General features: G+C 28.6%; 79 protein-coding genes, 4 tRNA genes, 1 rRNA gene, 1 other RNA gene, 2 pseudogenes and 1 riboswitch (2 of these 88 only partly in view). Of the genes and pseudogenes, 30 read left to right on the top strand and 57 right to left on the bottom strand.

Going from position 1 to position 115,343, the window contains the following annotated elements; translation table 4 throughout:
* The 3 genes from BLA55_RS01280 to pyrH form a co-directional block, all read right to left on the bottom strand.
* Nucleotides 1-361, bottom strand: the 5' portion of a protein-coding gene (locus BLA55_RS01280) for an LSm family protein (RefSeq protein WP_073372310.1). 92 nt of this gene lie to the left of the window's left edge; only the first 361 of its 453 coding nucleotides appear in the window; it begins with the start codon at nt 359-361; the stop codon falls past the left edge of the window.
* 267 nt (nt 362-628) lie between these two features.
* Nucleotides 629-1,180: a ribosome recycling factor gene (gene frr / locus BLA55_RS01275; RefSeq protein ID WP_073372309.1), complete on the bottom strand. Its 552-nt coding sequence runs from the start codon at nt 1,178-1,180 to the stop codon at nt 629-631.
* A gap of 1 nt (nt 1,181) precedes the next feature.
* Complete coding sequence (gene pyrH, locus BLA55_RS01270; protein ID WP_073372308.1) at nt 1,182-1,898, bottom strand: UMP kinase; 717 nt, start codon at nt 1,896-1,898, stop codon at nt 1,182-1,184.
* A 158-nt stretch (nt 1,899-2,056) separates the two neighbouring features.
* A riboswitch (TPP riboswitch) is annotated at nt 2,057-2,153 on the top strand.
* A 39-nt stretch (nt 2,154-2,192) separates the two neighbouring features.
* On the opposite strand from pyrH, the gene cypl reads away from it, so the two are divergent.
* The 3 genes from cypl to BLA55_RS01255 all read left to right on the top strand — a co-directional run bounded on the left by cypl (nt 2,193) and on the right by BLA55_RS01255 (nt 5,668).
* Entirely contained in the window at nt 2,193-3,377 is a 1,185-nt protein-coding gene (cypl, locus tag BLA55_RS01265; RefSeq protein WP_073372307.1) for an ABC transporter thiamine pyrophosphate-binding lipoprotein p37/Cypl, read from the top strand.
* Complete coding sequence (locus tag BLA55_RS01260; RefSeq protein WP_073372306.1) at nt 3,358-4,092, top strand: ATP-binding cassette domain-containing protein; 735 nt, start codon at nt 3,358-3,360, stop codon at nt 4,090-4,092. The genes cypl and BLA55_RS01260 overlap by 20 nt, the downstream gene beginning before the upstream one ends.
* Nucleotides 4,093-4,288: 196 nt before the next feature.
* A complete protein-coding gene (locus tag BLA55_RS01255) occupies nt 4,289-5,668 on the top strand; it encodes an ABC transporter permease subunit (RefSeq protein ID WP_157089904.1) in 1,380 nt (459 codons plus the stop codon).
* 59 nt (nt 5,669-5,727) lie between these two features.
* Here the strand turns inward: BLA55_RS01255 and BLA55_RS01250 are convergent, their stop codons facing one another.
* From BLA55_RS01250 to BLA55_RS01210, 9 genes are all read right to left on the bottom strand, one after another.
* Complete coding sequence (locus BLA55_RS01250) at nt 5,728-6,903, bottom strand: trigger factor-related chaperone (RefSeq protein WP_073372304.1); 1,176 nt, start codon at nt 6,901-6,903, stop codon at nt 5,728-5,730.
* A gap of 6 nt (nt 6,904-6,909) precedes the next feature.
* Entirely contained in the window at nt 6,910-7,746 is an 837-nt protein-coding gene (locus BLA55_RS01245) for an HAD family hydrolase (RefSeq protein WP_073372303.1), read from the bottom strand.
* On the bottom strand, nt 7,746-9,212 hold the full coding sequence (lysS, locus tag BLA55_RS01240; protein WP_073372302.1) for a lysine--tRNA ligase: 1,467 nt from the start codon (nt 9,210-9,212) through the stop codon (nt 7,746-7,748). The genes BLA55_RS01245 and lysS overlap by 1 nt, the downstream gene beginning before the upstream one ends.
* A 225-nt stretch (nt 9,213-9,437) precedes the next feature.
* The gene (locus BLA55_RS01235; protein ID WP_073372301.1) at nt 9,438-10,331 is read right to left on the bottom strand and encodes an ABC transporter ATP-binding protein; all 894 of its coding nucleotides are present in this window, start codon (nt 10,329-10,331) and stop codon (nt 9,438-9,440) included.
* A complete protein-coding gene (locus BLA55_RS01230) occupies nt 10,331-18,181 on the bottom strand; it encodes an ABC transporter permease (RefSeq protein ID WP_073372300.1) in 7,851 nt (2,616 codons plus the stop codon). The genes BLA55_RS01235 and BLA55_RS01230 overlap by 1 nt, the downstream gene beginning before the upstream one ends.
* A 110-nt stretch (nt 18,182-18,291) precedes the next feature.
* The gene (locus tag BLA55_RS01225; protein WP_073372299.1) at nt 18,292-19,689 is read right to left on the bottom strand and encodes a lysylphosphatidylglycerol synthase transmembrane domain-containing protein; all 1,398 of its coding nucleotides are present in this window, start codon (nt 19,687-19,689) and stop codon (nt 18,292-18,294) included.
* A gap of 35 nt (nt 19,690-19,724) precedes the next feature.
* Nucleotides 19,725-21,182, bottom strand: a complete 1,458-nt coding sequence (locus tag BLA55_RS01220) for a hypothetical protein (protein ID WP_073372298.1) — start codon at nt 21,180-21,182, stop codon at nt 19,725-19,727.
* A 43-nt stretch (nt 21,183-21,225) separates the two neighbouring features.
* Nucleotides 21,226-22,026 carry an alpha/beta fold hydrolase gene (locus BLA55_RS01215; RefSeq protein WP_073372297.1) on the bottom strand — a complete coding sequence of 267 codons (801 nt, stop codon included), beginning with the start codon at nt 22,024-22,026 and terminating at the stop codon, nt 21,226-21,228.
* Nucleotides 22,026-23,021, bottom strand: a complete 996-nt coding sequence (locus BLA55_RS01210) for a lipoate--protein ligase (protein WP_073372296.1) — start codon at nt 23,019-23,021, stop codon at nt 22,026-22,028. Before BLA55_RS01210 ends, BLA55_RS01215 begins: the two co-directional genes overlap by 1 nt.
* 278 nt (nt 23,022-23,299) lie before the next feature.
* Between BLA55_RS01210 and BLA55_RS04265 the strand changes: the two genes are divergently transcribed.
* The 3 genes from BLA55_RS04265 to BLA55_RS01200 all read left to right on the top strand — a co-directional run bounded on the left by BLA55_RS04265 (nt 23,300) and on the right by BLA55_RS01200 (nt 25,373).
* Nucleotides 23,300-23,461 carry a hypothetical protein gene (locus BLA55_RS04265; RefSeq protein ID WP_167542424.1) on the top strand — a complete coding sequence of 54 codons (162 nt, stop codon included), beginning with the start codon at nt 23,300-23,302 and terminating at the stop codon, nt 23,459-23,461.
* Between the two features lie 50 nt (nt 23,462-23,511).
* Nucleotides 23,512-23,617, top strand: a 5S ribosomal RNA gene (rrf, locus tag BLA55_RS01205).
* A gap of 139 nt (nt 23,618-23,756) precedes the next feature.
* Nucleotides 23,757-25,373, top strand: coding sequence for an ABC-F family ATP-binding cassette domain-containing protein (locus BLA55_RS01200; RefSeq protein ID WP_073372295.1), 1,617 nt, complete (start codon nt 23,757-23,759; stop codon nt 25,371-25,373).
* 38 nt (nt 25,374-25,411) lie between these two features.
* On the opposite strand, the gene BLA55_RS01195 is transcribed toward BLA55_RS01200, so the two are convergent.
* Complete coding sequence (locus BLA55_RS01195; RefSeq protein WP_073372294.1) at nt 25,412-27,175, bottom strand: hypothetical protein; 1,764 nt, start codon at nt 27,173-27,175, stop codon at nt 25,412-25,414.
* Nucleotides 27,176-27,243: 68 nt separating this feature from the next.
* Between BLA55_RS01195 and BLA55_RS01190 the strand changes: the two genes are divergently transcribed.
* Complete coding sequence (locus BLA55_RS01190; protein WP_157089902.1) at nt 27,244-27,909, top strand: hypothetical protein; 666 nt, start codon at nt 27,244-27,246, stop codon at nt 27,907-27,909.
* A gap of 122 nt (nt 27,910-28,031) precedes the next feature.
* On the opposite strand, the gene BLA55_RS04565 is transcribed toward BLA55_RS01190, so the two are convergent.
* The 6 genes and pseudogenes from BLA55_RS04565 to BLA55_RS01155 all read right to left on the bottom strand — a co-directional run bounded on the left by BLA55_RS04565 (nt 28,032) and on the right by BLA55_RS01155 (nt 50,434).
* A complete protein-coding gene (locus BLA55_RS04565) occupies nt 28,032-28,106 on the bottom strand; it encodes an HIT domain-containing protein (protein WP_256373980.1) in 75 nt (24 codons plus the stop codon).
* A 123-nt stretch (nt 28,107-28,229) separates the two neighbouring features.
* Entirely contained in the window at nt 28,230-29,858 is a 1,629-nt protein-coding gene (locus BLA55_RS04130; protein WP_084107625.1) for an IS1634 family transposase, read from the bottom strand.
* Nucleotides 29,859-30,096: 238 nt separating this feature from the next.
* The gene (locus tag BLA55_RS01175; protein WP_073372292.1) at nt 30,097-30,672 is read right to left on the bottom strand and encodes a hypothetical protein; all 576 of its coding nucleotides are present in this window, start codon (nt 30,670-30,672) and stop codon (nt 30,097-30,099) included.
* 79 nt (nt 30,673-30,751) lie between these two features.
* Nucleotides 30,752-32,391: pseudogene (locus BLA55_RS04125) on the bottom strand (IS1634 family transposase).
* A gap of 209 nt (nt 32,392-32,600) precedes the next feature.
* Entirely contained in the window at nt 32,601-41,240 is an 8,640-nt protein-coding gene (locus BLA55_RS01160; protein ID WP_073372290.1) for a hypothetical protein, read from the bottom strand.
* A gap of 14 nt (nt 41,241-41,254) precedes the next feature.
* Nucleotides 41,255-50,434 carry a coiled-coil domain-containing protein gene (locus BLA55_RS01155; RefSeq protein ID WP_073372289.1) on the bottom strand — a complete coding sequence of 3,060 codons (9,180 nt, stop codon included), beginning with the start codon at nt 50,432-50,434 and terminating at the stop codon, nt 41,255-41,257.
* Nucleotides 50,435-50,833: 399 nt separating this feature from the next.
* Here BLA55_RS01155 and BLA55_RS01150 point away from each other — a divergent pair, with 399 nt between their 5' ends.
* From BLA55_RS01150 to parE, 4 genes are all read left to right on the top strand, one after another.
* Nucleotides 50,834-51,829: an ECF transporter S component gene (locus BLA55_RS01150; protein WP_073372288.1), complete on the top strand. Its 996-nt coding sequence runs from the start codon at nt 50,834-50,836 to the stop codon at nt 51,827-51,829.
* A gap of 17 nt (nt 51,830-51,846) precedes the next feature.
* Nucleotides 51,847-54,303, top strand: a complete 2,457-nt coding sequence (locus BLA55_RS01145; RefSeq protein WP_073372287.1) for an MAG1360 family OppF-related protein — start codon at nt 51,847-51,849, stop codon at nt 54,301-54,303.
* 24 nt (nt 54,304-54,327) lie between these two features.
* Nucleotides 54,328-54,403: transfer RNA gene (locus tag BLA55_RS01140), tRNA-Thr, on the top strand.
* A gap of 85 nt (nt 54,404-54,488) precedes the next feature.
* Complete coding sequence (parE, locus tag BLA55_RS01135) at nt 54,489-56,405, top strand: DNA topoisomerase IV subunit B (protein WP_073372286.1); 1,917 nt, start codon at nt 54,489-54,491, stop codon at nt 56,403-56,405.
* A 139-nt stretch (nt 56,406-56,544) separates the two neighbouring features.
* On the opposite strand, the gene BLA55_RS01130 is transcribed toward parE, so the two are convergent.
* Nucleotides 56,545-57,405, bottom strand: coding sequence for a DegV family protein (locus BLA55_RS01130; protein ID WP_073372285.1), 861 nt, complete (start codon nt 57,403-57,405; stop codon nt 56,545-56,547).
* 71 nt (nt 57,406-57,476) lie between these two features.
* On the opposite strand from BLA55_RS01130, the gene tapR reads away from it, so the two are divergent.
* From tapR to BLA55_RS01115, 3 genes are all read left to right on the top strand, one after another.
* Nucleotides 57,477-58,055, top strand: a complete 579-nt coding sequence (gene tapR / locus BLA55_RS01125) for a TyrS-associated PheT N-terminal domain-related protein TapR (protein WP_073372284.1) — start codon at nt 57,477-57,479, stop codon at nt 58,053-58,055.
* An 18-nt stretch (nt 58,056-58,073) separates the two neighbouring features.
* Nucleotides 58,074-59,312: a tyrosine--tRNA ligase gene (tyrS, locus tag BLA55_RS01120; protein WP_073372283.1), complete on the top strand. Its 1,239-nt coding sequence runs from the start codon at nt 58,074-58,076 to the stop codon at nt 59,310-59,312.
* Nucleotides 59,313-59,428: 116 nt separating this feature from the next.
* Nucleotides 59,429-60,100 (top strand): potassium channel family protein, encoded by a 672-nt coding sequence (locus BLA55_RS01115; RefSeq protein WP_073372762.1) that lies wholly within the window; start codon nt 59,429-59,431, stop codon nt 60,098-60,100.
* A 785-nt stretch (nt 60,101-60,885) separates the two neighbouring features.
* Here the strand turns inward: BLA55_RS01115 and BLA55_RS01110 are convergent.
* The 4 genes from BLA55_RS01110 to hrcA form a co-directional block, all read right to left on the bottom strand.
* A tRNA-Leu gene (locus BLA55_RS01110) sits at nt 60,886-60,970 on the bottom strand.
* A 62-nt stretch (nt 60,971-61,032) separates the two neighbouring features.
* On the bottom strand, nt 61,033-62,820 hold the full coding sequence (gene dnaK / locus BLA55_RS01105; RefSeq protein ID WP_073372282.1) for a molecular chaperone DnaK: 1,788 nt from the start codon (nt 62,818-62,820) through the stop codon (nt 61,033-61,035).
* A gap of 89 nt (nt 62,821-62,909) precedes the next feature.
* Nucleotides 62,910-63,797 (bottom strand): nucleotide exchange factor GrpE, encoded by an 888-nt coding sequence (gene grpE / locus BLA55_RS01100; RefSeq protein ID WP_073372281.1) that lies wholly within the window; start codon nt 63,795-63,797, stop codon nt 62,910-62,912.
* Entirely contained in the window at nt 63,787-64,803 is a 1,017-nt protein-coding gene (hrcA, locus tag BLA55_RS01095) for a heat-inducible transcriptional repressor HrcA (RefSeq protein ID WP_073372280.1), read from the bottom strand. The genes grpE and hrcA overlap by 11 nt, the downstream gene beginning before the upstream one ends.
* A 50-nt stretch (nt 64,804-64,853) precedes the next feature.
* Here hrcA and BLA55_RS01090 point away from each other — a divergent pair, with 50 nt between their 5' ends.
* On the top strand, nt 64,854-65,270 hold the full coding sequence (locus BLA55_RS01090) for a hypothetical protein (RefSeq protein WP_073372279.1): 417 nt from the start codon (nt 64,854-64,856) through the stop codon (nt 65,268-65,270).
* Between the two features lie 143 nt (nt 65,271-65,413).
* The gene (locus BLA55_RS01085; protein ID WP_073372278.1) at nt 65,414-67,771 is read left to right on the top strand and encodes a PTS sugar transporter subunit IIABC; all 2,358 of its coding nucleotides are present in this window, start codon (nt 65,414-65,416) and stop codon (nt 67,769-67,771) included.
* A gap of 24 nt (nt 67,772-67,795) precedes the next feature.
* Here BLA55_RS01085 and BLA55_RS01080 read toward each other — a convergent pair whose 3' ends face one another.
* Nucleotides 67,796-68,227: an ABC transporter permease family protein gene (locus tag BLA55_RS01080; RefSeq protein WP_157089901.1), complete on the bottom strand. Its 432-nt coding sequence runs from the start codon at nt 68,225-68,227 to the stop codon at nt 67,796-67,798.
* A gap of 28 nt (nt 68,228-68,255) precedes the next feature.
* Between BLA55_RS01080 and BLA55_RS01075 the strand changes: the two genes are divergently transcribed.
* Complete coding sequence (locus BLA55_RS01075; RefSeq protein ID WP_073372276.1) at nt 68,256-69,857, top strand: MAG3240 family lipoprotein; 1,602 nt, start codon at nt 68,256-68,258, stop codon at nt 69,855-69,857.
* Nucleotides 69,858-69,911: 54 nt separating this feature from the next.
* Here the strand turns inward: BLA55_RS01075 and BLA55_RS01070 are convergent, their stop codons facing one another.
* Complete coding sequence (locus BLA55_RS01070) at nt 69,912-71,468, bottom strand: potassium transporter TrkG (RefSeq protein WP_073372275.1); 1,557 nt, start codon at nt 71,466-71,468, stop codon at nt 69,912-69,914.
* 55 nt (nt 71,469-71,523) lie between these two features.
* The gene (locus BLA55_RS01065) at nt 71,524-72,393 is read right to left on the bottom strand and encodes a PTS sugar transporter subunit IIAB (RefSeq protein ID WP_235631839.1); all 870 of its coding nucleotides are present in this window, start codon (nt 72,391-72,393) and stop codon (nt 71,524-71,526) included.
* A 174-nt stretch (nt 72,394-72,567) separates the two neighbouring features.
* On the opposite strand from BLA55_RS01065, the gene BLA55_RS01060 reads away from it, so the two are divergent.
* On the top strand, nt 72,568-73,428 hold the full coding sequence (locus BLA55_RS01060; protein WP_073372274.1) for a YgjP-like metallopeptidase domain-containing protein: 861 nt from the start codon (nt 72,568-72,570) through the stop codon (nt 73,426-73,428).
* 46 nt (nt 73,429-73,474) lie between these two features.
* On the opposite strand, the gene BLA55_RS01055 is transcribed toward BLA55_RS01060, so the two are convergent.
* A complete protein-coding gene (locus BLA55_RS01055) occupies nt 73,475-75,595 on the bottom strand; it encodes an ATP-dependent Clp protease ATP-binding subunit (RefSeq protein ID WP_073372273.1) in 2,121 nt (706 codons plus the stop codon).
* A 238-nt stretch (nt 75,596-75,833) separates the two neighbouring features.
* On the opposite strand from BLA55_RS01055, the gene BLA55_RS01050 reads away from it, so the two are divergent.
* The 5 genes from BLA55_RS01050 to deoC all read left to right on the top strand — a co-directional run bounded on the left by BLA55_RS01050 (nt 75,834) and on the right by deoC (nt 78,906).
* Nucleotides 75,834-75,922 (top strand) — tRNA-Leu (locus BLA55_RS01050).
* Nucleotides 75,923-75,937: 15 nt separating this feature from the next.
* A tRNA-Lys gene (locus tag BLA55_RS01045) sits at nt 75,938-76,013 on the top strand.
* Nucleotides 76,014-76,210: 197 nt separating this feature from the next.
* A complete protein-coding gene (deoD, locus tag BLA55_RS01040; RefSeq protein ID WP_073372272.1) occupies nt 76,211-76,915 on the top strand; it encodes a purine-nucleoside phosphorylase in 705 nt (234 codons plus the stop codon).
* Between the two features lie 14 nt (nt 76,916-76,929).
* The gene (locus BLA55_RS01035; protein WP_073372271.1) at nt 76,930-78,225 is read left to right on the top strand and encodes a pyrimidine-nucleoside phosphorylase; all 1,296 of its coding nucleotides are present in this window, start codon (nt 76,930-76,932) and stop codon (nt 78,223-78,225) included.
* An 18-nt stretch (nt 78,226-78,243) separates the two neighbouring features.
* Entirely contained in the window at nt 78,244-78,906 is a 663-nt protein-coding gene (gene deoC, locus BLA55_RS01030) for a deoxyribose-phosphate aldolase (RefSeq protein ID WP_073372270.1), read from the top strand.
* Nucleotides 78,907-78,944: 38 nt separating this feature from the next.
* On the opposite strand, the gene BLA55_RS01025 is transcribed toward deoC, so the two are convergent.
* From BLA55_RS01025 to BLA55_RS01005, 5 genes are all read right to left on the bottom strand, one after another.
* Complete coding sequence (locus BLA55_RS01025) at nt 78,945-79,655, bottom strand: pseudouridine synthase (protein ID WP_073372269.1); 711 nt, start codon at nt 79,653-79,655, stop codon at nt 78,945-78,947.
* 5 nt (nt 79,656-79,660) lie between these two features.
* On the bottom strand, nt 79,661-81,046 hold the full coding sequence (locus BLA55_RS01020) for a hypothetical protein (RefSeq protein ID WP_157089900.1): 1,386 nt from the start codon (nt 81,044-81,046) through the stop codon (nt 79,661-79,663).
* Nucleotides 80,994-81,929, bottom strand: coding sequence for a DNA polymerase III subunit delta (gene holA, locus BLA55_RS01015; protein ID WP_073372267.1), 936 nt, complete (start codon nt 81,927-81,929; stop codon nt 80,994-80,996). The genes BLA55_RS01020 and holA overlap by 53 nt, the downstream gene beginning before the upstream one ends.
* A 16-nt stretch (nt 81,930-81,945) precedes the next feature.
* Nucleotides 81,946-83,145, bottom strand: a complete 1,200-nt coding sequence (locus BLA55_RS01010) for a ComEC/Rec2 family competence protein (protein WP_073372266.1) — start codon at nt 83,143-83,145, stop codon at nt 81,946-81,948.
* A 65-nt stretch (nt 83,146-83,210) separates the two neighbouring features.
* Nucleotides 83,211-83,723 (bottom strand): MAG0490 family ComEA-like DNA-binding protein, encoded by a 513-nt coding sequence (locus BLA55_RS01005; protein WP_157089899.1) that lies wholly within the window; start codon nt 83,721-83,723, stop codon nt 83,211-83,213.
* 125 nt (nt 83,724-83,848) lie between these two features.
* Here BLA55_RS01005 and rnpB point away from each other — a divergent pair.
* Nucleotides 83,849-84,122: RNase P RNA component class B (gene rnpB, locus BLA55_RS01000), an RNA gene on the top strand.
* Between the two features lie 47 nt (nt 84,123-84,169).
* Here rnpB and BLA55_RS00995 read toward each other — a convergent pair.
* From BLA55_RS00995 to BLA55_RS00970, 6 genes are all read right to left on the bottom strand, one after another.
* Nucleotides 84,170-84,769: a hypothetical protein gene (locus BLA55_RS00995; protein WP_073372264.1), complete on the bottom strand. Its 600-nt coding sequence runs from the start codon at nt 84,767-84,769 to the stop codon at nt 84,170-84,172.
* Between the two features lie 3 nt (nt 84,770-84,772).
* Nucleotides 84,773-85,765, bottom strand: a complete 993-nt coding sequence (locus tag BLA55_RS00990; RefSeq protein ID WP_073372263.1) for a nicotinate phosphoribosyltransferase — start codon at nt 85,763-85,765, stop codon at nt 84,773-84,775.
* Nucleotides 85,766-85,836: 71 nt separating this feature from the next.
* On the bottom strand, nt 85,837-88,113 hold the full coding sequence (locus BLA55_RS00985) for a UU173 family protein (RefSeq protein ID WP_073372262.1): 2,277 nt from the start codon (nt 88,111-88,113) through the stop codon (nt 85,837-85,839).
* A complete protein-coding gene (locus BLA55_RS00980; RefSeq protein ID WP_073372261.1) occupies nt 88,103-88,969 on the bottom strand; it encodes an MAGa7180 family putative nuclease in 867 nt (288 codons plus the stop codon). Before BLA55_RS00980 ends, BLA55_RS00985 begins: the two co-directional genes overlap by 11 nt.
* 6 nt (nt 88,970-88,975) lie before the next feature.
* Entirely contained in the window at nt 88,976-89,608 is a 633-nt protein-coding gene (locus BLA55_RS00975; protein ID WP_073372260.1) for a hypothetical protein, read from the bottom strand.
* An 80-nt stretch (nt 89,609-89,688) separates the two neighbouring features.
* A complete protein-coding gene (locus tag BLA55_RS00970; protein ID WP_073372259.1) occupies nt 89,689-90,087 on the bottom strand; it encodes a hypothetical protein in 399 nt (132 codons plus the stop codon).
* 185 nt (nt 90,088-90,272) lie between these two features.
* Here BLA55_RS00970 and efp point away from each other — a divergent pair, with 185 nt between their 5' ends.
* The 4 genes from efp to BLA55_RS00950 all read left to right on the top strand — a co-directional run bounded on the left by efp (nt 90,273) and on the right by BLA55_RS00950 (nt 94,489).
* Complete coding sequence (gene efp / locus BLA55_RS00965; protein ID WP_073372258.1) at nt 90,273-90,836, top strand: elongation factor P; 564 nt, start codon at nt 90,273-90,275, stop codon at nt 90,834-90,836.
* Nucleotides 90,836-91,138, top strand: coding sequence for an MMB_0454 family protein (locus tag BLA55_RS00960; protein ID WP_073372257.1), 303 nt, complete (start codon nt 90,836-90,838; stop codon nt 91,136-91,138). Before efp ends, BLA55_RS00960 begins: the two co-directional genes overlap by 1 nt.
* Before the next feature lie 144 nt (nt 91,139-91,282).
* On the top strand, nt 91,283-92,077 hold the full coding sequence (locus tag BLA55_RS00955; RefSeq protein WP_073372256.1) for a hypothetical protein: 795 nt from the start codon (nt 91,283-91,285) through the stop codon (nt 92,075-92,077).
* Nucleotides 92,078-92,161: 84 nt separating this feature from the next.
* A complete protein-coding gene (locus BLA55_RS00950; RefSeq protein WP_073372255.1) occupies nt 92,162-94,489 on the top strand; it encodes a coiled-coil domain-containing protein in 2,328 nt (775 codons plus the stop codon).
* Between the two features lie 58 nt (nt 94,490-94,547).
* Here BLA55_RS00950 and tsf read toward each other — a convergent pair whose 3' ends face one another.
* The 10 genes from tsf to BLA55_RS00900 form a co-directional block, all read right to left on the bottom strand.
* Nucleotides 94,548-95,420, bottom strand: a complete 873-nt coding sequence (gene tsf / locus BLA55_RS00945; protein ID WP_073372254.1) for a translation elongation factor Ts — start codon at nt 95,418-95,420, stop codon at nt 94,548-94,550.
* 2 nt (nt 95,421-95,422) lie between these two features.
* A complete protein-coding gene (gene rpsB, locus BLA55_RS00940) occupies nt 95,423-96,289 on the bottom strand; it encodes a 30S ribosomal protein S2 (RefSeq protein ID WP_073372253.1) in 867 nt (288 codons plus the stop codon).
* Nucleotides 96,290-96,531: 242 nt separating this feature from the next.
* The gene (atpC, locus tag BLA55_RS00935) at nt 96,532-96,954 is read right to left on the bottom strand and encodes an ATP synthase F1 subunit epsilon (protein ID WP_073372252.1); all 423 of its coding nucleotides are present in this window, start codon (nt 96,952-96,954) and stop codon (nt 96,532-96,534) included.
* Between the two features lie 2 nt (nt 96,955-96,956).
* Nucleotides 96,957-98,345, bottom strand: a complete 1,389-nt coding sequence (gene atpD / locus BLA55_RS00930) for a F0F1 ATP synthase subunit beta (protein WP_073372251.1) — start codon at nt 98,343-98,345, stop codon at nt 96,957-96,959.
* Between the two features lie 11 nt (nt 98,346-98,356).
* The gene (gene atpG / locus BLA55_RS00925; protein ID WP_073372250.1) at nt 98,357-99,208 is read right to left on the bottom strand and encodes an ATP synthase F1 subunit gamma; all 852 of its coding nucleotides are present in this window, start codon (nt 99,206-99,208) and stop codon (nt 98,357-98,359) included.
* Nucleotides 99,208-100,782, bottom strand: coding sequence for a F0F1 ATP synthase subunit alpha (gene atpA, locus BLA55_RS00920; RefSeq protein WP_073372249.1), 1,575 nt, complete (start codon nt 100,780-100,782; stop codon nt 99,208-99,210). Before atpA ends, atpG begins: the two co-directional genes overlap by 1 nt.
* Nucleotides 100,775-101,329, bottom strand: a complete 555-nt coding sequence (atpH, locus tag BLA55_RS00915) for an ATP synthase F1 subunit delta (RefSeq protein ID WP_073372248.1) — start codon at nt 101,327-101,329, stop codon at nt 100,775-100,777. Before atpH ends, atpA begins: the two co-directional genes overlap by 8 nt.
* Nucleotides 101,313-101,879, bottom strand: coding sequence for a F0F1 ATP synthase subunit B (gene atpF, locus BLA55_RS00910; RefSeq protein WP_073372247.1), 567 nt, complete (start codon nt 101,877-101,879; stop codon nt 101,313-101,315). Before atpF ends, atpH begins: the two co-directional genes overlap by 17 nt.
* Nucleotides 101,880-101,882: 3 nt before the next feature.
* On the bottom strand, nt 101,883-102,116 hold the full coding sequence (gene atpE, locus BLA55_RS04405; protein WP_256373978.1) for an ATP synthase F0 subunit C: 234 nt from the start codon (nt 102,114-102,116) through the stop codon (nt 101,883-101,885).
* A gap of 87 nt (nt 102,117-102,203) precedes the next feature.
* The gene (locus BLA55_RS00900) at nt 102,204-102,956 is read right to left on the bottom strand and encodes a F0F1 ATP synthase subunit A (RefSeq protein ID WP_073372246.1); all 753 of its coding nucleotides are present in this window, start codon (nt 102,954-102,956) and stop codon (nt 102,204-102,206) included.
* A gap of 630 nt (nt 102,957-103,586) precedes the next feature.
* Between BLA55_RS00900 and BLA55_RS00890 the strand changes: the two genes are divergently transcribed.
* Entirely contained in the window at nt 103,587-106,808 is a 3,222-nt protein-coding gene (locus BLA55_RS00890; RefSeq protein ID WP_167542423.1) for an AAA domain-containing protein, read from the top strand.
* Between the two features lie 251 nt (nt 106,809-107,059).
* Here the strand turns inward: BLA55_RS00890 and fusA are convergent, their stop codons facing one another.
* The 4 genes from fusA to plsY form a co-directional block, all read right to left on the bottom strand.
* A complete protein-coding gene (fusA, locus tag BLA55_RS00885; protein WP_073372243.1) occupies nt 107,060-109,150 on the bottom strand; it encodes an elongation factor G in 2,091 nt (696 codons plus the stop codon).
* Nucleotides 109,151-109,179: 29 nt separating this feature from the next.
* On the bottom strand, nt 109,180-109,650 hold the full coding sequence (gene rpsG / locus BLA55_RS00880; protein WP_073372242.1) for a 30S ribosomal protein S7: 471 nt from the start codon (nt 109,648-109,650) through the stop codon (nt 109,180-109,182).
* A 58-nt stretch (nt 109,651-109,708) separates the two neighbouring features.
* On the bottom strand, nt 109,709-110,122 hold the full coding sequence (rpsL, locus tag BLA55_RS00875; protein ID WP_073372241.1) for a 30S ribosomal protein S12: 414 nt from the start codon (nt 110,120-110,122) through the stop codon (nt 109,709-109,711).
* Nucleotides 110,123-110,304: 182 nt separating this feature from the next.
* Entirely contained in the window at nt 110,305-110,982 is a 678-nt protein-coding gene (gene plsY / locus BLA55_RS00870) for a glycerol-3-phosphate 1-O-acyltransferase PlsY (protein ID WP_073372240.1), read from the bottom strand.
* A gap of 54 nt (nt 110,983-111,036) precedes the next feature.
* Here plsY and BLA55_RS00865 point away from each other — a divergent pair, with 54 nt between their 5' ends.
* On the top strand, nt 111,037-111,363 hold the full coding sequence (locus tag BLA55_RS00865) for a hypothetical protein (RefSeq protein WP_073372759.1): 327 nt from the start codon (nt 111,037-111,039) through the stop codon (nt 111,361-111,363).
* 95 nt (nt 111,364-111,458) lie between these two features.
* On the opposite strand, the gene BLA55_RS00860 is transcribed toward BLA55_RS00865, so the two are convergent.
* The 4 genes and pseudogenes from BLA55_RS00860 to nagB form a co-directional block, all read right to left on the bottom strand.
* Nucleotides 111,459-111,851, bottom strand: coding sequence for an MAG3450 family membrane protein (locus BLA55_RS00860; protein WP_073372239.1), 393 nt, complete (start codon nt 111,849-111,851; stop codon nt 111,459-111,461).
* A pseudogene (gene thrS, locus BLA55_RS04560) lies at nt 111,844-113,587 on the bottom strand (threonine--tRNA ligase). The gene BLA55_RS00860 and the pseudogene thrS overlap by 8 nt, the downstream one beginning before the upstream one ends.
* A gap of 20 nt (nt 113,588-113,607) precedes the next feature.
* Nucleotides 113,608-114,603 (bottom strand): tryptophan--tRNA ligase, encoded by a 996-nt coding sequence (trpS, locus tag BLA55_RS00850; protein ID WP_073372238.1) that lies wholly within the window; start codon nt 114,601-114,603, stop codon nt 113,608-113,610.
* A gap of 95 nt (nt 114,604-114,698) precedes the next feature.
* A protein-coding gene (gene nagB, locus BLA55_RS00845) for a glucosamine-6-phosphate deaminase (RefSeq protein ID WP_073372237.1) crosses the window boundary here: on the bottom strand, nt 114,699-115,343 show its 3' portion. It continues 78 nt past the right edge of the window; the window shows 645 of its 723 coding nt (coding positions 79-723); the start codon falls outside the window, past its right edge; it ends in the stop codon at nt 114,699-114,701.

Here is a 115,343-nt window from a genome sequence, read left to right as displayed (position 1 = left end):
TTTCATTTTCTAAAACTTCTAAAACTTCACCAACAAAAATATTGTGAGTCAAATACGCTTTATCTAAGAAAAATTTTAATTTTTGGTTAATATAATTTTCTACATCATCTAGACTAATATTAGTCTCAACACCTTTAGAAAGTACACTTAAGTTTCATTCGTCTTTAAATCAAGTTTGATTATCCAAATATTCAATAAAAAGTTTTGAATATTTTTCAACTTCATTCAAATCTTGAGTATTTAAGACTATTTCTAAGGTATTATTTAATGCACTTTTGACTAATTCAATCGGATCAGCGACCATTTTTGCTGAGATGATAATGTCACCAAATTCGTCTTTTAAAATTTTTTTATAGTCCATAATTTCCTTTTTTATAACAGTTTATGTAAATTATCAAAATAATAAAAAGTTGCAAAAGCAACTTCTTATCTGGAATTTTGCTTTCCAATTATAACAAATATTTACCTTAGTTCATTAGAATGGACTAAAAATTACCATTTTTTGAATATTTTGAGAACTAAAGCTCCTAATGTTCCGAGAAATGCAATTGTCATCGCAACTGTTACAAAAATATTAAAAAATTGATAAAAAACAAGTATTCTTGCGACTTATTTGCAAAAATACTTGTTATTTGTTCATTAATTCATCTTCTTTTTCTTTGGCGATATTGATAATGTGGTTAATTAATTTATCGACTTCTTTTTGAATTATATCTAAGTATTGTTTTTGTGTGTCTTCTGACAATTCTTCGTCAGCTTTAATACTTTTATTTACATCTTGTCTAGCTGTACGAACACCAACTTTAGCAATTTCGGTAAATTTAGCTAAATTTTTGACCATTTCTCTTCTGCGTTCAGTTGTTAGTGCTGGGAATGTCATTCTAACTTGGTTACCTTCGTCAACAGGCATAATTCCTAAATTGGCATTAGTCAAAGCTTTTACAACGTCTCTAACTGACGATTGATCATAAGGTTTGATTAATAATTGTTGTGGTTCGGGAACAGAAATATTAGCTAGTTCATCCAATGGTGTAGGTGTACCATAATAATCTACTCTAATTCCTTTTATGATTTGTGGATTTGCACGACCTGTTGAAATTTTTGAGATTTCAAAACGAAAATGGTTAATTGCTTTTTCACTTTTTTCATGTAATTCTAATACGTATAAATCTATTTCCATATTATTTAATTACTTCTGTATGAGTAATTTCTCCTTTAATAGCTCTTAAAATTGAGTTTTCTTCAGCAATATTAAATACAATTAATGAAATATTATTGTCACGTGCCATACTTGTGGCGGTTAAATCCATGACTTGTAGTTTTCTTTCTAAAATTTCATCATAAGTAATTTTTTCAAAACGTTTAGCGTTAGGGTTTGTTTTAGGATCTGAATCGTAAATTCCTTCAACTTTATTTTTCCCCATCAGGATGGCCTCAGCACCAATTTCTGATGCATAAAGAGTAGCAGCTGTATCAGTGGTGAAGAAAGGTCTACCAGTACCACCGACAAAAATAACAACTTCTCCATCATTTAAGTATTTGATTGTTTTTTCGTTAACGTAATTTTCAGCAACTTTAGCATCAATATTAATAGAGCTTTGAACACGAACGGCTAATCCCTCTTGTTCAAATCCACTTTGTAATGCTAAACCGTTCATAATTGTCGCTAACATACCGATATAATCTGCTCTATTACGCGGTATTCCGTTTTTTGCCGCTGAAGCACCACGTCAAAAGTTACCACCTCCGATTACGATCGAAACTTGAATTCCCATTTCAACGATTTGCTTTAATTGTTTTGCAATGTTTGAAACTAATCCGTAATCAATAGCTAAATGTTTTTCTTTATTAACTAAACCTTCCCCAGAAAGCTTAATAAGAATACGTTTATATTTCATTTTGCTCCTTGTATTTCGTTTTTTAAATTATAAAATATAAAACCAGAAACGGTCGAAAATAATAAATTTTATTATTTATCAACGAAATAAATCATCTTTTAGTCGAACCCACCTTTATTTTCGCGGCAAAAATCATAAATAATTTATAATTATAGTTAAGCGATGGACGGGGGTATCCTACAATTGTAGGATTGAGAAAGACTCTTATTAGCTGATCTAGTTTATACTAGCGTAGCGAGTTCCTTTTTTAAATATCCCCTCTCCTTGCTAATTATCGCGAAGAGAGGTTTTTTTATGAAAAAATACAAATTAGCTTTATCTGTAGCTGCTACATCATTGCTTACAGTTGTTCCTGCAATTTCCGGAGCATGTGTTGGCAAAACAGAAAAAACTCCTAAAACACCTGGGACAGGTACTGGGGACACTCAAAAAGATAACGGTAAAGTAGAAACACCAAAAAAAGATTTTAAAATTATTTTAAATAGTGATGCACAATATGCTGGTGAAGAAGCAAAAGTTGCTTTAATTAAAAAATTAGAATCTAAATTACCATCTTATAAATTTACAATTGAATTTACAGATGATTACACAACCGCATTAGACGAAGTAATCAAAGGAGCTGCACATCTTGCTTTCCCTTCAGTTGGCGCTTTAATGAGTAACGAAAAACACAATGAAGTTAATCCTTATTTACAAACTTTAGCTCGTTCATTTAATAACGATTCAACAGCCGCTGTATATGTTGATGGTACTCTTGAAAATGATCCGCTTAGAAAATTAGGTGCATCAGAGACAGAAGAATTTAATGCAACTCCATATGCAAACTGAGATCCAAATAACTGAGATAAGATAAATTATATTTACAAAAACTTCTATGATTCAGCTAAAAAAGTAAATTATCAAAGAGGTGCAATTTGAATTTCAGGGACAGATGAAGTAAGAGCAAACATTATCAAAGCTTGAAATGATAAAGATTGAGCAACATTCAAATCATTTGGAGTTATACATGGTAGTTCAGATTCAGGAAGCAAATTCATCCTTCCACAAAATCTTTTAAAATTACACTTTAACAAAGAAGATAATAAATTTACAACACTTTCAGAGGAAATTTTAAATAATGCAAATCTTTTTGTTGAAGGTAAAATTGCTCATTTACATAAAGATGCATCAAAGCACATAGTTTTTGATAACCAAGGTTCATATTCATGAACAAAATCAAAAGAAGAAAACTTAAGTAAATATACACCAAGAGATGGTGAAAAATTAGAAATCTTGACATTAACAAATCCTATTCCATATAATCTTGGTGTGTTTAATAAAGACTTGCCAAAAGAAGTTATTGAAACTATTTCAGATACATTTATTGAGCTAGCTAATGCAGATCAAGATCCTACAGGTAAATCACAAGGATTTGTTGGATATGAAAAAATTAATGATTTAAGCTCAGTAATTAGTATGTATGAAAACGGTACAAAATAATTTAATTACGCTTAAAAATGTTGTAATAAAAGATAAAAATCAGACATTAGTTCGTGATGCATCTTTTACTATACCTAAAAATCAAATTGTTGGAATAATTGGTAAAAGTGGTTCCGGAAAGACCACCACAATTAATGCAATAGTACAACCTAAAAGTGTATTCAAAGGTGAAATTGAATATGCTTTTAGCAATCCGCACAATCATAAAAAATGACTTAAAGCAATTTCATACATCACTCAAGAACCAAATTTAATCGATGATGAAGATGTTTATTTTAATATGAAACGTCTTTATCGTAATCATGGTAATTGACTAAAAAGGTTTTTTAACTTTCTAGATAAAAATGACAAAGAGAATTTAAAAAAATCTTTAGAACTAGTCGGTTTGTCCGACAAAATCTATTTTCCAGTCTATAAATTATCTGGTGGTGAAAAACAACGTTTAGAAATTGCTAAAGCTCTTTTTAATAATTCAGAAATTATTTTTGCGGATGAACCAACATCAAATCTTGACCTTAAAAATTCCGATTCAATAATGCAAGTCTTTAAACAATTAAAGGACATGAATAAAACCATAATTATTGTAATTCATGATATTAATTTAGCACTCGAGTATTGCGGCAAATTAATATTGTTTAAAGACGGAAAAGTTGAAAAAACAGTCGAAAAAGAACAATTTCAAAGGAGTGAAATTGAAAACTTTTTTGATCAATAGTTTTAATAAAATTAAATTTAAACAGCTTTTGTGAATTCTATTAATCTCTTTTTTTGTGATTAGTATTTTTCATCTTAACATTTTTTCACAAGGTAACACACGACCTGAATTATTTTGAAAAAACTTAGCAAAATTATTTCAATTTAAAACTACATCCCAAGATTACAGTCAAAATCTTTTTTGAGTCTGTTTAAAAATGATGTTTTTAAGCATTAAAGCGGTGGTTTTTGGTAATTTATTTGGATTCTTGTTCGCTTTTTTTACTTCTATTTTAATCACACAAAATTTATATATAAAAAAATATACTGCTACAATTGCTAAAATCATTGTAATTTGCTTAAAAGCTTTACCATCATTAATACCGCTTTTCCTTTTGACCGAGGGATTTGGAGGACTTTTAGGGGCCAGTTTAATTATTTTTTGATTTACTTGATTATGATTAACTAGATATTTAAATAACATTTACGAAAATGCTAATCTAAAAAAATATTGAGAATTACGTAGAATCGGATATAGCTTATTAAAGGCATTTTATAAAACTGTTTTACTCGAACATAAAAATAAAGTATTTTTATATTTTCTTTTCTCACTTGAGAGTAATTTAAGATGAACCAGCGTTTTAGGTCAAGTTGGAGTTTACGGAATTGGTTTTTATATTAATCAATTTAAAAATAAATATGAATATTTAGGCATCTTTTTAATCGTGTTTTGCTTATTTATAGGTATTTTAGAATTAATTTTATATCTATCCAATCTCCTTATTAAATACCATTTTCAAATAAATTTAAACGCAAATAACATTCAAATTTGATTTCAACGAAATCTGAAAAAAATTGTTTTTTGAATTTTCATTTTAATCTATTCAATTGTTTTTATTCTTACGCTTACTGATTTTTCTTATCTAAATGTTCAATGAAAACAAATCACAATTGTTTTGATTAAATTATTTAGTTTTGATTTTAATTTATATAATGAAAATGAATTTTGGACAATTCTTCTTGATACGTTCAAAATAATTGAAGTAAGCTTTATTTCAACAATTTTAGGTGTTTCGATCGCTGTTGTTTACGCTTATTTTTCAGCAGAAAAAATAAATAATAAATGACTCGCAATCAGCTTAAAATTGAATATCATGTTTTGACGAATAATTCCAATTATGATAATTTATTACTTATTTATTTGAATTTTTAGCATTCAAAATTTAATAATTTTCTGTTTAACTGTTTCTGTTTTTCGTAGTTCCGCAAAACAAATTAGTGAATTTTATAATGCTTTAAATGTCGAAAAAATTAAATTATTAAGATTGCAAGGATTTAACAAATACCAAATTTTTGTAAAACATTGTTGACCGTCAATTCGAAAAGAAGTTAAGTCACAATTTTTAATTCAGTTTGACAACCGTTTACGAAACGCACTTATTTTTAGTGCTTTTGGTGGATTTTCAATTGGATTAAAATATAGTCATTTTATTAAACATAATGAAATTCAATATATTTTTCCATTACTTTTGCCTCTTTATGTTACATTCTTGGTTTTGGAATTTTCAAATTTTCGTCTATCCAAAAGGAAAATTTAATCACACTAAATGTGTGATTTTTTTATACAAAAAGTCACCATAGTGGCGACTTAAATAGCTTATTTACTGTATTTTTCATAAATTTCAGGTTCGTTCATTTTTAAGAAATATAGTCCAATTTTACGGTTTAATAAAACTTGTACTACATTCGGAACTGAAATATTAGCTTTTTGACGTTCATTAACAGGAATCATTGAGTAAATTAATTTATACTCTTCATCAACTTCTTTTTGAGTAATATCTAATTTTAAAGTTCTTGGAATATATGAATTCAAGAAAGTTAGTTTGAAATTATGATTTGAATATTTTAAGAATTTTTCTTGATTTTGTTTAATAACTTCTTCAACGTTACCATTAAACTGAGGATCATTTGCTGCTTGTTCTTTAATTTTAGCTGCAATGTTTTCTAATTCTTTGTTAACAATTTCAGCCGGTGGTTCTGGTAATTCGATTTGATTAATTAATTCTTCGTAAACTTTTTCCTTATATTGAGCTAATTCACGGTAGAATAATTGTTCCACAACTGTTTTCATGATGAAGTTTTTCGCTTCTTCGACAGTATGAATTTCATCAATACCTAAAAGATGAATTGTTTTATCGTTGATTGGTTGTTTTTTAACTTCTTTAATTTGAATAAGTTTTAAGATGTAATCTTTATTTTTAAAAGACACAGAATATTCTTTATTTAATTCTTTATTAAGTAATAATTGTGCAATTTCTTGGTCTTTTGTTGAATCAATTTGTAAAGTATTGATTTCAGAGTGTGAATTTTCAATATTTTGTAATTCAAATGTGACAATATCACCTTCTTGCGATGGTCTTTGCACTGGAATTTTAAAATCATAAGATTTGACATACTCATCAATAAAAGGTTTAACTGATGGATCATTTTCTAAATCATTTCTAAAGTGAACATTGACTTTTTTATTAATGTCTATTGCATTTAAATCATCAAAATAATAAAATTTAAATGTTGCTTTAGCTTGATTCATATCAACTTTAACATCACTAACAATTGGATTGAAGTAGATTTTTGAAAAATCACTACTAAATTCTTGAAATATTCTTGAAATTTCTGAATTTAAAAAATAACGTTTTGCGAATTCGATAATGACACTTTGATCGATTTTGGGATTATTTTGTTTTTGTAAATAATCCAATGCATTTTTTTGCATTTCTAATCATTGGTTTTTATCTGCTTGAACTTCTTTAATAATAAATTTTGTTGTTTGCATCTTTTCCTAACTGTTTAAAATTTCTAACATTTTTTGACCAATTGCATCGGTATCATTAGCACCGATTACTTCATCAGCTGCATTTTTTGCAACTTGAGTAGCATTTGCCATTGCGTATCCCTTAAAAGCACCTTTGATCATTTCTACGTCATTACCACTATCTCCGAATGTGTACAGTTGAGACTCGTTTGTGTTAGTCAACTTCAAAACATATTCTAATCCGGCGAATTTCGAGATTCCTTTACTATTAACATCAACATAAATTGCGTTTGTTAAAAACACCGATTGACGACCATTGATTTTTGCGTTAATCTCATTATAAATTGATTCCGCTTTTTCAATTGGACATCTTAAAGCTAATTGAATTAATTTTGTATCACTAGCGTAGGCAACTTCATCTAATTGTTCTAATGTACGACGATTTAAGTAAGCTAGGTCCATTCTTTCTTCTGGTTTAACTCAGTCAGGATAATCTTTGTCCCCAGATACGAAAGAACCATTGAATGAATCAGTGTCCACAGTAAAAATTAAATCGTGTTTAATTACTGCTTCACGCATGATTTTATATGATTCTAAATCAACAGCACCTAATACAATTTTTGATTTTTTGTTTAAATCGTAAACTAATGCACCATTTGAACAAACTAAGTAATCAAAACCATCAAGTGTACCGTTTTCAATTAATGGTAACACTTTTAAAATTCCCCGTCCGGTAGCAACAATGTTTAAATTATTTGATTCGTGTGCTTGTTTAATAACTTTAGCTGTGAATTCATTAACAGTATTGTCTTTTTTTAATAAAGTTCCATCTAAATCAAAAGCAAAAACTTTGTTGTATGACATTATTTTTTCTTTCTTTTGAGAGTTGGAAATAGTAAAACATCTCTAATAGATTCTTTTTCAGCTAATAACATTGTTAAACGATCAATTCCAATTCCACATCCACCAGCAGGAGGCATTCCATATTCTAAAGCATCAACGAAATCATAGTCAATGTCGCTTGCTTCGTCGTTTCCGCTTTCTTTTTCTTCTAATTGTTTTTCAAAACGCTCTAATTGGTCAATTGGATCAATTAACTCAGTATACATATTAGCGTATTCTTTTGTATTAATGAACAACTCAGCTCTATGTGTAAATCTCTCATCATCCATTTTTGCAGTTAATGGCGAAATTTCAATTGGATGTCCGTAAACAAAAGTTGGTTGAATTAAAGTTTTTTCAATTAATTCTTCAAATAATTCATTAATAATGTGTCCGATTGTAAAGTATTTTTCAATCTTAATGTGGTGTTTTTTTGCTACTTCTAAGATTTGTGCTTCGCTAGCATTTTTAAAGTCTAATCCTGTTGCTTCTGACACTGCCTGCACCATGTCTACACGTGCAAATGGTTTGGTTAAGTCAATTTCAACACCGTTATTCATAACTTTTTCTTTACCTAACTTCTTAGCTAAACGTTTAAATAATTCTTCGGTTCTTTGCATCATACCTTCAAGGTTTGAATATGCTTCATAGAACTCAATCGAGGTAAATTCAGGGTTGTGAGTTGTGTCGATTCCTTCGTTTCTGAAAATACGTCCAATTTCATAAACGCGGTCAATTCCACCAACTAATAATTTTTTAAGAGGAATTTCAGTTGCAATTCTCAAGACAAATTCTTGATCAAGTGCGTTGTGATGTGTTTTGAAAGGACGAGCAGCAGCACCAGATAAATAATCGTGTAAAAATGGTGTTTCAACTTCCATGTATTCTAATTCATCAAAATATCTACGAATTTCAGAAATAATTTTAGTTCTAGTTCAGAATGTTTTTCTGCTTTCTTCGTTCATGATTAAATCAACATATCTGTGACGGTATCTTTCTTCGACATCAACTAATCCATGGAATTTGTCAGGTAAAGGTTTTAATGCTTTAGTTAATAATTCAATGTTGTATGAACGAACCGAAACTTGGTCAGTGTGTGTTTTCATAACAACACCTTCAACATAAATAATATCCCCTAAGTCGAACGTTTCGACAATTTTAGCTAATTCAGCATTTTCTTTTTTATTAAAGTAAACTTGCATTCTTCCGTGATAATCTTGAATAACGATAAATGGACCTCTCATTGTCATAATACGTCCACTTAAGTTCACAGGAAACGCTTTTTCTTCTAACTCTTCACGTGTATATTCTTGATATTTTTTAGTAATATCATCGCTGTAACTTAATTCTTTTAAATCATCAGCATTTTTAAAAGCTTTTACATTATTTTCTTTATAAAAATCTAATTTTTTACGTCTTACTAATTCTTGTTCAGTATATTTAGACATTTTTTCTCCTTGCGTTTTTTGCTTAAAAAATGTATTTTTTAATAATAATTAAATTTTAAAGAATTAATCAAATTTTTAAAGCAAAACAAGTCCGAAAATGCCTATATTGCGCTAATATGTCCACATCACACAGTTTGATTGTCCCATCTTAGCCGGGGACAATTTAAAAAAGAAAAAAGTCCCCCGATCAAGCAGGGACTTTCAAACGATAAATTTGTGGTTACATTAATAAACTTCAGAAGGATGTTTTGGATTTGAATTCACTTCAGTTCCAGTAATTTTCCCTTCTTTAACATACACTATTCTGTGTGCAATTTTTTTAATATCAGGATCGTGTGAAACCATGATAATTGTGGTTCCGTTTTGCTTATTAATATTAAATAGAGAAGTTAAAACAATTCTACTTGTCGCTTCATCAAGTGCCCCAGTGGGCTCATCAGCAAAAATAATATCAGCATTCTTTGATAAAGCTCTTAAAATAGAAACACGCTGTTGTTGTCCTCCTGACATCTGTGAGGGATATTTATCCATGATGTCTTCTATTTCGTATTCTTTGAACATTTGTTCAATGTCTTGTTTTTTGGTCTTATCTTTTTGTAAATAAGCTCCAGTTTCCACGTTATCGTAACCAGTTAAATTTTGTAGCAAGTTGTAATTTTGGAAAATAAATGAAACATTTTTTCTTCTAAACTGAGTCAACTGATTATCGCTTAAATATGGTAAATTAGTGTCATTTACGATAACTTGTCCATTACTTGGACGATCGAGTCCACTAATTAAGTTTAATAAAGTCGATTTACCAGAACCACTCTTACCAAAAATAACAATAAATTCACCTCTTTTGATTTCAAGATTTGCACTCTCTAAAACTTTAGTAATTGTGTTACCTGTTAAATAATATTTGCTGACATTGACTACGTCCACAATATTACCGGGTTCATTTTTTAATTTGAAATTCTCATCTTTTTTACGTTTTTTGTTTGAAGCTTTTTTTAGTTTTCTAACAATTCATTGACTAACATCTTTTTGTTGTTTTTCTTTTTTTGATTCTAAATATTCGAATACATTATTTACGTTTACTTTAGACTCTTCGGGATTTTTATTCTTTTTAAAAAACATTATTTTCCTTTCAATAAATCAATTGCTTTAATTTTGTTTATATATCTTCAAACTAATAACGAAGTTGCTAAGAAAATCACCATTACCACACTAAGAGTGATAAACACGTTTCAGACCGTGATTGAAATAGGTATTGCTAGACCAGATATTGCGATTAAGATTCAACTGAAGAAGCTGATAATACCGTACGCAATCGGGATAGCGAATAAGATTGAGATGAGAATAAAAGGTATAAAGATTGAGAAGAACATAATCAATTTTTCTTTTTGAGAGTATCCTAGAATTGTTCAAATTGCTATATTTTTCTCGTTTTCACCAATAATAATTGTTGATAAGATAATCAAAATTACTATTGTAATAATGAAGCTTAAGATAATAATTGAAGTTACAATTGTTTGAACCGTTGAGCTAATTGTTTTAGCAAATCCAACTTGAATGTCTTTTGAATCAATTGTGTTTGCAATGAGACTTAATACTTGATTATCGTATACTTTTGAGAACTTATCAATTGAAATATATGGTTCTGCTCTCGAAATTTCAAGTTGTTTTTCATAGGTTAATGATGAATTAGGATTTAAGAATTTGACAATTTTACCATCAGATCAACCTTGTAATTTCAATAGTCCCTGTGGACCAAATAAGTTGTCAAAAATTTGTTGTTGTTCATTTAGATTCATTGTTGATGTATCTAAATTAGAAAGAGCTGGTCAGTAGCCACTTGGAGAATATAACGACACCGAACTTAAAAGTTGTTGAGGGAATTTTGATGATGACAAGATACCGTTAAATGGAATACCATCTTTAAAGTTTAAGGTATCTAAACCTGTTAATTTATCCGCTCATCTTTTTGCAATTAAGAATTCAGTATTAATATAGGTTGGATTAATACCAACAACTTTAAATTCAGTTGCTGAATTATTTGCATTTGGAATATTTAATAATTCATTCATTTTATTGGTATATCTGTCCACAGTGTTTAAAACGTTACCTGTTAAAATGTCCCCTTTGGTCAAGTTGTATTTCTTAGCCGCAATGACGTTTACCACTAATGGAACATATTTACCATCAATTAAGTCAGTATTTAATTTCTCTAAAAGATTTTCAGAATTACGAGCAATTAATTTAACTTTTTCGGAATTTGAAGCGTATCCATACATGTTAATCGTTTCAAATTGATCTTTAGAGTTTTTGAATTCAACTGTTGCGTAGCTAAATTTCTCATCTTCACTACTGTCAAAGTAGATACCACCAAATCCAATTAAGAAGTCTTTTAAATCAGATGTTGCTCTTAATTTGTTGTATGCACTAATTAAGAACTCTCTAAATTCATCACGTTTGAATGTTGTTGTAATTTGTGAAATTGCATACTCTTTTGTGAAGCTATCATATTCGTAGTACACAAACTTAGATAAACTAGGATTATTTCGATTAATTAAGAAATGGAAAAATCCTTTTGTCTTTGTTGTATTTTCAAAGTCTAAGGTACCATCTTCTTTAATATAAACTCCATCTTGTGTCCCCTCAAGTGCAATTCCTAATTTATTACGTAATTCGTTAATTCTTGATTTTTGCGAATCAGGCATTTGGTTATACGTAATTGCTCATGGATCTATACTAATTGATGAATCCACAGTTACATTTACTGCAAACTGAGTAATAATGTGTGCAGTAAAATCATCAGGATTACCATTTTTGTCAGGGAATGCATTTAATATGCTTGAGTGTCCCGGTTTGAAGTAATCGTAGGCCGCGGTACGGATTTCAATCGAGTCCCCAACTGGGACATATAATGAATTTTCAAGGTTGTCATAATTATACGTATTTAACGGACCACCTTGACGTGTAGGTGTAAATAAATCGTAACGGAAATTGTAATTTCTATTTTGGTAGGTATAATCAACACTCTTATCAAACACCTTAAAGGTGGAAATACCAAAAATAATCGTAATACTTGTTAAGATAATACTAAATCCAAACGAAATTAATTTTCAAAAACTTCCGAATAATAATAATGCAGAGAAACGTGTAGTTACACGTGATTTTTTAAATAATGAGTGTCATTTGTTACGTAAATTACCAATTCTAATTTCGTTAATTCCACTCATTAAGTCGATTGCTTTATATCTTAATGACTTAAGTGCAATTAAAATAATTAACACAGACATTCCAATTAAAGGAAGAATAATTGTAACCAAGAAACTGGTAATACTAAACACGTTAGGAACAGTTGGAAGCGTTCAGTAACTATCTAATACCCGCATTGCAGCTGTTTGACTAAAATGTCCAACTAAGTATCCTAAGATTCCCCCTCCAACGGTCACGAATGTAGCAAAAGCTGTAAGTGATAAAGCAATCTCAAATGATGAATAACCTTGAGCAAGTAAGATTCCAAGTACTTTATTTTTGTTCGAAATGTAACGTCTAATAATGAAAATAATCGATACAGCAACAATTGCAACAAGTAAAGCAAGAATCAATCTACTTGAGTTGTAAATTGAATTAATAATTCCTGAAACAACTGAAACTCTTAATGATCTTTCTGGATTCAACACGTCTAATTCATCAGTTAAATAAACTCTTCGAATCTTAGTTGAGTTCATTAATAAATCTTGAACTTTTTCTTCAAATTCATCACGTAATTCGGCACTTGATTTTGAAGTGCTGTTTTTTACTAATAAATAGTTTTTAACGTTATTACTTTGGTGAGCAAAACGAATTCTATCGAATCCCTCTTGGTTTACATAAACAATACCTTGGTTTTTAGTATTAACTTGAAGGTTATTTTCGTCAATAACTGGATATAAGTAGTCCACAGTAATGTCTTCACCAATAATGATGTATTTTATTCCATTAACATTTAGAAGATATTTTTCATCCATTCTCTCAATTAATTCGTTAAGTTTAATTGGATCTTTTGGTAATTCACCACTGTAAATCGATTTATTATTTTTTAATAAATAAGCATAGTTTACTTTTGCAACATAAGCTGAATCAGAGTTGTAACGCAAGAATTTCGAATCATAACTAATTGGAGAAATTGTATCGATTGCACTATAAAGCAATTTACCTAAATCAACACCAAAGAAGTTATATTTGTGTTCTTTTGCATTATCTGAATTAACTAAACGAGCAAAATATTCATCGTCTAAAATAATATTTAATGTGTCCTCATTTTCGAAAAGAGGGAAGATTGGATTTAAACCAGTTTTATTGAAATATGAATATCATTCATACATTTCTTCTTTACTTTGATTTGCTAACTCTTCAAAATTGATTGTCTTATTCATTATTAAATAAGCTAAATTCGCAATATTTCTCGGTTGAGTTGTATAAGAATTAATATCTGCTAAAAATCAAATTAAAGTTTGTGGAATAAATGAAATAAATAATGGATTAGTCATCATTTCAGGTACACCAATAAATGATAGTCCACTAATTCCGTCAATGCTTTCAGTCACTTTAAGCAATAAGCTAGGATTGTTTTTGAATGACTCTCATGATCCTAAAGTGTTAATTAAATTAAAAGCAAGAATTGAATATAGACCTTTGTATTGATATTGTGAACCTAAAATTGCTAATTCTTTTTCTGTGTAATAGTAATAGTGATCTGAATCTGCAACTAATGACAATGTCGCACTAATGTCTAATTGATTTTTCTCAATAAAGTCTTTAAATAAAGGATTTAGTGCGATAAATGCTCTTAAGTCAGCATTTAGATAATCGCCTTTTGAATCTCTCGCAAAGAATAAATTGCTCATTTTTTGCGGATCAATCATTGAACGCGAAACAGCAAAATCTGTTTCTTCATATTTTAAAATGTTATGTGAATCATGACGAAGTAATTCAGGAGAATTAAAGTAATCAATAATTGATTTTTTATTTGCAAAACTTAATAAATTAAGTGCAAATGTTTGTTTGATACTTCAATCAATTTCTGGATTTCAAGCGAATAATCTAACTCAAATTTTAAAGAAAGGATAAATTTCTTCACCATAAGAGAAGTTATTTTTTGGTTGGAAAGGAATAATTGTTTGAAGTAGTGAATGTAATGCATTTCAGTATGAATTACCTTCGCTATTTACGAAAACATTGAAGATTTGCCCAATGTCCCCTAGGGACAATTTATCTTGAATCTTAAATGTTTTGGAATTATTTTGGAAAAATGCAAAGAATTCACTAATTGCTTGAATTTTGCTTTGCACTTCAGTGATTTCTTTATTTTCAAGGTAAATTTTATTTGGATCAATATCGAATCATGAATTTAAGAAATTACGTTCTTTTTCGCTTAATTGACTTAATTTATAGGCATCTGTAGCTTTTTTCAATTTAGCTTGAATGTTTAATAATGTTAAGTAATTGTCTTCAAATTCATTATTGACCACAACTGCGTTTGCATCCCTCTCAGTTGTTTTTTCAGTTATTAATGAAAAATTACTTATTAAGTCAAAAATGTCTAATTTATTTTCATCAGGGCTGGGGAATATTATTTTATTTTGATCATCAATATTAATTACCGAACCTTTGTCCGATAAGTTAAACATATCAATTAAGTTTTGTTTAAAAATCTTGTTAGCCCCAGGGGTACTGAATAATGATTTTAAGAATGCTTGTAGAATGTCCACACTATTAAATGTGTAAGCTGCACGTTGAACTTGGTTATAAAATGCTTTATCTTGACTCTCATTGTACTCCAAAATTGTATTAGTGAAAGTTTGCAATTTTAGAGAGTTTTTGAGTGATTCAGTGAAAATCTTTAAGTCAATTAATTTAATAATATTTTTAACTCCATTAACCACATTTAAAAACGGTTGATCCGCTGGATTAGGTTTGTTGATTTCTTCAAAAAGATTAATAACCACTTTACGCATGTTTTGTGGTAACATTCATAAAATTTTATTAATAATAGTTGCTTTATTGGTATTTTCTAAATCAAATGATAAATCAATATTTTCAATTATTTTAATTAAAACTGATTTAAAGTTGTTTGGATAAATCGACTCTAAGAATCAAGTAAATAATTGTATTGAACTTAACTTAATAATTCAAGTTTTATCATCTTTAGTGATTGATTTATTGTATTCCTTACTAATAAAATCATTAATTTTTTCAGCGAATGATTTTCAATCAACTGAAGCAACTAATTCACTTAATTGATCTAAAAGAGCAATTGGATCTTTAAAGAAGTTAGCAAACAATTCTTTAGGTAAAACAAGTGATAAATCACTACCACTTAAGTCCTTGATGAAAGTTAATAAATTACTAAACTGTTCTTCAAGATATATCTTTTGTTCTTCTACTGTTCCTTTGGTTAATAAAATGTTTTTTAAATTATTTAATACATCACTAACTAAAGTTGAAAAGTAGTCACCGCTAGATGTATGCGTTAAATAATAAAGAGCATCAAAACCAATTAAAGGAAAGATATTAGCTTTAATTTTTCCGTTTGCAAAAAGTGTAGTTAATTTATTTTTATTTGAACCATATTTTCCAGCTTCGACTATGTTATAAACGTTTTCTTTACTTAATAATCCGCTTTTTACTAAATCAGAGTTTAATAAGAATTTTTGAACCACATCAAACATTCCATTAATTGTTCCGAACTTAATTGCTTCATTAATAATGTCTAATGATGGTGTTCTTCAACCTAAAATAATTGAATTTAAGTTTTGGAAAGTTGGATCTACATCTGCTCATCCGTTAGGGTTTAAATATGAATATCTAACTGTAATATTTTTTGCTTTAAAGATTTCAAATACTTCTTCTAATGTAAATGATGTTTTATTTGTGTTACTAAAGACCGCTAATTCTCAACCATTGTTTGGACCAATTTGCGGTGTTACAAAAATATATTTATCTTTGTAAGTAGTAATCCCTAAATTATTAAATTTATTTACTTCTAAACCAGCTTGTCCTTTGGTAAAATCAGCTAATTTAAGAATTTTCTTTTGTGTGTATCCTTCTTTTTCACCATTTTCAGGATTAATGGTAGTTAATTTATCATAAATTATGTCTAATTTAATGTATTGGTTATTTGTCGATAAGTTTTTAAAAATATATTCAACAATTTTGTAAGCAATATATGGTGATAATTCATTTGATTTAAAGAATGAATTAGTTGAGTCAGCAATGTCGTTGATCCCAGTAGGGTACTTTTCTTCGTTGTAAAGTGTCCCAACATTTAGCTCAACACCTTGAACTTTTTTGTTTTTGTCCCCAACATTGACAAAGTTAAAGACATTTTTCTCGTTAGTTTCTGCATTAACTGAATCAACGGTGATATTTTCTCTTAAACCGATGTTTTTGAGTCCCACCTCAGCCTTAACAAAATCTAAAATTTTGGTCTTAGTAATAGTTAAAGCACCTTTTTTAATTGCTTGAATCCGTTCTTCTTTTACGTGGCTATCAGTTAGTGGTGCAAACGCATCATCAATTTTGTTATTACTAATTTCTTCAATTTCTAAAATGCTACGTGGTGCACTCAAGGTGTATTTCTCTGCAATACTTGGTTTGATTTGATTTTCAAAATTGTAATAAGAAAGTGGATGTAACAATTCTTCTTTTGCAAGAGAAACAGTTAATTCTGTTTTGTTTTTATTACCTAATTCATTACCTTCTTCATCAAAATATGTATTATAAGTAATGATTGTTTTAAATCAATATGAAAAATCTGAAACATCTTTTGGCAACTTCTTATCTGGTGAGTTTTGAATCAGTGATTCCATATATTCTTTATATGAACCGGTTCATTTATTTGAATTTACCTTGTCAAAAGTTGTGGTGTAGTGTAAACGATTAAATAAATTATATGTTTCTGATTTTGCAACTCAAGAAGTAGGTATAGAATATTTAACTTCTGGTTCAAAAGTAATTAATTGATCTAAACTTAAGTTTAAGTCCGAACTTACAAAGTTTTTTAAAGTAAAGTTGTCAACTATTTTATAATCTGAAACTTCATCTGCAAATTCTTTAATTAAGAATGTTTGTCCTAAATGTTCTTTATTTGTGACAAAATAAGAATTCAATTCACTTTCTAAACTGAATTTACTTAAGAATTTATTTGGTTCAATCTTAATTGCTTTTGATTCATCTTCTCATTCACGACCTTTGATTAAATTAAAGGTTGCTTCTTTTGTAAAAACGTTGATGTATAGAGTTGAGAACTGACTTAAAACAATATTTTGATTTTCTAATTGGTGAACATTCGCAATATCACTCAATTTATATTGCTTATCAAAGTGAATTTCTGAATTTAAGTCAATACTTAGTTGATTTTTTTTGATTGAATAAGTATTATCTTCGTGTTTTTCGTATAAATAAAATCTATAAGGACGACGGACACTGAAGCTGCTGTCGATATTTTTTAAGTCGAAATTAAGTGATGAATTATCATTTGAATTTTGGAAAATGTTATAAAGCTTTAAAAAATCTTCTTTTTTAACAAAATATGAATTTAAAACGTCGCTTTTAAGATTAAAATCTGCAACACTAACATAATCTGATTCAATTTTCTTTGGATCAATAATGTAATTAACTTTATAAAAGTTATCATTTTCAATATAACTTAAAGCTTTATTATAATATTTTGAAGCGTCTGGAGAATATTGATCGATATCATTAACATAGAATCCATCATTATATGCAGATCCATCCGAATGCACGTTTAAGTCAATTGTTAAATCATGCAATTTGGACACTTTGCTATATTTGTTGAATTGATTTGACATCGATTTGGTCATATCAACCATCAGAGTAAAAACTCCTGAAGTTAAAAATACCAAGATTGTCAATCCTGCTACAACAATTTTATTTTTAGAGATAGATTTAAATGTTTCCTTAAATAAATTTCACATATTACATCCTCGTTCTTATTATTAAATATATTTAATAATTTTATAATATTCTGTTCTTTTGTCGTGAAATTTAAAAAAACTCAAGCATTAAAAACTTGAGTTTTGAAAACTTAATAAAAAACGAATAAAGCGAATAGTCCAAAAAGTAAAATGAAAAAAATGAAATAAATAATAGGTTGTAAATAACTTTTTGGTCTTTTTTTCAAAATAATATTATTGTCTAATAATTGTTGATTTCTGTATTTGAGTTCCTTTTTCTTTAAATGATTATCAGTGCAGAAAACAATTATGAGTAACAATGTCGAAATTAAGGTAGGGATTGCAATTAAACCTAATGTCGAGATCGCTGTGAGTGCAGCAGCCGACTTGCTAGGATTATCTAAACCAAAATGTGGACTACTTAACAAAATTTCTTTGTAAATCATTTTTGCAAAATAATCAGCCGTCCCAGTCCCCCCGGGGGTGATTGAAATTGAATTCGCACTCTTAATCAAAATACTTGATGAAGTCATATTGAAGTATCAACCACCTATTAAATTATCTTGCAATAAATGAGCTGATTTTGCAAAAATCGCCGCTGGTCAAATCAATCACACAACAAACTTGTAAAAAAGTAATTCAGGGAATAGAATTTTCTTTTTAAAAATCAAATTCAGTCCATGTTTGATTTGATAAAACTCATACTTATATTTTGTATAAATTAAACGAGTGTCAAATGAACCGGTAATTGGTAATCATTCAATTAATCAAATTACAAAAGATAAGAATTTTCTTTGTAAATATAAATTCATCGAAACAACCAAGAAAATAGTTGCTACAGCTGTATCAAGGACCAAACCTAAAACTAAAAAGGTTAAAAATCAAACAGTTTCATTATTCATTTTTTTAAAGAAATCTCAGTAAAAATAGATTCCGATTGGTACAAATATTAGAACTAATAAAATGTTAACGATTTGTCAAAAAAATGTATTAACTATGATCGCAGATAATAAAGTTGAGTTTTTAACACCTCTTTTTTTCAAATATCAATAAGTCGCAATGTCTCCACCAATAGATTTAGGAGTAATATTTTGTGCAACTATACCTAAAACATTTGCAATAAAAATATCTAAAAATTTCGCTTTTTCATTTTGTACGTGAATTGCTTTTTTAATTATTAATGAGTTAAAAAATACGACAATAAGAAAGTATAAACAAATAAATGCAAAACCTGCTCTAGTATAGATATCCGTGTTCACAACTCTTCATAAAGTTGACAATGTTTTAGAAATATTGGTATTACCAATTCTTCCTGATTTATCTATATTATAGACCGAAAAAAATAAAAACACAAAAATACCAATGAATATCAAAATGAAGAAAAAGTATTTAAAAATTTGCTTTGTCATGTTTTTCTTGTTTCCGGTTTTATTCATAAAATCTAGAACAGATTCATTTAAATATTTTTCCTTAATAATTGCATTAATTTCAGAGTTTTCTTCTTTATTTTTTTGTACAACGTTGGTCAAAATTTCAATTTTTTGCTTTATATGTGAATAAGAAATTATTTGGTAATTACCATTAAAAAGGTGATTTTCATTAAGTGGTCTTTTGTTGATTGAAAATCTTCATATTCGATTAAATTGACAATTTTTTCATCACCAAAAAATTTTGCATTTTTAATTTTTCTTAAAAATTCAATTGCGGATTCATAGTCTATTTCGATACTTTTTTTGGTAAATATTGTTCAATCATAATTTCGTTTAATATTTAATAATTTATCAATTAATGTTAAATTATTTTTCTTATAAACTCAAATCATATCAATTAAATCCAAAGTAAATTGAATTGAATCGAATCAATTGGTAAATGAATCATATGGTATAAATTCATTCTCATGGTTAAATGCAAAAATTAAATTTTTTTGACCATTTTCATTAATTATTTGTTTTAAATTGCATTCAGAAGTGTATTCAAAAACTCGAATATTATTTCTTTGTGCAAATTGATTTATCAAAGTGCTTGTTTTTACTGATTTAACAATGTATGAATTAGGATTCAGTTCAATTTTATTTTCGTTTACCAAATAATCTAAATATAAAATTGCAATTTCATCTGTCTTTAAAAATTTGTAAACACTTTTTTCTTTTGGTGAAAAATTAAAACCTGTTTTATTTTTGTTAAAAATAAAAGTGGCATCATATTTTTTTAAGAAACTGTAAATTTTATTTTTCTTAAAATATTTAAAATCAGAAGCATTATCAATTCTTTTGTTGTTTTGAATTTCGTCATATTTAAAGGATAAATTGTTGAAAATGCCTTTAATATAGTCATCTTTGTCGGTAAAACTAAATAAGAAATTTATCTCTTTATCATATAAAAGTTTATATTTGCTAATTAAATAACTTTGATATTTTATGTAACTAATATCGTAATTTCAATCGATCGAATTTCGTGGTATATCAAAATTTAAGTAATCAAAATTACTTAACTCTTTCTCAATTTCATTAATAATTTCTTGACTTAATAAGTTTTTTTCATTACTTCAAAAGGATATTTCAAAATTTGTTTTATCAGGATCTAAAAACTTAAAATTGATACAATAATCGTATTTATTTTGCGAGTTAGCGTATTCTCAAAGATAAAACGGTACTTTTTTGTCGTCCTTAAAACGTGAAAGTTGAAAGTCATTTCTATTCAAAATTCTTGAAAAAATATTCAAATATAAGTCCGAAATATAACTCTTATCGTCATTTACAAAAATTTTTGCATTAGGTTTTATTCTTTTTATAACCTTGGAAAATGATTCTGCTAAACCAACAATTGTATGTTCATTAAAAAATATTGTCCCAACACCTGTTGGTGCAGAAATTTTATTTAAATTAAACTGCAAAGAACTCGAAAATGCGAGTTCAAGATCGTTTTTAAATTTATTGAAATTAATTGAAGCTAATTTTCGTACAAAAGATGAATCGTTAGATGTTGAATTTGTTCATTTTTTTAAAATATTATTTATATTCATTTTTTCACCTTTTTTGCAAGATATTAGTTTAAAGAAATTAAGATTATTTTTTCTGAACCATATTCACTAAAAATTCTTGAATTTCTTTACTTGCTTCATAGATAATCGCATGTCCTTTATTTTTTAAAACTAATGATTTTGATTCAAAATTATTTAATTTTTCGAGTGATTCAATTTGCACATAATGATCCTTATCACCAGTGATAATAAAATAATTATCTCCTTGAAATAAAGGACTAATATTTTTAGAAAGGTAATTTTTATTTAAGATTTGTTGATTAACCATATTCTCAAAATTTATTTTTCTTCGCTCAATTACTGACATAACTTTTTCTGCATATTGCACAGCACCTTTTTCAATAATTGGATTAATTTCACCAAAAAGATTTAAAAAAGATTCTTTAGCGTCGTTAATATTTGATGGTATTAATCATTTTTTGAGATTGTTAAATTCACTAATATCATCAATTAAATGTGGATTAAATGGAGCGAGTAAAACAACTTTTTTAACTTTTTTACAGTGTTTTTGAACATATAAAACACTGGCCGAACCAAGCGAATGAGAAACTAAATAAATTTCTTTTTCTGCGACTAATATTTTGTTTACAAACTCTAAAAGTAGATTTTGAAAATCTTCAATTAGAATATGTCTATCTGTTGATGATAAACCTGAACCAGGTAAATCTAAAGATGCAAAACGGAAATTTTTATTTTCAAATTCTTTAAATCTAAAAAATGTTTTTTGAGTATCAGCAAAACCGTGAACAAATAAAATAACTGGTTTGTCTAAATTGTCAATTTCGTAAGTGTAATTAATTTTAAACCCTAAAATTTCAGTATTCATTATTTACCAAAAACTAAGTTAGCTATTTCTTCAGGTTTTAAACTACCAAAGTATTCTTCAAAATTGTTAGAATCATTTAATTTATTTAAAAAGTCTAAAAATTCTTCTCTGTCGTAATTCTTTCCGATAATTAATTCACTAACTTCTTCAACATTTTTTTTACTTAAAAAGTCACCTTCGAAAGCAAAATCTTTAAATTTATCATTTTCAACTGTATATTTAACTTTTATAATTCCACCAGCAAATTTATCAACGTTTTCAGCCATGAAATTAGGGTTTTTACCATAAATTCACTCATGACTTTTACGGATATCTGACAATTCTTTTAATTGTTTAGTGTATTTTTGTGTTGGAATTTCTTCATAAGAAGCTCCGTAATTTTCAACAAAGAATTTAATTAAACGATCAATAAATTCATCAACTTTCATTGAATAATTTAACTCTTTTGCAATGTTTGTAACTCTTTGTCTAATCGATTGGATTCCTTTTGATTGAATTTTTAATTTACTTGGATTTAAAGCGTTTGATAATTTTGATAAATCCACATCAAAAAGCAACGTACCGTGTGAAACTATTCTGTTTTTGTGAATAAATTGTGCATTTCCACTGATTTTTGCTCCGTTACATAAGAGGTCATTACGACCATGGAAAACAGCATTTAAACCTAAAGAATTTAAAAAGTCAATAATTGGTTTTAAAAATCTTTCATAACCACCTTTTTTGTCATAATCTGTGATAAATGAAAAATTAATATTTCCTAAATCGTGATATACTGCTCCTCCACCACTAATTCTGCGTGCTAACTCGATTTTATTTGCTTCAACATAATCACGTTTAATTTCTTCATAAGCATTTTGATTTTTACCAATAATAACTGCATTATCATGTTGGTAAATCATTAATATATCACCACTCATTTCAGGATCTTTTGTAATAAGTTCTTCGTAACTTAAAGTAATATATGGTGATGTTTCTTTAACTCTATAAATTTTCATATTTTAATTATATTCTTCTCTTACTAAACCAGTATTTAATTTTAAAAATGTGGAATCATCAAAATCATGATTTTCCACTAAATTGCATTAATAAAAATAATTTTCTTATTTTGAAAATATACATAATTGTATCTGTAATAAATACAATTTTAGCGAGGTAGTCTTGAATAATATTAAATTTTTAGTTGCTATTCATATCCTAATAATGCTTTCTGAATCACCAGATAAGTTAACATCAGAAAAAAATAGCAAAAAGTATTAACACTAATCCGAGTTTTGTGCGAAAAATAATTACATTACTTGTTAAAGCGAATGTAATTCAGAAAAGCATCAGTTCAAATGGTTATACATTAAACAAAGTTGCTAACGGTAGATCAAGAAAAAATAATCTTAAAACTTTTATAAAGTTAGCTGTCCCCGGGGACAATTTAAAAAAATAAAAAATTTTTAAAAAAATATTTGGTCTTTTTTAAATCCATGTTAAAATAATATCAGTGGTTATAGCAAGAGGGATCACCTGAATCCATTCCGAACTCAGTAGTTAAGCCTCTTAGTGCCGACGATAGCCGAAAGGTGAAAATAGGGCGCCGCTTTTTTTTATTTCTTTTTTTACAAAATGAATAAGAAAAACGGTGTTTTTTATAACTTTTTTGATATAAAAAAATAAAAATTTAAACAAAAATAATAAAATATTAAATAAATTTGAATCAATATATAAATTAAAAGGAGTCCGAAATGCTAGAAGTACAAAATTTATCGAAAATTTTTAGTGATAAGAAGCTTTTTGAAGGTGTTAATATTAAGTTTACTGAAGGAAATACATACGGTATTATTGGAGCTAACGGAGCTGGAAAAAGTACATTTTTAAAAATTTTAGCTGGTGTTATTGAACCTACTTCAGGACAAATTATTAAAGAAAAAAATAAGAGAATCAGTGTTCTTTCACAAAATCATAATGAATATGACGACATGATTGTAACCGAGGTCGTGATCATGGGGAATACTGACTTATATAAAATTAAAGAACAAAAAGATGCAATTTATGCAAACCCTGAAGCAACAATGGATGATTACACATTAGCTGGTGAATTGGAAGAAAAGTATGGTGAACTTGGTGGTTGAACTGCGGAAAACGATGCACAGGAATTATTAAGTCATTTATCAATTCCTGCTGAAAAATGATATTTACAAATGAAGGATCTAACTGCTAATCAAAAAATTAAAGTTCTTTTAGCAAAAGCGTTATTTGGAAATCCTGATATCTTAATCATGGACGAACCAACTAACCACTTGGATCTTAAAAGTATTAAATGATTAGAAAACTTTTTAATTGATTATCCTAACGTTGTTATTGTTGTTTCTCACGACTCGGACTTCTTAGATTCAATTTGTACACACATCGTTGATATTGACTATTCAGAAGCTAAAATGTACACAGGTAACTATTCATTCTGAAAACAATCATCTGAATTAGCTCGTGAAATGATGAAACAATCAAACCTTAAAAAAGAAGCTCAAATTGAAAAACTTAAAGAATTCATCGCTCGTTTTAGTGCTAATGCTTCTAAATCGAAACAAGCTACAAGTAGAAAAAAATCACTTGAAAAAATTCAATTAGATGAAATTAAACCATCAAACCGTAAATATCCTTATGTGCGTTGAGACATGCACAGAGACCACGGAAAACAAATTTTAACAGTTGAAGATTTAACATATAAAAACGAAAATGGAGACGTTTTATTTGAAAATGTTTCATTTAGCTTAAATCCAGGTGAAAAGATGGTCCTAATCGGGGACGATGACATTGCAAAAACAAGATTATTACAAATTTTAGCTGGTGAGTTAGAACCTACATCTGGGACAGTTAACTGGGGACAAACAATTAAATTCAGTTATTTTCCAAATGAAAACTCTAAATACTTCCAAAATGATGAAAATATTCTTGAATGAATTAGTAAGTGACCTTTAGAAAACTCAACTCAAGAAACTAAAGATAACAGTGACTCGAGAATGCGTGGTTTCTTAGGTCGTATGCTTTTCTCAAATGATTCTGTTTTCAAAAATGTTAAAGTCACCTCCGGAGGGGAAAAAGCTCGTTTAATGTTTTCAAGAATGATGTTACTTGAAAGTAACTTTATTATTCTAGACCAACCTCTTGACCACCTTGATGCTGAAAGTATTGATTCTGTGATCGAGGGAGTTAAAACCTACAAAGGTGGAGCAATTTTCACTACCTATAATAGAGCATTTGTTAACCAATGTGCTGACGTTATTTTAGAACTTCAAGAACCAGGTAAAAGTTTCTTATTCCGTGGTACACTCGAAGAATACGAAGAAGCTATGGATTATTAAAATTGAAAAAACACCTCTTTATTCCGAGGTGTTTTTATTTATTGATTTAAAGGAATTTCGATCGATTTTTCAAATGTATATGTCTTGTTTTCAGGATTATTTGGTAAATTCGAAGTAGCTTGCAATAATATAGTTATTTTTGTTGCATCTTCGCTTTGATTCAACTCTTTTGAAACAACTTTTAAGATTTCAATGTTGTCAAAATAAAATTTAGCGCCTTGGTTTTTGGTTGCGATAAAATCATTTGAATTCAGTTCATTTACATCTTTATTTTTCGATTCTTCTTTTAATTCTAAAGAAACGGTTTTATTCGCAACATAATTAGTAATAAGTTCTTTAATAGTTTCTGAATAAAGCGAATTATCCTTATTTATAGGTTCTTTTTCACCGTCTATAAAAATCTCTAGAACATCATCTGGTAAATTATAACCGTTGTTAATTCCATTAATTGCACCTGATAGGAAAGTAAATAGGACTCATTTGTTAAACCTTAAGGGATTCTCATCGAGTACGTGGTATGTTGTTAATTCTTCGGATGCAATTTGTGTTTCTAATGCTCTAATTATGTGTCCTTTTTGGACCACATATGTTTCTTTTTCGTTAGTTATAGGGTTGACAAAATCAAGTGAATTACCAATACTTTCAGGTGAAAGGTTTTGATTAATTCATGTTGCATTATAATTGTGTCCAGGATGACCTTTGTAGTAAATATTGTACTCATCCGCATATTTGGAAGCAATATAAACTATTCTTTCTAAATCTGAATCATAACTGGTACCAATGATAATAATCGATGGTTTACCATTAATTTTTGTATCGACATAAACAATGTCACGTTCTTTTTCTCAGCTTAATCCAATTATTTTGCTTCATCAAGTAACTGAAAGTCGCTTACTGTCCCTGTCGCGAGCATTGAAAAGAATATCCTTAATTTCCTTGCTAGAATATTTCTCACCTTCTTCAGGTTCAAAAAAGGTTTTTACATTTTTAATTTTCTTATTCTTTAAACTTTGAACAGCATCATAATCTGAAAAATAACTAATAATTTTCGGATACATGTTAGTAATCAAATATTGACTCAAACGGTCTACGTATTTTGGTGCATTTTTTAATAAATTTCCATTTTCAGGATCTAAATATAAGTTATAAACTGCTGGTACATATTGATTTGAAACTCAGTTTCCAGTACCTAAAGAATCTTCAATTGCAATTACAGTTACGTTCGGATACTCAGTAGTTAAATTTGCATAACCAATTTCATCTTTAAAGTGGTCTGAGTTTACAAATAAATTAATTTTTTTATCTGGATTAGTTCCAATAATTCTCTTAAAATACTCTAAAGCTTCTGCATCAGAAAGCGAGTCCAAGTCTTCAACAGAAGATTTTTTATAATTTTTTTGTACTTTTTGAGCTTCTGTTTCATCTTTTGGTAATTCTCTTTTTTCACGTAAAAATGTTACAAATTCATCTCTATTTAATGACTTTTGGAATAATAATTTTGATGTATAAAGAAAATGTGTTTCTGATTTTGATAACATTGCTAAACGCACAAGGTTAAAGAACGTCATAATTCCATATGTCGAAAAATATAAATTAATGTCCGCTTCATCTTGAACTTCTAAGATGCTTTTTTTACTATCTAAATCACTAATTTGATAGTTAATAAAGTTATTTTTAGTTTTGTCTGATGTAATTTTCATTCCTTTTTTACTGCTTAAAATAGGCAAAACAATCGCTGCAGCACCAATTAGTGCGATGGAACTCGCAGAAGTTAAAATAGCTATTTTATTAGTTCTTTTCATAACTACATTATTATAATATTTTTAACTCTTAAACAATTAAATCCTTAAAAAACTTTATAATAATTATTATGAAAAATTTATCCTTGTGGTTTAAACCAGAATTGTATAAAACAAACATCAAATTATTGAATTTTATGTGTGTTTTCAACTTCATTAGCTGATTCTTATTGTTTTTCGGTCTATTTTATCTTTTATATCTACACAATATCGCGCTAAATATCGGAACAATCGAAAATATTAAATCGTCTGGTGCTTATTATCAAGTTATAATTCCGCTTTTTGTACTAGCTTTAGTATCTCAAACAACTCGCTTGACTATATTTGCAGTTATTTTGTGGTTTAACAAATCTAAATCTAGAATATTCTTTTTTGCTTTAATTTTTCCTTTTGATTTTGAAACCAAATTAAAATTCAATTTAACAATAAATCATAATCTTCAAAATGCAAATAAAATTATTTCAAATCAAATTACAAATAATTTTTTCATTTCTATTTTTGTACTTGTTGCATACGTTGTTTTAATGGTTGTTGATGCTCAAATTTTAAAAGTTTATTTTTATTATGTGTACCATAAATATTTTTGAATTCACGCTATCTATTTAACATTAATTTTTGGATATCTATTTTTATCAATTCATTGAAACGATATTTTAAAAATCAAATTAATAAATAGCAAAATTTCAAACCCTATCAGATTAAATGTAATTTGAAATCCTTGAGCAATTCAAGACTAATAAAGCTATTTTACAGTTGTTTTCGTATTAATAGTTCCACTGAATTTCATTAATTGTCCCCAGTTGGTGACAATTAAGATTAATAAAAAATCCCCACCTTAGTCGTGGGGATTTTAAAATTCTTATTTGTAAGGAATTACATGAATATGTGTATGAAATACACTTTGCTCTGCTTCTTTTCCGGTGTTAATTACAATTTTAAACGCAGGAATTCCTTGATCAATTACTCCTGAGTTTCCAAGTTACTCAAGCATAAAAAACAAATACACCTACGATATAGGCGTATTTGTTTTTTCGTGATTAAAATTACACACATAGAATTACGTCATGCATGCAATAAAGTCTTTGTAAATTTTTATGTTTTCTTTATGATTTTCATCTAAATCATTTATTATTTCCTGAACAACCTTACCATCAATTTCTTTTCTTGTAATTGTCATCATCCTTAAAGAATCAATAAACAGATCTAAAGTCACTCTTTGTATTTCTCCGTTGCTTTTATAATAATTTTTTAATTTGTAAAGAGAATATTTTAAAACAACGAGAGCAATAAAACACAATAAAAGATGTGCTAGTATGTGTTTTTCGCTGTGTACAAATACAGGTCTAACTTGTAAAGAAGATTTCAGTGTTCTAAAGTTTTCTTCTACTTTTCATTGTCTTTTATAAATTTCATTAGCTCTTGATGGTGTTAAGTTAAGAATATTGGTTTCAATAATATAAAAACCATCCTCTGATTCCTTTTTCTTTATTTTTTCTCAGTTTAATTTCGCGACCGTTTTACCATTTATATCCATATATTTCTTTTTGTATTCAGGAACTAATGAACTAAGATGTAGTTCTCCGTTAATAGCTTTTTGATTTAGTTTATCGATGAAATTGTTTCTTTTTAACTTGTCTAGTGTTCTTTTACCAGGACTAAAAAACACACATCATTTTCGGTATTGGCCATTAAATCTCTTTTTGTTTCATATAGATTCCACCATTTGTTCTTTTCAGAAAAAATCATCTCTGAAAGTATAGTTTTCGTCTTGTAAAATAAATTTTTTCATCTCGTTGCTTAAAGTATCTAATCTTTTTTGGAATATGTATTTAATACCTTTTTGTTCTAGAAAACGCAAATTCGCATTATTATTAATTCCACGATCAGCGACTATTGTAATGTCGTTTATTTTATAAAGAAATTGCAGTTCTAAAACAAACGATAACATTGTTTTACCATCCGCAGTATTCCCTGGAAAAACTTTATAGTGTAATGGTATTCCGTTTCAATCTACAGCCATAGCAATCACCACCTGATCTTCATTATGTTTTCCATCTTTTGAAAATCCGTTTTTTCTGATACCTTTTCGTGTGAAGCTTTCAAAATAAACAGTTGTATTATCAAAATGAATAATTTCATTATTACGGTTAGTTAATTCATTTATTTTGTTAAAAAGGTTTACTAAAACTGAATCTTTGTTTTCTAAAATAACATCAAGGTAGTTGTAAATTGATGTTTTTTTAACATTAATATCGTTTATGAAGTCATTCTTATTTTTGTATTGCGACATATAGCTTCTTGGCAAAATAATTCTTGTGGCTATAAAAAATTCTAAAACCTCTTCTAAAGATTTATGTTTGCTTTTTGGTAACGCTGAAAACAAATCTAGTTCTTTAATGATTTTGTAAATTAAATCGATACCAATATTTTGAATGCTCGTTTTTACTGAATTAGGTTTTAGTAATTTGAAAAACTCTTCTTTTGCACTTTGCTTATCCAAATTAACATCAATTTTACTTGCGATTTCTTTGATATCCTCAATAGAGGATAATGAATATTTTTCTTTTATATCTTCTCAATAGCCTAAACCGATTTGACTACCGTAACCTTTTTTAAAACCTTTTGAAATAGCTAAAACTAAATAATATTTTCCATTTTGCTTTTTCTTGCATAGATTGTAGTTCATACACTTATTATATCATTTTATGTGTGTAATGTAAGTAAAAAAATGAATTTTTTTATTTATTCATATATCTATGATATATGTGTAAAAAAAATGAGCCAATTATATGGCTCAACTTGGAAACTCAGGTTAAATATTTCACTGTTTCTCCTTTTGTACTAATTATATAATTTAATTCCAAAATATAAAAAACTAACTCATAAAAAGAGTTAGTTAATGTGCAATAAATATTGTTTGACTGTTATTGTGTAACGTCGTCTTCAGAGAATGTGTGTGTGTATTCTTCTGAGTGTGTTTTATTAATTTTATCGAATAATTTGTATTTAAGTATAATGGTTCTTTTTCCATTATCTTCGCTTGTTTCAAAAATAAGTCTTACTGATCTTTGTTTATCGCTAGTGTTGTCATGATCTGTGTAACCGGCAATTCTTACTTCTTTTTCTGTAGAAGTCTTATCAGCATCAATTATTTGATCAGCAGAATCGGTAAATCCAAAATTAGGTAAAATAAAAATTTTAGTTTTATCCTTTGCTCTTTTATTTACTTTTCAACCATCACGTTCATTATCAATTCTTCTTCCTTTTTGTTCGGTTGAATACAACTTATTGAAATGTTCTAACGTAATACCACTAACTTTAAATACTTGATTATTAGCAGCTAATTCTTTAGCTTTTTCAAAATTAGATTTTTCTTCTGTTTCTTCTTCAGTTTCAGTTGTAACTGTCGGCACTTCTGGAGTTGTGTGAGTTATGTTTTGAGTATATTGATTATTGTCATATGTATAAGTATATGTCAATTGATTGTCCTGAGTTTCCAAGTTACTCAAGCATAAAAAACAAATACGCCTACGATATAGGCGTATTTGTTTTTTCGTGATTAAAATTACACACATAGAATTACGTCATGCATGCAATAAAGTCTTTGTAAATTTTTATGTTTTCTTTATGATTTTCATCTAAATCATTTATTATTTCCTGAACAACCTTACCATCAATTTCTTTCTTTTCTTGTAATTGTTCATCATCCTTAAAGAATCAATAAACAGATCTAAAGTCACTCTTTGTATTTCTCCGTTGCTTTTATAATAATTTTTTAATTTGTTAAAGAGAATATTTTAAAACAACGAGAGCAATAAAACACAATAAAAGATGTGCTAGTATGTGTTTTTCGCTGTGTACAAATACAGGTCTAACTTGTAAAGAAGATTTCAGTGTTCTAAAGTTTTCTTCTACTTTTCATTGTCTTTTATAAATTTCATTAGCTCTTGATGGTGTTAAGTTAAGAATATTGGTTTCAATAATATAAAAACCATCCTCTGATTCCTTTTTCTTTATTTTTTCTCAGTTTAATTTCGCGACCGTTTTACCATTTATATCCATATATTTCTTTTTGTATTCAGGAACTAATGAACTAAGATGTAGTTCTCCGTTAATAGCTTTTTGATTTAGTTTATCGATGAAATTGTTTCTTTTTAACTTGTCTAGTGTTCTTTTACCAGGACTAAAAAACACACATCATTTTCGGTATTGGCCATTAAATCTCTTTTTGTTTCATATAGATTCCACCATTTGTTCTTTTCAGAAAAAATCATCTCTGAAAGTATAGTTTTCGTCTTGTAAAATAAATTTTTTCATCTCGTTGCTTAAAGTATCTAATCTTTTTTGGAATATGTATTTAATACCTTTTTGTTCTAGAAAACGCAAATTCGCATTATTATTAATTCCACGATCAGCGACTATTGTAATGTCGTTTATTTTATAAAGAAATTGCAGTTCTAAAACAAACGATAACATTGTTTTACCATCCGCAGTATTCCCTGGAAAAACTTTATAGTGTAATGGTATTCCGTTTCAATCTACAGCCATAGCAATCACCACCTGATCTTCATTATGTTTTCCATCTTTTGAAAATCCGTTTTTTCTGATACCTTTTCGTGTGAAGCTTTCAAAATAAACAGTTGTATTATCAAAATGAATAATTTCATTATTACGGTTAGTTAATTCATTTATTTTGTTAAAAAGGTTTACTAAAACTGAATCTTTGTTTTCTAAAATAACATCAAGGTAGTTGTAAATTGATGTTTTTTTAACATTAATATCGTTTATGAAGTCATTCTTATTTTTGTATTGCGACATATAGCTTCTTGGACAAATAATTCTTGTGGCTATAAAAAATTCTAAAAACCTCTTCTAAAGATTTATGTTTGCTTTTGGTAACGCTGAAAACAAATCTAGTTCTTTTAATGATTTTGTAAATTAAATCGATACCAATATTTGATTTGAATGCTCGTTTTTACTGAATTAGGTTTTAGTAATTTGAAAAACTCTTCTTTTGCACTTTGCTTATCCAAATTAACATCAATTTTACTTGCGATTTCTTTGATATCCTCAATAGAGGATAATGAATATTTTTCTTTTATATCTTCTCAATAGCCTAAACCGATTTGACTACCGTAACCTTTTTTAAAACCTTTTGAAATAGCTAAAACTAAATAATATTTTCCATTTTGCTTTTTCTTGCATAGATTGTAGTTCATACACTTATTATATCATTTTATGTGTGTAATGTAAGTAAAAAAATGAATTTTTTTTATTTATTCATATATCTATGATATATGTGTAAAAAAAATGAGCCAATTATATGGCTCAACTTGGAAACTCAGGATAGGTCAAAATTTTAACAATAAAGAAAAAAAGACGAAATACTTAGAATTTAAGCATTATCGTCTTTTAGTTTAAATGTTAATTAATCTTTAACTTTGAATTTCAAATCTTGAATTGTAGAGTTGTAGTAAATTGAAAGGATGTTATGAGCTTTCTCACTACCAACTATTCCATAACGACGAGCATCTAAAGCTTCACTAGTTTCACCAACTCCATTGTTAATTAAAATACCACCGATTCTATCCATACCAAAATATCTAAACTTGTCTTCACTGTTTGTTACAGCAGAATAATCTTGTATATTAGGAATATAGTTTACTGCTGGAGTATTAGAGGTATTTCTTATAACATTTCTTATTAGTTCAGCATCTGATTTTGATGATGGAATTTTAATTGTTCCATTCGAATCAAATAAAAGATTATTTTGATAAACATATTTTGTAAAGTTATCCGCAGATCAGACTTGTTTTTCTGCATCTGTTGTACCATTTCCATTATAACCGTCAGCCATTAATGATCTATTTTTACTAAAGGTATAAGAACTTAAATGATTAATATAAGAAGTTAAATCTTTGGTATTAGAATCAACTACAAATTTGAATTTTCATGTATAAAGTTGAACTCTAGGCATACTGTTTGCAACTGCATCAGCTCCAGTTTTGAACGTATAACCGTATTCTTCTTTATAACTTGAGTTATTACCTTGTTTTTTTTGTGCTACCTTATCATCCACATATCTTAAATCAGCTGAAATACTAATTGCTTGTGCAGGGAAGAAACCATGAACTACCAATTCTTTTGTTGTATCATCTAAATATGAAATGTATCTTGCTTTATCAATGTTAATCGAATCTGTTCATGAACCAGATAATGAATTTGTTCCAGGTACTGTAAATTTAATACCTAATTTTTCGTTTTTAATTAATAAGGCTGTTCTTTTTAATTTTGCTAATTCAGAATTATCATTACTGTCAACATTTAATTCTGATTCATCTTTTTTAGAATATTCGTAAGCTTCAGGTGTAACTTCTATTCTATTATTAAATCCTGTTCCATTGAAAATTTTTTCTTGTAGTCCGCTTCAGAATTTATTAAATAATTCATCATCTGTTTGATTGTTTTCTAATCATCCAGCATCTTTGAAGTTGAATATTGTTACACTAGAATTTTGTCCATATTGTTTTTGTTGATTATTAGTTTGGACAAAAACATTTCTTCCGCTTGGAAACTCAGCAGTTGATGAATTATTAAATCTAATTTCTAATGGATTTGTGTCATTTAAAACAAATTCAGTTGGAGTTAAGTTGTTAAAATCTACTGAATTTGGAGATACAAATTTATAAACAACATTTAATTTAATAGTTGTTGATGAATAATCACCAGCTGAGTTTCGTTTAAATTCGTATCAACTTCCATCACTACGTTTTTTAACAAGTACTCTTAAATTAGATGTATCTAATTTACCATTTTGATCAATAACTGTAAACTTAAATTCATCAAATAAATTAACTATTTCATTATAAGAAGTAATATCTAATTCACTTATGTTAGAATCTTGCGAACCTAAAGAAATAAGTAAATCAGTAAAATCTTTATATCTGGTTTGTTTTTTAGGTCTAATGTTTGTGTAATTTTCAACTACATCATTTAATAATAATAGTTTTCTTGGTTTATTTGCGAATGCATTAGCTTTTGTAATATCAAAAGCTGCAGTTGGAGTTACATTAGCTTTCAGATCTTCAAGTTCTTCACTTTCTAAATTATCTTCTAATCAGTTAAATAACTTTTTAGTATCGTTAATAGTTTTAATGAATTTAGCAGATTCAGTTCTCATTTGTTCTTCTTTTCTAGCTTCAAAATCTTCATTTGTTTCGCTAGTAGAAGTTTTTGTTAAACTATTTGCAGAATCAATAAAATGAGCATCTAATTGATCAACTAAAGTTTGATATGCAGTTTTTGCTTTTGCATATAAATAATCAATTGCTTTAAACGTATTTTCATCAGCTCTTGGTGATTTTAAATCATCCTTGATTTGAGTTAAATCATTTCTTAAAGTATAAATATTTACAAAATCAGATTTTAATTGAGTAGTTAAATCTTGTAATAATGCTTTAAGAGTTTTTAACTCAATTGCATTATTCCCCATAACTAGGGAATTATCTGAAAAAATTATTTTGTCATAATTAGTTTCATCTTGTGAATTGGTTGCAATTCCTAAGAATGAATTATAAGCATTTAAGAATTGATTGTTAAATGAGTTAACAACTTCTCACATTCCTAATTGTTGAAAAATATTTTTATCACCTGCATTTTGAACTTGAATTAACGATTCAATTAATTCTTTAAACTCACGAATAATACCTTTTTTGTTAGTTACAGAATCTTCTTTAGCAACATATTTTTTCACATTATTGTGGTAAATAGTGTTAAAGCTACTAATTTCAGATTGAATATGACTAATTGAATTTGCAATTACATATTTTACTTTTTGAGCAAAAGGAGATAAATTAGTTTTATCTTCATCTGAAACATGATAATTATTTTGGAATGCAGTTGTATCACTTAATGATGCTAATAACAAGCTTGCTTTTGGTTCATTATTGTTAAAATTATTAACCAATTTACTATTATAAAGATCTAAACTAATGTCAGAACCATCACGAACATCAGTGTTTTCAAAAACTTCTTTTAAACTCTTCAAGTTTTTAAGAACATTTGATAATTTTTCTTGTTGTTCAACTCAAATTTTTTCTTGTTGATTGTTAAATTCTTGAGTTGCATAATAAATTTTCAAGTTTACCGCTTTTAAAGTAACATCATTATCAAGAGTTGTATTTAACTGTGTAAATGCACTATCACTATAAACAATTTTCTTTAAGTCATTTATTGCTTTTTCATCATAAGTACTTGTTTTGGTTCATGAATTTTCAGTAATTTCTTGACTTAATTTTTCAGTTTTTGCTAATAATTCTTTAACTTGATTAAATTTCTCGTTTCTAATTTCTTTAATTTTGTCTAGAATTTTGAATCTAATACGAGCTTTATTTAATTCATTGTTTGGAGTATCTTTAATAGTTGAATTAGCTTCTTGAATTAATTCATCTAATTGACTATATAACTCTTTAGTTTTTGGAGTATCAATAATACTTCCACCACCATTAGGATTTTGTTTTTGTTGTGAAATTTCTTGTGCTTTCGAAATAACTCTTCTTAATTCTTTAGTATCTTCGAAAACTTGTAAGATAACGTAATTATCATTAACAGTCACTGATGTAGTATCATCTAAAGAATTAACACTCTTGTAAGTCGGATCGTTATTTTTATCGACAATTGCATCTTTAAGGTATTTATCTTTAACAGCGATTAAACTTTGGCTATTTTTTGCTGTTTGAGCAAATTCACGTTTAAATTCATCTAATAGATTATTAATTGGTTTAGTATCAGTAGAAGCTAAAGTTGAGCTATCAATAATATTTTTAACACTTTGATATCTCGCAAGAATTTCAACTTCAGTAACAGCAATTTTGATTTCTTCTTGTGATTGAAGAATTTGTTCTTGAGTGTTAAAAGTTTTATAACCTTCTTTAGCTTTTTTGATTATTTGTTGTAAATCACTAATTTTTGCAACTAAAGTAGGATCAACTGAATAAGTAGAGTTAATTAAATTTTCAGAATTCTTAATAAGAGTTGATAACTTAATAAATTCAGGTTGTAATTTTTGTTCTTTTAATTGACCATCAACTAAAACCGATTCAATTTGTGGAATTTGAGTTGCTTTTAACACCACATTTTGACGGATTTGCTCAACTCTTTTACTTAAAGCATTATAAAGTTCTAAATGATTTTCTTTTAATTCTTGGTAACTTAATCCATTTGCTGCATCACTTGTTTTATATGCATTTAAGATATCATTTAATCATTTTCTTTTTTCATTTAGACGAGCAATTTCAACTAATGAATCTTCTAAGATTTGAGTTTTTGTTGCAATTTCTTCGTTTTCTGGATCGCTAGCAAATAATTGAGAAGCAGTGTTGTTTCATAATTTTGCAATTAATAATTTAGCATCTACTAAATCCCCATCAAAATATCCAGCTCTTGATTTATTTTGATATTCACCAATTTTAATTGATACTTTTTCGTATTCATTAACAATTTCTAACGCTTTTTGTGCTTTAACTTTAATTTTTTCTAAAGTTTCATGATTATTTTCTTTAAAAGCTTCTTGTTGAATAGCTTCTAATCATTCCTTAACTTCGGTACGTTTAACGTCACTTTGTTGAGCATTATAAGTGTAATATTCAATTACTTTATTTTTGTCAAGTGCCTGTTTAATAATTTCATTAATTTCTTTAACAATTTTAGCTTTAACTGATAAAGCTTCAATTTGTTTTCCTTTTTCTAAAATCGCACTTGAATTTGCTTCAGCTGCAGTTTCTAAGGTATGAAGTTCATTAATTAAGTTTTGCATTTCTTTATTAATTACTTTTAAGCTCGTATCATCTTGAGTACTATCAATGAAATCTTTAGCATCTTTTACTTGAACTGAAGCTTTTGATGTAGCATCTATTTTATCTCTATAAATTTGAGTTATTTTATCTAAATTCTCTAATTCAGAAATTGAATTTGCAGAGTTGATTTGATTAAATAAATTATTATAGATATTGTTTAAAGCATCTGTTCCTGTTGCATCATAAGGACTAATTTCATCTGCTGATAATTTTCTCAAGTCTTTTAATAAAAGTTTTGATTCAAGACGTTTTGATTCTAAATCAAGGTATTTTTGGAATTTGTCTGTTAAATTTAACTTTTTATTTTCAATTTCTTCAGGTGTATTAATTGAACTAGCAAATGAATCACTTAACATATCATTTAATAATTCAAGATCTTTATTAATTAAATCAATTTCTGCAGATGTTAACTTACCTACATCACCATCAGCTTTAGCTGCATCAGCAGCTAATCGTTCTTTTAAAGTTTTTATTTTATCAGCAACTAAAGTTTGCTTGTTAAATAAATCATTCGCTTTTTCAATTTTTAATTGATCAGTAGCAACATCATAGTTAGTATAATCATTTTTAGAATCTTTAATATTAGCCAAGATGTTATCAGTCAGTGTCTCAATTGCATTTTGTAAAGTTTTATAACCAGATTTTTCATCAGGAGTTAAATTATTATATTCATTTGTTGAATCTTCGTCGTTTGGTTGTACTTTTTCTCTTAAATCTTCAGCAAATTTAACTGCTTTATCTCTTTGGAAAGCGAATTTCATTTCTTCATATAAATCATCTAAATCAGCAAGTGAAGTAGTTGGAGATTCTTTCGCAGCAAGATATTGATCAACAACACCCTTATAAAAAGGGAATTTATCTGGATTCGCTTCATATTGAGGATCTAAACTATTTTTAAGTTTTTCGATTTTATGAATTTTAGCTTGGAAATCTTCTACATTTTTTGCTATTTGAGCGTCAATTTCAGCTAATTTAGCCTGAATTTCAGCGTTTTTAGCATTAATTTCAGCAGGTGTTGAAGTTTTTGAATCTAATAAAATTTGTGCTTGTTGTTTTAAATCGTCTAATTCTTTAAGCACTTGTGACTGAATTTCGACACCAGTTACTTGATCAATTTTTTCTGCTAAATCATTTTTTAATGTTTCATTTAAGTTTCTTTTTGCTTCTTCACGATCTACAATTGCACTTAAATTATTAGTTTTTTCAGCAATAACTTCAGGAGAATCAGTTAAATTAATATCATTTTGAGCCATTGCTTTTTTCAATTCAGCAATAATCTTAGCGTTTTTATCAGAATCAGCTTGTTCTTGTTCTAATGAATTGATTAAATCATTTGCTCTTTTTAGTTGTTCAACAAGTGGCGGATAAGCTTCTAATTTTTCTCTTGCGTCACGCACATCATTAGCATTAGTTTTATTTGCTAAAGCTTCTTGTGCAAATTGATCAATTTTTGAAAGTCCAGCGTTAATTGCTTCAGCTTCAGGTGAAGTTGCTGAAAGTCAATTTGACTGAATTTCATTATTTAAAGAAACAATCTTGTCTTTTTCAATCGCAACTTCGACATCATTAACTTCATTTTGAGCTTTAACATTTAAAGCTGAAACTTCCTCTGAGTTTGGAATTGAATCACTTTTAATTTTATTAATTAAATCACTAATTTCACCGTTGACGTTGTAAGCTTTTGGTAATTCATTATTAGTGTATGTTCCACGTGTTAGTGCACTTTCAGCTTCGTCAATTTTTGGTTGCAGACCGTCCAGTTGAGTATCTTGTAATTCTTTTGCCAGTGAAAGGATTTGTTCTAATTTGATTACTTCATCCTTATTTTTTTCTAAATTGCCATCGTTTAGTACACTTCGGTTAAATTCCTCTTTTAATGAATCGTATTTGTCCAAAATTGCTTGTTCCATTGGAGTGAAACCACTAGCATTAAGAGTATTAGGAAATGTTTCATTGATTTTTTTCTTTAAATCATTAAACATTGCCTCTTGTTCTTCGTAACTAATTTTTTGTTTTAATGCATCATTATCTGCTGCTAATTCTGCTTCAGCTGCTTTAATTTGTTCAGCAGTTGAAGTTGGATTTAATAAAATATTTTTTAAAACATCTTCTTTGTCGCTAACTACTTGAGTTTCAGCTTGTGCGTTAGGTCATTTTTTAGCTTTTTTAAGTAAATCCTCAGCACGATCAACTTCATTTAATGCTTCTTTAGCTAAGTTTGCTTTTTCAGTATTTTCATTAATTTGATCGTAAATATCATTTAGTTTTTCGTTGATTTCATCAACATTTTCAGGTGTTAATTCTGCTTTAAGAGCGGCAATATCGTTTTTATAACCTTCTAAATTAGCAATAAACACTTCTTCGAATTTACTAGGTTTATAGTTTGAATTATTTTTCTTGTTGAATAAATCATTTAAGTGAGCTTCTTTTTCTTGAATTAAGTCTTCAAGACGAATTGTGTTATCTAAAGCTGGTTTTTTAGCGATAAAGTCATTCATTTGAGTAATGACATTTTTTAGTGAAGTAATAGTATTTGGTGTACTTTGATCTGCAACATTAATTGCTAAACCATTTAAACGATCTAATTCTTTTAAAACTTCAGCATTTGAAGAATTTGCAGTATTTGAGTATTGATTTCTTAAACTTTGAAGATAATCATTTAAATCTTGAACTTGAGATTCGTAATCACCTTTTAATTCGTTTGATCAAGTTTTATAGATCGCTCTAAGCTGTTCATCAGGCAAATCTGCTAAATTTTCACTTCCACTAATTTTGTTTCTTAATTCATCTAAATCAGTGTCAACATCATTACTTAATTGTGGTTGTTTTTTCAATCACTTAATATCTTCTTCTAAATTATCAAGCTCACTCATCATCACTTTTGATTCTTGAGTTGCTTTTTCAAATAATTGCTTCATTTTATCGAGAATTTTTGCAGCTTCTTCAGGAGTTTTCGCTTTTTTTAATTGATCTTCTAAATCATCTAATTTTAACTTATTACCATCTGAAATAAATCTTCTTGCATAGGCATTGTCAATTTTTGTTTCGAGAGCTTTAAAATTATCTTCAAGATTTTTTAAATTATTGAATTTATCAGTAATATCTTTTTTGATTTTTGACAACTCAGCTGAAGTAGATGGTAAATTGGTTAAATCAGGTAAATTAGTTTCAAAAGCAGTTCGCAATACATCAAGTTTTGGTAAATTAGCATCAACAAAATCCTGAATTGTATTTTTCAATTCATTTGGATCTTTTTTGTTGTCACTAATCAGTAAAATTGATGATTTTAAATCTTCAATTGCATCATCTAATTTAGTTTCTGAATTTAAGTTATTTTTAGTATTTTCATACTGTTTAATTGCAGCTTCAATTTGTTTTTTTAATGCTGGATCACTAGCATTTGCTAAAGCTTCTTTAGCTTGGTCTAAAAGTGAATCACCACTAATAACCTTGGCATCAATTCTATCTTTAAGTTCTTTTAAATTATTTAATTTATTTTGAACAATGCTTTCTTTGATCTCTAGGTTGTTAAGTGAGAATTCGCCAGATTCAGAATAATCTTCAAGGTCATTTACTGCAAAGTCAAAATCACCTTTTAATAATGGATAAGGAAAGTCTTTGCTCAATTCTTTCCCTTGAGCAACTAATTCAGCGGCAGGATTTAAGTATTCTTGTTGTTTTGCATAAGATTTATCAAAATAATTTTCATAATCTTGTAAATCTTTAGATAAATCATACTCAGGATTTGCTTCATATTTTTCGATTGCGTTTTGTAATTTAAGGTAAGCATCAGAATTAAAGTCAGATTTTAAAGTGGTTTCACGTAATAATTTATTTTGTTGGTCTAATAGGTTTTTTAGAATATTAAATTCAGCTTTAGAAATATCATTTGTAAATAAAGATGCTACTTCTTTAGTAATATCATTAAGTGATTCAGACAATTTTTTAACTTTTTCATTATCACTTAAATTTTTATCATTAAGAACTTTGTTATATTCATCTATTTTTTCTAAACTTTCTGGACTCAATTTATTTTTAAGTTCAGAATTTTTAATTTGTGCAATTGTAACAGCACTATTTTTGATATTAATAAGAGCTAAATTACCAAAACCAGAACCCTGCTTTTCGTGAATGAAAGCTAAAAATCCACCTGTTAGTGCAGCTGTAGCTACTGCTACAGCAGTTATTTTCGTTAAAATTTTCTTATTTTTCATATTAACATCCTTTTTTATTCTGAATCATTACCTAATTCAAGATCAGTTTTGTAAATTTTTAATTTGTAATCGAAGTTAAAGACGTTTATAAATCCATTTGTTGCAAATGCAATATCATTTGTATTTAAGTTACCTCTTGTTGAATATGTTCATCTATCATAATTTGAGTAAGTATATCCATCTTCTTTATTTTTCTCAACAATATCAGTGAATATGTCTTTAGCAACTTTAACTGATAATTCTTCTTTTTGTACTTTTGTCATGTTGTCATTTATCGCTTCTGTTTTACTTAGGTATAATCAACCAAAATTATTTCAAGGTAAACCACCGTTGAAGTGATTTGATGTAGAAGTAGGAACCATTTCGAATCCAAGAAGAATAAGACCTACCTTTTTAGTACTTACTTCAAAAACAGGAATACCAATTCTTTGTGGTAAATAAGATCTAGTTCCGTAATTATCAGGTTGAATTAATTTTCAGAAAGTAGTATCAGATAAAATTTGTACATTTTTACCGCTAAATGACAAAGTATTTTGTTTAAGTGAAGCAGTTATTGAAATTCTTTCTTTTTGAACTTTTAAATTATGTTTTCACTCTTTCATTAATTGTTGGAATAATTCTTCTTTATTGCTTGTTGCATTATCTACTTTATTTTTTATAAAGTTTAAGTTAGGATCATAAGTAAATAATTTGTCATTTGTTAAATCATTTAAAACAAAACTTCTTTCTAACAATTGATTAATTTTATCAGCGTTATATAATGCTAAGAAATTTTGTTGTGGATATAAACTTTGAATTTCGCTAAATCCAGTAGCGATAATACCTGGAGCAACTTCTGGAGTTAAACCACCTAAGCTATAATCGAATAAATTTGCATCATTACGAGATTCATTTAATTTTCTATGGTAATCACTACCTTTATAAAAACTCTTCATTAATTCATCATTAATGATTACAGATGAGAAAGTGTTAAATCTAGTTTGTGTATTTGGACGAACAGCAGAAACATCACCAACATCTGAAAATACTGTATTATTCGCAACAGCATTATCATATTTTATATAAACATTGTATTTAATATTTTTATAACTTGGATTAGCTTGGAAAACCTCTGTTAAAAATTTAGAATTAGCAGTATTTTTATCTTTGTAAATGTACATTTTAACATTTTGTGTGTTAAATGGCATTTCTGTTTGTTTTAAAAACGAAAATCTTTTGAATAAATTATTTATAAATGATTGATTGTTAATTAGAACAGCAGTTTGTTCTGTACCATTAACAGTTAAATCTTGACCATTTTGATTATTTAAAGCAGCTACTCAAGCATCAGAGTATTTTCCTTCTTTTAGTTCCAAATCGTTAAAATTCATGTTTAAGCTGTCAATTTCTGATTGTTTGAACATGTATTCGAATAAATCACTCTTGTTAACCGGATTATTTAATCAATCTCTAAGTGCTCTAGCTGATGTTAACATACGTTTAACTTTTAATAGAATTTGTGCCGGAGTATCTAAGTTATTAGCATCTAATTCTTTTCGAATAAAATTAGAATCAATTTCGTTTCTTAATGTAATTGCTTGATCTTTTTGATTTTTGAAAGCTTTTAAGAATTTAGTAAAGATTTTGTTAACATTTGGATCTTCATTGTAATAATCAGGATTAGCATTATTAACTAATAATTTTAAGAATTCCGAAATATTTGATCTAGCATCAACATAAGTTGTATAAACTTTTTTCAATGAATTTGCATCATTTGCACTAGTTCCGAAAACAAAATTATTAAATTTAGTATTAGTGTCTAAGATCGCTTTTGCATAATCTAAGAATTTATTTTTTGATTCAACTAAAGCGTCTTTATCTGCATCAGCGTTTGGTTCATTTAGATTGTCATCATTTGCATTTGCACCAAAAGCTTCAGAAGCTATAAAGGCATTTTTATTTGTGTCGGTATTAGTATTAAAATGTAAATCATTGATTAAAAATGCTGAATTAGGATTATCATTATCATTTTTAGCAGTTTCAAGCTCATCTTTTGCTTCATCAAATTCTGATTTAAAACTTTTTAGTTTTAACTTAGTTTTTTCTTTTAAAGCAGTGTATTTAGAATTCAATTTATTCTTTTTATTCTTAATATTTTCAACTGTTTCAGTATATAAGTTGTATTCATCATCTGAATATTGAATTTGATTGTTATTTGTATATTCATCATCAATATTTCATGTATCAGCATTTTCTTTACTGTATGATTCTTGACCTGGAATATTGTGAATTAAAGTGATTAATTCATCAATATCACTTTGTGAAATCTTAAATAATTTTTTAAGTTCATCAGCATTAATACCTTTAGTATTAATTTGTGAATCACTACCATTAAATACTTGGACATATTGTTTTGATTTTGCAACTAATGATTTTAAGCTATTGTTTTCAAAATTAAAAATATTAGTTAATTGTTGTTTTACAAGTTTTTGAGATTCAGCAATTGCATTAATTGCTTCGCTAATAAATTCAGCTTTGTTTTCATCATTAGCTTTAGCTTCTACAGTTTCTAAATCAGTAATTGCTTTTTGTTCAAATTCATTAACTAAAACACTTGATTGATTTGAGTAGTTAGCGTCAGTATACTGTTTAATGTCTTTAGCAAGATTCTTTTGAGTTTTTAATTCTTTTAATTTTTGATCTCTTAGTTTTGCAATTAAACCAATTGATGGATTATTGATGATATCTTCTTGTAATACTTTATTAATTTCGTCGTGAATTGGATTTTTTAATTGTGAATTACCTTCAACAATTTTTTCTCCTAATCTATCATATAAAGTATTCATTAACGGAGTATCGGTATTTACACCATTATCAACTTTTCTTGCATCATAGATTTTTTGTGCTTCGCTTAAAGCTTTTTTCAAGTTAATTGAGTTTCTTAATGCAGTTGAAACTGAAGTATCATTATCACCATTTAAGTATCTTGTTTTTAACTCTTGCATATTTTCAGATGTTAAATAATCTGAATTGTACAACTCAGTAAATGCGTTATTAATAATAGTTTGTAATGGAGTAAATTCTTCTTGAGTAAATCAAATATTATCGTTATTTGCTGGATTTGTTGTTCTATCAGCAGCTTGTTTATATGAATCAAGAGCTTTTTGTTGTTTTACATATTCTTCGTAGAAACTTAATTTATCTCATTGAAAATCTAGTGATTTCTTTCATTTATTAAGTGAACTTCGGTCATCAGTTAAAGCAACTAATGAAGCAAGGTTTTCACCGTTAAGGTTAAATGTTGCCTTAATAAATTTAATCTCTTGTTCAAGTTGAGTAATTAATGATGACATATGTTTGTTAGCACTCATGTCACCATCAGCTTTAACTTTTTCAATTTCAAGTTCTAATTTGAATACACGATCCGCAATTTCTTTGTATGTTTCAAACTTGTTAACGAAATTATTTACTAGAACCATATAATTGTCTAAATCTTCATTTGCGACAGAATTTTTTACATATTCTAACATTTGAACTAAAACATCGCTTACTTGATTATTAAACAATTGATATCTTGCTTTGCTTCTTGTTTCATCAATGCCTGATTCGTTTTCAGTTGCTTCTCTAGGTAAAATAGTACTTAATTTATCATTAATAGCTTCTTTTAATGAGTTTGCACCATTAATTTTTAATTGTCTTGTTGTATATAAATTGTATCTATCATCAATATTTGCAGTTAATGAATTTGATTTATTATCGATAATATCATTTTTTCATTGCAATGCTTTATTTTTGAGTGACATTTGTTGTGCTGAATTTGCATCATCAAAACTTTTATCATATAAAGCATCTGATAAGTTGCTAATTTGATCTTCAAGTTCTTTAATCTTGAATTCAGCAAATTTAATGTTGTAGAAAATAACGTGATTTTCGTTTTGTTTTTCAGCTAATTTAGTATTTTTATCTTTAATTTGTGCAACTACTTCGCTAATTGAAGCTTTGGTTTCACTAATTTTAGAATCAAGAACTTGAATTGTCGCTTCGTCATATACTTTTCCGTAATGTTGTTGAGCTTCAATTTCTCTTTTTCTTTCTTTTAAAGTTTCTAATTCTAAAACTAAAACAAATTCACGGTTTTTCAAACGAGAAAGTTCGTTAAATAAATCATCTAATGCGTTTACTGTTTTGTTAAATTCATTCTTAAGGTTAGACAATTTATTTTGTTTAATTTGAGTAATTTGGTTACTTAATTCTGTGTATTTAGCTTCAATTTCTGAAACTGATAAGTTTGAAAAATCATTGCTTAATGAATTGTTAAAAATAGTTTCACGGTTCGCTATTTCAGCTGGTTGATTGTTTTTAATAGCTGAATTTAAAATTGCTTCACCAATGTGTTTTGCATCAAATTCATATCCGTAATCTTGATTAACTGCATTTGTAGAATTAAGATTACTAAATGTACTTGCTTTAGCAGTATTATCCGCTTTAACAGCATTGTATTTAGATGTAATTGTATTTTCTTGGTTAGCAATTAAGTTTTCAAATCTTAATAAACTATCTTTTAAAATGTTAATTTCTTTTTTGATATTTAACATTATTTGTTTTGGATAATTAATTTTAATTCCAAAGTATTTATAAACAGTTAATGCATTTTGCATTCCTTGTTTAACATTTTCTTTAGTTAAAGTACTAAATGATTCAGGAGTATCAGCGTCGCTTAATTTGAATTCTTGAGAATCGATGTTTCCAAAACCATCTGAATAAGTTAAATCTTCTAGTTTTTTGACTGCTACTTCATATTCATCGTTAAATTGTTTAATTGCATTTAATGTATCAATATAGTTATCAGCATCATTTTCTAATTCATTAATTTCATTAACATTTGGATTTAGGTATTCTTCTTTAGCTTTGACTTGTAAATCTTCTTCAAAACGTTTTTTGAATGCTTCGATAATTGGATCGGCTGGATTTGCTGTACCTAAAGCTTCTTCAACTTTATCAGCAATGTTTTGCACTTTACCAGCTAAGACTGAAATTTCAGCAAAGTTTTGTTGAATTTTCTTAATTTCATCTTCAATTTTCTTAATTTTGTCTTTACCTTTAACTTCAGCTAATTTAGTTTCTAATTCAGCAAGTTTTTGAGCTAAAGAACCATCGCCATCTTTTAATTGTTTTTGAATTGCTGGATCGGTTGAATCATCCAATTTCTTTTGCAATTCATCAATTTTACTTTTAACATTTTCACGATAAGTTTCTTCAGAAAGCGAATCAGCTTTAGCCTGTGCTAAGTTATCAGCTTTTTGGTTAACTGTTGCGACTTTGTCATTTGCTGGATCGATTAAATTATTATTAATTGCATTTAAAATGATTTCTGGATTCTTGCTGTCGGTGTATGCATCTAAAAGATCTTTTGCATCAGTAGCATAAGTATTTAATGCATCTAATTTAGCAATATATTCCTTAAGTTCATTTGAACTTAATTCATTTGCTGAATCACTTGGATGAACCGCATCATTTCAGTTTTGCAATGCATTATTAATGGTATTTTTAAGTTTATCAGTTGGTGATTCTGTTTCATTTTCAGGAGCTGTTGTTTCAGCAAAAGTACCAAGTTTTTCTTCAACTTTAGCTTTTTTATAGTCAAAAACATCTTTTAAGTAATTAAGATTCATTTTCGCTTTTAATTCGTTAATTAAAGCTGGAGTTGCAGGGTTGCTAAAGTTACCTTCAGCATCTTTAAGTTTTTCAATTTCAGCTCAAGCAGCATTTAAGCTAGCAAGATCATTCTCGCTCATTCCACGTTTTGATAAAGCTTCTTGTTTAAGTTGATCATAAAGTGCTTTTGCATCTTTAAATGAATCACTTAATTCTTTTTCAAGACGTTTTTTCTCAAGTTTAGCTAAATCATTTTTTCTTAGAATATCATTTTTTAATTTACTTAATTGTGCTGCACTTAGACTTGGATTTGCTAAAGCTTCTTTGAATTTAGCAATTTCATCAGCTAAAGCAGGTTCTGAAGTTGCAAAAATCGCTTTTTCTTTATCAGCTTCAGAATATACTTGTTCCAAGTTTGCAATTGCATCAATGATTTCTTGTTTAGTTTCGATTTTGTTTAATTCTTCAGAAATAGCTTGAATTTTAGCATTCACTTGTTCTGGTGAATCACTTAATGAAAGAGGATTTGCAGCAATAACATCTTTAAGTTGTTGTGCAATTAAAGCATCTTCAGGATCAGTTAAGTTTTTGTATGCTAATTGTGCTTCTTTGATTTTTTCAGCTAAAGGCAATGAATTTTCAACTTGTGTTTTCATTTGTGCTAAAGCTTGTGGACTAGTTGAAGAATTTGCTACTGCATCAGCTAAATTTTTCTGAGTAGTTAAATTATTTGTTACTAAATTGGCTAATTCTTGGTATTCTGGAGTGTCGGTTTCTTCAGCTGGAGTAATGTATTCAGCTAAATCAGCGATTGAATCTCTTAGTTTAGCTCTTTCTTGTTCAACTTTTAAGTTTTCAATTTCAGCATTTGCATCATTTTTAAGTGAGTCATACACACTAGGTCCAACTAATGGATTTTCAAGACCTTTAATAAAGTTGTTAATTTCAGCTAATTTTGACTCAGCTGAAGCAGTGCTTGCTTTAGGTGTTCCAGTGTCTAATTTTGCATTTGTATCTGAAGTACGTTGAATTTCGTTAGCTAATTCTCTACGTTTTTTCTCTAAATCAGCAGCAGGAGCAATGTTATTTTGCAATTCTTTGATTTTTTCAATCGCATCATAATATTCACTTGGTGAAGTTTCAGGATTATCTAAAATTGCTTTTTGTTTTTCTAATTCAGCTCTTAATTTTGCTTCTAATTCACTTGGAACAACACCATTACGGTATGGTGAAAAAGCGTTGTTTAACGCTGCAAGTGCTTTTTTGTAGTATTGATCTGAGATTAAAGAATTTTGTTTGTCACGAATAATATCTTCTAAATCTTTCAGTTTTTGAATTTCAGCTTCAATGTCGTAGTATTTAGGATCTTCAAAGACACCGTTTTGCTCTTCCATTAAGTTGTTTGCATCTTCAATTTCACCTAATAATTGTTCTTTAATATCAGGATTTGCATCAAGTGATTTGATTGCATCTTTTAATCTTTTTTGACGATCCATCAATCTTTGCAAGTCAGGTAATTGTGAATCTAATTCGTCAATTTTAGCTTTTAGAGCATCAATTTCAGCTTCTTTTTGAGCATTTGTTTTATATGGATCTGAGTAAATTGAATTAATTTTATTTAATAATTCATTCGCTTTATCTCTTAAGATTTTAGCTTGCGGATCTTGTTGATTTTGCAATGGCATTTGTGCAATTCGATCTTTAATATCACTTGTGTAAGCATTGATGTCGTTAACTTTTTTATTAAGTGCTGCATCATCAAGTATTTTTTTGTATTGATCGATTCTAGGTTCAATTTGAGCATTGGTTGAGCTTGATAAATCATTAGTTAAAGGTTCAGCATGCATTTGCAAGTTTTGAATTTGAGCTTTAATTGCGTCTGAAATACTTGGATCGTTAATTACATCTTTTCCTTTAGCAATTAAGTTCTTTAATTCAGCTTTATTAGCGTCACGTAATAAGTCATAAAGTTTAGCAACTTCATCTTCAGCTGCTCAAGTTAAGTCATTTTCTGAGTCTAATTCGTCTCACTGATCTAAATTTTGTGCTTTAAGTGCGTCGATTTTACTTTGTAAAGCAGCAATTTTGTCCGCATCAGCATCTGGATCGTTTTTTCTAACATTAACTTTAGCTTGTAAATTAGCTAAATCGTCATTAACTTTTTGAGCACGAACTAATTTTTCAACTACTTCGTCAATTTTTCCGTTTTCATCCCCTGATAACTCATCTAAATTTTCACCGTTAATTGAATCTAAAATTGCATTTAATTCTTGTGCTTGCGGAGCTAAAATAATTCCTTGTGCTAAAGCGTCTTGAATCATTTGACGAGTTTTGTTGACTGAATTTTGATTACTTTGTGCTTTGTCAATTAAAGCTTTAGCTTCTTGTTTTAAGTTGACTAAATCATCGTGTTTAAGTTTTGGATCGTTTAATTTAGCTTGAATTTGTTCTAATTGTGCATGTAAAGTATCATTTAGATTTGTATGAGCAAAAGTAGGTGCAGCATCTAGAATGTTTTGCACTTCATTCTTAATTTCATCATCAGCTTTATTTAAGTCATCAAGATTATTAACAATTGCTTCAACCGCTTGTTCTAAATGTAAAATTTCGTCTAATTTGTTGTTGGCAAAACTAGCATTTGGACTAGCTGCTTGAGCATTGTATGCATCAAGTTGAGCTAATAATTTTTCCTTTTCAGCTTGTGGTAAGTTTGACGCTAAAACGCTGTTTTTAGCTTGTGCTGATCTTTCTAAGTATTTTTTGTATTCATTTTCAGTCGCTTTTTTAGCGTTGATTAAGTCGTTGTAAGCTTTGTCTAAGCTATTTGTTAATTCGCTAACGTTTTCAGCTGAAAGAACGTTGTTGCTAAAAGTAGCATCAAGTGCTTTAATAATCGCTTCAGCTTTAGCTTTTTCTTCAGGTTTAAAGTAATCGCCATTATTTCTTAATTCATCTTTTAGTTTTCATAATGTCTGTTGAGACGGAGCTAAAATATCACTTTGTCTGTCATAAAGTGATTGTGTTGATTCTTTTAACTGGTCTGATAAGTCAAGTTTATCCGCTGGTGTTAAGTTTTGGTCTTTAATTGTGTTGATTAAATCCCCAGCTTTTTCTAAAAACTGAGTTTTTAATTCAGGATCTTTAATTTCATTAACAATGTCATTTAATGATGAAGAAATGTTTTCATTTGAACCATTACGAATCGCTTCATTAAGTTTTGCATATGCTAATTCACGTTGAATTCTGTCTTGGATTTTTTGTGCTTGAGCCGAATTCATGTTTGGATTATTTTTCATTTCACTTAATTCTTGCATTAATGTTAAGACAGTTTCTTCAGTTTCTTTTGATAAAGTCGAAGTTTGAGTTTCAGAATTCATGTGACTAAGCAAGTAATCACTTAACATTTTTTCTGCGTTGAAAATTTGACCAAATGATTTTTCTTTGATAATCACACCTGAGTCAGTGACATTTTCATTAAGTGCTAGTAAAACGCCAGTTAAACCTGCAGCAGCAATTCCAGCAATTGCTGCTGTTGAATTTAAGATTTTTTTCTTGTTCATTTTTTCTCCGTTCTGAGTGTCTTTTGCGTGCTAAAATTGCGCACTAAAAAATCGCTCAATAGACTATATTTTATTAATGTATAAATTTTAAATGATTTCGTCTAAAATGTTAAATTTTATTCCAAACTTAAAAAATTACTTTTTCACCTATGAAATAGATGTTTTATAAAAATGTCTTTTTCAAAAAAAAAAAAAAAAAAGACGTTTTTTTCGAAAAATCACTAAATTTTTTGAAATTTTCAAAACAAATAATTAGTTCTAAATCTTGAACGGACAAGCAATTAAAAATTCGAATTTTTTGCTTCAAAAAATGTTGATTTTTAGATTGCAAAACATATTAAAATATTCTCAACCAATGCAGGAATTTTGCTAATTAATAATGTATAATTTAAAATAACTATGAAAAGAAAACCGCCTATTTTACCCGCAAAAAGTTCACATCGTATTTCTAATAAGTGAACAATTAGAAAAATGGTTTTTGTTGCGATTTTGATTGCAATTTCAGTAACTTTTACCATTGTCGGTTCACAAATTGTACCGTTTATTTCAATTGCTTCATTTAAGTTTAGTTTTATTGGTTTACCAGTTAAAATTTCTGGTTTAATTTTCGGTCCTTTTATTGGTTTTTTTGTTGGTTCTATTTCAGATTTATTATCACTTTTATTTGTGCCACCAGGTGGATGACATATTCTCTATACTCTAGCTACTGGAATGAATGGTTTTGTCGCTGGAGTAATTGGTTGATTCTTTTTAGTTTACTTAAAATACTATTTTGGTGGCGAATTTCGAATTGAAAATTATTATGCAAAAATTTATAAATTAAATGTGCAATATGAAAAATATATTCAATTAAACAAAATTAATAAAGCTGAAAAAGTCTTGAATAAAATCATTTTTTACGATAATAAAATTCAAAATGTCAAAAATGCTGGAACAATGACTGCTTTATTAAATATTAATTTAATCATTTCAATCATCATGATGTTATCAGTCATCATTTTTATCTCAATTATCATCGGTATTCAAGTTGATTCCAAAGCATTTGTTGAAAACTTAATTAAAAATAGATGAATTACACTCGCTTTTATGATTAGTGGTACATCAAGCATGACTATTTTTATTATTGTTGCTCGTTTCAAATTAAGTCCATCACGTTATTTAATTGCCGTACCAATTATTGTTATGTCAGCATTTTTAGAATTAATTAATATTCCAATTCTTTCAATTGCGGACAATATTTCACTTGGAAGTGGTACAGTGGATAAAATTTTAGACTGAATTGTTTCACACGTGTTAATGAGTCCAGTTAAAATTTGATTTAACTTATTAGTTATTTACTATTCATATTCAGTTATCTCATCATTAGTATTTAAAAATCAAAATCTTAGTTATTAAAATAAGGAGTTTATAAAATGAATAAACAAAGAATTTTCGCAATCGAAAATCTTTTTGAACCATTAAATAAAAAGAATGGTTCTTCATTTTTTAATATTCCTTTGTTAGAAATTTATAGTAATGAAAGAAGTGCGATTGTCATTGATCAAGAGAGCACTTTTTTTGATTTAGAAAACTTCTGATACAAGTTTTTATACAACGAAACAGCATCATACGTATTAAATGAATTTAAAAGTAAGAATCGTAGTTACAACGTTATTTATGGTAAAAACGATACTTTTAATGAAATTTTTACTTTTTCACTTGAAGAGTTGTTGGAGAAAAATTTTGATATTCCAATTTATCAAATCTGAGATTATGCATACAACTCAAAAATTGATAACTCCGAAATTTTGAACTTGAAAAATATTTTGAATAAGTATGATATTGAGTTTAAAACCAAAATCTTGAGTATTTTAGATAAATCATCAAAAAGTATTATTGAAATTAACGACAAAATCAATGATGATTTATTAATTTTGTCAAACGATTTAAGTTCGCGTTGATTCTCGCTTAAGGATGAAGAATTTCAAAGTCGCTTGGACAAAATTAAAGATTTATTGAATGAATTTAAAAATGAAAACTTAACATTTTTCTTTAAGTTTTATTATGAAATGTTTCAAATTTATAAGAATTTCAAGCAAGAATATGAGCAACAACAAAAAAATGAAGCCGATTCAGATGAGTCGATTTTTGATATTGAGAAAAAGCTTAAATTCCTAAAACAATTTAACAGTAGTTCAAACAATATCATTCAACAAAAATTACTAATTCGTGACTTAAAATTCGAGAATACTTTTTTTAAAAATCAACTCAAAGACATCATTAAACGAAATAAAAAATATAAAAAATATATTATTTATAAAATTAAAAACAACATTAAAACCAACAAACGCAAAATTCAATTACTCACAAGTAATACAAAGGAATATTTATACCTTTATAAAAAAATTGCAGTTAAAAAGAAAAGTTTAAGTTTTTGAAAATATTATGTTAATAAGGCAAAATATTTAGACACAAATGAGCTCTCAAATATTGTTAAAGCAATTATTAACGAAGAAGAATTTTTCATTTTGAATAATTTGAGCACCATCAGCGAATTATCAGGTTTTTGAGATAAATGAAAAATCAAAGCTCGAATCTTTAATAACTATAATTTCAACTTCAATAGTTATATTGAAAATTCAAGAAATAAAAAGATTTTTCTGAATCAAGAAGCTCAAAAACGTGCTGACATGATTAAAGAAATTGAAAAAATTAAATTTAAAAACAAGTTGGACCTATCAAAACAACTCGAACAACAAAAATTTAATGATTTTATAAAATTACACAAAGCAGAATATAGATGAAATAAACAATCGCGTGATAAATTGTTTAAAACAACAATTCTTAAATCTGCTCCAAAAGTTAAACGTTTTGAAAAGAACCTTAAGAAACAAATTCGTTCAATTGAAGCAACAGTTAAAGTGATTGCAGATGTGGTTGATAAAAAATCAAAAGTTTCGAATAAAATTAATGAATTAAATCAATTTGTTAATACAAACTTAAATAGTTTTGAATCATTTAGCAAATGACCTTTAGTTTCAAGCTTTATTTATGAGCTAATTAGTTTCCTTTCGAATAAATTCTTATTTTCAAATCAATTCGCTCTTTCATTTTTAGCAATTCAAAAAATGATTTTAGCTATGTCATTTGTTTCAATTAATTTCTCATCATATTTAAAATCGTATTTTGAAAATGAGATTGATGATGTAATTAAATTAAAATTAATCAAGATTTTGATTACACAACCAAAACTAGCTTTTGTTAAAGATGATGAATCAGTCATCACAAATCAAATTCGTAAAGACTTTTTAAAAATTTTAAATATCATTTGTTCAAACAATAAAATTCCATTTGTATTTATTACAAAAAATTTCGAATTAGCTAAAAATAATTTTGACAGTTTGACAATTTTCTATAAAAATAACTTAATTGAGAGTGGAAAAACAATTGAAATTTTAAATAAACCAATTAATCCATACACTCAGGAATTAGTGCATAAGCACACGAACAAGAGTTTTAGTGAATTTTGACCATGAATCTATAATGACGTTTTCTTTTTAAAAGAAACAAATACTCACTATGTTTGTTCATCGCAAGCCAACTTTCTAAAATGAAATCGTGTGAACATGCTAGAATCAGAGTTTGAAAATAGTAATTCAAATGAACTCAAATCTGAAATTTTAGAAGATGTAGATAAGTACTTTAAACCAATTAACGAAAATAAAGAACAACAAATGTTCTTTAAATGACAAAATAATATTTATATTGGTTCGGACTTATTCAAACTGACTCCAAAAGATAAACAAAGTAAAACATCATTGGTGACTGAATTGGAAAACGCTCCAAGCGATTCAAGCGAATTTCAATTTAATGATGAATTAATTTATTAAAATGTTATATAATATATTGGACTCGCCGTCATAGCTCAGCAGGCAGAGCACATCCATGGTAAGGATGGGGTCGCTGGTTCAAGTCCAGTTGTCGGCACCATATCATTATTATAATGTTGTATTAGATATTGTTCTCTGAACAATATTTTTTTATTTTTATGTGAAATTTAAACTATAATTTTCATATGCAAAAAACTTATACAGCTAAGGACATTAAGCAACTAAAAGGACTTGAAGCAGTCCGTAAAAGACCTGGTATGTACATCGGAGGTACCGATAGTGCTGGACTTCATCATTTAGTTTGAGAAATTGTAGATAACTCCATTGATGAAGCGTTAGTTGGATACGCAAATCATATAAAAGTCACATTAGAAAAAAATGGTTTTATAACTGTTGAAGATAATGGACGTGGAATTCCAGTCGATCAAACCGAAGATGGTCGTAGTGGTGTAGAATTGATTTTTACCGAATTACACGCCGGTGGTAAATTTGACGATTCAGTATATAAAAGTGCTGGTGGACTTCATGGTGTAGGTTCTTCGGTAGTTAATGCTTTATCAACTGAATTAATTGTTGAAGTTTATCGTGATGGAAAAGCATACCGTACTAAATTTATTCAAGATGATATAGTTGAAAGAACACATGTAATTGGAAACACTAATAAACGTGGTACAAAAGTATCATTTAAACCAGATTATACCTTCTTTAAAAAAGCAAAAATCAATCCAGATACAATTAGCGAACGTCTTAAAGAAAGTTGTTTTTTAATCTCTGGATTGCAAATTGACTTAATTAATAAATTTGATGATACTGAAGAAACATATAAATATGACAATGGTATTTCAGAATTTGTTAGCTTTATAAACGATTCTAAAACACCACTAACTACAGTGTACACATTCAAAGATGAACAAAAAAATATTCAGGTTGAACTGGGTTTCCAGTACACCGACTCATACAACGAATTAATTCAAAGTTTCGTAAACAACGTTAAAACACGTGATGGCGGTACACACGAAACAGGTTTAAAAACAGCTTTTACCAAAGTTTTTAATGACTTTGCAAGTGATGAAAACTTACTTAAAAACAAAGCGGCGTTTGAGGGAAGTGATATTCGTGAGGGGCTTACTGTTGTACTCTCATTAAAAGTACCTGAAAACCATTTAGAATTCGTTGGACAAACTAAGGATAAACTAGGGACACCTGAAGCTAAAGGAGTTGTTGAAGAACTAGTTACAAAATTCTTAAAGCAATGAATTACAGAAAATAAACAAATCGCTAAGAAAATTTTAGAAAAAATCAAACGTGCTTACGATATTCGTAATGAAGAAAAAAAACGTAAGCAAGAATTGCGTAAAAGTAAAAACTTACTTAAAGAAAAAATGATTATTTCTGATAAGTTAACTCCTGCTCAAAGTCGTAAACCAATGGAAAAAGAGTTGTTCCTAGTCGAAGGGGACTCTGCTGGCGGCTCAGCTAAAAGTGGTCGTGACCGTAAATATCAAGCAATTTTACCTTTAAGAGGGAAAGTTATAAATGCTCAGAAGTCCAATTTATTAGATGTATTGAAGAACACCGAAATTGGGACAATCATAAACGCAATAGGGGCTGGTTACGGAAAAGATTTTGATATCACGAAAGCTCAATACGGTAAAGTAATATTAATGACCGACGCGGACACTGATGGGGCTCACATTCAAATCTTATTATTAACATTTTTCTATCGTTTTATGAAACCACTAATTGAAGAAGGTAGAGTTTTTATTGCGTTACCACCTTTATTTAAAGTGTTTAATAAAACTAAAAAAACAGTTAAATATGCTTGAGATGAACAAGAATTAAAAAGCATAATGGCTACTGAAAAAGGTGCGACTGAAATTCAAAGATATAAAGGACTTGGTGAAATGAACTCTACTCAGTTATGAGAAACCACCATGGATCCAAAGACCAGAACAATCATAAAAGTTACCATTGATGATGCATCACTTGCAGAAAGAAGAGTTTCGATCCTGATGGGACAAAATGCTAATTCGAGAAAAGAATGAATTGATAAGAATGTTGACTTTTCAAATTCAGAGGAATTTATCGAAAACTTGATTTAACACACATTAAATGTGTGTTTTTCTTTTTGTTTTGTCACCTAATTTGAATCAACATTACTGGGGACAATAAAGTCTAAACTGGGGTATAGTGAACGACAAAAAAGATGCAATTAAGCATCTTATAATGATTCTATTTTATTTATAAATATTTTGAAGCATCTTCGTTGATTAGACACAAACAAATCGCTTCAGGACCAGTGTGAATTGAAACTACGGAAGGTAAATATAATACAAAAGGTTTAAATCCGAATTGATTTTTGATTTCTTGAACTGTTTCTTCTAATAAATAGTCTGCAGGATTTGAAAAAGAATGCAATAAAACAAAAGTCGGATTTGATGAGTTGATTAACTCTTTTTTCTCAGCAACTTTACTTAAAACAGTTTTGTTGAAGATACGGCCTTTTCCTTCTTTGAGTAGTTGACCGTCTTCAAATTTGATAATAGGGACAATTTTAAATAATTTCGCAATTGTTGCAGCTGCAGGATGTAAACGACCACCTTTAACCAAGAAAGTATTGTGTTTAGGTATTAGTGAAATCGAAGCATAATCAGGTTTGAGTTTAATTTCACTTAAAGCAGTTTCAAAAGGTACATTATTTTTGATTTTTTCTTCAAATTTTAATAATTCATAAACAATAAACTGAGCAATTGAACGTGATTCTAAAACTCTTAAGTTAGGATAATCTGATTCTAAAAGTTTTAGCGATTGATATTGACCAGATAAAAATTTACTAATTGGAAAAATTACAATGTTTTCGTATTCATCCTTAATTGAATTTAACAAATCAATTACTTCACCAAGTTTAGTTGAAGAAGTTTTTGCATTATCAGAATTTTCATTAAAAATATCAAATAAGTTTTGAGTCGATAAATTAATTCCATCATCATAAATCACATTATCAATTTCAATATGCAACGGAATAAAAAATCAACCTAATTCCAATGTTTGTTCTTTTGTTAAACCGGATGACGAATCCACAATAATAGCAACTTTTTTCATAGCTTAATTATATTATAAAATTGCTTTGTTTCATTTTTTATTTACACAAAACTATTTATAATTATAATATTATGTTATTAGGTAGAAATATATATAAAAACTTTGATAAAACAACAATAATTGTAGTAGATGCAAGCTTAAATGTGACAAATAAAATTGAAGCGGATGATATTGTTATTTTTTATGACAAAAACAATTGTGTAGCTTCAATAGTCCTTAATAATTGCGATTATTTTAGAAATACTAATAAAACATTTTATACATTAAATAACGAACAATTTGAATATATTAGCGACTTAGTTAAAAAAATAAATTCAGATTTAATCATTAATAACACCGTAAAATTTCAATATGGTAAGATTACAAAACGCACTCAACATCCTAAGTCGGATAAATTATTTATTATTGATATTTTTAACGGTGAAAAAACTATTACATTAGTCACCAATACACTTGATTCACAGGAAGATAAAGTTGTGGTTTTTGCACATATTGGAGCACAAACTTTTTCTGGTATCGACGTAAAAATGTCTGAACTAATCGGAGTTAAAAGTCCAGGTATGTTAGTTGGTTACAACTCGCTTGGTTTAAGTGGAGAAGGTTTAATTTTTGGTGATGATTCATTAATTGGACAAGAATTTCAAATTTAATAAGAAAAAAGGAGATATATGTCAATTCTAAATGAACTAAAAAATCGAAACATTTTGAAGAATTTATCAAGTCTTGAAAAAATGAATAAATTAGAAAATTCAGGTTGCGGAGTTTACGCTGGTTTTGATCCGACCGCACAAAGTTTACACTTAGGTAACTACATTCAAATTGTTAATTTACTACGTTTTAAACAATTTGGTTTTGATGTTTATGCAATCTTAGGTGGAGCAACAGGGATGATTGGTGATCCGTCATTTCGTAACTCAGAAAGAAAGCTTTTAGATCAAGAAACATTATTGTTTAATAAAAACAAAATTAGACAACAATTGGAAAAATTTGGTCTAAAAGTAATCGATAACTACGATTTTTACAAAGATATGAACATTATCGAATTTCTTTCAAAAGTCGGAAAATTAGTTAATGTTAGTTACATGATCGCAAAAGATTCGGTTGCATCAAGACTGGAAAATGGTTTAAGTTTCACCGAATTTAGTTACCAATTAATTCAAGGATGAGACTTTTTAACACTTTACAAAGATAAAAATGTGTGCATTCAATTTGGTGGATCAGACCAGTGAGGTAATATTACAACTGGTTTAGATATGATTTCAACAACTTTCGGAAATGACCATAAAGCAGTCGCATTAACAGCACAATTATTAACTGATGAAAATGGTAATAAATTTGGTAAATCAACAGGTGGTGGAAACTTATGATTAGATAAGGAAATGAATAAACCATTTAGTCTATACCAATTTTTGTACAATCAACCAGATTCACAAATTAAAAACTTATTGATGTGATTAACATTTTTAAGTGTTGAAGAAATTAATCAAATTGTTGCTGAACACGAAAAAGAACCGGCAAAAAGAAAAGCACAAGAAATTTTAGCTTTTGAAGTGGTAAAAGATATTCATTCACGTGAGGATGCTGAAATTGCTCAAAACATTTCAAAAATTATGTTCGATAAGTCATTTAATCCGTTCGAATTAGACACATCTGCCGTTGAACAAATGTTCTCACAAATGAGTAATTTAGAATTAAGTGGAAATAAATCATTGTTTGAACAACTTTTAGACTTAAAAGTTTTTAATTCAAAACGTGAAATTCGCGAAATGTTAGCAACTGGTGCAATTAAATGAAATGATCAAACAATTGAATCAGAAGATTTTGTTGTCGCTTCAGAACAATTCGATTCAAAATACGCATTATTAAAAAAAGGTAAGAAGAATTTATATTTAGTTAAAATTAATTAAAAAGATAAAATAAAAAACCACAACAGTGGCTTATTTTTGACATCTAGATGTCGGCTCTTTTTAATTATAAAACAAAAAATAAAAAAGTTAGTGAACTTTTGGAGTAAATTATGGCAATGAACTTAAAACATAAAGAAGATATTTGTGTAATCGGAACTGGTCGCTTCGGTCAAGCAATTATTGGTCAATTGTTAAAAATGAATAAGAGTGTTTTTGTAATTGACAAAATGGAAGAAAACGTCAAAATGTACGCAAACGAAGTCGAGCGCGCTGTGGTTGCAGATGCAGCTGATATGAAAGCACTTGAAGCACTAAAAATTTATCAAATGGAAACTGTTGTTGTAGCAGTTCCAGATAATATTGAAATTGTTGCTGCTCTATTAGAATTAGGAATTAAAAACATTATCGCTCGAGCAACAAGTAAGAGACATGCTCGTGTTTTAAAACAAATTGGTGTTAATGTGATTATTCGTCCTGAAAGTGAATCAGGAATTCGGACTGCATTAATTGCAGCTAACGATAACTTTATCAAATATTCACAAAATTTACTTGAATTAGGAGATAATTTCGTTGTCGGAACTACTATTATTAAAAACGTTGAACTCGATGGAAAAATGATCCGTGAACTAGCTTTAAATAATAAAGGTGTTACAATTATTCTAATTAAAAGAAACGAAAAATCAATGCGTGCTCAAGGGGATACTAAAATTTTTCTTGATGACTTAGTATCTTTAGTTGGTAAAGTAGAAGACGTTACAAATGTTTTAGGCTTATTTAATGAATGCTAGAAAGTGAACTTGTTTCACTTTTTTTATATCTTTCCCAGTTTCTAGTATAAATTAAAAAATTTTTTTTGCATTTCATAATAGGTTTATTTTTCATACTAGGAACTGGGAATAATAAGTTGAATGTGATTTTTTAATTTATGTGTGTAATTTTATGAATATAAAACACGAATATAGCTATTTTACAGTAATATTCTTGTTTTTTACATTTTTTGAGTTTTTTGGAGCGATTTAATAAATTTCTAGATTTTTTAATCTGTATCAAACCTTTTGGTATCTTCAAATTATCAGTATCCTAATCCAACTTGCTTTACATAGCAACCTTTAAATCCCTTTGAAATTGCTAAAACTAAATAATGTTTAACTTTTGTTTCTTTTTAATTAAATTATAGTCCATATCACATCTATTATGTCTATAATGTATGTAATTTGTAGTAAAAAATAATTAAAATTTTCGCTCTTTCATATATTTAAAGATATATGAAAGGAAAAAAGAATAACTCTTAAGAAAGTGTCAAACTTGCAAACGCAGAATACAATTAACCAACAAAAAGAAAAAACCACATACTTTTACAAAGTATGTGGCATGAATTTACCGATAAAAATCTATCATTATAACTTATAAAATTTACATCGGTTCAAAGTATGCTAAAGAATTGAATTAAAAAAAGAAAAATAGACCAAAAAAGATGGCCTATAGATGTAAAAGTTTTATAAGACAAAAAATTTTTTTATTTTGCCAATAGATATTAAGGTAAATAAGGTAATTTAATTATGTTGTTTTTAAATGGTGCCCGAGACAGGATTTGAACCTGCATGGATTGCTCCACTAGATCCTTAGTCTAGCGTGTCTGCCAATTTCACCACTCGGGCATATAAGCGTGCAAATATTATAACACGCTTTTTTAATAAAAATTAAATATTTTTTCGTTTTTTTATTCAACAATTTCTGCTGTATCTTCGGTTGAATCATTATTTGAATTTGCAGCTTGTTGTTGTGCTGCATAGTTAGCAAAATTTTTCATTACGTTTTCAATTTCGTCAAGTTTTTGTTTTAAGTTTGCAATATCTTTTTTCTCGATTAATTCTTTAATTTCCTTAACTAATTTTTCACTTTCTTCTTTAGCTTTAGCGTCTAATTTATCACCTTGTTCAGCGTTAGCTTTTTCAATTTGTGAAACTAAAGTTTCAGCACGCACGATGGTTTCAACTTCTTCTTTACGTTTTGCATCTGCTTCTCTGTTTTCTTCAGCTTCTTTAACCATACGATTAATTTCTTCTTCACTTAATTTTGAGTTATTTTCAATTGTAATTGTTTGTTCTTGGTTTGTTTTTTTGTCTTTAGCTGTAACTTTAGTAATACCGTTAACGTCAATTGAGAATGACACTTCAATTTGTGGAACTCCACGAGGTGCTGGTTCAATTCCACTTAAGTTGAATTGACCAAGTAATTTGTTATCACTTGCCATTTGACGTTCACCTTGCACAACACGAATTGTTACTTCAGTTTGGTTATCTGCAGCTGTTGAGAAAATTTGTGATTTAGTTGTAGGAATTTTGGTGTTTCTTGGAATTAAAGGAGTAGCAATCCCACCTTCAGTTTCGATTCCTAAAGTTAAAGGTGTAACGTCTAAAAGTAAGATATCATCAATATCACCAGCTAAAACGGCACCTTGGATTGCAGCACCGATAGCAACCACTTCGTCAGGGTTAATTGAACGGTTAGGTTCTTTTCCTAAAGTTCTTTTTACCATTTCTTGCACAGCTGGAATTCTAGTTGAACCACCAACTAATAATACTTCATGCAAGTCATTTGCTGTAATTCCAGCTTCTTTAAGAGCGTCTTCAATTGGTTTTCTAGTTTTATCAACTAAATATGCTGTCATTGCGTCAAATTCGCTACGTTTTAGCTCTAATTCTACGTTAACAGGTCCATTTTCTGTAACTGCTAGGAATGGTAAATTAATGTTTGCAACTGATTGACTTGATAAGTCGATTTTCGCTTTTTCAGCTGTCTCTTTTAAACGAGCCATTGCCATTTTGTCTTGACTTGGATCGTAGTTGTAGTTTTCTTTAATTTTGTTAATCATTCATTTAACAATTTCGTTATCTCAATCATCACCACCTAAGTGATTGTCCCCAGATGTTGAAAGTACTTCGAATGTTCCTTCTTCAAGTTCTAAAACAGACACGTCAAAGGTACCACCACCTAAGTCGTACACAAGCACTTTCATTGATTTTTCACCTTTATCAAGACCAAAAGCTAATGCAGCTGCAGTTGGTTCGTTGATAATACGTAAAACATCTAAACCAGCAATTTTACCAGCAATTTTAGTTGCTTCACGTTGTGCATTATCAAAATATGCAGGAACTGTAATAACAGCTTTTGACACTTTTTGACCTAATTTCTTTTCAGCATATTCTTTTAAATAAGAAAGAATCATAGCTGAAATTTCTTCAGGTTTATAATCTTTATTATTTGCATGAACTGTTTTACTTGTTCCCATTAGTCGCTTGATTGATGCGATTGTATTAGGGTTAGTTTCGATTTGTCTTTTTGCTACTTCACCAACAATAATTTCGTCATTTTTAAAACTTACAACTGATGGAGTTGTTCTTTTACCGTTTGGATTTTCTAAAACAATTGGATTTTTTCCTTCAACTATGGCAACTACTGAGTTAGTTGTCCCTAAGTCGATTCCTAAAATAATTTCTTTCGCCATATTTGCCTCCTATGGTTAAACTTGTATTTCTTTTTTCGCTTTACTGTAAATATTTTAGCACATTTTTTAGCAGTTCAAAGCTTTTTCTGCTAATTTTTTTTGTAAATTACAACTGTCGCTGGTTTTACCACACGGCCGTTTAATTTAAGCCCGAAAGCTTTATTTTGTTTAATCTCATTATCATTCTTGTTTTGATCGTAAACAATATCAATTGCATAATGTTGTTCAGGATCGTATTCGTCCCCAACTTGTCCCTCGATGATTTCGAGTCCGTGTTGATTTAAAACATCATTAAATTGTTTTTCAATCATTTTAAATCCATAAACATAATTTTGGACACTTGAGTCACTACTATTTTCCCCGGCACGAGTTGCTAATTTAAAATTATTATAAGGTGTAAGAAAATCCTCAGCAAATGATTGTAACGCATAAGCTTTTGCAGCATTAATTTCGTTTTTTAAGCTTTCATTGTTTGCTAACTTGCTTTTAGAAATTTCTTCTTGAGCTTTAGCGGTCAATTCTTTTGCTTTATCTAAATAAGTTTGTGCTGTTTTTTGAATTTCAACCTCAAGATTTTTAATTTTTAATTTCAAAATTTCATTTTCAGCAGATAACAATTCAATTTGTGAATCTTTTTCTTTTGTTGACTCTTCTAAATGTTGATTAATTTCTTTTTGTTTAATAATTTGTGCATCAGTTATTTTAATTAATGCTTTTTTATTTGCTCAATCAGGATTAGGACAATTTTTTGGAAAAATAAATTGAACTTCCATGTTTGAGTGGAAATTACGATTAATTAAAAAATCATCTAATCGGTTGATGTAGCTTCTATTACCAACTTTTAATTCGAGTTCTTTAGTATAAGGAATTTGTTCGTGACCATCTAGAAAAAAACTAAATTGTCCCTTTATGATATCACCATTATGAATTTTAATTTTCTTTTTATTTGTACTTGTATTTTGATTATTATTCATCATTTTTACCATCCTTTGAATCGTTTTTTGTTCGTACTAATTCTTCTAATAAACAAATCGCTCCACGCATTGAGGCGTAATCGCTTTTAGTTGCTCCGATAATTGTAATTTCAGTTACTTGATTATCTAATTCGAGTTTTTTGGATAAAAATGCACCATCAGAATCAACTGAAATTTTAAGTCGTTCATCATCATTTTTTTGTTCGCTCTCAATTAATTCTCAAATTGATTGATTTTCAAGCATATTAAGCATTTTGTGCAATTGTTCACGTGAAATATCTTCACTTAAAATAATATTGTTTCTTCCGTAAACATTAGTTTTGACTTGAGTTTGAAATTGGAAAACATTTTCAATAAAACTTTCGAATAGATCTTCGTAATTGTGAACTGCTTGAGCTAAAATACTTTTAAGACTCAAGGCACGTTGTGCAAGTTGATAAATCGGAACATCAACTAAACGTTCTTTAAAAAGTCGAATTGCAATTCTTAAATCTTCAATTTCGTTTTTACTTGTATTTAAGTAGATCATTTTTGAAAATACTTCACCGGTAGAAATGACTAAAACCACTGTAGCACTGGATTCACTTAGTGGTACCAATTGAATACTTTTAAGTAGTGCATTGGAATTAGATTGTGCCGTAACAATCGTAAGTCCAGTAGCTTCGGTAATGATTTTAGCAGCTTCATCAACAGTATTATCAATGTTTTTTTTACGTTGGTGAAATAACTTACGTAATTTTTTAAGCATATTACTTTCTTCATCTTGACTCAAGAAACGAGCATAGTAGTCCAAACCTTTAATTGTCGGAATCCGTCCAGATGAGCTGTAAGCTTTTTCAAGGTAACCCTCATTTTCTAAATCATTCATTAAATAACGAATTTTTGCACTAGACATATTTAATTTATAATGATCTAAAATCTTGCTTGAAGATATCGCATCTCCTTGCTCGATATACATTTTAGTAGTTAACTTAAGAATCTCTTCGTGTTTAGAACTAATTTTTTTCATGTAATATATTTTATCAAGTTTTTTGAAAAATTAGCAAAGTAAATATATAATTGCTAAAAAAATCTGCAAAATCAGTCGCAGATTGGACAATTTTAGATAAAATAAATAATATGAATCCAACTCAAACACAAAAACTTTACTTTTTAGCACAAATTAATGAAACAACATCGAAAAACTTTTATAAAGAAAATTCAGCACTATTTTATAGTATGGCGGCGATTTTTGTTGTTCTTGGAATTTTAGCGTTTGTATATTATTTTTTAACAAAACACAAAATTCAAGACTACAAAAATGAACAACTAAAGACTTTTCGCGAAAACCATCCCAGAGATAAGCACAAGACCTATGAACAAGCTGGTTTATATTTACCATCTTGACAAAGAGCAAAGTACAATTTACCGCTGTTTTTAGGTTTAGTTTTTGTGATTATTGGAGTTTATTTATTTTTCGCACCAATTATGGCATAAAATTAATCATAAGTGTCGAAACTTTTCCATAGTATATCATGCTCATTGTTAAAACAATGAGCTTTTTATTTATTTTTATAGATAATAAATAAGTTACTTTCTTTAATAAAGAAAGAATAGTAACAATTAAAGAAAGGAGAAAAATGAAGACATTAATAGCAAAAATTCCTTTTTTGAAAAACAAAAAAGAGAAAAAAGCGACTGACAATAGTAATTCAGGAAAAGCTAGAAAAATTCTTTCGAAAATTTCTGGTGCATTTATGTTACCTATTTCAGTTATGGCTATTGCTGGATTTTTCTTAGGTGTTGGTGCAGCTATTGCGACTCAAGGTAGCTCAACCAACAATTTCGCTTTAGAAACATTTGGTAAATTTATTTCGATTTTAGGTGATCCTGTCTTTAGTGCATTACCGTTGCTTTTTGCTGCTGCTTTTGTTATTGCTTTTACAGATGAAGCTGGTGTTGCTGTTTTTGCAGCAATTATTGGTTACTTTGTCTTTAATGCAATTCAAAGTGTGTTTATCTTTGATGTTACAACTGGTTACTCAATTTTATTCACTGGAGCTGGTCGTGATCCAGAAACATTGGAAAAATTAGTCGGGACTACTTTGGGGACAAAATCACTTCAAACATCTGTTTTTGGTGGTTTAACAGTAGGTTTAGTAGTTCAATATTTATACAATAGATTTCATCAAATTCAATTACCACAAGTAATTTCTTTCTTTGGTGGTAAACGTTTTGTAGCAATCGTTACTATCCCTTCAATGATTGTCTTAGCTTTCTTATATTTACTATTTTGACCATGAGTTGGAGTAGCATTAAGTAAATTTGGTAACGCTTTAGGGAAAGTTCCATACGGATTTGAATCATTTATTTTTGGATATGTAGAAAGATCATTGGTACCATTTGGTCTGCACCACGTTTTCTATGCTCCGTTATGATACTCAAATGCTGGTGGTGACTTAAATGAAAGTTTACAAGTATGAGAAAACGGAAAAGAAGGTTTAGTTCTAGGTTCTGCATTATTAGAACTTAAGAAACAAATTAGTTTAGATCCTAACAAATACGTTGGTGATTCAACTGCGTCAAATGCATTATTGAAGTTTCCATTTAATGATGTTTCGTGATCAATTAATGGTAAAGAATACTCAATGCCACTATTCAAATTCATTTCAGATGAATTAGGATTTAAAATTGGAAGATTTATGGATGGTAAATTCTCATTCATGATCTTCGGATTACCCGGGGCTGGTCTTGCAATGATTCTTGCAGCTCCAAAAGAAAATCGTAAAGTTGCTTTAGGGACAGTTTTACCATCAGTAATTACCTGTATCGTAACTGGGGTTACTGAACCAATTGAATTTACATTCTTATTCTTAGCACCTTGATTATTCTGAGGTGTACACGCATTCTTATGTGCAGTATCATTCATGCTAGCAAACATTCTTGGAGTGCATGTCCCAATGGCCTTTTCAGGGGGAATGTTAGACTTAATTATTTATGGTGTTATTCCTTTTGCTAAAGGGACAAACTTCTATTGAACATTAATTGTTGGAATTCCTTACTTCTTTGTTTACTTTGGAATTTTCTACACATTAATTGTTAAATTCAAGATTGAAACACCAGGTAGAGGTTCAAATACTAAATTATTTACCAAAGCCGATTACTTAAAGAAAAAAGATTCTAATTCGTCAGTTGATCCAAGAGCTTTAGCTGTTGTTTTAGCTTATGGTGGAATTGACAATATTAGTGCATTTAACAACTGTGCATCACGTTTAAGATATGACGTTGTTGATGCAAATAAAGTAAGTGATGAAGCTTTAAAAGCTGCTGGGGCAAGTGGAGTTAAACGTGAAGGAAGTAAACACGTTCAAGCAATCTTTGGTCCACAAGCTGAGCAACTTAATTCATTAATTAAGGCACAACGTGAAAAAATTAAAGAATACATTTTACAACATCCAGAATTATTAAATGACAAAGTTGAAAACTTAATTGAACAAGAAACTCAACCTGCTAATAAAGCAAGCGACGGAAAAGTTGTTGAATTAAGTGCACCAGCACTTGGTAAAGTTAAAACTTTAGCAACATTAAATGATGGAGTATTCTCAGAAAAAATGTCAGGAGAGGGATTCGTAGTTGAATTCGCTGCTGAACACAACGCAAGTATTTTCTCACCAGTAGATGGGACAATTACTTTAGTATTCCCTACTAAACATGCTTACGGAATTACAACCGAAGATGGTATTAATGTATTATTACACATTGGTATTGACACAGTAAACTTAAACGGAAAAGGATTCGAAGCTTGTGTTGAACAAGGTCAAAAAGTTAAAAAAGGTGACTTAGTTGCTAAAGTTAACTTAGACGTTGTTCGTGATGCGAAACTAAAGAGTGATTTAGTAACTGTAATTCTTCCTGATTCATCAAAAACAAGTGTTAAAATTCAAAAATTAAACACTAATGTATCAAGCAAAGAAACTACTATTGCTTTAGTTAAGTAATAAAAAATAGGAAATTGGTTTTTCCTATTTTTTATTACTTAAATCATAGTTTTCGTTACTAAAGATCTCATCATAAGAGTATTTGCGAAAATCAAAAGCGAGAGCTTTAAGTATAATTAAAAATAATGTAAATCGTTCTTTATGTGTTTGTCTTTTGATATATAGAAATCCGACAAAAATCAATAAAATCATTATTAAAATTCATCATGCTGCAAAAAGCATCATCAAATAAAAAATAATCATGCAAAAGATCGTTTTAACAACCACACTACCATTTTCAAAACTTGGTTTATAAAAATTACCAAGTAAAGTTCAAACAAATCAAATCCACAAAAAGGCTAATCCAATAAAGAATAAAGGTAAAAGAAATCCACCATTCTGAAAAACTGCCATAAAAAATGGATTTCATTTAACAAATCTTCTTTTTATCTTGTCATTTCTTCTGTTTTTGCTCATAGGTGAGAATATTATATAAAATATAAGTATGAGTATCAGCAAAAAAATAAAATTACTATCATCATTCGGTGTACTTTTAACATGCACCAATCTTTCGTCTGCTTGCAGTTTAGTATCTAATGATACTAATTCATATGAATTTCAAGCAGATACAAAAAATTATACAAGTGAGCAATTTTTCTATTTATTCGATCGTCAAGTAGTTAATAATCTTATAAAAATTAACAACAAATTTATATATCAAATTCAATATGAAAATAATCAAAAAAATGAATCTAACAAATTTGATTTAAATAAGAATAAACTTATAAACTTATTTTTTAGGCCAAGTAATCATTTTGGTTTTAAAGAAGCAAAACGAGTAAATATTGATGACGTCATCGCTTTTCCTACAGGAATCGATTTTGAAAAAGATAATAGTTATACAATTCGAACTAAATTCGAAGATCTTTATCCAAATGAAATAATAAAACCAAATATTCACTATCTATATTCAATGTTAAATGAAAAATCTAGTTATTGAAAAAATATTTTTCCTGAGTTTATTCCTCCAAAAAAACTAAGAATTGAAAGTTTTAAAAATAATGATAAACAAATAGAAATTTATGAACATATAATTAATTTCTATTTGAGAGCTTTTAGATTTGACAAAGAATATCTTGTTTCAATAAATGATATCGAAAAAATAAATGACAATTTACTCGCCTTAAAATTAAAAAATTATTCAGATAATCAAGATTTAACAACTCTTTATCTTGGCAATTTCTTTGAATATTCAACAATTAATCCGAGTTACTCGTTTAAAAATACAAGTGAAAATATTACATTTAATGAATATATTTCAGATCCTGAATTACTAATTAATGCAAGTGCTCTAAATTTTACTAGTTTTGATTCTTTACTTGAAAATGGTAACAATTTTAATGCAAAAGGTTTTAATTATCTAATTTCAAATGAAAAAGAGATGTTCTATGTAGAAGTTCCAGATTACAAAAAAACAGAAGATATTGCATATTGAATTGAAATACCAAAAGCAGATGATGGGGACAGTCAATTTGCGGAATTTGTCCCAGAGAGGAATGTTGCAAAAATATATGTCCATGTACAAAAAATGCCACATGGTGATTTTGTTAAATATCCATGATATTCTGTTGATTTTAATTCACACCATCATTTAATGAGTAATTATAAAACAATTCAAAACGGTGAAATTGTGAATTGAGATTACAAAAAAAATAACTTTACTGACTATAAAACAGTATCTAGAGAGTTTATTCAAGGTATTATTAACCAATTACAAAATAAATTAAAAAATAATTTAAGTATTTGAGATGGTCGTCGTCAAAATCAAATTGAAGCGTATGAAATGTATGAAGCATCAAAAAAATCAGGTTTATCTTGATCACTTTATTGATTTTCATTTTTACTTAACGATGAAATATTAAAATATATGATATCTCGAGATCAAGATTTTAATTCAAGTATCAAATACGTTGAGGTAAGAGTTAAATCATTTGAGAATCCCGGTAAATTAATTATCGAATTGTGATTTTACGATTACAATAACAGAGAAATTCAATTTGAATTCGGTAACACTTTCGAACTTAAAGGTTTTAAAGGATCGGTATAATAAAAAATCAAGACGTTAATTTATTAAACATTTTGACGTCTTGATTTTTTATTATTATCCTGTAGTTAAGTCACTTTGGACATATTCAAACTTGTTGGAGTAGTTTTTAAATCCTCAAACTAAAATTGTTGAACTAATACCAAATTGACCGATAAACATTAATAAAGTTAATGCAATTTTACTTCCAATATTAAAGTATTTAGTCATACCGGTTGAAAGACCGGTAGTACCGAAAGCACTAGATACTTCGAAAATAATTTGTGTCATTGAGAAATATTGATCTTCCTTGCTTTGAAGGCCGTCATTAACTTTACTATAGTGTGTTTTTATATTTCCACCATAACTTTCAAAGCTCGTTGAACAAATTAAACTAATAATAATAAGCAAGAAAATACTGATAACAAAAACTAAAAGTGCTTGTTTTTCAGTTTCTAATGAAATTGTTCTTTTAAACATTCTAGTACGTGGTTTGCCAAGTATTTTATTAAATAACATTGCAACTATAATCGCAAAAGTTGTCGTTCGGATTCCCCCTCCAGTCGAAGCTGGGGCCGCTCCGATAAACATCATAATCAACAGTATTACGGCAGTATTCGAATTTAGTTGGCTCATGTCAATGAACGAAAAACCGGCACTACGTGTTGATAATGAACAGAAAAATAAAGCAAAAGATTTCGCAAAAATACTTCCGTTCATTTCCATGTTTCAAAACGTATTATTTGAATTCGAAAGAATTTCAGTGAGTGAAATAAGTAAAAATCCAAAAATTGTTACTAATAAATATGTTGTAAGTGAAACCTTTGAAAACAAACTAAAATGATATTTATTCTTTTTACCAGTAATTTTATGAACAATAAAACAGTAAATATCATAAATAGTTGGATATCCTAATCCACCAATTAATAATAAAATAATAAAAATTGCTTGTAAGCCATAGTTTAAATAATATGGCATAAATGAATTTTCACCAAGAATGTCAAATCCAGCGTTATTTAAAGCACTAATTGAATGGAAAAATCCAAAACGAAATGACATTGATCAATTTCCTTTAGGATTAATAAAGCTTGCAGGATCTACGAAATCTTTTGGATGCTCTGGTCCGACAAAATAGAAATAAAAAGTCAGAATAAAACCGAAAATTAAACACACCAATAATAAGAATTTAACTGCTGTAACAACCAATTTAAAGGTTTGAGCAATATCATCACTACCACGTTCGTTGTTTATCAATTTAATCTCAGATAAAGTTGTAGTTTTACGTCTAAATAATCAATTAATCAAAAAGAGTTTCAATGCGAAAACACCAATTCCACCGAGTAAAATGAGAATCGCGATGATACTTTGACCAAACATGTTTCACTGCCTAAAAGTGTCAACCACAACTAATCCAGTGTCAGAAAATGCACTCGCAGTAATAAAAAGTGCATTAATATAGCTAATTCGTGGAATTGCTTTTTGTTTACCAGTTAACTCAACTAAGTAACTAGTATTTTGTGTCCAAGGAGAATACAGTAATAAAGAAGCTAGGATGACGATTAATAAGTAAATTAATAAAATGTACTTATGAGTACCTAACTTTTTACGAATAATATTGAAATTTTTTCAATTCATAATATTAAATTTTATAGTAAATAAATAAAAAATTATTCCGTGATGGAATAATTAATTATTTTTTTAAAACACAAATAACATCTTTCGGTTTAACTTCACGAGCTAAATTAGTAATTTTTTTGAATTGAGAGTCGTTTGTTACAACTAATATAACATTTGGATTTAATTTTTCTGAAACTAGACGAGCAACATCGACTGTTACTAATTTATCACCAGCTTTAATTTCTTGTCCTTGAACAACATGAGCTTCAAAACCTAATCCACCATTTTTAACAGTGTTAATTCCAACGTGAACCATAACTTCAGTTCCGTGTGAGTCAACGATTGTGTAAGCGTGTTTGGTAGGGAATGCTAAAACGACTTTACCTGAAATAGGTGATAAAACGTCAACGCTTTTTTCGTGAGAAATGTCAATTACAAATCCTTCACCTAACATTTTTTCAGAGAAAACACCATCATTTAAACTTTCAAGCGGCATAATAGCTCCAGCTGCAGGTGCTAAAAGCTTAACTTTATCAATACTTTCAGTTTGTACTTCAGAAGTATCTGATAAAACAGCTTTAGAAGCTAAGTTACCATCTTGTAGGTGAGCGTTTTTAGCTAATTCTTTCTTTAAAACTGGTTGAGCAAGTCTAATTTGTGAGTTAATAAATTCTGATTGATCTCCGAATTTAACTTCAACATATCTAGGTCCTAAAACTAAAACTTCTTCAGCACCAAGTTTTTTTAGTTCTTCAGCATTTACTAATGAACTATTTTTAACGTCGTATCTTAATCTTGTAACACCATTATTAAAACCTGTAATGTTGTCGATTCCACCTAAGTTAGTAACAACATTTCTAATAAAATCATCAACTACAACATTTGTGTTTTCAGAACTTTTTTCTTTATTAAAAAGTCCTTTAATTTTTTTCATTAAATCCATAAATATCTCCAAATTTTTATGTTTTTTATATGCTGTATAAATTATATTTTAAAGTTTAAAATTTATATAAATCGATAAATCAACTAATATAATAAATATGTTATCTTTTCCACGTTGCGAAAAGGTCTTTCAAAGAGAAAAAATTATATAATCAAAAGGATTTTAAGGAAATAAATGAATCGAATTGAAGAACTGCAAAATATTGAAAAAAATCTCCTTTCGCTTGGATTTTGAAAACAAGAAAATTACATCTATGGTTTTAATTATTTGTTTAATGGTGTAGTGTACACCTTGTTTTTATCATTGCATCAAGTCAAAAGATCTAATCCCAAAAGTATGTTTACGTATTGAAAAAAATATCAAGGTCCTCCGTTTCAAAATCCACAAACACCAAGAATAATTTATCTTCATAAAAATATTTATAAAGAATTATTGAGTCCGCGTTTGTTAATTAATAGCAAGTTTCAAAAATGACTCGATCAGATTTTATATTACTATGAAACAGTTATAAAAGAAACAGAGAATTTAACTGACGACTTTTATTTAGATGGATCTGCTTTTTCATTTTTTGGTCAAAAATATCAAATTTTCTGATTTAATAACCAACAAAATGAAGTCCAAATTGATGAACTAAATCGTAAGATTAATGTGTATGTGGAAAATCAAATTTACAAATATATGAGTAAGCGAAATTCATTTTTTATGAGTTTTTTAGAAAATGCTCTCTACTCAAAAATTCAGTCGATACAGAGTAAATGAGAAAAAGAATTGAATTTACCAAGTTCACAAATTGGAATCGCAGCAAAATTGCGAAGAAAAAATGTAATTGCTCAAAATTGAGTTCAAAAAAATCGCATTGAATACATTTTTAAGATGGTTTTTTGAAATCAAATCATAATTGAAAATATTGTTGTACATGAATTATTACATTCGTATTTTAAAAATAATCATTTTTCAAATCCGCATAATGCTCAATTTTATAAAAAAGGTAATGAGTTAATTAAAGATTTTGACCTTTTAGAGAATTTATTGTAAGCAAAATAAAAGCACACATTCTACAATCAGAATATGTGCATTTTTATTAATCAATCACAAATTTATTGTCTTTAATATCCATTAAGTATTTCGCATTTGGTTGAAGTTTGTTTTGGATAATGTCATAAGCAATCACATTTTCCACATTCTTTTGGATGTATCTTTTAATTGGACGAGCTCCGAATTCAGGATCGTATGCATCATCAACAATTTTAGTTATAACACTTTCACTAAAGTCGATTTTAACGTTTTTAGCATCAAAAATTCGTTTTTCAAGTTTTGAAAGTTCAAGTTTAACAATCAGTTTAAGATTTTCCTTGCTTAAAGGTTTAAATGGAACAATTTCATCAATCCGGTTAATAAATTCTGGTTTAAAGAATTTTAATAAAATTTCACGTAATTTAGTTTGGTTAATATCTTTTTTAGAGTTGATTATTTCTTCACTTCCTAAGTTTGAAGTCATAATTACAATTAAATTACGACAGTTGATTTGTTTACCTTTTGAATTTGTAATCATTCCGTTATCTAATAATTGTAAGAATATATTAAGTACATCTTTATGAGCTTTTTCGATTTCGTCTAACAATAAAATTGTGTATGGATTTTTACGGATTCTTTCTGCTAAATTACCTCCGTCATTGTATCCAATATAACCAGCTGGAGCACCAATAATTTTTGCTACTGAATGTTTTTCCATGAATTCAGACATATCTAAACGAATCATTTGTTTTTCACTGTCAAATAATTCATAAGCTAATTTACGAGCTAATTCAGTTTTACCAACCCCAGTAGGTCCTAAAAATAGAAAACTTGCTAATGGTTTATTTGGATCATTAATTGCAGCTTTAGTTCGAATGATAGCTTGCGAAACTAATTCGACAGCTTTTTTTTGTCCAATTAGAACTTCATTTAATTTTTGTTCCATGTTCATCAATTTAGATTTTTCAGTTTCAAGTAACTTATTAACAGGGATTTTAGTTCATTTTGAAACAATGTTAGCCACTTCTTCTTGAGTAACTGTATCACGAACTAATGCTGAATTATCATTTTCAATTTCTTGAGATAAATCGTTGATTTTAGTTTGCAATGATGGAATTTCACTATATTTAATTTTTGATGCTAAAGCATAGTCACCATCATTTTGAGCTAAAGTCATTTTGTGATTCAATGTATCTAATTGTTCTTGTAATTTTGATAAATTATGTAATCTATTTTTCTCTAAATCTCATTTTTGGTTTAATTGATTAATTTGTCCATTAACTGTTTCAATTTGCTCTTTAATCTTATTAATTGCTTCTTTTGAAGCTGTTTTTGAAGATTTAAGAGCAGCTTTTTCCATTTCTAATTTAATTTTTTCGTTTTTAGCTTTTTCTAATTCTTCAGGTTGGAAATTGATTTCTGTTTTTATTGTTGCTGCAGCTTCATCAATTAAATCGATTGCTTTATCAGGTAAAAATCTATCATTAATGTATCTACTTGATAATTCTGCAGCTGCAATTAAAGCATTATCTTCAATTTTAACCTTATGGAATCTTTCTAATCTTTCTTTTAAACCACGTAAAATAGTAATCGTGTCATTAATTGAAGGTTCATTAACATCAATTCTTTGCATTCTTCTTTCGAGTGCTGGATCACTTTCGATATATTTACGGAATTCATCAAATGTAGTTGCTCCAATTAAATGTAAAACACCACGTGCCATTAATGGTTTAATGATATTTGCTGCATCCATACCTGAATCCGCACCAGTTTTACCAGCACCGATTAACATATGAATTTCATCAATGAAAACAATAATTTCATCTTTTTTGTCTTCAATTTCTTTAATTACGTCTTTTAATCTTTGTTCAAATTGACCTTGATATGATGCTCCAGCAATTAAAGAAGCTAAATCCAATTCAATCACTTCACATTTTTTTAAGTGTTCAGGAACTTGATTCTCAATAATTTTACGAGCAAGTCCCTCAACAATAGCGGTTTTACCAACCCCTGGTTCACCAACTAAAATAGGATTATTTTTAGTCTTACGACTTAAAATTCTAATCATTCTTCTAATTTCTTCATCACGACCAATAACTGGTTCTAATTTATTTTCTTTTGCTAAATTAGTTAAATTTCTACCATATTTAACTAATGCACTTTCATTTTTTTCGTATTTCATTTCCATAAATAACAACCTCCTTGCTCGTTGTATATTTATAATTTTACCACAAATTTTAGCAGTCTATACAATTAATTGCTAAATTTTATTTTTTGTTTTTATTTGTGGTTTTCTCTGTTATAATAAGTTAGCTTATTTTGAGATATAAAAATTAATGTCTTGATTTAAGTAATTAATAAAAAATATATAAAAAAGTTTTTTAAAAAATTTTTTTATTATATAATTATTTAGCAACTCACAAGTTGCCCAGGTGGCGGAATAGGTAGACGCAAGGGACTTAAAATCCCTCGGTTGTTAAAGACCGTGCTGGTTCAAGTCCAGTTCTGGGCACCATTAAAAAATGGAGATGCGCTCTTAGCTCAGCAGGTAGAGCAAATGGCTTTTAACCATTGGGTCGGAGGTTCGAATCCTCTAGAGCGTACCATTTCAATATATTTGACCAAGCGACTTTCTAAGTCGCTTTTTTTATGCATTTTTTGTGCTAAAAATGTGCAAATTTGTGAAACAAAAAGAAAAAACTAAGGAAATGAAAAACCAAAATGATAAAATTAATAAGGTATATTTTATTAAATAAAACTAATAAAATTCAATACAATAATCACAAAATTTTAAGGAGAAAAAATGACACCACACATTAATGCAAAAAAAGATGAAATTGCTAAAATTGTTATTATGCCAGGAGATCCTTTAAGAGCTCAATTTATTGCAGAAAACTTTTTAGAACCTGGATATAAAAAAGTAAATACAGTTAGAAATATGTTTATGTTTACTGGAAAATATCAGGGTAAAGAAATAACTGTTGCTGGAAGCGGAATGGGATGTCCATCGATTGGAATCTATTCATATGAATTATTCAATTTTTATGATGTTGACATGATTGTAAGAATTGGTTCAGCAGGTTCATATAAAAAAGATTTAGGTTTATATGAAGTAGTTTTAGCTACAGAAGCATTTGCAGATTCAGATGCTTTTAGACGTTTAGTTTCAGGTAAAGAAGGACGTGTTGTTAGTGCTAATTCTGAAGCGTGTGACCAAATTCGTTCAATTGCAAATGACTTAAATATAAAATTACATGAAGGACGTGTACACAGTTCAGACGTTTTCTATTCTTCGGTACCACTTGAAGAAAGAATTAAAGAATCTGAAGCTCTTTGTGTCGAAATGGAATCATACGCATTATTCACAAATGCAGAAAAATTAGGTAAAAAAGCTGCTTGCTTATTAACAATTAGTGATAACTTAATCACACATGAAGAAACAAGTGCTCAAGAACGTCAAACTGCATTTACTAAAATGATGGAAATTGCTCTAAGATTAGCAAAATAGAAATAAGGTAAAAAATGCGTGTAGTAGATATTATTGAAAAGAAGCGTTTAAATCATTCATTAGATGAACAAGAAATTAAATTTCTCTTAGATACTTATGTTACAGGTCAAACACCTGATTATCAAATGTCAGCATTCCTAATGGCTGTTATGTTTAATGGAATGAACTCATTTGAAATTGCAAAATTCACCGAAATTATGATGCATTCAGGTGACGTGATGGATCTATCAGAAATTCCTGGAATTAAAGTGGACAAACACTCTACTGGTGGTGTTGGGGACAAAACAACTTTATCAGTAGCCCCAATTGTAGCCGCTTGTGGAGCTCCTGTGGCCAAAATGAGTGGACGTGGACTTGGACACACTGGTGGAACAATTGACAAATTAGAATCTATCCCCGGTTTTACTGTTGAATTGAGTGAAGAAGAATTTATTAAACAAGTTAAAGAACACGAAATTGCCGTGGTGGGACAATCAAGTCAACTAGTACCTGCTGACAAAAAAATTTACGCTCTTCGTGATGTAACCAGTACAGTTGAATCGATTCCTTTAATTGCAAGTAGTATTATGTCTAAAAAATTAGCTACAGGTTCAAATGCAATTTTATTAGATGTTAAATGTGGTAATGGTGCATTTATGAAAGATTTAGAAAGTGCTAAAAAATTAGCACAAACCATGATCAACATCGGTAAAGAATTAAATGTTGATGTGCGCGCTGAAATTACCAACATGTCTCGTCCAATTGGACGTGAAATTGGAAACAAAAATGAAGTTTTAGAAGCGATTGCTACTCTTAAAGGTGAAGGTCCTGCTGATTTTACTGAATTAGTCTATAGCTCATGTGCAACTATTTTAGAACAAGCTAAATTAGTAAAATCTCATGATGAAGGACTTCAAAAAGTTAAAGAAGTAATTGAAAATGGTAAAGCATTAGAAAAATTCTATGAATTTGTTCAATTACAAAAAGGTGACGTAGAACAATTAAAAGACAAAAACTTCTGACATCCAGAATACTCAGTTGAAGTTAAAGCTCACGAAGATGGTTTCCTTGAAATTTTTGATGCTCTAACATTCGGAATTGTAGCTATGAAATTAGGTGCTGGTCGTGCAACTAAAGAAGATTCAATTGACAATGAAGCAGGTATTACTTTAGTTAAAAAAACAAATGAACCTGTACAAAAAGGTGATACCATTTTTAAACTTTACTCGTCAAAACCAATTGATTTAGAATTAATTGATGAATTGAAAAATGGTTACAAAATTAACAAAGAAAAAGTTGAAAATAAAATAATTTTAGCTAAATTAAAGTAAAAATGGAGATATTACAAAATGAATTACAATAAAATGATTGATCATACATATTTAAAACCTGAAGCGACACAGAAAGATATTGACAAACTAATTCAAGAAGCAATTCAATATGATGTTAAAACTGTTTGTGTGAATTCTTCATGAGTAAAATATGCTAAAGAAAAATTAGTTAATAGTGGTATTGGAATTACTTCTGTTGTTGGATTTCCTTTAGGTGCTATGATTTCTCAAGCTAAAGCACATGAAGCAAAACTTGCAATTGATCATGGTGCAGACGAAATAGACATGGTTATTAACATTGGTAGATTAAAACAAAAAGACTATGAATATGTTTTAAACGACATTAAAGCTGTTAAATCTGCTTGTGGATCGCACATCTTAAAAGTTATTATCGAAACAGCACTTTTAACTGCCGATGAAATTAAAAAAGCAACTGAAATTGTTTTAAAATCAGGTGCTGAATTTGTTAAAACTTCAACTGGTTTTTCATATCGTGGTGCATCACTTGAAGATATTCAAATTATGAAATCAGTCGTAGTTGATCAAATTGAAATTAAAGCTGCTGGTGGAATTTCTAATTTAGATGATTTAATCGCGATGTACAATGCAGGAGCTACTCGCTTTGGTACTTCTAGAACTGTTTCAATTTTAGAAGGTAAAGAAGCTAAAGGCGGATACTAGAAAACAAAAAAGGATGGTTTAAGTTCCATCCTTTTTCTTTAGCTTGAAAAGATTTTTTCCAATAAAAATTCTCGTTTGATTTCCTGACACTGACCAGTTTGGAGATTTAATGAATCAAGGTGCATGTTACCTATACTTATTCTTTTTAAACTCAGCACTTCGTTACCAACACTTTTAAACATTTTCTTTATTTGATGAAATTTGCCTTCGCTAATTTGAATCAAAACAGTTTTTTTATCCTCTGAATCGAGATATCAAACTTTGCATGGTTTAGCAATTAGATCTTTGTCATATTGAATTCCTGATTCAATTTTTTCACATTCTTCTTGAGTTAAATCTTGTTTTAATTTCACTAAATATGTTTTAGTAATATCTTTTTTACCATGGAATAATTCATGATACATTTTTGTATCATCACTCACTATCATTAATCCTTCTGTGTCCACGTCTAAACGACCAAAAATAATCAAATTTTTTCGTTTTGATGGTACTAAAGTTAAGACTGATAAATATTTATTCTCATCAACGGTCGAACTTACATAATTTTTTGGTTTATTCAAAACAAAATATTCAAATTCTTTGTACTGAATAATTTTGCCATCAAAATTGATCAAATCACAATTAGGATTAATATCAATTGATTTATTTATAGTTATACCATTAACGATAATCTTTTTGCGTTGAATTATTTTTTTGATCTCGCTTCTGCTCAAACCAATTTGATCTGACAAAAATTTTTCGATTCTCATAATAACTATTTTTCAAAAACCAATACCTGATATGGGGTTATTTTTCTATCTAAAAGTTCATATTTCGAGTTAAAAATTAATTTATTACCGCTAAAATCTAAAAAGAAATTTTTCTTGGAAAGGTTATAATAAGCGATCAAATTTCGTTCTTCCAATTTAATTTTAAAAAGAACTAAATTTTTATTAACAAATGATATTTTAACCTTATGTACTTGTGAAATAGGTATTTGCATTTGATAATAAAATTTGTGAACTTTTGATAAAAAGTCAATTAAATATTTTTCCATGTCTAAATTTGCAGAAACAACATCTTTTTCAAAATTAAAATTTTTAATAAGAAAGTTTTTAAAATTAACGTCAAATTTATCAAAATTATTAAAATAATTAATTAAAATCGATGGGCTAATCAAGAATAATAATGTTAATCAAGAAGTAATATAATCAATTGAGTAAAAAGTAGTAATTTGATTGTTATTAATAAATTCACTTAAATAAAAGTTTCAAAATGGACTAATTCCTTTTTTATTGTAGTAAGTGATAGTTTTAAGCACGTCCTTAAAATTTTGTTTTTTAATTTCTACATTGTAGACAATATCAATAAAAACGTTCATTTTTTTGAATTCTTTGAAAAGTTTTTTATCAAAAATTTCTTCTTTGAGTAAAAACTTAATTTTCATATCTAAACTCGCTTTACTCAATAAATAATCCATTTCATTTAAAGAGTCTTTAATATCGTTTTTATTTTTTAAAAAAACAAAATTAGTTAAATTAGTAAACACTATTCCATCAATTAGAAATGATTCTTTAAAATACTTTAAAACATAATAAAGTGACAGTTTAAATTTGTTTTCACCGCTCTCTGATAAATTCAAATTTAAAGCTTGAGTTTTTAAAAAATCAGATACGTCGTATTTTTCTTCTGCGTTTTGTTTTTTTTGAACTCAATAGTTATTTTTTTCTGTTTTTCCAGATTCAAAATCTTTAAAATCTAAAATTCTTTTTAGGTTTGACTCATATTCATAAATATCATTAATATCCATCTCAAAAAAAACAAATAAACCGTTTCGACGAATTTCTGCCAAAAATAATTTGATAGTTCTAATTATTTCTTGCTTATTTTTGATTTGATTTTGATCATTTGAAAATAGGAAATTAAAAATTGCATGAATATTTGGAATTACAACTATTGGTTGAATATGACTTAAAATTTGAATTCTTTCTTTGGTTGAAATCAAGTATTTTTCAATTATTTCTAAATTATTAGATAACAAGATATTTTTATCTAAATAAATGTAGGTTTTGTTACTTTTGTTAGTTTTAAAAAAACCTAATTTTCGCTTAGTTGTTTCCAAAATATTTAATCAAGAAAACTTCGAATGCTTGTTCATCATTTACTCCTTTTGTTTTTAAGTCATATTCTAAATTTGACAATGTATTTATGATTTCTTCAATTTTTCGAACACCAAATTTCATTAGTAAATTGTTTGCTTTTTTAATTCTAAATTCATGTATTTTTAAATAAGTTGCGATTTGTAATAATGTAAAATCTAAATTTTTGAATGAATTGATTTTAGAAGCTAAACAAAATAGTCTCGAAATTTGACCAATCATTTGAAGAATTGTATCACCTTCATGAAGTCTTTCCTTATATTTAGACCAAATCAAAACAAAATCTCCAGATTCGATAGAATTCGAAAAAGCAAAAGTGTCGTCACTATTGTACTGTGGAACACTTTTATTAATTATGTCAATAGTTATATTTTTATCCTCTAATAATAACTTGTCGATTTCTGAAATTATAATACTTAAGTTATTCGGTAAAATCTCTGTTAATAAAAGAGCATCAGAAATAGTTAGTTTACCACCACAAGCATTAACATAATCTACTAAAACTTTTGGTAAGTCTTTATTTTTAATTTTCTTAGTTTCAATTACTTTAAAATTACCGAGAACGAAATTGGTAAAACTATTTTTTGCAATCGTTGTGTCATTGTGAATAAAAACTATTTCATTTTGATCATTTTTTTCTTTTAAATAATTTAAAAAATAATCAATACCTTCAATTTTTGCTTTTGAATCATTAAAAATCGGAAAATCGCGAAATATATATAATTTCGGTTCTGAAAATAAACTAAAAGAACTCATTCTATCGACTATTTCGATCAAATTTGAATAATTATCAAAATCTTCAATATTCAATTTACTAAAATTGTTTTTAATGTTATTAAGTTCTTGATTTATAAAATAAGTTTCTTCGCCAAAAAGTAAATACATAATAAATATATTATATTTACAATTTTTTATTAATACAAATGTTTTTTCATATTATAAATTGTATTGAATTACTCAATGCAACAATTATTGCAAAACCAAATCAATGAAATGTTCAATCAAATTCCAAAATTCATACTCATTTTGATAAAAATTCAAAAATATGATCTACGAACATAAAATAACTGTCTAAAAATTTATAAAAAGGAAAAAAGAATATTGCTATATAAAAAGTAATTTCCATCAATGGACTTAATAGCGGTACATACAAAAAAGTTGTGATATTTAGTTGGTGACGATATCATATATTTAAAAATTGCGAATTAACCTGCACCAAAACAAACAGAATAATGCTCAAATATATTTTCTTTTTGTATTCGAACAAAAATAAAAAGTAAATGCATTGAGAAATTAAAAATGTGTATCAAAAACTCGTATTATAAATTGAATGTGGTATGAACAAGCAAATCGCAATGAATATTTTTGCATTCATAATAAATTTTTGTTGTCGATAGTTTCCAATAAAAGTTCATAAACTTAAAAACAAAAACGACCTGATTGTAGCAATTGAGAGTTTACACATTAAAAAATAAATGGAAATTACTATGAATTTGATTATTTTTTTAGTCATAGGATTTTTAACTTTTTTAAGTAACAAATCTAAGATAAAGTATGCAAAGCTAAAATGCATTCCGCTAACAACAACAAAATGCATAATACCTAATTTAAGAAATGTGTAATAAATTTCTACTTTAAGATCATGGTAACCATATCCAAATACTAAATTAATAAAATATTTTTTGTAATACTTAGGATAATTTTCAAACAAACCTTTAATATGGTGTTGGATAGTTGGAGATGCATTTTTTTCTATAATGTTATCAACCTTTAAAAAACCGATTGTATGAAATGTGAAATAGCTGATTTTGGTTTCGTCTGAGCTTTTGAGAATTTTTATATCTCCACTGTAGCGATATCCCTCTTTTAAATATTGAGATGAAATTAACATATATCGATTAGTATTTCATGAAATTAAATATCCTTTTGGAGTTTTATCTAAAACCAAAAATTCTGATATTTGATGTTTATCATAAAAATAATTAATTGTGTTAATTAATATATATGTTATTAATAAACCTAATAAAGTAACAAAAATTAGTTTATAAGTTTTAGAAAAAAGAATCAATAATATAGCTAATATTATTATTCCGGCACTCATTAAATAATTGAATTCAACTCAATTGTAAATAAATAAAATAATCAAAAATAAATTTAATGTGTAATTTAATTCTCTAGTATTAAATATTTTTGCAATCGCTTGAGTGTAACTGGACCAACTCCTTGTACATTTCCAATATCTTCTCACGTTAAATTTGTGTCCTTATCGTTTTTTAATTTTATGATGGCTTCTGCAATTTTTATTTTAATTCCATATCGGACTAATTCAGATGGTGATGTAATATCATTAAATTTTATTTTTTCGTCTTTAAAAGGAATAAAAATCACGTCATTTAACTTTGCAAAACTACTCAAACTAAACGAACTAATGTCAGATGTTTCGTTTATTTTTGCTTTTAAAAATAATTCTCGATATGTTAGCGGTTGCATTGAAGATACTTTTGCATACTTAACCGCTCCACTTAATTGGTAAACATATTCATTAGTTTTTGTTATGTATTTTTCACTAATAGAGCTTTTTTGAACTAAATTATGATTTGAGATAACTACAGTTACACTTAATGCTAATAAAAGGATAATTAAAATTAAATACATTTTTCAAGGTTTACTATTTTTCATCTCATTATTAATGAGCAATAAAATTCAATTTTCAAAAAAAAAAAAAAAAAAACTTTTTTGGTTTTGGTTTGTAGTTCTTTCGTTTGAGTGTTTGTTTTTTTAGAAAATTGTGGTATTATTTTTTTGACATCGGCTAACAGCGGCCATTTTGGTTGAGGAAAATCCGCACTAGCACGAACTGAGATGTTCGTAGTGTTCATGTCAAGTTTAATAAACTTGAGCCTAGACGACAAGTGCCACAGAGACGAGAATTGTGAAACGGGTAAACTCCATGAGCTAGAAACTAAAATTTTGGTATAGGAATTTTAAATAGGAAAATGAACTTATTTAAAAAATTACTCATGTAATTAGATAAATTGTTAGCACCTTGAATAAAGGTACAGAAAGCGGTTTATAGATGTTATAAAAAAGATAGCATTATCGCTATCTTTTTTATTTTTGTCTTTTTAAGATTCTAAAAAATCTAAAGCACTTACAACCTTAAGTTTTAAGAAATTCATAAAAATTTCAGCTGTTGCTAGTGCAGATAAATAACTGTCACTAATATCATCTCAAGTGTAAGCTAAATCAAAAAATTTGACACAATCGTAAAGTTGGGGATACTTATGTCCTTTTCAATTCCCCTCTAGTTTGGTAACGTTAATTCCCTCATACATTAAATCATATTGCTTAGCTAAAGGGAATTGAATGAATCCACCTCATCTTTTAATATTCAAACCAACAAAATATTCATTTTGTCCACAGAAATTAAATAATTCAATAAAGTCCGAATTAAAATCATCTGAATATGATTCTTGTGTGTTTCGTAATGAATCCTTGCGTTTTTGTGCTAATTTTACTTTACTTAAACCGTGAAAATCCAAAAACTTCTCAGGTTCATTATTTTTATATGAGTAATATCGTGTAAAGTCACCGATCTTTTTAAAAATCCCAGTTTTTTTGTTAATTTCAAATTTAATTGCACTAATTGACAAAACAGTTTCACCAACATCATATCCGTTGGTTTTAATATCTAAAAATACGATTTCTTTAGTATCTGAACTCATTTTTTAATTAAATTCCTTTAAATTTTCGTTTTTACGATATTCTCTTCCTTCTTTAGCTTCTAATTGTCCGTTTAAGACAGTAGCATCAGCAGAAAAGGAATTATTTAATTTAAAAATTGATGCACCAACACCATAATAGTCTACTGGGGCACCTTCAGCTTCAAAGTGTGCAATTTTCTTAGCATCAAAACCACTAGAAACAACTATTTTATAGCTGGTTGCACCTATTTCATCCAATGCTTTTCTTAGACGTTTTACTTGTTCGACATTCACACCATAATGTGGTTCTTCATTGTCAAACATGTGGTCAATCATGTTTTTAGATGTATCGATCCGAACACCTCACACTTTTGTCCCCATCGCGTCCCAGACTTTCTTGGCATCACTAATAATATCATTGTGATAGTCGATTAAAGCAATTAACTTATTATTTGGAAAATGTTTATGGTATGCTTGCATTGCGGCGACAACATCTCCATTAAAACCTTGAAGTAATACGTGCGGTACACTACCAAAAACTTCATCCGAATCAATAAATTTTTGAGCAGGAGTTGAAACTAATTTAACACCAGCTAAAGCTACTGCTTTGCCATCAACAAACTGATTTAAGTAATGATCAGCTCTGTCTCCCATGAATATCACGGGTTTCCCTTGTGCCGCTTGGACACAAGAATAGGCATTAGTAGCTATCGAAGTTGAACGAGCTAAAATACCGTCAATCATACCTTCTCAAATACCGAAATCTTGATAATTTCCTTCTAATTCTAAAACAATATCTAAATTATTAATTATTGTTCCATCAGGTATGTATCTGATTTTATATTTGCTAGTATCTGTTTCATTTTTTAATAGTTCCAATACTTCGCTCATTCCAGCAAGCATCGCATTATCTTTACGTTGAAAAAATTGCAAAATAATAACATTGTTTGGTTTTTCATGTTCCAAAATTGTTTTAGTTTTTTCAAAATAACTAGCTATAAATTGTCTTTTATCCATCGAAACCTCATTTTTTCTATGTTATTATATTTTACAATAATTTTTAAGCTTTAAAAATAGTAGCAACTAACCTATTTAGCTACTACTATTTTTTGTTCCTCTAAAGTATAAACAACATCACTCGATTCTAAATTATACTCATAATTATCAATCTCCGGATTTGTTGTTCTGACTATTTGCATAATGAACTCATAAACCATAATCATTGCAAGTACATCATTTTCGCAATACTCTTTTAATTTTTCCGAAATATAATTTCAAACATTATCATCAGTGATTCCAACATAACGCTTGATCGCTTCATCCATTGCCATCGTACCTTTTTGAATTTTTAGACTTTTATATGGTTTGATTAAAGTTTTCAATTTTAATTGATTTGAAGTAATAACATGCTCAATTTTCTTAATTGAGTGAGTATAATGAAGCTGTTTTAAAAAGACATTATTACTTAATTTATGTAACAATTTTTCTGAAGTTTTATAGGTTGAAAGATCTACATTTGATTTAACAATTTTATTGTCTTGGATCTCAAAAGCAATTTTATGTTCGTATCCCGGTGTGGAATTTAAGGTAGAGCTCGCTTTAAAACAGTCTGCTAAATCGATTGTATTACTATTAATGTGCTGGACTAAAAAACTAAATTTGGTTCAATGATCGTATCCCTTAGCTAAAAAAGCTTTATAAAATTCTACATCTTCAACAATTGCGTCAGTGTCATAGTAATTTTGGTTATTTTCCAGGAAATTTCTAGCTCGCTCAAAAGCGTTTTTAACCATATCTTCAATTTCGCTATTACGCGAATTTTCATATGTTTTGTTAAATACTACAAAGTTGTCCGCACCATTAGAATAAATCTTCTCTATAAATTCAACTAAGTCGATCAATTTCATATTATTAGTATCAATTACAAGGTTTTCGCGATGACACTCTTCTCCATTTACAGTCTCAATTATTGAGACTTGGTTCACTATTTGCTGGTATGAAAAATTACCATTAATAATTGGCAAAATTGAAGACAGTCCCTCATAGTCGTATCAAATTGTTCTAGCATTTTTTACGTGTATTTTTTTAATGACATTTAATGTAGACAATCGTCAAAAATTTGGACAATTTATGAATTCTTGATCGAAATTTTTAGTATCTTTTACTAAAAATTGTTTGTCAGGAGCACCGTACAATTTTGATGAATTTTCACGAAAATGTGGACCAAACAAAGTTTGGGCTAACTTTAATTTAATCGGTTGCTCTAAATGTTTTACTTTTTCATTTCAAACTGATAAATCAAAATCATTATTTTGAAAATCGTCAAAATTATTAATATTTTTACCAAGAAAGAAGTTATAAAGTGTTTTTGAATTTAATTGTGGATTTTCTAAATACAAATTCAAAATATTATTAATAACGTACTTAAACGATTCACAAATATTAACAATATTTTTTTCATTGTCTCAAGAATCGTATTTAATTGCGACTACATCATCTTTAATCTGAAAAATCGGATTTTTTGTATACATATAATTTGCACTGGCCAAATCGAAAAGAGTTAAATTCTTATAGTGTCCAAATTCTTTTGCTTTTTCTAAAAATAGTCCGCTATTTTTTAAATAACTTGCTTGTTTTTCGAGTTGGCCGTTCCCAAGGGCAGCTTTACCTTTAGCAAACGATCCTGCTCTTTGTTCACGAAATTTGATTTGTCCCCTTGTGGACGATTTTTCGTATTTGTCGATTAAATCCATTAAATAAACCGATATATCTTCAACTTTTATACCAATATTTTGCAAAACACTTAAGTCATAAAATGCTTTTTGATAATATTCTTTGTTTACTGACATAGAATATTTTAAATACACTATTTTATTAGCTTTTTTATCTCAAATAAAAAAAGTAGATTTAATTGGTAAATCATTATTTGGAGTTTTTAAAACAAAATGTGGATCGACAATTAAATCAATTGCATCATCATTAAGTGCGTTTTGTGTGTTATTTCACTTATTTTCTAAATTGTCCAACATTGGAACATAAAAAATATGATTGAAATTAATATTGTTTTTTTGAGCATAGGAATGAATCGCTTGCTCTTTGTAAATGTTAAATGTTTTATTATAAGCTCCTATTACTTCATCATTGTGACCATCAAAACTTAAGTTTTCGATATCAAGTGATCACATCAAATCTGGCCCATCCAAATCATCTTCATCATTTAAAAAATCGAAATTTTCTAAATCAGAATTTCAAATTTGATTATGTAGATTTAATAAGGTTGTATCTATTTCTTTATCAAAAACAAAAAAAGGTGTCTCTCACCTCATTTTGTCAAAAATATTAAAGTCAATATTCTTAATTTTCATCTAAATCAGCTTTTCCTTCTTTTTTTCACTTTTCTAATAACTCTTGTCATTCAGCTTCATTTTGACATCTCAAATAGTCCACTTGATCCTTATCTACAGACGGATTTCATTGAGGGGACACTTTAGTGTTAGTATAAAATTTATATCATTCTTTTACACGGTTTGCATCATCTTGAGCTTCTAAATAATTGGTGTCAAAAACATAAGTTTTAAGATATCTTTTTGATACATCGATTTTATCCGGATCTTCATAGTCCCCTTCTTCGTCACGTAAGAACAATGCAACAATTAGATATTTTTTAGCATTCATTAAATATGAATAAAGTTGTGCTTGTTTACGATAAGCTAACGGAACATTTTTAACATTGTGAATGTCTTTTTTTTCTCATTCACTTAACTTTTTTTCACCGACTGTTTTAGCTTCAAGAATAATACCACCTCTTTGAGCAATAAAACCATCTGGTACACCACCTAAAACATCGTCTTTACCTTCAAAATAATCGTAATTATAATCAGCTGATTGGAATGTTTGGATAACTAAATCATTAAAACCGTTCTTTTTCAGTAATTTACCTAAAGCTTCCATAATTTTAGGTTCTAAAATAACTCCAGCATTAATGTATTTTTTCATTAAAACTGGTTTTGCTAGTCTAGTGATATGGCAAAAAGCAGCAAATTGAGTTTTGAAATTGTCTACCTCAAGCACATTAGGAATTTGTGAACCACCAATTTTTTTGTACTTTTGCATTTTATTATTTGAATGCAATTGTTCATACATATGATCAGATAAAACTAGAGTTCGATTATTTTCATCTAAAAAATAATCACGATTATTAAAATATTTTCTTAGCGCCATATCTTCCTACTTTAAGAAATTAGTTACTACTGTTTTAGAAATAACTTCAACATTATCAAAATTTGGATACCCACTTTGATTTATTAACACTTGTGGAGGTACGATATAGTCAAAACAAATATTTACTAAATTGTCAAAACTAGTTTCTGTATTATCATTATCCACACCTTCGACAAAATTATTTGGATCAACATATTTTTCAATCCGAATTGCAGTAATTTTAACCGAATGATCAGAACCAACTATGTCTCTAATTTTTCTTAAATTACCTTTAAAAAAGTCAAGTTCGTTTGGTAATCTCAAATCATCAATCAAATATAAGGTGTTTTCATTATTTTTAACACCTTCTTGAATGTAGTTAGAAATTTTATTAAAAACTTTTTCAGTTCATACATTAATATTAATTGCACGACCAACTTCCCCAGTAGCGATTCAAAGTGGTCTGGCAATTTCTTTATCTACACCATCTCATTGCAATTCATCTAAAATTGGTTTAGTAATTGCTTTAATTGGTTCAGCAAGTGATAAAATGTAGATTTTTTGAAATTCATCAACTGCTTTTTTTGCTAAATCTTGGCTTAAGAGACCTTTTCCGCTTCTACGTTTACCATTTAATAAAACAATATTATGCTTTGTCATTTTAGCTCCTTTAGTAGAGTTTGTTTTGATTAAATAATAACATTTAAAACGGTTGCAAAAAAATAAAAAAAATATTTTAATTAAGTTGCAATAAAATCATCATTTTTCTTAGTTGTGATTGAAAATATTGCCGGATTGATTTTTCTCATTTGTAACTTTTCGATTAATTGACTTAATAGATAGTATTTACTTGACGGATCGACTCTTCAAATGAATTGATAAGCTAATTTATTAAATAATTTTTTATCCATTTTGTAAAAAGTATTAATTCTGGCAATGAAAAATTTTTCACATTCAACCACTTTGACTTTTATATCCTCATTTGTTTCAATAAACTTTTCATCATCACCTAAAAATGTTAACAATATGAAAAAAATTTTCTTATTTGTTTTAGCAAACGGTATGACAAAACCATCTCAAAACGAATTATCACATGATCAAATCGACAAATATTCTTGACGAATTCTGTAAATGTTCATTAAATCTATTCTTTGTGTACTCATAGCACTTTTATTCTATGAAAAAAGTGCAGTAATTTTTTCTCGATTTTGTTCGTGTGATTTTTTTCACAAATCAAAGACTTATGTTCGATTATTTGCATGAATAATTTTGGATAAATAATATATAATTTAGATTATTTATAAACAATATTAAGGAGCTAACAATGATTAATGTTAACGAATTTAAGCCAGGAATTACTTTTCAAGATGAAGGTGATATTTTTATCGTTTTAGAAGCTCAACACTCAAAACAAGGTCGTGGACAAGCAAACGTTAAAGCTAAAGTTAAAAACTTAAGAACTGGATCAACTACAATCAAAACATATACCGGTGGAGACAAGGTAAAACCTGCTCACATTGACAAAAGAAGAATGAATTTTCTTTACTCAGACGGGGAAAACATTATTTTAATGGACAATGAAACTTTTGAACAAGTGGAAATTCCAGTGAAAAATGTTGAATGAGAATTAAACTTCTTAAAAGAAGGTTCTGAAGTACAAATTAGAAAATTTGAAGAAGAAGTTTTAGATATTGAATTACCAATTAATGTTGATTTATTAGTTCAATCAGCACCTGATGCAGTTAAAGGAAACACAACAACCAATCCACAAAAGAAAGTTATTCTTGAAACTGGTTTCGAAATGGAAACACCAATGTTCATCAAAGAAGGTGACTCAATTATTGTTTCGACTGAAACTGGTAAATACGTAGGAAAAAATAATAAATAATGAATTTAGTATCGGTCAAATATAAATCCAAACAATTTTATTTGGTTGAAGAAAGTGCTTTTTTTCAAGTAATTGAAAAAACAATTGAAAGTTTACCAAATATCAAATTAAAAAATGAACCAAGAATTAGTTTTTATAGTGATGAAAATAATATTTCAATTCACTTGAACATTAAAATCAAAAGCAAATCGAAAATTGATCTTGAAGTCAAAAATCTAACAAGTTCATTAGAATTAGAAATTTCAAAATTAATCGATATTAAACCAAAAAACATTCAAATTGCTTTTTCTGGTTTTTATTAATAAAAAAATAATAATTTATCGAAAAAATGTAAAATTCTAGTATAAATAAGAAATATTTATTCAAAAAAATATTGCAATGGAAAATAAAATTTAGATTTTATTCCACTATGTATATATGATATTAACTTTAGTTAAGGAGAAAAAATGTCAAAGAAAAAAATGTATGCAATTATTGGTTTAGCTGCAGCAACTGGTGTTCTAAGTGTTAGTTTAGCTGCTTCTGTTCCTGTTCTTGTATCACAAAAAAATGACTGAAAAGAAAAACACCAAAAATTACAAGATTCAAATAGCAAATTACACACAACATTAGACCAAAAAAATGCTGAATATAACCAATTAAAAGCTCAATACGACAAATTAAAAGCTGACAAAGAAAAATCTGATGCTGAAAAAACAGCTTTACAAGCTACAATTCAAAACTTGAATGTACAATTACAATCTGCTAACGAAAAAGCTCAAGCAAATCAAGATAAAATTAGTCAATTAGAATCTCAAATTGCTGAATTGCAAGTTAAAGCAAACAACGGTGACTCAGAAGCTTTAGCTGCTAAGGAAACTGAATTAGCTGTTAAAGTTGCTGAAATCCAAAAATTAACTAGAGATAACAGCTTATTAAGAGTAAAAATCAAAAAATTATTAGCTGAGAAAAAAGAATTAACAAAACTTTTAGAACAAGCTAAAGCTAATAATAATCCTGAAGGTGAACAACCTGTGGTTCGAGAAAATAATGAAGAACCAGCTCCAAACAATCAACCAGTTGCCGAAGGATCACCAAATGATCACTCCCCAAAAGCTGATGAAGATGATGAAGCAGAAGAACCTGAATCTCCTAAACCATCTACTACTGTAGAAGAAGACACTGGACCAGAAGCGACTGACTCAGCTGCTCACGATACAGAAGTAAGCTCAGCTGGTGGCGATACAGAAGTAAGTTCTTAATAATAAAATTGAAATACAAGAAAAAAATCTTGTATTTTTTTTAATTTTTTTGTTTTTTTCGCTTCTTATACATGAGGAGAGAAAATGACATTTTTAAAAAATAAAAAAATTTTATGAATTGGATTTGCGGGAATTATTATTCTTTCTTTAACAGGTACAGCTACTTATCAAGGTTTAAATTTGAATTTTACTCGTGATTTAAACAGTATAACAAGCAAAAAATTAGAGTATGCTAAAAACAATATTAAGATTTTAGAAACCGATAATGCTAAATTAAAGGATAAAAGCGAAAAAATCGAAAAAGAAATCACTTCAGTAAATTCTGAATTATCCTTGGAGCGTGAAAAAGTCATCGAAATTAACAAAAAACTAGATGAAGTGACCAAATTAAAGAACGAATACATTAATATTTCCAATACCTTGAGCAATGAAAAAATACAAGCAAACTTAAAAATTGAAAACTTAGAAAAAACCTTAACAAACAAAGACAAAATTATTAGCGATTTAACCTTAAATATTAATAAAAATGAAGAAGAAATTAATACATTATTAAGTGAATTAAACCACTTTAAAATCGAAACACTCAATTATATTGATCAAGTTTTACGTTTATCAAACGAAAACTTAACTAATTTTCAACGGATAAGAGAATTGGATACAATCAATTCTGATTTTTATAATAGAATTTTGACTCAAATGCATGAATTTATCAACTTTTTAAACATCTATAGAGACGAAATTTCGAAAATTGAAATCAATATTGAAAATAGTAAATATTTAAACGAAACAATTAAACTTTTTTATTCACAAATATCTAAAAATATCCATATTATAGACTCATACAAAAATTCACTTTTTGAATATATTAGTAATAAATTAATCAACGAAAAGAATAAAGTTGCTGAACTAGAAGCGTCAATTCTTTTCAAAGAAGACTTAATTGATAAATTAGAAAAAGAAAAGACTTCAAATCTTGAAAAAATTGACGAATTAACCAATAAAATAAATAGTTTAGAAACTTTAATTAATAATAAAGACATTGAAATCAAGAACAAAAACGAAATCATTGAAAATATGAAAAGAACAATTTCAATTCAATTAGAAAACTTCCATCGTTATGCAATCAATTTACTTAAAGACATTAATATTGATAATAGCGAAATTAGAGATTTGATTGAAAAAACTGAATTAAATATTGCTAATTCATTTGATTTACTGAGTGATTCTGAATTTACTAATGAAGTGATTAGTGGTAGAAATTATAAAATATATCATGATTTTATTCATGCTAGTTCGGTCTACACTACCATTTTTTCGGAGGTTTCAAATTTCAATATTGAATTTATTAAAATCATCGAAAAAGAGAATGAAAAATACAATAACATAATTACTGATTTACAAGGTAATAATGAAAAAATGAAACATAAAAATAATGAGTTGAAAAATGAGATTAATTTATTAAACGCGACGATAGAAAACAATAAAAACTTGATTAATTCCTACAATGGTGACATTGAATTATTAAAAGCTGAAATTGCAAAAATCAATGCTAATCATGAATTAGCAATTAAAGAAAAAGATGCTGCAATTGAATCGTTAAACAATAAAATTAATGAGAAAAATAAAACTATTGACCGCTTAAGAATTGAAAATTCAAATTTTGAGCGAGAAATTAATGCAATTAAAGAAAAAAATAGAGAGTTAGAAAGTAAAATCACTCTTTTATCAGACGAATTAAAAGCTGAAAAAGTTAAAAACATGAACCTAAACTCGGAAATTTTGATTTTGAATGAGAAAAATAAACGATTAGAAGCATTGTTATTTGAAAAAGATGAGTTAATCAATCGCTTGAGAACTGATAATTTACGAATCAATAATTTATTGTTAGCTGCAAATGAAGACAATGACAGAATTATGAAAATTAATAGAGAATTAGAAGAGAAAATAGAAAAAATCAGAGAAAAAAACGAATCTAATAATAATGAAATTGATAATTTAAATACCGAAATTAGTGCAATTAATGAAGAGAATCGCAATTTAAAAACTAAAATTCAAGAATTAAATGGTCGCATTAGTGAAATTGAAACTCAAAATGAAGCATTAAATACTCAAATTGAAAAATTAAGAGTTCAAAATGAATCGTTAGTTAAAAATAATGAAAAACTTATTCAGGACTTTAATAGATTAAAAACTTACTTTAAAGAAATAATTTTAAATATTAGGCAATTAATTAATGAATTAGCTGATAAAGAACTTGAATATGATTATGTATTTAGCGGTTCATCATATCCTGCTTTACCTATTGATACTGTAATTAATCGTGAATCTGCTAAGAAATATTACGAGTTCACACGTCAAACATGTCAAAGAATTTTGACTACTTTGATGGAAGCAGAAAATTACTTGAGCTAAGAGAATAAAAAATGAAGTGTTTGTAATATAACACTTCATTTTTTGTATTAAATTTAAATTATTTAACAATTGACATAACTTCAGCAGCGAAGTTTGATTGAGCTTTTTCAATCCCTTCACCAACTTCAAATCTGTATGCAGCAAGTAATTCACAGTTATGATTTTTTAAATATTGTTCAACTGATAAACTATCGTCCATTACAAATGGTTGTTTAACTAAAACGATTTCTGATAACTGTTTGTTTAATCAACCATTTTTAATTTGTTCTTGAATGTTTGCTGGTTTGCTTGCAAAGTTAGCAGGTTCTGTAAATTGTGATTTGATATCTTCTAATCTTTTAGCAGGAATGTCGCTTAATAAAACGAATTCTGGATTCATAGCTGATAAGTGCATTGCAACTGCACGAGCAGCTTCAGCATCTGAACCTTTAACTTTAACAATAGCACCAACTAAGTTGTTAGCGTGTACGTAACGTCCTAAAACTTCACCTTCAGCAGCTGTAACTTTTAAGCTACGACGAAATGAAATTTTTTCTCCGATTGTAGCAGTTGCGTTTGCACATGCTTGTTCGATTGTTTCACCTGAAGCTAATTTAGCTTGTAAAATTTCTTCGTGTGAAGTTGCGTTTGAATTTAAAACTGCTTGAGCAATTTCTGATAATAATTTACCAAACTTTTCATTTTTAGCAGCAAAGTCTGTTTCTGAGTTTAATTCAACTAAAACAGCTTCTTTGTCGTCACCAGCGATCGCTACTAAACCTTCAGCAGCAATTCTTCCAGCTTTTTTAGCAGCTTTAGCAATTCCGTTTTCACGTAATCACTCAACAGCAGCTTCTAAATCTCAATTTGTAGCTTCTAAAGCTTTTTTACAGTCAGCAAAACCAGAATTTGTTCTTGCTCTTAATTCTTTAACTAAATTTAAGTCAGCCATTATTATTCTCCTTGAACTTCTTGTTGAACCGCAGGTCTTTTGTTAAAAACTTTTTTTGGTTGTTTTACTGATTGGAATTCAGGTAAAACAATTTTTTCATCAGGTTGGTAAGCAAATAATTCTTGACCACCTTGTGCTTTAACAATAGCATCTGCTAAAATTGTGAAAATTAAAGAAATACATTTTGCAGAATCGTCGTTTGCAGGAATTCCAAAATCAACAAAATCAGGATCTGAGTTAGTGTCTAATAAAGCAATAACTTTAATTCCTTTTCTTTTAGCTTCTTTAATTGCGATTTCATCTTCGTTTGGATCAGCAACAATCATAACGTTTGGAATACGTTTCATTGAACGGATACCTTCTAAGTTTTTGTGTAACTTATCTAATTCTTTTTGGAATAAGATTCCTTCTTTTTTGGTGTATCCTTCAAATCCATTAGCAGCTTTAGCTTCTAACTCTTCCATTTTTTTAACACGAGACATAATTGTTGAGTGGTTTGTTAATGTTCCACCTAATCAACGTTCTGTAACATAGAATGAGTTTGTTCTTTGTGCAGCTTCTTTAACAGCATTTTGTGCTTGTTTTTTTGTACCAACAAAAATAAATGAAGCTTTTTTAGCAGCTAATTTGTAAACTAATGAGTAAGCAAATTCTAAGTATTTTTGTGTTTTTGTAATGTCGATAATGTGAGCACCTTTGTTCTTTTTGTTTGGAACGATGTGGTCTTTCATTTTTGGATTTCAAGCGTGAGCTTTGTGTCCAAAGTATGCTCCAGCTTCTAATAATTTATCTTTTGAAACGATTGGAGTTGTTTTCTTTTCAACAGCTTTTTCAACTGTTGCAGTTGTTTTTTCTTTTTTTTCTGTCATTTTTATCCTTATTTTTTAGTTTGTTAGTTTGACATCCGTTTCCAACGCCTAGCACTTACTTTATGCAAGCACACCCCATGCGAATCCGCGGATGTAATTGGTTAATTTATAATTGTGAATTTGAATATTTAAAAATTCTTTTTTATTTTAACATATTTTTTGTTTTTTTCGTGGACTAATATGAATTAATTTTGCTTTTTTCCAAACAAAAAATTCCAAGTCATTTAACTCGGAATTTTGAATTATTTTTGATGTGCTTCGTGGTAAGCTTCGATTCTTGAAAGTGCTTTTTTCAACTTCAATTCCAAACGCATTTCATCAGTAGCTGAGTATTTTTTGTTTTTCAACTCATTCAAAGCTCAATTACGATCGCGTTCAGCACGATGTAAATCAATATCATTGTAATTAATTACGTCATCAGTAATAATATTAATTTGACCTGCATCTGCATAAACTAAACCACCACCAATAAAAAATTTTTGATAATCTGGATCACCGCTTTGATTAATATTTAACGAACCAATTTCAATGTTTGAAAATAAAGGTGAACGATTTGGTTGTAGTCCGATGTATCCATCAGCTGTTTTTAAAGTTACAATCTTAACTTTTCCTTCAAAAAACACTTTATCTGGAGTAGTTATTGTTAAATAAACTTTATTATTCATTTTTATTGTTTTTTAGCTCTTTCAATTACATCATCAATACTTCCTGCATAACGGAAGATATCTTCTGGATAGTCATCAAAATCACCATTTAAAATTGCTTTGAAACTTCTGATTGTTTCACTTAAAGGTACGTAAGCACCTTTAATACCAGAGAATTTTTCGGCAACGTGGAAAGGTTGAGATAAGAAGTTTCTGATTCTACGTGCTCTGGCAACGATTTTCTTATCTTCTTCTGAAAGTTCCCCAATCCCCAAAATAGCAATAATATCAACTAACTCTTTGAATCTTTGTAAAATGCTAATTACACCTTGAGCAACCATGTAGTGGTCTTGTCCAACAACTAAAGGATCGAGTAATCTTGATGAAGATTCTAACGGATCAATTGCAGGATAAATTCCTAATGAGGCTATGTTTCTGTCTAAAACGGTTTTTGCATCCAAGTGCGAGAATGTAGTCGCAGGTGCCGGGTCAGTTAAGTCGTCAGCTGGGACATATACCGCTTGAACAGATGTAATTGAACCACGACGTGTCGAAGTAATTCTTTCCTGTAATTGTCCCATCTCGGTAGCCAATGTTGGTTGGTATCCCACCGCACTTGGCATTCTACCAAGCAACGCAGACACCTCAGAACCAGCTTGTGTAAATCTAAAAATGTTATCAATAAATAATAAAACGTCTTGGTTTTGCTTATCTCTGAAATATTCAGCCATAGTAAGTCCAGTTAAGGCAACTCTCATACGAGCCCCTGGGGGTTCGTTCATTTGCCCAAAAACTAAAGCAGTTTTATCAAGAACTCCGGCAGCTTTCATTTCGTAGTAAAGATCGTTTCCTTCTCTTGTTCTTTCCCCAACTCCAGCAAAAACTGATAAACCATTGTGTTGTGTGGCGATGTTATTAATTAATTCTTGAACTAGAACTGTTTTACCAACTCCAGCTCCGCCAAAAAGACCGATTTTTCCACCTTTTGCATAAGGGATTAACAAGTCGATAACTTTTATCCCAGTTTCTAAAATCTCAGATGAAGTTTTTTGTTCTTCATATGACGGACTAGGTGCATGAATAGGATTTTTCTCTACATTTTCTAACTTTTGACCTTCGTCAATTGTGTTTCCTAACACGTCAAACATACGTCCTAAAACTTCATTACCAACAGGTACTGAAATTGCATATCCTGTATCGATAACTTCCATTCCACGACTTAAACCATTTGTAGAAACCATCGCAATTGTTCTAACAGTATCATCCCCAATATGTTGTGCAACTTCTAAAGTATAAATTTTACCTTCATGTCTTATTTCAAGAGCATTTAGTAATTTTGGTAGTTTAGAATTTGCAAATCTAACATCGATTACAGGTCCTAAAATTTGTACTACTTTTCCTATATTTTTCATTTAGTCTCCTATTATGTAGCGTCAGCTCCAGAAACAATTTCTGAAATTTCTTGCGTGATTAAACTTTGTCTTGTTCTGTTGAATTCTAAATGAAGATCATTTAATAATTCATCTGCATTGTCTGTTGAATTTTCCATCGCATTTCTCCGTGAAGCCATTTCTGAAACTTTCGAAGAAATACCAAGAGAATAAATTAAACTCGAAATGTATAAAGGAATTGCATTTTTTAAAACTGTTTGCGGATCAGGTTCGAATTCAATCTCACTTCCTAATTCTTGAGAACTAAAATTCTCTTTTTCAATAGGTAAGAGTTGTGCACAGCTAGCAGTCTGCACCACATTATTGATAAATTTTGTGTAAATTACTTTGATTGAACCAATTTCACCTTTTTCGAACAATTCAAGTGCAATTTTTGCGACTGAATTGGTTAAATTGTATTCTATTTTTTCACCATAATTCGCAATTTCATGAATCATTAAATCTTTCATTCATGAATAATAAATGTTTGAAATTCCTTTTGCACCAAAAACAATCAATTTGTCTTCCTTGTTTACAGTTGTTTTTAACAAATTAAAAATGTTTGAATTATAAGAACCGCATAAACCTAAATCACTTGTGATAACAATATATAAAGTGCTATTTGATTTATTACTTGGAAAAATGTTTTTTAAGTCAATAGGTGATAAATTAATCAAAATTTTTGAAAATGTGTCTTCTAAAACATTTTTAAATTTTTCAACATTAACATACATTTCGCGATATTTTCTTAATTTTGATGCAGCTACTAATTCCATTGCATGAGTAATTTTCTTAGTGTTTCCAACAACAGCAATACGATTTTTTAATGAGTTTAAACTAGACATTATTCAACCTCGTTAAATTTTTTAGGAAATGGTTTGTATTTTTGCGGATCATAATTAGGAATAGATGCGATGATATCTTTTACGATGTGAACTAATGCTTTTTCTAAAGTTTTATAGTTCTCTGGAGAAATAACTTTGGTTTCATTTATTTCTTCAAATATTGTGTGTCCCTCAGTGTTACCTTCAAGATATTTAATAATTGCGTCACGATATTCGTGGATATTTTCTTTTGGTAATGGATTAATAATTCTTTCTTTTACTCCAAGCAGAATTACCGCTTGAGCAACTTGAGAAATTGGTGAATATTGTTCTTGTTTTAATAACTCATAAACTTTAGCACCATGGTCTAAAATACTTTTAGTTGAATCGTCCAAGTCACTACCAAATTGTGCAAAGGCTAACATTTCATTATATTGTGCTAAATCTAATTTTAGCGAACCAACAACACTTTTCATAGCTTTAGTTTGAGCTGATGAACCAACACGACTAACTGAAAAACCAACGTCCACTGCAGGTCTTTGACCAGAGTTGAATAAGTTTTCTTTAGTGAAAATTTGTCCATCTGTAATTGAAATAACATTAGTTGGAATATATGCTGAAATATCCCCTTGTTGTGTTTCAATAATTGGCAATGCAGTAATTGAACCACCACCATATTCTGGGGTTACACGTGCTGCACGTTCAAGTAATTGCGAGTGTAAGTAGAAAACGTCCCCGGGGTAAGCCTCACGACCAGGCGGTCTTCTAAGTAAAAGCGAAAGCGTTCTATAAGCAATAGCATGTTTTGATAAATCATCGTACACAATTAAAACATCATTCCCTTTTTCCATTCACTCCTCAGCAATTGTTACACCAGTATAAGGTGCGATGTATTGTTGAGGGGCTACTTCTGAAGCTCCAGAAACCACAACTGTTGTATATTCCATTGCTCCAGTATCAGAAAGTTTTTTAACAATTTGAGCAACAGTTGAGTTTTTTTGTCCAATTGCAACGTAGACACATTTTACATTTTTATCTTTTTGGTTAATGATGGTGTCAATCGCAATTGCTGTTTTACCTGTTTGTCTGTCCCCGATAATCAATTCACGTTGTCCCTTACCAATCGGAATCATTGAATCGATTGCAATGATACCTGTTTCTAAAGGTTGATTAACTTCTTTACGACTCATAACCCCTGGAGCAACTCTAAATATTTCACGTGTACGTCCTTTAATTACACCTTTTCCATCGATTGCTTCACCTAGAGAGTTAACTACACGACCTAAAAGTTGGTCACCAACGTTGACTGAAATAACTTTACCAGTTCTCTTAACAGTGTCCCCTTCAGAAACTGAGTTAGCATTTCCAAAAAGTGCAATACCAACAGCTTCCTCTTCTAAGTTTAACGCTAATCCATAGACATTTTCGTTAATAATAACAATTTCGGAGTTTTTAACTTTGTCTAATCCACTAGCTAATGCAATACCGTCACCAATTGATATAACATGTCCAATTTCAGCATAATCAACTTTAGATTCAAAATTTTTGATTCGATCTTTAATAATCGCTGAAATATCATCAATACGATTAGCCATTTATCCCTCCTTTTTCATTAATAATAAAATTCTTAATTTTATTCAATTCTTCATTATAGTTTTTACTAATAATTTCAGAATTAACATGTATTTCAAAACCACTAATTAAACTTGGATCAATTGCGGTTTGAATCTCAATTTTTTTGTTATATTGTTTTTCTAATTTATTTTTAATAGCTTTTAATTGTTCATCACTTAAAGGATAAGCGGTGATGATTTTAGCAAATAAAATATTCAATACATCACTTGTCATTTTTAAAAATAAATTAAAAACTCTTTTTAATAAAAATTGCTCTTTTTTTTGTAAAACGATTTTTATTAAATTTTTAAGGTCAATATCAAAGTGAGGGAAAATCAAATCAATAATTTCAAATTTTTCCTTAACATCGATATTCATGTTTTGCAACATGTTTTTTAGTTCTGAACTCTGTTCAATTGTGTTTTTACATTCAATAATTTGATTGTGAAACACTTCAAATTTATTACTTTCTTTTGCTATTTCATAGAGTGCAATCGCATAACCGATTGGATTAATTTTTTGATACATTCTTTTTATTATCTTTATCAGAATTTAAAAACTCATTAATAATTTCTTCTTGTGTTGAACTTGAAATCTCACGATTTAAGATTTTTTTAGCTAATTCAACTGCTGCTTGTGCAATTTTTTCTTTTGATTGTTTTTCAAATTCTTTTTGTTGTGACTGAATGTCTAAATTAGCTTCAGCTAATAAATTAATTGATTCTTTTTTCGCTTTTGCAGTATATGAAATTATGACTTTTTCAGCTCTCATTTTCGCTTTATTCACAATTGAATCCGCTTGTCTGTGAGCTTCTTGCAATTTCAAATTAGCTTCATTTACTTTTTGAATTGCTTTTTCTTTTTGTTCAACTGATGAATCAATGTTTGATTGAATAAAATCATGACGTTCCTTCATCTTATTTTTAACTGGTTTATATAAAAAACAAGTTAAAAATATAAAAGCTAAAACAAAAGAAATAATAGTTGCCAACATCATTCACAAGTTTGGAAAAATTGTCTGGAATTTTTCACTAACACTTGTGCCTAAGTCTGCATTAACAAATCATGTGCTGTTCATTTTTTATTTTAGAACGAAAATTAATAAGAAAGCAATAATTAAAGAATAAATAGCAGCAGATTCAGCAATAGCCATACCAACAATCATCATTGTACGGATTTTTGAAGCAGCTTCTGGATTACGTCCAACAGCTTCTGCAGCTTTACCAGCAGCGTATCCTTGACCAACCCCGGTACCGAATACACCAATCATTGCAAGACCAGCCCCGATCGCAACTAATCCTTTTCCTGTACTAATTGATGCACTACTTGCATTTGTAACTGTTTCATCTGCTAATTTTGTAATAACTTGTTCAATCATTTTTCCTCCTAAGTTACGGTTATGTTAATACACATCCGGATTTAAAACTTTAATTTGGGATTTTTTATCTGTTTTTTTAGCTTTTGGTGTTTCTTCTTCAACTTCATTAATTCAATAAATAATAGTTAAAATGGTAAATACATAAGCTTGGATAAATGCTCCAAAGACATCAAAATAAAGGTGTAATAGCGGTGTAATTACCGGTGCAAAAAAGTAAAATGGTGTGCTTGTATGAAAAGTAACCTGTCACACATAACCTAATAGATAATAAATTAGGTACATGATTGTCGAACCACCAATGATATTACCAAAAATACGGAAACTAATTGAGATTAACGGTGAAAACTGTCCGATAAAATCAATTGGATTTTTATATTTTTTGATAATACGTCATTTTTGATAAATTAATGCAACAACATAAATTCCGATAAAGGTTGATAGACCTAATGTAAATGTAACTGAATAAGAAGTTGCAATCGGTTCAAAACCTAAAATGACTACTAAGTTACCAACTAATAAGAAGGTAACTAAGGTAAATAGGTACATTCGAGATTTTTTGAGTTTCCCCTCAGTTGCATCTTCAAATGTATTATCAAAAATGTTAATGTATCCCTCAACAACTAAAATTGTCCCCTGGGGAGCTTTATTTGCTTTTTGTTGTTGTGCTTTGATAAAAACAATTAACGAAATAATAAAAATAATTATTACTGTTACGACTAAGGAAAGAAGTTGTGGTTGGTTTCAATTTTCAAAAAACGCTTTAACAAACTGTTCCATTATACCCCCTTTCTGGTTGCAAAACTACGAATCACAGACGCGGTTAAAATCGATAAAAAGAAAGAATGAAAACCAAATAAAAAAGTGAATAAATTAATTGGTTTATAGACATATTCATCTCAAGAGTCCACATGGGGATTCGCACTTAAATAGTTAATTTTAAAGATTAAATAAACTATTATTAAAATAAAAAAAATTAAAGAAAAATATATCAAAAGACTTGATAATCATGCACTTTTTTTGCTTTGCTTAAAAATAAAATAACTCGTGATTACACGAATTTTATAAATAAAAAAAGCGACCAAAGCCCCAATTGAATATCCAAAAAACAAAGAATAATGCAAATTTAAAATTCAGTAAAAAAACAAAAACAAAAAATTGAAAAATATAAAATAAATATAAAAAATTTTTTCACTTAATTTTATAAATTCATTTTTCATTTGTGCCGCCTTGGAAGTGCTAAATTTATTTTATTACTTTTTAGATGCAACCAAACATAAAAATAGACTTTTTACTTTTTGCTTATTTGACATGTTTAATATTTGATTAGATGATTTTTTATTGATGCTTTAGAATAAAATTTATAAATAAAATATATAATTAATTTATTAATAAATGGAAAGGAAGGACATGTTCAAACTAAATCAAAAAAACATTAAAAATGTTGCTAATAAAAAAGTTAACGAATCAAGACATAAAAAGTTATTAAACAATTTATTAGATATTCGTAGTCAAGGTGATAATGCAACTTTTTATCACTTATCAAAAATTAATCAAGATTTAACAAAACTAATTAAAGCTAAAGAAGTTAAAACTGTGTTTGAAAATGCTGAATTTGCTGTTGAATTCACATCAAATTTCACAGATGAAATGATTACAAAATTAGAAAATGTTAAAACTTATGAAGAATTTGAACAATGATGTACATTTAGCGGATACAAACCATCTGCTAAAATTGAAAAAGATTTAAAACGTTCATTCCAAAAAAACTTTGAAACTGTTTTAGAAAAAATTATTGACAAACATCGTAACTTTTTAAAAGATTGAAAATTTAACATTAATAAGATTCATGAAATTTATACCGAAACTGGAGTTTGACCTCTATTTTTAGGTACATTCTTCATTAAATTTTCAAGAGATGAATCATACTTTTATGCTCCAGCTATTTTAAAAGCGGTCAACTTATCAATTAAAAATGGTAAGGTTGTCCTATCATCAAGAGATAGTTCAATTGTAACAAACGAAAAATTATTCTACTCACTTAGTCAAAATTTAGGTTCACAAATGCCATATCTAGACGAAAGCGAAAATCGTTCATTAATGGAAGCGACCGATTCATTAAAACAAGTTTTATCCGATCGCTTAATTGACGGTACCATTTCGAATAAAGATTTATTAGCTTCATTTAAAGAAATGACTCGTGAAGATATTGCAAACTATACTTCAATGACTTTATCTCCAGGTATTGTTCTTTCTGTTTGTCATCCGAGCGGTACAAAGTTACGCGAAGCAGTGCAAAACTTAATCATCAATGACAAAATTGACAAATTAATAAAAGCTGATGACTTGTTTAACTACGATGCAGACACAACTAAAAACTTAATCGAATCATCAAAATTAATTCGTGTAACACAAAGTGACTTGACACAAGAAAAAGCAATCATCGGTGCACTAAGTACTTCATGTGTTATTGTTGGTCCACCGGGGACAGGTAAGAGTCAAACAATAGCAAATATCTTAATCAATATTTTAGAAGAAGGTAAAAAAGCGCTTTTTATTTCTCAAAAGAAAGTTGCGATTGATGTTGTGCTAAAGAGAATGCAGAAATATTCAGATTTAGTATTCCAATTCAACGAAACTAACAAAGCTAACAAATATGAACGTGGTTACTTCTACAAACCTCTTACTTCTTTCTACCAACAAATTTTAGATATTAATCCTGAACAAGAAATTCCGCAAAATAATGAAAAATTCTTAAACAGTATTGAATACGAATATTATGATGCTAAAAATGCACTTTCAGCAGTTTTAAGTCAAGATTTAGATGCGTACTTCAACTTAAAAAGAAAAGGTGATATTTTACAAAAGAAAGAACAAATTAAAAAATTCTTTGAATTATTCCACTTTTTCGACACCAAAAACGATTTTTACAAATTCTATAATTTATTAGACTTAAATAAAAAAGAAGCAGCACAAAAAATGAATGCTGTGCTTAAAGAAAGTTTAATTTTTACCAAATACGACAAAGTTTTTGACGAGAAATACAAAAGAGCTAAAGAAGTTAAAGATTACTGAATGGCCAATTTAAAAGAATTCGACATTAACGATTTAATTCGAATTGCTTATATGATGAAATTAAACACATTTTCTGAATTTGATCGAATTGAGAAAGAATATCAAAAATTTATTGATAACAAAAACAAAAGTAATGTTACACCTGAACAACTTGAAAACATGTACGCTCGTGTAACATTAAAAGCTAGAAAAAACTTAGAAAACTACCGTTCTTTAGGTGAAGATAACGAAATTAAACTTAAAAACTTCTTAGGTAAAATTACTCGTGGAATTACTCCACCTCATTTAATTACTACTGAATACAAAGACTTACTTAAACATATTTATAACGTTTTTGTTGGTACACCTGAAATCCTTTCAAACTTCGTTGACTTCGAAAATGACCATTACGATTATGTAATTTTTGACGAATCATCTCAAATTTTCATTGAAAAAGCACTTCCTTATATCGCTTTAAGTGACAAAGTCATTGTAGCTGGGGACGATCAACAAATGCAACCTTCAAACTGATTCAACCGTAGAGATGATTCGGAAGATGATTACACCACAGATGAAATCACTTCATTATTAGATTGAGCATTACACAATAATTTACCAAAATTCTTCTTAGAAATGAACTATAGAAGTAATGCATCAGAATTGATTTTATTCTCATCAAAAGAATTCTATAATTCAAAATTAAAAGGTATTGACAAATACAATACAAAAACATTAAATAGTTTTGAAGTAATTAATGTTAAAGGTAAATGAAAAGACAATAAAAACATCGAAGAAGCTCAAGAAGTAGTCAAATTGGCCGAAAAATACATCAATGATTATGAATCAATGATTATTTTAGCTTTCAATAGAAAACAACAAGACTGTATTCGTGAAATTATTGCTTTAACATCACCAAAACTTTACTCATTATTAGAAGAAAAGATTATTTTAAGAAACTTAGAAAATATTCAAGGTGATGAAGCTGACATCGTTATTGCTTCAATTGGATATACCAAAGATACAACTTTAAGCAGCACATATATCGGAACTAAAGGTGGTCGTAACGCTCTTAACGTTGCTATTACTCGTGCAAAAGACAAAATGGTGGTTGTTAAATCACTTAAAGCTGACGAATTATTAATTGACAATTCTAGTTCACTTAACCTTTTATCATTTAAAAAATGATTAGAATTCCTAGATTTAAGTGCTGAAGAACAAAAATCGTATACAACAATCGATCGTGATGTAATTAAAGATCATGTTTCATATTTTGAGCAAGATGTAATTCAATGATTAAAAACTTTAGTATTTAATCAGCCAGTAAAAATCAAAAAGAACTACCGTATAGGTTCATATACAATTGACATTGCAATTTTAGATCAAGATTCTAAATTCTTAGTTGGTATTAGTTTAGATGATACAAGTGAAAAAACATCAATGAATGAAATGCTTGAAATTAGATTGAAAAATGACTTTATTCAATCAAAAGAATATCCAATTTACAGAATTAGTAACTTCAGATTTAGAGAAGAAAAGAATACAATTTACAAATATCTAAATATGATTATTAATCGTTAATTATATTTTCAAACTAAATTCACAAAAAAACGACGAATAATACTGCATCATGGTAATATTCGTCGTTTTTATAATCACCTTATTTGGCCTTTAGTCACTTACTGTTCCCAGTTCCTAGTATAAAGCATTTTGTCCTTTCCACAAGATGAAAATTTAATACTACTAACTGGGAAAGGTTAGCGACATTGAATGTATAACCTATAAAATGAAAATTAAAAAAACTCAGTTGATATAACTGAGTTTTTTGATTATTATTCTTCGTCTTTATTTTGAATGTTTCTTCTCTTGATGATTTCGTCAGCAATGTTTTTAGGTGTTTTTTCGTAGTGATCAAATTGCATTTGATATGTACCACGACCACTTGTCATACTACGTAAATCTGTTGAGTAACCGAACATTTCTGAAAGAGGAACAGCAGCACGAACGATTGTTGCACCGTCATTTCTTTGTTCTTGGTCATTAACAAGACCACGACGACGTGACAAGTCACCGATAACATCCCCGATGTAATCGCTAGGAACAACAACTGCTACGTCCATGATAGGTTCTAAAAGAACTGTACCAATAGCATCTTTAGCTTTTGTAAGAGCTTTAGAAGCAGCAATTTTGTAAGCCATTTCAGATGAATCGACATCATGGTATGATCCATCAAATAAAGTAGCTTTAACGTCAATCATTGGATATCCTGCTAAAATACCAGCAGCCATTTTTTCTTCAAGTCCTTTTTGAATAGGTTTGATGTATTCTTTAGGAATTTTACCACCAACGATTTTGTCAACGAATTCAAATCCACCATCTGGGTTTGGTTCGAATTTAATTCATACGTGACCATATTGTCCTTTACCACCAGATTGTTTGATGTGTTTTCCTTCAACATCTGCTGATTTAGTAATTGTTTCACGGTATGAAACTTGAGGAGCACCAACTTTAGCTTGTACACCAAATTCACGTTTTAGACGGTCAACGATAATGTCAAGGTGTAATTCCCCCATCCCGGCAATAATGGTTTGTCCGGTTTCTTCGTCTGTATAGGTTCTAAAAGTAGGATCCTCAGCAGCTAATTTTTGAAGTCCTAATGATAATTTTTCAGTCGCTGCTTTTGATTCAGGTTCTAAAGCTTGTGAGATAACTGGTTCAGGGAATACCATTTTTTCTAAAATTAATTTTGGTGATTTTTCAGAAATTAATGTGTCCCCAGTTGTGGTTGATTTAAGACCAACAGCTGCAGCAATATCCCCGGCACGACATTCATCAATTTCCACACGGTTGTTTGCGTGCATTTGAAGAATACGTCCGATACGTTCTTTTTCACCTTTAGTTGAGTTAAATACATAACTTCCTTTGTTTAAAACTCCACGGTACACACGGAAGAATGTTAATGTACCAACGAATGGATCTGTCATAACTTTGAAAGCTAAAGCTGCAAAGTCACCGTCATCTGTAGCTTCAACGTCAAGTTCTTGTCCATCTAATTCAGCTTTAATAGCTGGAATGTCTAATGGAGAAGGTAAGTAATCAACAACGGCGTCAATCATTTTCTTAACACCTTTGTTTTTGAATGAAGTTCCACAAACTACTGGGAAGAATTCTGATGTTAAAGTAGCTTTACGAACTGCTTCTTTAAGTCTAGCAGGTTCAATGTCAGTCCCTTCTAAAACTTCCATCATAATTTCTTCATCAAAGTTAGCAACTGCTTCAACTAATTCTTGACGTTTTAATTCAACGATTTCTTTTAAGTCAGCAGGAATTTCAACTTCATATTCTTTTTCTTCAGCTTGACCATCGTATGTGTAAGCTTTTCTTTCAACTAAGTCTACTAATCCTTCAAAATCAGATTCTTGTCCAATTGGTCATTGGATAGCAACAGCATTTCCACCTAAACGTGTTTTAACAGATTCAACTGATTTAGCAAAATCTGCCCCTGCTTTATCCATTTTGTTAACGTACACAATTCTAGGTACGTGGTAGTTTGTTGCTTGTCTTCAAACTGTTTCTGTTTGAGGTTCAACACCTGATTGAGCATCAAGCACAGCAACAGCACCGTCTAATACACGAAGTGAACGTTCAACCTCAACAGTAAAGTCAACGTGTCCTGGTGTATCGATGATGTTAATTCTTTTTCCTTTTCAGAAAGCTGTTGTAGCAGCTGAAGTAATAGTGATTCCACGTTCTTGCTCTTGAGCCATTCAGTCCATTTGACTAGCTCCGTCGTGTGTTTCACCAATTTTGTGAATTTTTCCGGTGTGGAATAAAATTCTTTCTGTAGTAGTTGTTTTACCTGCATCAATGTGAGCCATAATACCGATATTACGGTAATCTTTTAAATCATAATCTCTAGCCATTTTCTTTTTCCTAAATTATTTGTAATAGATTATCATCTAAAGTGTGCAAATGCACGGTTAGCTTCAGCCATTTTGTGTGTATCTTCACGTTTTTTGATAGCTCCACCTGTTTTGTTTGATGCGTCAATGATTTCATTAGCTAAACGAACGTCCATTGTTTTTTCATTTCTTAAACGTGCGTATTGAACTAATCATCTAAGTGATAAAGTTTGTTTTCTACGAGGAGAAACTTCAGTAGGAACTTGGTAGTTTGTCCCTCCGATTCTTCTTGTTCTAATTTCTAATTGAGGTGTAATATTTTCAACAGCTTGTAAGAATACTTCCATAGGTTCTTTTTCTGTTTTTTGTTTTACGATTTCAAATGCTGAATATAAAATATCTTGAGCAATAGATTTTTTACCATCAAGCATAATTGTATTAACTAATTTTGTAACTAAAACTGAGTTGAATACTGGATCTGCAAGCACTTCTCTAATTGGTGCACTTTTCTTTCTTGACATAAATGTCTCCTTTCTTAATTTTGATTGAATTGATAAAAATAATAATTATTAAATACTATTAAGCTTTAGGTTTTTTAGCACCATATAAACTACGACCTTGAGCACGTTTGTTAACTCCGGCAGCGTCTTGTGTTCCACGAACGATGTGGTATCTAACCCCAGGTAAGTCTTTAACACGACCTCCACGGATTAAAACAACAGAGTGTTCTTGAAGGTTGTGTCCTTCACCAGGAATATAAGCAGTAACTTCCATTCCGTTTGATAATTTAACACGAGCATATTTACGTAAAGCTGAGTTAGGTTTTTTAGGTGTCATTGTAGCAACACGAGTACATACTCCACGTTTAAATGGAGAAGCCATTTTTTTAGCTTTTTTAATTAATGAGTTGTAGCTAATGTTAAGAGCAGGTGCATTTTGCTTCTTAATTTTTGAACTACGACCATTAGTAACTAATTGGTTTGTTGTAGGCATTTTCCTTAATCCTTTCTTTTTTAAATTTATATACCTAAATACTATTCTTACAAATAGCATAAATATTATATAACAACTTATCCGTGTGTATCATATTTTTTTAGTTTTTTTCATATCTATTTTATAGTGCTTTTCGTCAATTTATAAAATAAAAAACATATCCATTTCTGAATATGTTTTAATTATTTTTTCTTAATTATTTTTGATTCCGTACCACTTAGGAGTCTTTTAATATTACTACGGTGTGAGTATACGACTAAAGCCGATGACAGTGACATGACTATCCCAGGGACAAATCAGTGGTTGGTAGGATTATTTAAAAATCCTAATGGTCCCTCGATAAATCAGGGAATAAAACAGAAAGGGACAATTAAGATTGCAGTTGCAATACTTGCGAGTGAAACGTATTTTTTTCAAAAAATTAAACCAAAGAAGAAAAATGCAGCAATTGGATATAGTGCAACATTAATTGATAAAAAGAGTCCCACCGAGCAGGCAACTCCTTTACCACCTTTGAGTCCGAAAAAGAGAGGATACATATGTCCGATTACACACGCTAAACCGGCCAATGTTGGGACAACGCTGCCAATAAAAGGAGCTTTAATTGTGTACACAATTGCATAACGTACAATTAAAACAACTAAATAAGTTTTTAAAATATCAATGATCAAAACAATAAAAGCAAATTTTTTACCGTAAGTACGTAAAGAATTAGTCGCTCCTGCATTTTTAGAATTATGATTTCGAATATCATCATTTTTATAACGATTAGACATTATGATACTGGTGTTAACAGAACCTACTAAATAACCGAAAATTATAATTGCAAAATTGACTAAAAATCCATATAAAATATTCATAAATACATTTTACTAAAAATTTTTATAATGTTGCTTTACGTTTATAATTTTGTTATGGATAAAATCGTAGATTTAGAAAAAGCAAAAATTTTAGCTGAAAACATCATTGAAGCTCAAAAAGAAGTTTCATTTTTAAAGAGTCAATTAAAAGAATTGTTTAAAGATACCAATGTCGAAGTTGTGGAATACTTGAGCAACGGTGGAACACTAATGTATACCGAGGTTCAACCAAAACCAAAATTTGATTATCAAAATTATGCCGGTTATTTATACAATTTAGTCAAACGTGGTGAAACTTTAAGCGAACAAGAACTAGATAAATTAATTGCTCAATTTACTATCGAACGCGAACCAAAATGAAGTTTGAAAGTTAAAAAATAATTTTACAGCTAATGTATAATTTGAACTTAAAATCAACTAATAAAATGACGAATAATACTTTAAATTAGTACTATTCGTCATTTTTATAGCCAAATTTAATATAAATTCTTTGTGTTTTGAGATTCAAGTTTTGAATCAAAAATCAAGTTTGATATTCACAATGATGTAACCGTTGACGAAATTACAACAATTATCACTATTGCGAAACGCAAATAAATATTTAGCGGATAAGTAATTAAAATGGTAAAAAACGAATAGACTAGTGGTAAAGCAGGAATTGGTTTTTTATCACTAATTCAATTAAGCTTTAAAAACACAAATCATAGTATTGTAGTCACAAGTAATCAAATCGTCAAAGAAACAACTAATCACTTATAACTTAATATTGCAGATTGTCCCAGACCAAGTAATCAAAGAGCAATCGCTGGGGCAACACAAAAAATAATTATAAAAATTACATTAATTATTGATTTATTTTTATTATTCATAATTCATTCTTAATTTTGTTAATAATAATATAAATTCGTCAATTGAAACAGTTTCTGTTGCTTGTTCACCATATTTACGGTATGAAATTGTACGATTATTTTGTTCATTATCTCCTAAAATTAGGATAAATTTACTTTTACTCATTTGAGCTTCACGCATTTTTTTACTAATTCTTTCTTCACGGTCATCCAATTTACTTCTGAAGTTTAAATTGAATAACATATCATTAATTTCTTTTGCGTATTCTAAATTAGTTTTTTCATTAACTGGTAAAACAGTAATTTGTTTTGGGGCTAATCAGAATGGTAAATTACCTTTAGTTTGTTCTAATAATGTCGCGACAAATCTTTCATATGTTCCGATTAAACCACGGTGTAACATAACAGGTCTTTCTTCTTCATTATCTTTATTTGTGAAAGTAATATCAAAACGTTCAGGTAATAAGAAGTCTAATTGTAAAGTTGAAACTGTGACTTCGTGTCCTAAAGAGGTGTAAATTTGAATGTCCATTTTAGGTCCATAGAATGCAGCTTCACCAATTTTTTCTTCATATTCCACGTTTAATTCGTTTAAAACATCTCTTAATTGAGCTTCGGCACTGTTTCACATTTCATCATTGTCATAGTATTTTTCTTTATCTTCTTTATCACGTAAACTAAGTGAAATGTAGCTAATTTTAATTTTAAAAATCTCTAAAGTTTCTTTAATTAATTGATACATTAATTTAAATTCATCTTTAATTTGATCTTTTCTTAAGAATAAGTGTCCCTCTGTTAATAACATTGCACGAACACGTTCAAGACCAGTAAGAGCACCAGATTTTTCATAACGATAAAGTTGTGATTGTTCACTATATCTAATTGGTAGATCACGGTAACTTCTTTTTTCCATGTTGTAACAAATAATGTGATGTGGACAAGTCATTGGACGTGGAATTAAGCGTTCTTTTTCAACTAATAAAGGTTTGAACATATCATCTTTATAGTGTTCTAAGTGTCCCGAGATTTTATAAAGTGTTTCTTCCCCCAAAATGCGGTGTTAAAACCTCTGTAAATCCGTATTTACGGTCCATTTTTAACACTAAGTTACGAATTTCATTGTGAATGTACATACCATCCTCAAGTCAAATCGGAAAACCTTGACCAGATAATTGGTTAAACGCGAACAATTTCATTTCTTTTCCGATTTTACGGTGATCACGTTCTTTACGATCTTTTAAAATTTCTAAATATTCATTTAATTCATCCGCAGTTTCTCAACTAGTACCATAGATACGTGTTAATTGAATATTGTCTGAATTACCTCTTCAGTATGCACCAGCTAAGTTTAACAATTTAAAATGTTTAATTTTTTTAGTATCTTCAACGTGTCCACCTGCACATAAATCCACAAAAACTTCTTCATTGTTTAATGGATCTACAAGAGCATAAAATGTAATTTCAGCTCCTTTTGCTTTTAATTCATCATATAACTCTTTTTTATAAGGTTTATTTTCAAATGAATAATGTGATTCATCGACACTTTTCATAACTAAATTACGTGATGCGAGTTTTTTCATCATTTTTTCAATTTTGTTTAATTCTGTATCACTTAAAGGTGTTTCGAATTCAAAATCATAATAAAAACCTTCATCAGTCGCAGGACCAAAACCTAGTTTTACATTTGGATATAACTTCTCAACAGCAGCTCCTAAAAGGTGACTTGTTGTATGATTTAATAATTTATTTGCTTTCATTTTTAAGTTTCCTTTTTTTATTATTTAAACCCCATATTACGCATTAATCTATCAAGTATGTCTTTTGCAACTTCTTGAGCTTTAATTGCACCTTCTTTTGAGACTTGCTCAATTTGAGTTAATGCTTCATTATATTTGGTCTGAATTTTAATCAATTCTTCTTTAACTACAGTTGCAACTTCATGTTTAAAATCTTTATAGTTAGCAGAAGCAAAAATTCTTTCAGCTTCTTCTAAAGAAATATCTTTAATTGCAGCATAAATGGTTAATAAATTTAATACACCTGGCTTTTCATCAGAAATGTAAACCTTATTTTCTGAATCAGTCACAGATTTCATAATTTTTTTGTATGCACTTTCAGGATCTTCAAGTAAGTAAATTGTCCCTTTTTGTGAAAGTTCACTTTTAGACATTTTTACTTCTGGATTACTTAAAGATTTGATTTTTGCACCTACTTGTGGCAATACCGCTTTTGGTATTTTGAAGTCAAAATTATATTTTTTATTCATTCTTGCTGCTATAGTCCGAGTTAATTCTAAATGTTGAATTTGATCTTCCCCAACAGGGACGCAGTCCACATTATAAAGTAAAATGTCCCCAGCCATCAGTGTGGGATACATTAACAATCCAGTAGGAATTTTTTCAGTACCATTAGCTTGTTTAATCGCTTTTTGTGCTTTGTCTTTGAACTGAGTCATACGTTCAAGTTCACCAAGTGCAGTCTCGTTACTTAATAATCATTGCATCATTCCATGTTCTAAAACGTCAGATTGATAAAAAATTGTGGTAACTTTTGGGTCTAGTCCACAAGCTAAATAAATTGCAACAATTTCTTTACGACGTTTTAATAATTCTTCTGGTTTATTGTCCCCAGTGGTCAACGCGTGTAAATCAGCAACAAAAACATATGTTTCGTACTCACGCTGCATTTTGATGAAATTTTTAATAGCACCTAGGTAATTTCCTAGTGTTAAATCCCCAGTCGGTTTAATTCCGCTTATTAATCTTTTTTTCATATTATCCTTCTTTAAAACTAAATCAAGATTTAATTAAAAATATTTTAATATTTTTTATATTAAAACTAACAAAAATAAAAATCCACTAAGGATTTTTATAATTTACTTGCTGCAGCTTCATCAATAATTAAAGTCACATCTGGATGTGTTTGTAAAAATGAAGCAGGTACATCAGGAGTAATCGGTCCCTTGATTGTGTTTAAAATTGCTTCTGCTTTTGAAATTCCTGAAGCTAATAAAATAATCTTTTTAGCTTCTAAAATTGTCCCAATCCCCATCGAGATGGCGGTTTTTGGTACATCGTTTTCATTGTCAAAGTAAATTTTATTTGAATTAATTGTACTTGCTGTTAATTCTACTTCTCTGGTACGATCATTGATTTGTGAACCAGGTTCGTTAAATGCGATGTGTGCATTTACACCAATCCCAAGAACCATTAAGTCAATTCCACCTTTTTCTTTAATTGTTTTTTCATAATCACTTGCGTTTTTTGCTAAATCACCATTTCCATCTGGAAAATTAATGTTTGCACGATTAATATCAATATAGTTAAATAAATTTTGGTCCATAAAATAATGGTATGAACATTTATTAGTAACATCTAGTCCAACATACTCGTCTAAATTAAATGAAGTCACATTTTTAAATGATACTTCATTTTTTTGGTACATTTTGATTAATTCTGAATACATTCCAACAGGTGTGCTTCCGGTAGCGAAACAAATGTTGATTTTATTTTT

The organism is Mycoplasmopsis pullorum (assembly GCF_001900245.1).
GTDB classification, from domain to species: Bacteria; Bacillota_I; Bacilli_A; order Mycoplasmatales; family Metamycoplasmataceae; genus Mycoplasmopsis; species Mycoplasmopsis pullorum.
This window is presented reverse-complemented; position numbering and strand designations above follow the sequence as displayed.